The 112547-nt window shown below is 67.3% G+C and carries 103 protein-coding genes and 2 pseudogenes (1 of these 105 running past the window's edge); 50 read left to right on the top strand and 55 right to left on the bottom strand.

The annotated features are described in order from the left end of the window. On the bottom strand, window positions 1–9826 hold the 5' portion of the coding sequence (locus OEJ36_RS21380) for a retention module-containing protein (RefSeq protein WP_317891597.1). It extends 6170 nt beyond the left edge of the window; only the first 9826 of its 15996 coding nucleotides appear in the window; its start codon is at window positions 9824–9826; its stop codon lies off the left edge, out of view. A 464-nt stretch (window positions 9827–10290) separates the two neighbouring features. On the opposite strand from OEJ36_RS21380, the gene OEJ36_RS21375 reads away from it, so the two are divergent. From OEJ36_RS21375 to OEJ36_RS21365, 3 genes are read left to right on the top strand one after another with little or no spacing between them, the layout of a single operon-like run. Next, a complete protein-coding gene (locus OEJ36_RS21375; RefSeq protein WP_263403270.1) occupies window positions 10291–11646 on the top strand; it encodes a TolC family outer membrane protein in 1356 nt (451 codons plus the stop codon). A 23-nt stretch (window positions 11647–11669) separates the two neighbouring features. Beyond that, window positions 11670–13829, top strand: a complete 2160-nt coding sequence (locus OEJ36_RS21370) for a type I secretion system permease/ATPase (RefSeq protein ID WP_263403269.1) — start codon at window positions 11670–11672, stop codon at window positions 13827–13829. A 9-nt stretch (window positions 13830–13838) separates the two neighbouring features. After that, on the top strand, window positions 13839–15194 hold the full coding sequence (locus OEJ36_RS21365) for an HlyD family type I secretion periplasmic adaptor subunit (RefSeq protein WP_263403268.1): 1356 nt from the start codon (window positions 13839–13841) through the stop codon (window positions 15192–15194). A 6-nt stretch (window positions 15195–15200) separates the two neighbouring features. Here OEJ36_RS21365 and OEJ36_RS21360 read toward each other — a convergent pair whose 3' ends face one another. Next, entirely contained in the window at window positions 15201–15788 is a 588-nt protein-coding gene (locus OEJ36_RS21360) for a DUF4157 domain-containing protein (protein WP_263403267.1), read from the bottom strand. 655 nt (window positions 15789–16443) lie between these two features. Here OEJ36_RS21360 and OEJ36_RS21355 point away from each other — a divergent pair. The 6 genes from OEJ36_RS21355 (at window position 16444) to OEJ36_RS21330 (ending at window position 21061) form a co-directional block, all read left to right on the top strand. Further along, a complete protein-coding gene (locus OEJ36_RS21355) occupies window positions 16444–16725 on the top strand; it encodes a peptidylprolyl isomerase (protein WP_021221652.1) in 282 nt (93 codons plus the stop codon). A gap of 228 nt (window positions 16726–16953) precedes the next feature. Next, the gene (locus OEJ36_RS21350) at window positions 16954–17700 is read left to right on the top strand and encodes an SDR family NAD(P)-dependent oxidoreductase (RefSeq protein ID WP_263403266.1); all 747 of its coding nucleotides are present in this window, start codon (window positions 16954–16956) and stop codon (window positions 17698–17700) included. A 125-nt stretch (window positions 17701–17825) separates the two neighbouring features. Then, complete coding sequence (locus tag OEJ36_RS21345) at window positions 17826–18953, top strand: PilT/PilU family type 4a pilus ATPase (protein ID WP_263403265.1); 1128 nt, start codon at window positions 17826–17828, stop codon at window positions 18951–18953. A gap of 72 nt (window positions 18954–19025) precedes the next feature. Next, on the top strand, window positions 19026–19793 hold the full coding sequence (locus OEJ36_RS21340; protein WP_263403264.1) for a hypothetical protein: 768 nt from the start codon (window positions 19026–19028) through the stop codon (window positions 19791–19793). Between the two features lie 61 nt (window positions 19794–19854). Further along, on the top strand, window positions 19855–20193 hold the full coding sequence (locus OEJ36_RS21335) for an FKBP-type peptidyl-prolyl cis-trans isomerase (protein ID WP_021221649.1): 339 nt from the start codon (window positions 19855–19857) through the stop codon (window positions 20191–20193). A gap of 22 nt (window positions 20194–20215) precedes the next feature. Beyond that, the gene (locus OEJ36_RS21330) at window positions 20216–21061 is read left to right on the top strand and encodes an aminoglycoside phosphotransferase family protein (protein ID WP_263403263.1); all 846 of its coding nucleotides are present in this window, start codon (window positions 20216–20218) and stop codon (window positions 21059–21061) included. A gap of 287 nt (window positions 21062–21348) precedes the next feature. Here OEJ36_RS21330 and OEJ36_RS21325 read toward each other — a convergent pair whose 3' ends face one another. The 3 genes from OEJ36_RS21325 to OEJ36_RS21315 form a co-directional block, all read right to left on the bottom strand. After that, complete coding sequence (locus OEJ36_RS21325) at window positions 21349–22701, bottom strand: CSLREA domain-containing protein (protein WP_263403262.1); 1353 nt, start codon at window positions 22699–22701, stop codon at window positions 21349–21351. A 123-nt stretch (window positions 22702–22824) separates the two neighbouring features. Continuing rightward, window positions 22825–22998, bottom strand: coding sequence for a hypothetical protein (locus OEJ36_RS21320; protein ID WP_236234929.1), 174 nt, complete (start codon window positions 22996–22998; stop codon window positions 22825–22827). A 63-nt stretch (window positions 22999–23061) separates the two neighbouring features. Next, window positions 23062–23625, bottom strand: a complete 564-nt coding sequence (locus OEJ36_RS21315; protein ID WP_263403261.1) for a MarR family winged helix-turn-helix transcriptional regulator — start codon at window positions 23623–23625, stop codon at window positions 23062–23064. A 110-nt stretch (window positions 23626–23735) separates the two neighbouring features. Here OEJ36_RS21315 and OEJ36_RS21310 point away from each other — a divergent pair, with 110 nt between their 5' ends. From OEJ36_RS21310 to OEJ36_RS21295, 4 genes are all read left to right on the top strand, one after another. After that, on the top strand, window positions 23736–23966 hold the full coding sequence (locus OEJ36_RS21310) for a glutaredoxin domain-containing protein (RefSeq protein WP_021216898.1): 231 nt from the start codon (window positions 23736–23738) through the stop codon (window positions 23964–23966). Window positions 23967–24022: 56 nt separating this feature from the next. Next, the gene (locus OEJ36_RS21305) at window positions 24023–24289 is read left to right on the top strand and encodes a DUF2024 family protein (RefSeq protein WP_043245903.1); all 267 of its coding nucleotides are present in this window, start codon (window positions 24023–24025) and stop codon (window positions 24287–24289) included. Next, window positions 24286–24561, top strand: coding sequence for a Rho-binding antiterminator (locus OEJ36_RS21300; RefSeq protein ID WP_263403260.1), 276 nt, complete (start codon window positions 24286–24288; stop codon window positions 24559–24561). Before OEJ36_RS21305 ends, OEJ36_RS21300 begins: the two co-directional genes overlap by 4 nt. A gap of 127 nt (window positions 24562–24688) precedes the next feature. Then, window positions 24689–25534: a hypothetical protein gene (locus OEJ36_RS21295; protein ID WP_263403259.1), complete on the top strand. Its 846-nt coding sequence runs from the start codon at window positions 24689–24691 to the stop codon at window positions 25532–25534. A 45-nt stretch (window positions 25535–25579) separates the two neighbouring features. On the opposite strand, the gene OEJ36_RS21290 is transcribed toward OEJ36_RS21295, so the two are convergent. Further along, entirely contained in the window at window positions 25580–26803 is a 1224-nt protein-coding gene (locus OEJ36_RS21290; protein WP_411861041.1) for a diaminopropionate ammonia-lyase, read from the bottom strand. Window positions 26804–26869: 66 nt separating this feature from the next. Next, window positions 26870–28120: pseudogene (locus tag OEJ36_RS21285) on the bottom strand (Zn-dependent hydrolase); the annotation flags it as partial. Window positions 28121–28261: 141 nt separating this feature from the next. On the opposite strand from OEJ36_RS21285, the gene OEJ36_RS21280 reads away from it, so the two are divergent. Continuing rightward, window positions 28262–28753 carry an Lrp/AsnC family transcriptional regulator gene (locus OEJ36_RS21280; RefSeq protein ID WP_263403258.1) on the top strand — a complete coding sequence of 164 codons (492 nt, stop codon included), beginning with the start codon at window positions 28262–28264 and terminating at the stop codon, window positions 28751–28753. Here the strand turns inward: OEJ36_RS21280 and OEJ36_RS21275 are convergent. Beyond that, window positions 28732–30066, bottom strand: coding sequence for a CSLREA domain-containing protein (locus OEJ36_RS21275; RefSeq protein WP_263403257.1), 1335 nt, complete (start codon window positions 30064–30066; stop codon window positions 28732–28734). The genes OEJ36_RS21280 and OEJ36_RS21275 overlap by 22 nt on opposite strands. 215 nt (window positions 30067–30281) lie before the next feature. On the opposite strand from OEJ36_RS21275, the gene OEJ36_RS21270 reads away from it, so the two are divergent. After that, entirely contained in the window at window positions 30282–31547 is a 1266-nt protein-coding gene (locus tag OEJ36_RS21270; RefSeq protein WP_263403256.1) for an OprD family porin, read from the top strand. A 481-nt stretch (window positions 31548–32028) separates the two neighbouring features. Next, the gene (locus OEJ36_RS21265; RefSeq protein ID WP_263403255.1) at window positions 32029–32421 is read left to right on the top strand and encodes a hypothetical protein; all 393 of its coding nucleotides are present in this window, start codon (window positions 32029–32031) and stop codon (window positions 32419–32421) included. 54 nt (window positions 32422–32475) lie between these two features. Here the strand turns inward: OEJ36_RS21265 and OEJ36_RS21260 are convergent, their stop codons facing one another. Beyond that, window positions 32476–33375, bottom strand: coding sequence for a LysR substrate-binding domain-containing protein (locus tag OEJ36_RS21260; RefSeq protein WP_263403254.1), 900 nt, complete (start codon window positions 33373–33375; stop codon window positions 32476–32478). Window positions 33376–33502: 127 nt separating this feature from the next. On the opposite strand from OEJ36_RS21260, the gene OEJ36_RS21255 reads away from it, so the two are divergent. The 4 genes from OEJ36_RS21255 (at window position 33503) to OEJ36_RS21240 (ending at window position 35207) form a co-directional block, all read left to right on the top strand. Then, window positions 33503–34108 (top strand): glutathione S-transferase, encoded by a 606-nt coding sequence (locus OEJ36_RS21255; protein ID WP_263403253.1) that lies wholly within the window; start codon window positions 33503–33505, stop codon window positions 34106–34108. A gap of 121 nt (window positions 34109–34229) precedes the next feature. Further along, window positions 34230–34475 (top strand): hypothetical protein, encoded by a 246-nt coding sequence (locus tag OEJ36_RS21250; RefSeq protein WP_263403252.1) that lies wholly within the window; start codon window positions 34230–34232, stop codon window positions 34473–34475. Window positions 34476–34494: 19 nt separating this feature from the next. Then, window positions 34495–34791, top strand: a complete 297-nt coding sequence (locus OEJ36_RS21245) for a hypothetical protein (protein WP_043244370.1) — start codon at window positions 34495–34497, stop codon at window positions 34789–34791. Beyond that, window positions 34788–35207, top strand: coding sequence for a DUF4019 domain-containing protein (locus OEJ36_RS21240; protein ID WP_021216906.1), 420 nt, complete (start codon window positions 34788–34790; stop codon window positions 35205–35207). Before OEJ36_RS21245 ends, OEJ36_RS21240 begins: the two co-directional genes overlap by 4 nt. Before the next feature lie 26 nt (window positions 35208–35233). Here the strand turns inward: OEJ36_RS21240 and OEJ36_RS21235 are convergent, their stop codons facing one another. The 3 genes from OEJ36_RS21235 to OEJ36_RS21225 form a co-directional block, all read right to left on the bottom strand. Then, complete coding sequence (locus OEJ36_RS21235) at window positions 35234–36088, bottom strand: FHA domain-containing protein (protein ID WP_263403251.1); 855 nt, start codon at window positions 36086–36088, stop codon at window positions 35234–35236. A gap of 61 nt (window positions 36089–36149) precedes the next feature. Next, window positions 36150–37706: a serine/threonine-protein kinase gene (locus OEJ36_RS21230; RefSeq protein WP_263403250.1), complete on the bottom strand. Its 1557-nt coding sequence runs from the start codon at window positions 37704–37706 to the stop codon at window positions 36150–36152. A 22-nt stretch (window positions 37707–37728) separates the two neighbouring features. Beyond that, window positions 37729–38532 carry a PP2C family protein-serine/threonine phosphatase gene (locus OEJ36_RS21225; protein ID WP_263403249.1) on the bottom strand — a complete coding sequence of 268 codons (804 nt, stop codon included), beginning with the start codon at window positions 38530–38532 and terminating at the stop codon, window positions 37729–37731. A 296-nt stretch (window positions 38533–38828) separates the two neighbouring features. On the opposite strand from OEJ36_RS21225, the gene OEJ36_RS21220 reads away from it, so the two are divergent. The 3 genes from OEJ36_RS21220 to OEJ36_RS21210 all read left to right on the top strand — a co-directional run bounded on the left by OEJ36_RS21220 (window position 38829) and on the right by OEJ36_RS21210 (window position 40168). Continuing rightward, a complete protein-coding gene (locus OEJ36_RS21220; protein ID WP_021216910.1) occupies window positions 38829–38960 on the top strand; it encodes a hypothetical protein in 132 nt (43 codons plus the stop codon). A 171-nt stretch (window positions 38961–39131) separates the two neighbouring features. Then, a complete protein-coding gene (locus OEJ36_RS21215; RefSeq protein ID WP_263403248.1) occupies window positions 39132–39671 on the top strand; it encodes a hypothetical protein in 540 nt (179 codons plus the stop codon). Window positions 39672–39829: 158 nt separating this feature from the next. Continuing rightward, complete coding sequence (locus OEJ36_RS21210) at window positions 39830–40168, top strand: DUF2025 family protein (RefSeq protein ID WP_021216912.1); 339 nt, start codon at window positions 39830–39832, stop codon at window positions 40166–40168. A gap of 15 nt (window positions 40169–40183) precedes the next feature. Here the strand turns inward: OEJ36_RS21210 and wecB are convergent, their stop codons facing one another. The 3 genes from wecB to def form a co-directional block, all read right to left on the bottom strand. Further along, window positions 40184–41338 (bottom strand): non-hydrolyzing UDP-N-acetylglucosamine 2-epimerase, encoded by a 1155-nt coding sequence (gene wecB / locus OEJ36_RS21205; protein WP_263403247.1) that lies wholly within the window; start codon window positions 41336–41338, stop codon window positions 40184–40186. Between the two features lie 113 nt (window positions 41339–41451). Then, a complete protein-coding gene (locus OEJ36_RS21200; RefSeq protein WP_263403246.1) occupies window positions 41452–43005 on the bottom strand; it encodes a ComEC/Rec2 family competence protein in 1554 nt (517 codons plus the stop codon). Between the two features lie 104 nt (window positions 43006–43109). Continuing rightward, a complete protein-coding gene (gene def / locus OEJ36_RS21195; protein WP_263403245.1) occupies window positions 43110–43649 on the bottom strand; it encodes a peptide deformylase in 540 nt (179 codons plus the stop codon). Between the two features lie 298 nt (window positions 43650–43947). Between def and OEJ36_RS21190 the strand changes: the two genes are divergently transcribed. Beyond that, window positions 43948–44157, top strand: a complete 210-nt coding sequence (locus OEJ36_RS21190; protein ID WP_021216916.1) for a cold-shock protein — start codon at window positions 43948–43950, stop codon at window positions 44155–44157. Between the two features lie 101 nt (window positions 44158–44258). Beyond that, window positions 44259–44435, top strand: coding sequence for a hypothetical protein (locus tag OEJ36_RS21185; protein ID WP_021216917.1), 177 nt, complete (start codon window positions 44259–44261; stop codon window positions 44433–44435). A 122-nt stretch (window positions 44436–44557) separates the two neighbouring features. Here OEJ36_RS21185 and OEJ36_RS21180 read toward each other — a convergent pair whose 3' ends face one another. Continuing rightward, the gene (locus OEJ36_RS21180; protein ID WP_263403244.1) at window positions 44558–45472 is read right to left on the bottom strand and encodes a LysR substrate-binding domain-containing protein; all 915 of its coding nucleotides are present in this window, start codon (window positions 45470–45472) and stop codon (window positions 44558–44560) included. Between the two features lie 123 nt (window positions 45473–45595). Here OEJ36_RS21180 and OEJ36_RS21175 point away from each other — a divergent pair, with 123 nt between their 5' ends. From OEJ36_RS21175 to OEJ36_RS21165, 3 genes are all read left to right on the top strand, one after another. After that, window positions 45596–46531, top strand: a complete 936-nt coding sequence (locus OEJ36_RS21175) for a DMT family transporter (RefSeq protein WP_263403243.1) — start codon at window positions 45596–45598, stop codon at window positions 46529–46531. An 86-nt stretch (window positions 46532–46617) separates the two neighbouring features. Continuing rightward, window positions 46618–47142 carry a DUF4124 domain-containing protein gene (locus OEJ36_RS21170; protein ID WP_263403242.1) on the top strand — a complete coding sequence of 175 codons (525 nt, stop codon included), beginning with the start codon at window positions 46618–46620 and terminating at the stop codon, window positions 47140–47142. A 266-nt stretch (window positions 47143–47408) separates the two neighbouring features. After that, window positions 47409–47735: a hypothetical protein gene (locus OEJ36_RS21165; protein ID WP_263403241.1), complete on the top strand. Its 327-nt coding sequence runs from the start codon at window positions 47409–47411 to the stop codon at window positions 47733–47735. Between the two features lie 173 nt (window positions 47736–47908). Here the strand turns inward: OEJ36_RS21165 and OEJ36_RS21160 are convergent, their stop codons facing one another. Both OEJ36_RS21160 and OEJ36_RS21155 read right to left on the bottom strand, forming a co-directional pair. Next, window positions 47909–48178, bottom strand: a complete 270-nt coding sequence (locus tag OEJ36_RS21160; RefSeq protein ID WP_021216922.1) for a DUF3509 domain-containing protein — start codon at window positions 48176–48178, stop codon at window positions 47909–47911. Window positions 48179–48367: 189 nt separating this feature from the next. Next, a complete protein-coding gene (locus OEJ36_RS21155) occupies window positions 48368–49207 on the bottom strand; it encodes a S1 RNA-binding domain-containing protein (protein ID WP_021216923.1) in 840 nt (279 codons plus the stop codon). Window positions 49208–49463: 256 nt separating this feature from the next. Here OEJ36_RS21155 and OEJ36_RS21150 point away from each other — a divergent pair, with 256 nt between their 5' ends. Both OEJ36_RS21150 and OEJ36_RS21145 read left to right on the top strand, forming a co-directional pair. Then, a complete protein-coding gene (locus tag OEJ36_RS21150) occupies window positions 49464–51788 on the top strand; it encodes an LTA synthase family protein (protein WP_263403240.1) in 2325 nt (774 codons plus the stop codon). A 597-nt stretch (window positions 51789–52385) separates the two neighbouring features. Then, entirely contained in the window at window positions 52386–53102 is a 717-nt protein-coding gene (locus OEJ36_RS21145; protein ID WP_021216925.1) for an rRNA pseudouridine synthase, read from the top strand. Window positions 53103–53105: 3 nt separating this feature from the next. Here OEJ36_RS21145 and OEJ36_RS21140 read toward each other — a convergent pair whose 3' ends face one another. Continuing rightward, window positions 53106–53729, bottom strand: coding sequence for a hypothetical protein (locus OEJ36_RS21140; RefSeq protein WP_263403239.1), 624 nt, complete (start codon window positions 53727–53729; stop codon window positions 53106–53108). Between the two features lie 126 nt (window positions 53730–53855). Further along, the gene (locus OEJ36_RS21135) at window positions 53856–55145 is read right to left on the bottom strand and encodes a phospholipase (protein WP_411861040.1); all 1290 of its coding nucleotides are present in this window, start codon (window positions 55143–55145) and stop codon (window positions 53856–53858) included. A 204-nt stretch (window positions 55146–55349) separates the two neighbouring features. On the opposite strand from OEJ36_RS21135, the gene OEJ36_RS21130 reads away from it, so the two are divergent. Continuing rightward, entirely contained in the window at window positions 55350–55658 is a 309-nt protein-coding gene (locus OEJ36_RS21130) for a hypothetical protein (RefSeq protein WP_263403237.1), read from the top strand. Window positions 55659–55851: 193 nt separating this feature from the next. On the opposite strand, the gene OEJ36_RS21125 is transcribed toward OEJ36_RS21130, so the two are convergent. Then, window positions 55852–56250, bottom strand: a complete 399-nt coding sequence (locus tag OEJ36_RS21125; RefSeq protein ID WP_263403236.1) for a transcriptional regulator — start codon at window positions 56248–56250, stop codon at window positions 55852–55854. 152 nt (window positions 56251–56402) lie between these two features. Here OEJ36_RS21125 and OEJ36_RS21120 point away from each other — a divergent pair, with 152 nt between their 5' ends. Both OEJ36_RS21120 and OEJ36_RS21115 read left to right on the top strand, forming a co-directional pair. Next, on the top strand, window positions 56403–58175 hold the full coding sequence (locus OEJ36_RS21120) for a S8/S53 family peptidase (protein ID WP_263403235.1): 1773 nt from the start codon (window positions 56403–56405) through the stop codon (window positions 58173–58175). Between the two features lie 68 nt (window positions 58176–58243). Then, window positions 58244–58537, top strand: coding sequence for a hypothetical protein (locus OEJ36_RS21115; RefSeq protein ID WP_263403234.1), 294 nt, complete (start codon window positions 58244–58246; stop codon window positions 58535–58537). A 9-nt stretch (window positions 58538–58546) separates the two neighbouring features. On the opposite strand, the gene OEJ36_RS21110 is transcribed toward OEJ36_RS21115, so the two are convergent. From OEJ36_RS21110 to OEJ36_RS21095, 4 genes and pseudogenes are all read right to left on the bottom strand, one after another. After that, window positions 58547–59275 carry a substrate-binding periplasmic protein gene (locus tag OEJ36_RS21110; protein ID WP_263403233.1) on the bottom strand — a complete coding sequence of 243 codons (729 nt, stop codon included), beginning with the start codon at window positions 59273–59275 and terminating at the stop codon, window positions 58547–58549. Between the two features lie 82 nt (window positions 59276–59357). Beyond that, a complete protein-coding gene (locus OEJ36_RS21105) occupies window positions 59358–60413 on the bottom strand; it encodes a haloacid dehalogenase-like hydrolase (protein ID WP_411861039.1) in 1056 nt (351 codons plus the stop codon). 298 nt (window positions 60414–60711) lie between these two features. Continuing rightward, window positions 60712–61017 (bottom strand): annotated as a pseudogene (locus OEJ36_RS21100) (DUF1294 domain-containing protein); the annotation flags it as partial. A gap of 179 nt (window positions 61018–61196) precedes the next feature. Next, on the bottom strand, window positions 61197–62531 hold the full coding sequence (locus OEJ36_RS21095) for a DEAD/DEAH box helicase (protein ID WP_263403232.1): 1335 nt from the start codon (window positions 62529–62531) through the stop codon (window positions 61197–61199). A gap of 201 nt (window positions 62532–62732) precedes the next feature. Between OEJ36_RS21095 and OEJ36_RS21090 the strand changes: the two genes are divergently transcribed. Together OEJ36_RS21090 and OEJ36_RS21085 are read left to right on the top strand one after the other, a co-directional pair. Beyond that, entirely contained in the window at window positions 62733–63278 is a 546-nt protein-coding gene (locus OEJ36_RS21090; protein WP_263403231.1) for a dihydrofolate reductase family protein, read from the top strand. Continuing rightward, a complete protein-coding gene (locus OEJ36_RS21085; protein ID WP_184490761.1) occupies window positions 63275–63691 on the top strand; it encodes an NUDIX hydrolase in 417 nt (138 codons plus the stop codon). The genes OEJ36_RS21090 and OEJ36_RS21085 overlap by 4 nt, the downstream gene beginning before the upstream one ends. On the opposite strand, the gene rarD is transcribed toward OEJ36_RS21085, so the two are convergent. The 3 genes from rarD to OEJ36_RS21070 all read right to left on the bottom strand — a co-directional run bounded on the left by rarD (window position 63684) and on the right by OEJ36_RS21070 (window position 66144). Continuing rightward, a complete protein-coding gene (gene rarD, locus OEJ36_RS21080) occupies window positions 63684–64598 on the bottom strand; it encodes an EamA family transporter RarD (protein ID WP_263403230.1) in 915 nt (304 codons plus the stop codon). The genes OEJ36_RS21085 and rarD overlap by 8 nt on opposite strands. Window positions 64599–65059: 461 nt before the next feature. Continuing rightward, the gene (locus OEJ36_RS21075; protein WP_043244404.1) at window positions 65060–65659 is read right to left on the bottom strand and encodes an FMN-dependent NADH-azoreductase; all 600 of its coding nucleotides are present in this window, start codon (window positions 65657–65659) and stop codon (window positions 65060–65062) included. A 170-nt stretch (window positions 65660–65829) separates the two neighbouring features. Beyond that, a complete protein-coding gene (locus tag OEJ36_RS21070; protein ID WP_031286869.1) occupies window positions 65830–66144 on the bottom strand; it encodes a hypothetical protein in 315 nt (104 codons plus the stop codon). Between the two features lie 104 nt (window positions 66145–66248). On the opposite strand from OEJ36_RS21070, the gene OEJ36_RS21065 reads away from it, so the two are divergent. The 5 genes from OEJ36_RS21065 to OEJ36_RS21045 all read left to right on the top strand — a co-directional run bounded on the left by OEJ36_RS21065 (window position 66249) and on the right by OEJ36_RS21045 (window position 71011). Next, window positions 66249–67175, top strand: a complete 927-nt coding sequence (locus tag OEJ36_RS21065) for a LysR family transcriptional regulator (protein ID WP_043244406.1) — start codon at window positions 66249–66251, stop codon at window positions 67173–67175. Between the two features lie 13 nt (window positions 67176–67188). Beyond that, window positions 67189–67989: an alpha/beta fold hydrolase gene (locus OEJ36_RS21060; protein WP_263403229.1), complete on the top strand. Its 801-nt coding sequence runs from the start codon at window positions 67189–67191 to the stop codon at window positions 67987–67989. A gap of 2 nt (window positions 67990–67991) precedes the next feature. Further along, a complete protein-coding gene (locus OEJ36_RS21055) occupies window positions 67992–68546 on the top strand; it encodes a peptidylprolyl isomerase (RefSeq protein WP_263403228.1) in 555 nt (184 codons plus the stop codon). Window positions 68547–68600: 54 nt separating this feature from the next. Beyond that, window positions 68601–70430 carry an ABC transporter ATP-binding protein gene (locus OEJ36_RS21050; RefSeq protein ID WP_263403227.1) on the top strand — a complete coding sequence of 610 codons (1830 nt, stop codon included), beginning with the start codon at window positions 68601–68603 and terminating at the stop codon, window positions 70428–70430. Window positions 70431–70747: 317 nt separating this feature from the next. Continuing rightward, window positions 70748–71011: a DUF2790 domain-containing protein gene (locus OEJ36_RS21045; RefSeq protein ID WP_021219278.1), complete on the top strand. Its 264-nt coding sequence runs from the start codon at window positions 70748–70750 to the stop codon at window positions 71009–71011. Window positions 71012–71032: 21 nt separating this feature from the next. On the opposite strand, the gene OEJ36_RS21040 is transcribed toward OEJ36_RS21045, so the two are convergent. The 6 genes from OEJ36_RS21040 to OEJ36_RS21015 form a co-directional block, all read right to left on the bottom strand. Further along, a complete protein-coding gene (locus OEJ36_RS21040; RefSeq protein WP_263403226.1) occupies window positions 71033–72166 on the bottom strand; it encodes a GNAT family N-acetyltransferase in 1134 nt (377 codons plus the stop codon). Between the two features lie 214 nt (window positions 72167–72380). Further along, on the bottom strand, window positions 72381–73706 hold the full coding sequence (locus OEJ36_RS21035) for an OprO/OprP family phosphate-selective porin (protein ID WP_263403225.1): 1326 nt from the start codon (window positions 73704–73706) through the stop codon (window positions 72381–72383). A gap of 270 nt (window positions 73707–73976) precedes the next feature. Next, window positions 73977–74210, bottom strand: a complete 234-nt coding sequence (locus tag OEJ36_RS21030; RefSeq protein WP_263403224.1) for an anti-sigma factor family protein — start codon at window positions 74208–74210, stop codon at window positions 73977–73979. Beyond that, entirely contained in the window at window positions 74204–74815 is a 612-nt protein-coding gene (locus tag OEJ36_RS21025; protein WP_043244411.1) for an RNA polymerase sigma factor, read from the bottom strand. The genes OEJ36_RS21030 and OEJ36_RS21025 overlap by 7 nt, the downstream gene beginning before the upstream one ends. After that, a complete protein-coding gene (locus OEJ36_RS21020) occupies window positions 74815–75936 on the bottom strand; it encodes a beta-ketoacyl-ACP synthase III (protein ID WP_184490770.1) in 1122 nt (373 codons plus the stop codon). The genes OEJ36_RS21025 and OEJ36_RS21020 overlap by 1 nt, the downstream gene beginning before the upstream one ends. 516 nt (window positions 75937–76452) lie before the next feature. Further along, window positions 76453–76884 carry an HIT family protein gene (locus tag OEJ36_RS21015; RefSeq protein WP_184490771.1) on the bottom strand — a complete coding sequence of 144 codons (432 nt, stop codon included), beginning with the start codon at window positions 76882–76884 and terminating at the stop codon, window positions 76453–76455. Between the two features lie 145 nt (window positions 76885–77029). On the opposite strand from OEJ36_RS21015, the gene OEJ36_RS21010 reads away from it, so the two are divergent. Beyond that, window positions 77030–77830, top strand: a complete 801-nt coding sequence (locus OEJ36_RS21010; protein ID WP_263403223.1) for a class I SAM-dependent methyltransferase — start codon at window positions 77030–77032, stop codon at window positions 77828–77830. Here the strand turns inward: OEJ36_RS21010 and OEJ36_RS21005 are convergent. Next, window positions 77827–78726, bottom strand: coding sequence for a LysR family transcriptional regulator (locus OEJ36_RS21005; protein WP_263403222.1), 900 nt, complete (start codon window positions 78724–78726; stop codon window positions 77827–77829). The two genes, OEJ36_RS21010 and OEJ36_RS21005, sit on opposite strands and share 4 nt — an antisense overlap. 100 nt (window positions 78727–78826) lie before the next feature. Here OEJ36_RS21005 and OEJ36_RS21000 point away from each other — a divergent pair, with 100 nt between their 5' ends. Further along, entirely contained in the window at window positions 78827–79999 is a 1173-nt protein-coding gene (locus tag OEJ36_RS21000) for an MFS transporter (RefSeq protein WP_263403221.1), read from the top strand. 169 nt (window positions 80000–80168) lie between these two features. Here the strand turns inward: OEJ36_RS21000 and OEJ36_RS20995 are convergent, their stop codons facing one another. From OEJ36_RS20995 to fadD2, 13 genes are all read right to left on the bottom strand, one after another. Beyond that, a complete protein-coding gene (locus OEJ36_RS20995) occupies window positions 80169–80468 on the bottom strand; it encodes a HigA family addiction module antitoxin (protein ID WP_043244413.1) in 300 nt (99 codons plus the stop codon). A gap of 9 nt (window positions 80469–80477) precedes the next feature. After that, window positions 80478–80756: a type II toxin-antitoxin system RelE/ParE family toxin gene (locus OEJ36_RS20990; protein ID WP_043244414.1), complete on the bottom strand. Its 279-nt coding sequence runs from the start codon at window positions 80754–80756 to the stop codon at window positions 80478–80480. 277 nt (window positions 80757–81033) lie between these two features. Next, complete coding sequence (locus OEJ36_RS20985; RefSeq protein WP_263403220.1) at window positions 81034–82074, bottom strand: AAA family ATPase; 1041 nt, start codon at window positions 82072–82074, stop codon at window positions 81034–81036. Window position 82075: 1 nt separating this feature from the next. Further along, window positions 82076–82666, bottom strand: a complete 591-nt coding sequence (gene pnuC / locus OEJ36_RS20980; protein WP_263403219.1) for a nicotinamide riboside transporter PnuC — start codon at window positions 82664–82666, stop codon at window positions 82076–82078. 30 nt (window positions 82667–82696) lie between these two features. Next, window positions 82697–83233: a DUF3087 domain-containing protein gene (locus OEJ36_RS20975; RefSeq protein ID WP_263403218.1), complete on the bottom strand. Its 537-nt coding sequence runs from the start codon at window positions 83231–83233 to the stop codon at window positions 82697–82699. A gap of 3 nt (window positions 83234–83236) precedes the next feature. After that, on the bottom strand, window positions 83237–87136 hold the full coding sequence (hrpA, locus tag OEJ36_RS20970) for an ATP-dependent RNA helicase HrpA (protein ID WP_263403217.1): 3900 nt from the start codon (window positions 87134–87136) through the stop codon (window positions 83237–83239). A gap of 119 nt (window positions 87137–87255) precedes the next feature. Beyond that, entirely contained in the window at window positions 87256–88086 is an 831-nt protein-coding gene (locus OEJ36_RS20965; protein ID WP_263403216.1) for an SGNH/GDSL hydrolase family protein, read from the bottom strand. Between the two features lie 392 nt (window positions 88087–88478). After that, a complete protein-coding gene (locus OEJ36_RS20960) occupies window positions 88479–89927 on the bottom strand; it encodes an efflux transporter outer membrane subunit (protein WP_263403215.1) in 1449 nt (482 codons plus the stop codon). Window position 89928: 1 nt separating this feature from the next. Beyond that, entirely contained in the window at window positions 89929–90990 is a 1062-nt protein-coding gene (locus OEJ36_RS20955) for an HlyD family secretion protein (protein WP_263403214.1), read from the bottom strand. Between the two features lie 13 nt (window positions 90991–91003). Further along, the gene (locus tag OEJ36_RS20950) at window positions 91004–92536 is read right to left on the bottom strand and encodes an MFS transporter (protein ID WP_263403213.1); all 1533 of its coding nucleotides are present in this window, start codon (window positions 92534–92536) and stop codon (window positions 91004–91006) included. 187 nt (window positions 92537–92723) lie between these two features. After that, window positions 92724–93629 (bottom strand): LysR family transcriptional regulator, encoded by a 906-nt coding sequence (locus OEJ36_RS20945; RefSeq protein ID WP_263403212.1) that lies wholly within the window; start codon window positions 93627–93629, stop codon window positions 92724–92726. Window positions 93630–93794: 165 nt separating this feature from the next. After that, on the bottom strand, window positions 93795–95480 hold the full coding sequence (gene fadD1 / locus OEJ36_RS20940; RefSeq protein ID WP_263403211.1) for a long-chain-fatty-acid--CoA ligase FadD1: 1686 nt from the start codon (window positions 95478–95480) through the stop codon (window positions 93795–93797). A 285-nt stretch (window positions 95481–95765) separates the two neighbouring features. Then, window positions 95766–97454, bottom strand: a complete 1689-nt coding sequence (gene fadD2 / locus OEJ36_RS20935) for a long-chain-fatty-acid--CoA ligase FadD2 (protein ID WP_021219260.1) — start codon at window positions 97452–97454, stop codon at window positions 95766–95768. Between the two features lie 273 nt (window positions 97455–97727). On the opposite strand from fadD2, the gene OEJ36_RS20930 reads away from it, so the two are divergent. The 3 genes from OEJ36_RS20930 (at window position 97728) to OEJ36_RS20920 (ending at window position 100892) form a co-directional block, all read left to right on the top strand. Then, window positions 97728–98684 carry an alpha/beta hydrolase gene (locus tag OEJ36_RS20930; protein WP_021219259.1) on the top strand — a complete coding sequence of 319 codons (957 nt, stop codon included), beginning with the start codon at window positions 97728–97730 and terminating at the stop codon, window positions 98682–98684. Next, window positions 98681–99151: a MaoC family dehydratase gene (locus OEJ36_RS20925; RefSeq protein WP_021219258.1), complete on the top strand. Its 471-nt coding sequence runs from the start codon at window positions 98681–98683 to the stop codon at window positions 99149–99151. The genes OEJ36_RS20930 and OEJ36_RS20925 overlap by 4 nt, the downstream gene beginning before the upstream one ends. Before the next feature lie 592 nt (window positions 99152–99743). Continuing rightward, entirely contained in the window at window positions 99744–100892 is a 1149-nt protein-coding gene (locus tag OEJ36_RS20920) for an MFS transporter (RefSeq protein WP_263403210.1), read from the top strand. On the opposite strand, the gene OEJ36_RS20915 is transcribed toward OEJ36_RS20920, so the two are convergent. Genes OEJ36_RS20915 through OEJ36_RS20905 form a run of 3 tightly spaced genes read right to left on the bottom strand, consistent with a single transcriptional unit; the run spans window position 100879 to window position 103944 of the window. Continuing rightward, window positions 100879–101751, bottom strand: a complete 873-nt coding sequence (locus OEJ36_RS20915) for an HlyD family secretion protein (RefSeq protein WP_263403209.1) — start codon at window positions 101749–101751, stop codon at window positions 100879–100881. The two genes, OEJ36_RS20920 and OEJ36_RS20915, sit on opposite strands and share 14 nt — an antisense overlap. Window positions 101752–101762: 11 nt before the next feature. Beyond that, a complete protein-coding gene (locus OEJ36_RS20910) occupies window positions 101763–101969 on the bottom strand; it encodes a DUF1656 domain-containing protein (RefSeq protein WP_043242766.1) in 207 nt (68 codons plus the stop codon). Then, window positions 101956–103944: an FUSC family protein gene (locus OEJ36_RS20905; protein WP_263403208.1), complete on the bottom strand. Its 1989-nt coding sequence runs from the start codon at window positions 103942–103944 to the stop codon at window positions 101956–101958. The genes OEJ36_RS20910 and OEJ36_RS20905 overlap by 14 nt, the downstream gene beginning before the upstream one ends. Before the next feature lie 175 nt (window positions 103945–104119). Here OEJ36_RS20905 and OEJ36_RS20900 point away from each other — a divergent pair, with 175 nt between their 5' ends. From OEJ36_RS20900 to OEJ36_RS20885, 4 genes are read left to right on the top strand one after another with little or no spacing between them, the layout of a single operon-like run. Next, window positions 104120–104755, top strand: coding sequence for a TetR/AcrR family transcriptional regulator (locus OEJ36_RS20900; RefSeq protein WP_263403207.1), 636 nt, complete (start codon window positions 104120–104122; stop codon window positions 104753–104755). After that, the gene (locus OEJ36_RS20895; protein WP_263403206.1) at window positions 104752–105714 is read left to right on the top strand and encodes an HlyD family secretion protein; all 963 of its coding nucleotides are present in this window, start codon (window positions 104752–104754) and stop codon (window positions 105712–105714) included. Before OEJ36_RS20900 ends, OEJ36_RS20895 begins: the two co-directional genes overlap by 4 nt. Next, window positions 105707–106654, top strand: a complete 948-nt coding sequence (locus tag OEJ36_RS20890; RefSeq protein ID WP_263403205.1) for an ABC transporter ATP-binding protein — start codon at window positions 105707–105709, stop codon at window positions 106652–106654. The genes OEJ36_RS20895 and OEJ36_RS20890 overlap by 8 nt, the downstream gene beginning before the upstream one ends. Then, window positions 106651–107736 carry an ABC transporter permease gene (locus OEJ36_RS20885; protein WP_263403204.1) on the top strand — a complete coding sequence of 362 codons (1086 nt, stop codon included), beginning with the start codon at window positions 106651–106653 and terminating at the stop codon, window positions 107734–107736. Before OEJ36_RS20890 ends, OEJ36_RS20885 begins: the two co-directional genes overlap by 4 nt. 218 nt (window positions 107737–107954) lie before the next feature. Here the strand turns inward: OEJ36_RS20885 and ccoM are convergent, their stop codons facing one another. From ccoM to OEJ36_RS20870, 4 genes are all read right to left on the bottom strand, one after another. Continuing rightward, window positions 107955–108074, bottom strand: a complete 120-nt coding sequence (gene ccoM, locus OEJ36_RS30485) for a cytochrome c oxidase subunit CcoM (protein ID WP_021219250.1) — start codon at window positions 108072–108074, stop codon at window positions 107955–107957. A gap of 164 nt (window positions 108075–108238) precedes the next feature. Beyond that, window positions 108239–108394, bottom strand: coding sequence for a hypothetical protein (locus OEJ36_RS20880; protein ID WP_021219249.1), 156 nt, complete (start codon window positions 108392–108394; stop codon window positions 108239–108241). Next, window positions 108391–108987 carry an alpha-ketoglutarate-dependent dioxygenase AlkB family protein gene (locus OEJ36_RS20875; protein WP_263403203.1) on the bottom strand — a complete coding sequence of 199 codons (597 nt, stop codon included), beginning with the start codon at window positions 108985–108987 and terminating at the stop codon, window positions 108391–108393. Before OEJ36_RS20875 ends, OEJ36_RS20880 begins: the two co-directional genes overlap by 4 nt. Window positions 108988–109028: 41 nt before the next feature. Then, window positions 109029–109325: an aspartate-semialdehyde dehydrogenase gene (locus OEJ36_RS20870; RefSeq protein WP_263403202.1), complete on the bottom strand. Its 297-nt coding sequence runs from the start codon at window positions 109323–109325 to the stop codon at window positions 109029–109031. A 156-nt stretch (window positions 109326–109481) separates the two neighbouring features. Here OEJ36_RS20870 and rapA point away from each other — a divergent pair, with 156 nt between their 5' ends. Beyond that, window positions 109482–112331 carry an RNA polymerase-associated protein RapA gene (gene rapA, locus OEJ36_RS20865; RefSeq protein ID WP_263403201.1) on the top strand — a complete coding sequence of 950 codons (2850 nt, stop codon included), beginning with the start codon at window positions 109482–109484 and terminating at the stop codon, window positions 112329–112331. Window positions 112332–112547: the final 216 nt, after the last annotated feature.

The following is a 112547-nucleotide window of genomic DNA, read 5'->3' as shown; positions in this document are numbered from 1 at the left end:
CGGTGGCCGTATCGCCGTCCTTGTCGGTGGCGGTGGCACTCAGGCTGATATGGCCCGAGCCGAGGAACTTGGCCTCATCCGGATCGGAGGTCGGGTGGACGATGGAGCGGAGCTGGTCAAGGGTGACCTTGCCGTCCGCACCCACGGTGAGGGTGAACACCAGGTCGTTGCCGGTGGCGGTACGCCCCTCGACCACGCCTGCGCCGTTGACGCTGAGCACCACGTTCTGCCCGCTGGCGGTATCCACCAGGCCGGAGTTGGCGTCCTGCACGGTCAGTTTGTAGGCCAGGCTCTGCAGGCCGTCGGCGCCCGGTTGCACGTTGAACAGGCCGCTGAAGTCAGCGGTGGCGTTCAGCGCCAGGTTCGACTCGTCCACCTGCAGTTGCTGGGTGGCGCCCCAGGTCACGCTGGTGCTGACGTCGTTGTAGTCGTAGTCGGACGAGTTGGTCTGGTCCTCCCAGTTCTGGTTGCCGGCGCTGCCGGTGTCCTGCAGGTGCGAGCCGCCGGGGTTCAGCGTGGCATCGCTGAACAGCACGTTGGCACCGTCGGCGCCGGTCAGCGGGGTGCTGCCGACGAAGGCCTGCCACTTGCCGCCCACCAGCTGGAAGGTGATTTCCGCACCGTTGGCCAGCCCGGCGTTGGCGCCGCCGTTGGGGATGATGAAGAAGCCGGTGTGCGCCGGGTCCAGGCCACTGATGTCGGAGGTGTCGCCAGCGGTCTGGCTGTGCACGTTGGCCCAGATCACCTTGCCGCTGACCGGGGTGCCGTCGTCGCCCTTGATGTAGTAGCCATAGCTGTTGCTGTAGCCGGCCGAGGTGCCGACGAAGGTCACCGAGGAGTTGAGGTCCAGGGCGCCGACCTGGATGGTCGGGGTGTCGTCGTTGATGGTCACGGCCAGGCTGCCGGTGGCCGAGTCATCGTCCTTGTCGGTGACCTTGTAGCCCACGTTGAGGGTGATGTTGTCCTCGGTGCCGTTGACCGTGTGCATCAGCGGTTTCAGCAGGTTGACGGTGTAGGCGCCACTGGCCAGGTCGGTCAGCACCACGGTCATCAGGGCGCCGCGTGCACTGCTGATGGTCAGGGTGTTGGTCGAGGCGTTCCAGGTGGAGGTCACGCTCTCGCTGCCCAGGCTGGTGGGCCCGGTCAGTTCGATGGACTTCAGCCCGTCGGCGCCAGCGCTGTAGTTCAGCGAGCCGCTGGTGCTGGTGCTGGCGCCGGCCACATCGCCGGGCCCGCCGTTGATGCCGCCGGACAGGCCTTCGTCGTCCAGCACGTTCGGAGCGGTGCTGTTGCCGGCGGTGGGCGCGTCGTCACGGAAGCTGATGGCATTGCCCAGGTTGAGGCTGGCGCTGCTGGAGTCACCGTCCTTGTCGGTGATGGTCGCGGTCAGTTTCACCAGGTCGGCGGCGGAGAGGCCGGTAGGCTGATCCGGGCCGCTGTTGGGGGTGTGCAGCACGGCCAGTTTCTGGTCGAGGGTGACCTTGCCGTCGGCATCCACCGTAACCCTGAAGGAGATCGCGCCGTTCTGGTCGCCGACACGGCCGACCACGGCATTGCCTTCCAGGTACAGCTTGATGTCGCTGCCGGTGGCGGAGTCCTTCAGGCCGCTGTCGGCGCCTGCAGCCTTGACGTCCAAGGCGTAGGTGGTGGTACCGGCACCGTCGGCGCCGTAGTTGCGGGTGAAGGAGCCGCTGAAGTCACGGGTGGCATCGGTGCCAAGAACGGTTTCGTCCACCTGCAGGCTGCCGGCTTCGACCTGGCCGGCGCTGATGGTCGGGGCGTCGTCCTTGAAGCTGATGGCATTGCCGAGGTTGAGGCTGGCGCTGTTGGCGTCACCGTCCTTGTCGGTGATGGTCGCCACCAGTTTCACCAGATCCGCGGCGGAGAGGCCGGTGGCCTGGTCCGGCCCGGTGTTGGGCGAGTGGACGATGGCACGCACCTGATCGAGGGTGACGTTACCGGAAGCATCCACCGTGACCTTGAAGGCGACTGCACCGGTGGAGGTGCCGACACGCCCCACCACTTCGCCCCCTTCCAGGTACAGCTTGATGTCGCTGCCGGTGGCGGTGTCCTTCAGGCCGCTGTCAGCGCCCTGGGCTTTCACCTCCAGCGCGTAGCCGATGCTGCCGGCACCGTCGGCGCCGTAGTTGCTGGTGAAGGAGCCGCTGAAGTTGGTGGTGGCGTTGAGTGCCAGGTTGGTCTCGTCCACCTGCAGGCTGCCCACCTGGGCCTGGCCGGCATTGATGCTCGGGGCATCGTCCTTGAAGCTGATGGCATTGCCGAGGTTGAGGGTGGCGCTGTTGGCGTCACCGTCCTTGTCGGTAATGGTCGCCACCAGTTTCACCAGGTCGGCGGCGGAGAGGCTGCTTTCCTGGTCAGGGCCGGTGTTCGGCGAATGCACGATGGCGCGCACCTGATCGAGGGTGACCTTGCCGCTGGCATCCACCGTGACCTTGAAGGCGACGGCACCGGTGTCGCTGCCGACACGGCCCACCACTTCACCGCCCTCCAGGTACAGCTTGATGTCGCTGCCGGTGGCGGTGTCCTTCAGGCCGCTGTCGACACCCTGGGATTTCACGTCCAGGGCATAGGTGGTGGTGCCGGCGCCATCGGCGCCGTAGTTCTTGATGAAGGCGGAGCTGAAGTCCGTGGTGCTGTTGCTGTTGAGGAAGGTTTCATCCACCTGCAAGCTGTCTGCCGGAATCTCGGCCGCACGGATGCTGGGCGCGTCATCCTTGAAGCTGATGGCGCTGCCGAGGTTGAGGCTGGCGCTGCTGGCGTCACCGTCCTTGTCGGTGATGGTCGCCACCAGTTTCACCAGGTCGGCCGCAGACAGGCCGGTGGCCTGGTCCGGCCCGGTGTTGGGCGAGTGCACGATGGCACGCACCTGGTCGAGGGTGACATTGCCCGAAGCATCCACCGTGACCTTGAAGGCAACGGCACCGGTGTCGCTGCCGACACGGCCCACCACTTCGCCGCCCTCCAGGTACAGCTTGATGTCGCTGCCGGTGGCGGTGTCTTTCAGGCCACTGTCAGCGCCCTGGGACTTGACCTCCAGCGTGTAGCCGATGCTGCCGGCACCGTCGGCGCCGTAGCTGCTGGTGAAGGCACCGCTGAAGTTGGTGGTGGCGTTGAGTGCCAGGTTGGTCTCGTCCACCTGCAGGCTGCCCGCCTGGACCTGGCCGGCGTTGATGGTCGGGGCGTCGTCCTTGAAGCTGATGGCGTTGCCCAGGTTGAGGCTGGCGCTGTTGGCGTCGCCGTCCTTGTCGGTGATGGTGGCCACCAGTTTCACCAGGTCGGCTGCGGAGAGGCCGGTGGCCTGGTCCGGCCCGGTATTGGGCGAGTGCACGATGGCACGCACCTGATCGAGGGTGACATTGCCCGAGGCATCCACCGTGACCTTGAAGGCGACAGCACCGGTGGAGGTACCGACACGGCCCACCACTTCGCCGCCTTCCAGGTACAGCTTGATGTCGCTGCCGGTGGCGGTGTCTTTCAGGCCGCTGTCAGCGCCCTGGGCTTTCACCTCCAGCGCGTAGCCGATGCTGCCGGCACCGTCGGCGCCGTAGTTGCTGGTGAAGGAGCCGCTGAAGTTGGTGGTGGCGTTGAGTGCCAGGTTGGTCTCGTCCACCTGCAGGCTGCCCACCTGGGCCTGGCCGGCATTGATGCTCGGGGCATCGTCCTTGAAGCTGATGGCATTGCCGAGGTTGAGGGTGGCGCTGTTGGCGTCACCGTCCTTGTCGGTAATGGTCGCCACCAGTTTCACCAGGTCGGCGGCGGAGAGGCTGCTTTCCTGGTCAGGGCCGGTGTTCGGCGAATGCACGATGGCGCGCACCTGATCGAGGGTGACCTTGCCGCTGGCATCCACCGTGACCTTGAAGGCGACGGCACCGGTGTCGCTGCCGACACGGCCCACCACTTCACCGCCCTCCAGGTACAGCTTGATGTCGCTGCCGGTGGCGGTGTCCTTCAGGCCGCTGTCGACACCCTGGGATTTCACGTCCAGGGCATAGGTGGTGGTGCCGGCGCCATCGGCGCCGTAGTTCTTGATGAAGGCGGAGCTGAAGTCCGTGGTGCTGTTGCTGTTGAGGAAGGTTTCATCCACCTGCAGGCTGTCCGCCGGAATCTCGGCCGCACGGATGCTCGGCGCGTCATCCTTGAAGCTGATGGCATTGCCCAGGTTCACCGTGGCGCTGTCGGTGTCACCGTCCTTGTCGGTGATGGTCGCCACCAGTTTCACCAGATCGGCCGCAGACAGGCCGGTGGCCTGGTCCGGCCCGGTGTTGGGCGAATGGACGATGGCCAGTTTCTGATCGAGGGTGACCTTGCCGTCGGCGTCCACCGTGACCTTGAAGGAAATGGCGCCACTCTGGTCGCCGACACGGCCGACCACCTCGCCACCTTCCAGGTACAGCTTGATGTCGCTGCCGGTGGTGGTGTCCTTCAGACCGCTGTCGGCGCCTGCTGCGCTGATGGTCAGCGCGTAGGTGATGGTGCCGGCGCCATCGTTGCCGAAGGCGTGGGTGAACGAGCCGCTGAAGTCACGGGTGGCATCGGTGCCGAGGAAGCTTTCATCCACCTGCAGGCTGCCGGATTCGACCTGGCCCGGGTCGATGTTCGGGCCGTCGTCCTTGAAGCTGATGGCGTTGCCCAGGTTGAGGGTGGCGCTGCTGGAGTCACCGTCCTTGTCGGTGATGGTCGCCACCAGTTTCACCAGGTCTGCGGCGGAGAGACCGGTGGCCTCGTCCGGGTCGCCGGTCGGGTGGACGATGGCCAGTTTCTGGTCGAGGGTGACCTTGCCGTCGGCGTCCACCGTGACGGTGAAGGAAATCGCGCCGGACGGACCGCCCACGCGGCCGACCACTTGCCCGCCTTCCAGGTACAGCTTGATGTCACTGCCGCTGGCGGTGTCCTTCAGGCCGCTGTCGGCCCCCGTGGCACTGATGGCCAGCTTGTAGCTGATGCTGCCGGCACCGTCGGCGCCGTAGCTGGAGGTGAAGGCGGTGCTGTAGTCGACGGTCTTGTCCACCAGCAGGTTGGTTTCATCCACCTGCAGCTCGCCGCTGGCGATCTCGCCGGCGCTGATGCTCGGGGCATCGTCGCGGAAGCTGATGACCTTGCCGATGTCCAGGCCGCCGCTGGCGGTGTCGCCGTCGCCGTCGGTCACCGTCAGGTTGAGCTTGACGTGGCCGGAGCCGAGGAAGGCCGCTTCGTCCGGGTCGGAGGTCGGGTGCTCGATGGCACGCAGCTGCTCGAGGGTGACCTTGCCGTCCGCGCCCACGGTCAGGGTGAAGACCACCTCGCCGCTGGCGTCGCCGACACGGCCCACGACCTGGCCGTTCTCCAGGAACAGCACCACGTCATCGCCGGTCTCGGTGTCCACCAGCCCGGAAACCGGGTTGGTGACTTCCAGCCCATAGTCCAGGCTGCCCAGGCCATCGGCACCGGGCTGCACGTTGAACAGGCCGCTGAAATCAGCGCTGGCGGTGGCCGTGGCACCCAGCCCGAGGTTGGTCTCGTCCACCTGCAGCTGCAGGGTCGAGCCCCAGGTGACGCTGGTGCTGACGTCGTTGTAGTCGTAGTCGGAGGTGTTGGTCTTGTCCTCCCAGTTCTGGTTGCCGGCGCTGCCGGTGTCCTGCAGGTGCGAGCCGCCAGGGTTCAGCGTGGCGTCGCTGAACAGCACGTTGGCACCATCGGCACCGACCAGCGGAGTGCTGCCGATAAAGGCCTGCCACTTGCCGGCCACCAGCTGGAAGGTGATCTCGGCACCGTTGGCCAGGCCGCCATTGGCCCCGCCGTTGGGGATGATGAAGAAGCCGGTGCTGGCCGGGTCCAGGTCGCCCAGGTCGAAGGTGTCACCGCTGCTCTGGCCGTGGACGTTGGCCCAGATCACCTTGCCGCTGAGCGGGGTGCCGTCGTCGCCCTTGATGTAATAGCCGTAGCTGTTGCTGTAGCCCGCATCGGTGCCATGGAAGGTGACCGAGGAGTTCAGGTCCAGGGCGCCCACCTGCAAGGTCGGGGTGTCGTCGTTGATGGTCACCGCCAGGGAGCCGTCGGCGGTGTCGCCATCGCCGTCGGTGACCTTGTAGCCGACGTTGAGGGTGATGTTGTCCTCGGTGCCGCTCACCGTGTGCATCAGCGGTTTCAGCAGGTTGACGGTGTAGGCGCCGGTGGCCAGGTCGGTCAGCACCACGGTCATCAGGTCGCCACGGGCGCTGCTGATGGTCAGGGTGTTGGTCGAGGCGTTCCAGGTGGAGGTGACGTTCTCGCTGCCCAGGCTGGTGGGCCCGGTGAGCTCGATGGATTTCAGCCCATCGGCGCCGGCGTTATAGCCCAGGTTGCCGCTGGTACTGGTGTTGGCGTCCGCAACATCGCCGGGGCCGCCGTTGATGCCGCCGTTCAGGCCTTCGTCGTCCAGCACGCTGGTGGCAGTCACCTTGGTGGCGGTGGGGCCGTCGTCCTCGAAGCGCACGGCACCGCCGATGCCGACGGAGTCCGTCGACACGTCGCCATCGCCGTCGGTGACGGTGACCACGGCGCGGATCTTGCCGGAGAGGTTGAGCGCCTCGTCATGGCTGGCGGTATCCGGGTGCTGCAGCGGAATGTACTGGGCGATGCTGATGCTGCCGTCCTGGCCGATGGCCACGGCGAACGCGGCCTGGCCGTTGTAGGTGCCGCCGTCCACGCGGCCGACGATCAGGCCGTTCTCCACGGTGAGCACGATGGACGAACCGTCCAGGGTGGTGAGGCCCGAGTCGGCGTCCTGCACCTCCAGGCTGAGCACGGTGGTCGCGCCCTCCTGGTCTTCACCGGTGCTGCTGCCGGAGGCGTCGACCACAGGGCCGTTGCTGGTGGCATAGCCGGCCGCCAGCGCGGTGCCGGCATCGGTCACGCTGCTGAACAGCGCGATCACGCTGGGGTTGTTGGTGTCGTTGTCATTGGCGTCGCTGCCCGGGGTCGGGGTGGCGGTGCCGTTCTGCAGGCCGAGGGTCTCGTCGTGGGTGACGCGTGCACCTTCGACCGCCTGGATGTTGGCGGTGGGCGCATCGTCCTCGAAGCGGATGGCCCCGCCGATGTTGACCTTGGCCACGTCCACATCGCCATCACCGTCGGTGACGGTGACCACGGCCCTGACCAGGCCGCCGAGGTCGACGCCCTCATCGCGGCTGCCGGTGTCCGGGTGGTTCAGCGACATGTACTGGGCGACGCTGAGGGTGCCGTCCTGGCCCATGGCCACGGCGAACACCGCGGCGCCGGGGCCCTGGTCGCCCCCGTCGACGCGGCCGACGATCAGGCCGTTCTCCATATAAAGGCGGATGACCTGGCCATCGGTGGTGGTGAGGCCCGAATCGGTGCCGTTGCCGCCGGTGATCTCTAGGCTCAATACGGTGGTGGCGCCTTCGTTGTCCTCGCCGGTGCTGATGCCAGCGGTGCTGACCACTGGGCCGGCGCTGGTGGCATAGCCCGACAGGTCGGTGCCGACATTGCTCACACCGGCGAACAGGGCGATCACATCCGGGTTGCTGGTGTCGTCATCCAGGGCATCGCCCTGGGGCGTCGGAGTCGCGGTGCCGTTCTGCAGACCGGCGCTCTCGTCATGGGTGACGCGCACGCCTTCCAGCCGCTCGATCACGGCGGTGGGGCCGTCGTCCTCGAAGCGGATGGCGCCGCCGATGCCCACCTGGGCGGTGTCCACGTCGCCGTCGCCGTCGGTCACGGTGACCACCGCGCGGACCTTGCCGGACAGGGTCACGGCGTCATCGGCGCTGCCGGTGTCGGGGTGATGGAGGGAAATGTACTGGGCCACGCTGACGCTGCCGTCCTGGCCGATGGCGATGGCGAAGGCCGCCGCGCCGGGGCCGGTGTCGCCACCGTCCACGCGGCCGACGATCAGGCCGTTCTCCAGGTACAGGCGGATGGTCTGGCCATCGGTGGTGGTGAGGCCGGAGTCGCTGCCGTTGCCGTCGACGATGGACAGGCTGAGCACGGTGGTGGCGCCTTCGTTGTCCTCGCCGGTGCTGCTGCCGGAGATATCCACCACCGCGCCATTACTGGTGGCGTAGCCGGTGCTGGAGAGGTCGGTGCCGGTATTGCTCACGCCGCTGAACAGGCTGACCACCGACGGGGCATTGGTGTCATTGTCGTTGGCGTCACCGCCGGGGGTGGGCGTGGCGGTGCCGTTCTGCAGGCCGGCGCTTTCGTCATGGCTGACGCGCACGCCTTCGTTGGTCTGGATGCTGGCGGTGGGGCCGTCGTCGACGAAGCGGATCAGTTGGCCGATATCGGCACTGGCCACGGCCTTGTCGCCGTCGCCGTCGGTGACGGTCAGCACGGCGCGGATCAGGCCGCTGAGGTCGATGCTGTCATTGGCGTCGCTGCCATCGGGGTGATGCAGGGACTGGTACTGGGCGACGCTGACGACACCGGTATCCGGGTCGATGGAAATGGCGAACGCGGCGTTGCCGTCGGCGTCGCGGCCGACCACCAGGCCACCTTCCACACTCAGGGTGATGGGGCTGCCACTGGTGGTGGTGAGCCCGCTGACGGCCTCGATCCCGAAGCCGCCCTCCCCTTGGCCTTCACCGCCCTCGCCCTGGCTTTCGATCAGCTCCAGGGAATAGACGGCGGTGGCGCCGCCTTCGTCGGCGCCGAAGTCATAGTTGGCAATCACCGCCGGGGCGGTGCCCTGGGCGTAGGCGCGCATATCCGACGAAGGGTTGGCAACGCCATCGAATACCGCCAGCGGGCCGGCGACGTCATGGCTGCCGGGTTGCAGGCCGGCGCTCTCGTCGATGATCACATCGCCGCCTTCGCGGGAGAACTCCAGGCCGGCGCTGGGGCCGTCGTCATTGATGGCGATGGTCAGCGGCACGGTGGGCGATACATCGCCATCGAGGTCGAACACGCGCACGCTGAAGTTATCGAACAGCTGATCCTCGGCCCCGGTGGCATTGGGGTTGCTGTGATCCAGGCTGTTGTCGGTGAGGGTGTAGGTCCAGTTGCCCGCGGCATCGAACACCAGCACGCCATAGGTGCCCTGCACGGTGCCGCCACCGGCGACGTTGATCCAGTTGCCGGCGGCGTCCAGCACTTCGATGCGGGCGATGCCGTCGGGGGAATTGATGATCAGGGTGCCCGAGGTGGTCTCGGCATTGCTGCCGGGGTTGCTGCCCGGGTGGCCTCCGCCGCTTTCGCCACCGTCCAGCGCTTCTTCGTCCACCACGCCGGGGCCGGTGACCACGCTGCCTTCTTCATCCAGGAAGACCACGGTCAGATCGGGGCCGAAGTCGGTAGGCGCGAGGATCTCCGCCTCGGGGAACAGCGGGCCGGCCGTGATGGGGCCGGTGGGGAAGCCGATGGTCGGGTCGAGCGCACCGGCGGTTTCGGCAAGCAGCACGAAGGAGTGGCCACCGCCAACGCCCCCTGCGCCGCCTGCACCACCGGCGCCGGGGCCTGCTGCGGTCGCTTCACCGGTTTGGGTCGGGTCGGCGCCAGCCTCGATCGCGGCCTGCAGTTGCTGCACGTCGGTCAGGTCCTGCTGGCTCGGCGGCTGTGGCTGCTGCGCGTCAGCGGTGGGGTCGACCGGTGCATCGCCGTTGCCAGGGTTGGCCAGCAACTGGGTACCGAGGTTCATGCTGCTGTCGCGTCCCAGGGTCAGTTCGCCGCCATTGGCCAGCGCAACCGAGACCGCACTTTCAGCACCGGTGAGCAATTGCTCGCCGGCGAACAGCCTGTCGCCTTCTACCAGGGGCCGGCGCGTTCCGTCGCCTGCTACCGCGAAAACCTCGCCTACTACCCGACTGACGACACCGATTACCGTAGCCATGAATCCTTCCTCCACCACGCTGCCGACCACTGCCGACACCTATCGCAATAGGGCCAAGACCGTTCTGCACCGGAGGATTGGAAGAAGGAAAACCTGAAGCGGAATGGAACGACAGTATTCAGGTCAAAAAATTCGCGACAAAAAATCGTCACTCATTCTCCGTGTCGTACTACTCCATCAGAACATCCCCGCCCCTTTGGCTCTGAAACTGGTTTGACCACCCAAGCCGTTCGCCGAAAAGGCCCTGCAGGCCTCAATAAACGCGGCTGACAGGGAAAGAAGATGTGCTCGATTCAGAGGAGTGCATAAGATTTTTTCGGCATAAACCATGTGAAAAAAATTTCTTAGGTTCTCCAAAAGATGTTCTTAGCTCTGATGTTACAAGCCTGAAACGGTTGAACAGGCGATTTCGCCAAAAAAATGGCGATCCGTAAAAAGAGCATCGAACAAGGAGACACCCTCTCATGCGAGCAATGACCCCACTCTGGAGCAGCATGCTGTTGGCACTCGCCAGCGCCCAGGTCCAGGCGATGAACCTCACCGAGGCCATCCAGAGCACTCTCGACAACCACCCGGAGATCCGGGCAGCAGCCAACGCACGGCTCGTCGCCGACGAAGAGAAGAAAGTCGCCAAGGGCGGCTATCTACCGACCGTCGATCTGATAGCCGGCGTGGGCCGTGAAAACACCGATAGTCCGAGCACGCGCGCGCTGGGCGATCACAACACGGAGACGATGAACTACCGCAATGCCGAGTTGCGCCTGCGGCAAATGCTCTTCGACGGCTTCAACACCCCTAACGAGGTGGGCCGTACCGAAGCGGTGATCAACTCCCGCGCCTACTACACCCTGGGCACGTCCGAGAGCCTGGCGCTGCGCACCATCGAGGTGTACCTCGAAGTGCTCAAGCGTCGCGAAATGGTGGCCCTGGCCCGCAACAACCTGCAGTCGCACCAGCGCGTGGGTGACCAGATCAACCTGCGCAGCCAGCGCGGTGTGGGCAGCATGGCCGACTCCGACCAGTCCGCCGCCCGCCTGGCCCTGGCCGAGAACAACCTCTACACCGAGGAAGTGAACCTGGCCGACGCCGAAGCCAACTTCCTCAGCGCCGTCGGTCGTCCCGCCGACGAACTGGAAACCCCGGCGACCATCCGCGGCGAAATGCCGGCGGACCTCCTCGCCGCCCGTCAGACCATGATGGACAACAACCCCTTCCTGAAATCGGCCCAGGCCGACGTGCAGGCGGCGGAGAAGCAATACGAGTCGGCCAAGTCGCCGTTCTACCCACGCTTCGACGCCGAGCTGGCCACCACCGCCGACGACAACGTGCAAGGCGATGAGGGCCACTACAACACCTGGCGAGCCGCCGTGGTGATGAACTACAACCTGTTCAACGGCATGCGCGACAAGGCCCGTCTGCAAGCGGCGGCGCACTCGATCAACCAGTCCATGGACATCCGCAACAACGCCCTGCGGGTGCTCAACGAGAACCTCTCGCTGGCCTGGAACGCCATGGAAAACGCCCGCCAGCAAACCCCCAAGGCGCGTGACTATGCCGACTACACCCAGCGCGTGCGCGAGGCGTACCAGCAGCAGTTCGGCCTCGGCCAACGCACCCTGCTCGACCTGCTCGACAGTGACAACGAACTCTTCACCGCCAACCGGCGTTACGTCGAGGTGCGCTACACCGAAGAGTTCGCCATGTTCCGCGTGATCTCCGCCATGGGCGATCTGCTGCGCCGGCAGAACGTCGTAGTCCCGGCTGAGGCCATCGCCGCTTCTGAAGTGAAGAGCGAAGCCCGTCTGCCGGAAATGAAGTAACCGCGGTTCGGGAGTAGCAGTAGATGACCACCATGGAAATGGCGGGTGCCGCCGTCGACCCTCGGCAGAGCCACGACGACCCGTTGCTGGACGGCTTGCTGATCCTTTGCAGGCTGCATGAGTGCCCCGCCAGCCGGGGCAGCCTCACCGCCGGCCTGCCGCTGGCGAACCAGCGACTGACACCCGACCTGCTGGCCCGTGCCGCTGCACGGGTCGGCCTGCAAGGGCGCCTGTTGCGCCGGGAACTGGGGGCCATCTCACCGCTCAACCTGCCGGTGCTGCTGCTGTTGAAAGACGGCCGCAGCGCGGTGCTCAACCAGTGGGGCAAGGACGGCCGCGCGCTGATCCTGCCCTGCGAGTCCGACGGTGGCCAGCAGTGGATCGACCCCGAGCTGCTGGCCGCCGCGTACAGCGGCGAAGCCCTCTTCGCCCGTCCCCGCCATGAACTGGAAGAGACCCGCGCGCCCCTGGTGCCCCGGGTCAAATCCTGGTTCCGCGACACCTTGCGGCTGTCGCGCTGGCTCTACACCGATGCGGTACTGGCCAGCCTGCTGATCAACCTGCTGGGCATGCTGGTACCGCTGTTCGTCATGCAGACCTACGACCGCGTGGTGCCCAACCAGGCCACCTCCACCCTCTGGGTGCTGACCATCGGCCTGCTCATCGGCACCGGCTTCGACCTGCTGCTGCGGGTGCTGCGCGCGCACCTGCTGGACACCGCCGGCAAAAAGACCGACGTGGTGCTCTCGGCCACGCTGTTCGAGCGCATCACGGGCATGTCGATGAAGGCGCGGCCCACCACCATCGGCGGCTTCGCCCAGAGCATCCACGACTTCCAGGGTCTGCGGGAATTCCTCACCGCCGTGACCCTGACCAGCCTCATCGACCTGCCCTTCTCCATCCTCATGCTGCTGGTGATCGGCCTGCTCGGCGGCTGGCTGGTGGTGATCCCGGTGCTCGCCTTCCCCCTCACCGCGATCTTCGCCTGGATCATCCAGACCCGCCTGCGCGACACCGTGCAGCGCAGCCTGGCCCTGGGCGCGGAACGCCAGGCGCTGCTGATCGAAACCCTCTCGGGCCTGGAAACCCTCAAGGCCTGCAGCGCCGAGAGCGAGCGCCAACACCGCTGGGAACGCACCCACGGCGCCCTCACCCGCCTCGACAGCCACGCGCGCTTCCTCTCCGCGCTGGTCACCAACGGCACCATGTTCCTGCAGCAGTTCGCCGGCCTGGCGATGATCATCGCCGGGGTCTACAGCATCATCGCCGGCAACCTCAGCGTCGGCGCCCTGGTGGCCAGCTACATGCTCAACAGCCGCGTGCTGGCGCCGCTGGGGCAGATCGCCGGGCTGATCACCCGTTACCAGCAGGCGCAGCTGACCATGAAGAGCACCGACTCGCTCATGGGCCTGCCCCAGGAACGGGAGAACAAGCAGCAACCGCTGGAGCGCACCCACATCAAGGGCGCCATCGACGTGCGCGGGGTGAGCTTCAGCTACCCCGACCAGGCCGCGCCCGCGCTGGCCAACGTCAGCCTGCGGCTGAACGCCGGCGAGCGGGTCGGCATCATCGGCCGCAGCGGCTCGGGCAAAAGCACCCTGGCGCGCCTGGTGATGAACTTCTACAGCCCCGAGCAGGGCCAGCTGCTGCTGGACGGCATCGACCTGCGCCAGCTGGACGTCGCCGACCTGCGCCACCAGATCGGCTTCGTCACCCACGACATGCCGCTGATCGCCGGCAGCCTGCGCGACAACCTGACCCTCGGCGCGCGCTACGTGAACGACGCGCGGATGCTGGAAGTGGCCGAGCTGACCGGCGTCACCGAACTGGCCCGCCAGCACCCCCAGGGCTTCGACCGCCCGGTGGGTGAACGCGGCCAGCTGCTCTCCGGCGGTCAGCGCCAGGCGGTGCTGCTGGCCCGCGCGCTGTTGCTGGACCCACCCATCCTGCTGCTGGACGAACCCACCAGCGCCATGGACAACACCAGCGAAGACATCCTGCGCAACCGCCTGCACGGCTGGGCCCAGGGCAAGACCGTGCTGCTCATCACCCACCGCGCCTCCATGCTCAGCCTGGTGGACCGCCTGGTGGTGCTCGATGGCGGCCACATAGTCGCCGACGGTCCGAAGGACGCGGTGATCGAAGCCTTGCGCAAGGGCCGCGTCGGCCCGGCGGCCGTCTAGGAGCAGATCATGGAAAACACCCGTTCGGTCCGCGACTACTTCGGCGGCATGGGCAGCAAGCCCGACACGGAATTCATGCCCGAGGTGGACGGCGCAGCGCTGGAGGACTCCCCCACCGGCACCCGCATCACCGTCTGGGTCGCCTGCACGCTGCTGATCGTCGCCCTGGTCTGGGCCAAGTTCGCCGTGCTGGAGGAAGTCACCACCGGTGAAGGCAAGGCCATCCCGTCCAGTAAGATCCAGGTGATCCAGAACCTCGAGGGCGGCATCGTCTCGGAGATCTTCGTGCGCGAAGGCCAGGTGGTCAGCAAGGGCGATGTGCTGCTGCGCCTCGACGACACCCGCTTCCTCTCCAACAAGGGCGAGACCGAGGCCGACCGCCTGGCACTGATGGCCCGCGTGCAACGGCTCTCGGCCGAAGCCGAGGACCGCCCCTTCACGCTGCCGGAGGACATCGCCAAGGCCTCGCCGCAACTGGCCGAGGACGAGCTGGCGCTGTACCGCAAGCGCCTGCAGCGCCTAGACAGCGAACAGCACATCCTCCAGGAACAGCTGCGCCAGAAGCAGCAGGAACTGGCCGAATTCCGCTCCAAGTCCCAGCAGTACGCCTCCAGCCTGGGGCTGCTGCAGCAGGAACTGAACATGTCCCAGCCCCTGGTGGGCACCGGCGCCATCTCCGAGGTGGAGATCCTGCGCCTGCGCCGCAGCGCGGTGGAGATGCGCGGCGAGCTCAACGGCACCAACCTGGCCATCCCCCGGGCCGAGGCGGCGGTGAAGGAAATCGAGCGGAAGATGGAAGAGAGCAAGCTGTCGTTCCAGTCCGACGCCTTCAAGGAACTCAACGAAGCCCGCACCGAGCTGCAGAAGATCACCTCCACCGGCAAGGCCATCGACGACCGCGTCACCCGCACCACCGTGGTCTCCCCGGTCAACGGCGTGATCAAGCAGCTGAAGGTCAACACCATCGGCGGCGTGGTGCAGCCCGGCAACGACATGGTGGAAGTGGTGCCCCTGGAGGACAACCTGCTGATCGAGGCGCGCATCCGCCCGCAGGACGTGGCCTTCCTCCACCCGGGGCAGAAGGCGATGGTCAAGTTCAGCGCCTATGACTACACCATCTACGGCGGCCTCAAGGCCAAGCTGGAACTGATCGGCGCCGACACCATCACCGACGACAAGGGCAACAGCTTCTACCTGATCCAGGTGCGCACCGACAAAAGCCACCTGGGCAAGGACGACCACCCGCTGCTGATCATCCCCGGGATGATCGCCACGGTGGACATCATCACCGGCGAGAAGAGCGTGCTCGACTACCTGCTCAAGCCGGTGCTCAAGGCCCGCTCGGAAGCCATGCGCGAGCGTTGATCCGCCTCACTCGCCGCGTCGCAGGGCGCGGCTCACCTCGATCTGCCGAGCATAGGCCGGCGCTTCCACCGCATTGAAATCGCGGCTGTAGCGCTGGGCGAAACCGGCGCTGCCCCAGTCCCGGTACTGCTGCACGTGGAACAGCTCGTGGGCCCACAGCGCCACGTCCTGCAGGGCCGCGTCCTCGCTGCGGAAGACGATGATGTCCACCAGGGTCACCGCCTTGATGTCGGGGTTCTGCAGCATGGTCCGCGCGGCGTTCATCTCGTCGCTGTCGCCCACCTTGTAGCGCACCGCATCCAGCAACTCGGCCGGGTACCAGGGCAGCAGGCGCTGGCGTATCTCCGCCGGGATCGGCAGGGTGCCCTGCCGCGCCGCCGACTCCCGCGAACGCAGCAGCCAGCCCTCCAGCGCCGACGCCGCCACCGCGCCGGCACGCTCCTGATAAGGCGCCAGCACGCCATTGGGATCGGGCACGCAGATGCAACCGCCGAGGCACACCTCGGTCTCCCCCTCCGCACAGGCGAACGCCAGGTGCGGGGCAGCGGTTACGAACAGGGCCAGCAACAGGGAAACGGGCAAGGCGCGGGGCATGGAGGGTTCTCGAAAGGCCAGGCGGCGATGGTGGTGGATAGGCGCCATTGAGACAACGGCAAACGGCGTTATTCGTCACCGCAGGCGCAACCCTACACCGCCCAGACGGTAGACCTGATTCGCCTATAGCTCCGCGCGATGGGTTTCGCTTCGCTCTACCCATCCTACGAGGCGCCACATAGGGCGTGCCGCCCGCACGGAAAGGTGATGCGCACCCCGGCCTACCCGTTGAGGAATGGAGGCTGGGCAGCGACAAACGCCCCTTCCCAGGAGGCCGAGCGAATCGTCGTGGAAGGGGTTGAGCGACATGGATGTCGTGAGAGCCGCGATGGGCCAGGGATGGCCCTTCGCGGCGTGCCCCTGGAAGGACGATGGAGCGAGGGAAGTCTGGCTTCAGCCAGACCCGTATGGAGGGGCAAGCTCTTTTGGTTACTTTTGGAGCGACTGCGAAAAGTGACTCGCCCGGGGGGGGCGAAACCAGAAGCACCAGCCAAGCTCGGAAATCAGCTGAGCTCAAAATACTCCACCAATACGCCAATTCATCTGCCGGGTTTCACCCAACCTCCATCCCTGCGCCTTACCACCCACGCCACCGGCCGTTGACGGCTCATTCGATTCCGGTAGGCTCTGCGCTTTCTTCAAGAGGAGTCCTGCCATGCCCCGTGCAACCGCCCGCCACATCCTGGTTTCCAGCGAAGCCAAGTGCAACGAACTGAAAGCCGCCATCGAAGGGGGCGCCGACTTCGCCCAGGTCGCCAAGGACAACTCCAGCTGCCCGTCCAGCCGTGACGGCGGCAACCTCGGCTCCTTCGGCCCCGGCCAGATGGTTCGCGAGTTCGACACCGTGGTCTTCAGCGCCCCGGTCAACGTCGTGCAAGGCCCGGTGAAGACCCAGTTCGGCTACCACCTGGTGGAAGTCACCAGCCGCCAGGATTGATTCCCGGCCAGGGCGTCGCCATCGCGGCGCCCTTCCCTTTTCTGCCCTTCCCCTCCCCGCGCTTCACCCGCGTCAATTCGACTGCAATCGCAGTCATATGGACACGAACAAATCCAGGTCATATCGACAGCGATAATTTTTATCTCGCTGATTTTGCTGACTATTTTCCATGGCACGCTTCCTGATACCCGTCATTGCCCCATCACAATGACCATTAGGAATCGCCTTATGCCTGCAAACGAATTCAACGACCGCCTCGCCGTGATCACCGGCGCCAGCTCCGGCATCGGCCTGGCCCTGTGCGAACGCCTGCTCGACGCCGGCGCCCGCGTGCTCGCCTTCTCGCGCCAGCCCGGCGGCCTGCCGGACCTGCTGGAGCGCTACCCGCAACGGCTGCACTGGCTGGCCGGCGACGTCACCCGCGCCGATGACCTGGCGCGCCTCGCCCGCCGTGCCGCCGAACTCGGCCCGGTGGATCACCTGGTGCCCAACGCCGGTATCGCCCAGCTCGCCGACGGCCTCGACGCCGAAGCCTTCCAGCGCCAGTGGGCGGTGAACGGCGCCGGCGCGCTGGACACCCTCGCCGCGCTGCTGCCGCACCTGGCGCGCCCGGCGTCGGTGGTGTTCATCGGCACCTTCCTCTCCAGCGTCACCTTCCCCGGCCTGGCGGCGTACATCGCCAGCAAGTCCGCCCTCAAGGCCCAGGCGCGCACCCTGGCGGTGGAGCTGGCGGGCGATGGCGTGCGCATCAACCTGGTCTCCCCCGGGCCCACCGCCACGCCCATCTGGGGCACCCTCGGCCTCGACGACCAGCAGCTCGCCAGCGTCGCCGGCACGGTGAACCAGCGCCTGCTCGACGGGCGCTTCCTCGAAGCGGGTGCCGTGGCCGACGCCATCCTCTTCCTGCTCTCCAACGCCGCCCGTGGCATCCACGGCCAGGACCTGGTGGTCGACAACGGCTACACCCTGCGCTGAGCCCCACCGGCCCCCGCGCCCGGCGGGGGCCCTTCGCGGGCAGGGCCGGCGCCTGCGGCAATCGCACCCAATGGTCGGCTGGCCGAATCCGCTGCTAGGCTTGCCCCTCGATGAAAGGAGGCAGGATGAGCGACCCGAACGAGACGACGCCCAGCGTCTTCCCCTACCTGGAGCTGCTGCACCAGCACGCCGGCTCGGACATGTTCTTCAGCGTCGGCGCACCGCCGCACATCAAGATCGAGGGCCACGCGCGCCCCGTGGGCGAGCGTGTGCTGCAGGCGAGCGAAGTGCGCCAGCTGGCCGCGCAGCTGATCAGCCCGCGCCAGCAGGAAGAGTTCGACCGCGAGCTGGAGCTCAACCTGGCCATCAGCCTGCCGGGCAGCGGCCGCTTCCGCCTCAACCTCTACCTGCAGCGCGGTGAAGTCTCGATGGTGGTGCGCCTGATCAAGACCACCATCCCCAGCCTGGAAAGCCTCGGCCTGCCGCCGCTGCTGGAGAAGCTCGCCCTGCAGGATCGCGGCCTGATCCTGGTGGTGGGCGCCGCCGGCTCCGGCAAGTCCACCACGCTGGCGGCGATGCTCGACCACCGCAATGCCCAGCGCAGCGGCCATATCGTCTGCATCGAAGACCCCATCGAATTCCTCCACAGCCACCGCCGCTCGATCGTCGACCAGCGCGAAGTAGGCCTGGACACCCACAGCTTCTCCGCCGCCCTGCGCAACGTGCTGCGCGAGGCGCCGGACGTGATCATGCTCGGCGAGGTGCGCGACGCCGAAACCATGCAGCACGCCCTGCACTACGCCGAGACCGGTCACCTGTGCGTGGCCACCCTGCACGGCACCAGCGCCCGCCACGCGGTGGAACGCATCACCCGCTTCTTCCCCGACGAGGCGCGGCGCCAGGTGCTCGGCGACCTCTCGCAGAACCTCCTGGCCATGGTCGGCCAGCGCCTGGTGCCGGCTATCGACCACAAGCGCGTGGCGGCCGTGGAGCTGATGCTGGGCACACCCCATGTGCGTGACCTGATCCTGCGTGACGAGCTGCACGAGCTGAAGGGCGCCATCGAGAACGCCCTGGAAAGCGGCTCCTGCAGCTTCGACCAGAGCCTGTTCAAGCTGGTGGAAGCCGGGCGCATCAGCCTCTCCGAGGCGCTGAAGTTCGCCGACTCGCGCACCGACCTGTCGCTGAAGATCAAGCTCGAACGCGGCTTCGATCCCCAGGACAGCGAGCGCAAGGTGCTGCGCGACCACTGAGCAGCGGGCTCCATCAGCTGGGTCGAACGGTGGCCGGCGCGCCCGGTCAGAGAAAGAAGCCGCTCACCCGACATGGAGGCCGCCGCCATCATCCGCCAGGCCCTGCTCCACTCACCGTGGCTGCGCACCGCGCCGCTGGCCCTGCTGCTGGTCGCGGGAATAGCCCAGGCCGACCCGCCGCTGCGGCTCAGCTTCATCGCCAACTCCACCCTGTTCCACGAGGACGATGGCGGCCGCGACGAGATCGCGCAGCTGTTCGCCAGCGCCGGCGTGGCGACCGAGGTGGTGACCCTGCCGGCCAAGCGCATTGTCTGGCAGATGCAGTACGAGCCGGGCCCCCACTGCTCGGTGGGCTGGATACGCACCCGCGAGCGCGAGGGCTTCGCCCGCTTCAGCCTGCCCATCCGCCCGCCGCTGTACCTGGAAGTGGTCACCAACCGCCGCGCCCTGCCCCAGGTCTCCCGCTACGCCAGCCTGCGCGCGCTGATGGCGGCGCCGGGGCTGCGCCTCGGCGTTTCCGACGGCTTCTCCTACGGCGAGGAGCTGGACCGGCGCATCGCCGACATGGGCGAGGCCGCCCTTCCCAACAGCCAGGCGCCGATCAACCAGCTGCGCCTGCTCGCCTCCAACCGCTTCGACTACACCCTGGCCGACCCCTACGACTTCCGCTGGGCCATGAGCCACCCCAGCTACGCCCATCGCGAACTGGTGAGCCTGGTCTTCCCCGATATGCCGCCCGGCCGCCCGCGCCACCTCATGTGCAGCCGCAGCGTGCCCGAGGCCACGGTGCAGCGCATCGACCAGGCCATCCGCGCCATGGGCCTGGACCGTGGCTCCTGACCCCTTGCCAAACACCCCGCTTCCTGCGAAAACGCGGCACCCCAACGGCGAGCGAGCAGCCATGAGCGACGAATTGAAGATCGAGGACATCCACCCGGGCGACGGCAAGGCCGTGGTCAAGGGCGCGCTGATCACCACCCACTACAACGGCTGGCTGGAGGACGGCACCCTGTTCGACTCCTCCATCGAGAAAGGCCGGCCCTTCCAATGCGTGATCGGCACCGGCCGGGTGATCAAGGGCTGGGACCAGGGCCTGATGGGCATGCAGGTCGGCGGCAAGCGCAAGCTGCAGGTGCCCGCACACCTGGCCTACGGCGAACGCCAGGTCGGCAAGATCCCGCCGAACTCGAACCTGCTGTTCGAGATCGAGCTGCTGGAAGTGCTGACCCGGGACGATTGACCCACCTTCAGGAGACCGCGCCATGCCCCCTGTCCCCTCCCTCGCCGAGGCCGAAGCCCTTTTCGCCCCCTACCTGCAACGCTGGCGGCTGACGCCGGACGGCGAGGCGCTGCTCACCCCCAGCGGCGCGCTGCTGCCGGTGCGCCAGGATGGGCAGGCCGCGATGCTTAAGGTCAGCCAGAACGAGGACGAGCGCCTCGGCGCCCAGGTGATGCAGGCCTGGAAGGGGGCAGGCTCGGCGCGGGTGCTGGAGATCGACGGCGATGGCCTGCTGCTGGAGCGCGGCGGCGACCCGCTGATCGCCATGGCCCAGGACGGTGACGACGACCTGGCCACCACCCTGCTCTGCCGCGCCCTGGCCCGCCTCCACGCCTACGACGGCCCCCGGCCCGAAGGGCTGAAGGACCTGCACAGCTGGTTCGCCGACCTGGCCCCGGCCGCACGCCGCCACGGCGGCCTCCTCGTCGAAGCCGATGCCCTGGCCCACCAGCTGCTGGCTGCACCTGGCGAACAGCGCCTGCTGCACGGCGACCTGCATCACGGCAACCTCCTCGACTTCGGCCCGCGCGGCTGGCTGGCCATCGACCCCAAGGGCCTGGTGGGCGACCGCGCGCTGGACTATGCGGTGATCTTCGCCAACCCCGACCTCTGCGACCCCAGCCGCCCGGTGGGCACCGACCCGGCCCGCTTCCAGCGGCGCCTGGCCATCGTCTGCCACGAATCCGGCCTGGAACGCCAGCGCCTGCTGCAATGGCTGGTGGCCTGGTGCGGCCTCTCCGCCGCCTGGTTCCTCGACGACGATGACCCGAATGCCGATATCGACCTGGCGGTGGGGGCGTTGGCGTTGGAGGCGCTGGCGACGCAGTAGCGTTTCTGCGTCGAAGATGGGCAGCCCTGCGGGCTGCTTGGCGACTGAAGTCGCCCCTACAGGGACGGTGCATCCGGTGTGCTCGGTGCATCGAGGGTTGTAGGAGCGAATTCATTCGCGAAAAGTGCACCGCGACCCGGCTTCGGTCCAGCGCCATCACCCGCTCCGCCTGGTGGATGAAAAGAGCGTCATCCACCCTACGCCCCGGCACGCACCGTGCCCTGTAGGAGCCAATTCATTCGCGAAAGGCCGAGCCCCGCGCTGGGGCCCGGCACCGCTTTGCCAACTTACAGCTTCGGTCGCTCGTACGAACCCAGGTCACAGCGGGCGACGCCGTCGCCATCGCCATCACGGGGGCGCTTGGAGCCGCGCTGGTCGTGGGCGGTGCAGCTGCCGATGCCGGCGTCCACCGCCGGGCTGCGCGGGCGCAGGGCGTGGGTCTGGGTCAGGCCGTTGTTGTCCGCCAGGGGGTAGAGCACCTTGGTGAAGACGTCGGTCTGTTCCACGTAGAGCTCGCCGGTGCAGTTGCCCGGGCCGGTGCCCAGCAGCAGGCCGATGGCCTTGTACTTCGCCTGGGCGCCGCGGTTGTCGCAGTTCAGCGGCGTCTCCAGGCCCTCGTCGAGGTTGCCGGCGATGATGCTGTTGCGCAGGGTCACCGAACCCAGGTTGATCAACCCGTAGCCGCCGGTGTTGTTGGCGATGGTGACGTTGACCAGCAGCGCCTCGGGGCCGCTGCCGCTGACCGAGAACTGGCCATTGTTGAGGGCCGCCTGGTTGCGGAAGTACTGGTTGTTGCCGCTGAGGGTGGAGTTGACCAGCGTCAGCTTGCGGTCGTTGCCGATGGCCGAGCCGAAGCTGGCATCGTTGCCGCTGAAGGTGGTGCGCGCCACATCGGCGGTGCCGCCGTTGTAGAGGCCGCCGCCGTAGCCGGCGTCATCGTCGTCGCTGGCGTAGTTGCCCTGCACACTGCTGTCGCGCAGCAGCAGCTCGCCGGTGTTGTAGATGCCGCCGCCCAGGCCGAAGTGGCCCTCGCCGGCGCCGGCGCGGTTGTTGGCGATGATCGAGCGATGGATCTCCAGGCGCCCGCGGTTGGCGATCCCGCCGCCGTTACCCGGGCTGAAGGCCCCGGTGGAGCTGTTGCGGCTCACCTCCACCTGGCGCAGTACCAACTCGCCGTGGTTCTCGATGGCGCCGCCGTAGGTGGAGCTGTGGCCGCCGGTGAGGCGCAGGCGCTCCAGCACCACGCGGGCGCCATCGAACACTTCCAGCAGGCGGTCGTTGGCCTGGGGGGTGCCGCTGATCACGGTGGCGGCCGGGCCCTGGCCGATGATTTCGAGGGAGTCGTGGATGTCGAGGTCGCCATTGAGGTTGTCGTCCTCGTCCTGGACGTCGCCCTCCTCGTCGCGGCCGGCCGGCAGGCTCAGGCGGTAGGTCTGCGCCTGGAGGACGATGCGGTCCGGGCCCGGTGCGGCGTTGGCGGCGGAGATGGCGTCGCGCAGCGAGCAGTGGGCATCGCAGACGCCGTCATAGCTGTCTTCGGTCTGGTTGACGATGAAGTCGGCGGCGTGAGCGGCCTGGCTGCCCAGTACCAGGGCGACGAGGGTGGCGGTGGCGAGGGGGGAGATGAGCGGCTTGTGCATGAGCTGTCCTGCGTGTCGAGGACAGGGCGTCCACGGGACGCACGGCGGCCCTGCCCTGTCGATTCCTTGGGGCGCGGACACGACGCGGCTTCCGCTCCAGCCGCGCAACGCCTCGTTACGCGGCTAGTGATGGACCGGGCGTTTTCGACCTTGGTTCCGATGGATTTCGCCCACTGGTCGCTCCGGGTCCTTGAGGAAGGGATCGGGCTCCGGGTCGCGGGCGCTGCCACCGTCGGGCAGGGGTTCGGGTGGGCGGCGGGCCGGACGACGGCCGGCCTCGATGGGCGTGGGGTTCATGGCGCTCTCCTCGGGCTCACAAAGGGTGGAGTCCACCGCTGCGCCCGGGGTTCAACCCCGCCGCTAGGCGGGCTCCTGGTGCTCGCGGCAGATCAGCGCCTCGTCGCCGGCGGCCAGGGGCTCCTCGGTCAGCCCGCAGAAGGGCAGGCCGTCCACCGTGCGGTGGAAGCGGCAGGTGCGGCACAGACCGAACGAGGGCACGTCGACGCTGCGCTGCACATTACGCAGCAGGTCGCCCAGCAGCGCTTCCAGGTCCCCGGCGGCGGGGCCCATGCGCGCCGTAGCGGCGGCGAGGAAGTCCGGCGGCAGCACCGCCCCCAGCAGCTCGCGGGCCGGTGCGGTCAGCTCCAGGTGCACGCTGCGGCGGTCCTGCTGGTCCGGCCGCTTGACCAGCAGCCCCTTGGCTTCGAGGGCCTTGAGGGACTGGGACACGGTGCCCTTGGTCAGCCCCAGGTAGTCGGTCACCGCCAGGGGCGTGTCGGAATAGCGGTTGCAGCGGGCCAGGTAGAGCAAGGCGCTGAACTGGATGGGCTGCAGCTCGGACAGCAGCGGGTGCTGGCGGAACCAGACGCGGGTGAGGCTGGAGAGGCGTTCCAGCAGGTCGAACAGCACGGCATTTCCCTCCATTGATTTCGTCGATAGATAGTATCGAATAAAAACTATATCGACAAAACCTCATTGGTCGTAGCCTTGCTCTCGAACGGTATCGATCCGATACCAACTACCGGAGAAACGCCATGACCCAAGCTCGCTACTACCACGCTGGTTGCCCCGTCTGCGTCGAAGCCGAACGCACCCTCATCGGCCTGCTCGACCCGAAGGTGAAGGTCGAGATCGTCCACCTCGGCGATGTGCCGGCGCGTGTCGCCGAGGCGGAAAGCGCCGGCGTGAAGTCGGTCCCCGCCCTGGTGGTGGACGGCCAGGTGCTGCACCTGAACTTCGGCGCCGCCATCGCCGACCTCAAGTAACCCGCCGGCGGGTCGCGGCCGCCATCGCGACCCGCTTCACCCAGGAGCAAGCCACCATGCAAATCAAGGTATTCGACACCCACGTGCGCACCCGTGACGGGCGCTACCTGCACTTCGACGTGCTCATCGACTCGGCCGAGCAACCCCGCGCCGAACGCTTCGCCCGCGACTGGCTGGGCAGCCTCGGCCTGGCCGACGCCGACATCGCCCAGAGCCAGTGCCTGTACTGCCACAGCGAGTCGGCCCCGGAGCCGGTGGCCGCGGCCATCGCGCGCGACGGCTACTTCATCATCCCGCTGCAAGGCTTCGAGGCAGCATCGTGAACGCCTACCAACCGCTGCACTGCGATCTCCACGACTACCTGGAGATCGCCTGCCTGCACGGCTATCGCCTGCGGGTGGAGCTGAGCGATGGCGAGCCCTTCGAAGCCCGCGCCCTGACCACCCGCACCGCCGCCAGCAAGGAGGAATTCCTCCGCTTCGACGACCAGCGCGAAGTGCGTCTCGACCGATTGCTGGCGATCACCCCGCTGGACCCCGGCGCCCGTTTCAGCCGGGTATTGCTGGCTGGTGCGGCCTGTACCCTGCCCGGCTGAAGGCGCTGCCGGAACAGAAGCGGGAAGCCGATCGAACCAGGGATCGAGAGGAAGTGAAGGCGCGCATGGTTCGCCGCCACGGCAACGGGCATGATGCGCCACGGATCATCAGCACAAGGACGTCGCGATGGAAAAGACCTGCCTGAAATGCGGGCACCTGCAACAGCTAGCCGAAGGCGAACCCTCCGCCGCCTGCCCGCAACGCGGTGCCATCTACGCCAAGGTCGAACAGCGCCTGGCGCTCGGTGCGAATCCCCAGCCTGCCGAACCACCCCGCGCGCCGGACAACGTCCTGCTGCTGGTGGCACTGGGCGGGAACTTGCTGCTGTTGATGGCCGTGGTGACGCTGGCGATGCTGTATGTGGACGCGCGCAACCTCAACCGCGTGCTGCTGCAACAACAACCGGGTACGCCGTCACAAACGCAGGCGACGCCCTGGCCGCCCGGACGCACCAGCAACGTACCCACCTACAGGGCGCCCGACCGGGCCATGTCCGAGGAGGCCCTGCAGGCCGAGCCTCGTGAGCCTGACAGCCCGCTCTCCAGCAGCAGTGAGTGGGCGGTGCACTTACCCAGCAGCGGCGCCGAAAGCATGACCAGCAACCTGGGCAAGCACGTGCGCAGCCCGGAGGACGGCCGCCTGTACCGGATCGTCAGCCATGACTTCAAGGTGCTGGACCTGAAGAACCACACGGAAACCACACTGACGCTGCCGCCTGGCTTCCCCGAACTCTCCTGGCCAACCGCGGTGGCCTACGACAGCAGGCGGCACCTGGTCAGCCTCGCCAGCCTGGGCGGCGAGGGCTTTCTCTACCGCTACGACGCACGCGCCCACCGCTGGCTGGACTACCGCAGCCTGGACAACCTCGACATCGCCGCCCTGACCTATGACGAGCGCAGCGATCGCTACAGGGCCCAGACCACTCAGGGCAGCCTGGTGTACCTGGATGGCGATGGCATACCGCTGCCCTGAACGCTCCAGCCAGGACCGTAGGTCGGGTGCAACCCGACAGCCTCCTCAGCGCCCCAGGTTGGCCGCCGCCCAGTCGCGCTGGCGGGCCAGCACCGAGGCGACGGGTTCGCCCACCAGCTCCTCGTAGACCGAGGGGGCGGTGGCGCCTTCGGTGTTGATCAGCAGCACCCGGGCATTGGCGTCCAGGCCCAGTTCGGCGGCGCGCTCGGGTTCGGCCAGCAGGCGCAGCAGCCCGGCCAGGCCGGCGGCGCCGGATTCGCCGGCGATCACCGGGATGTCCCGCGCGCTGCCGGTGGCGAGCACGCCCATGGCGGTGACCGCGTCGGCGTCCTCGACCTTGAGGAAGGCGTCGATGCTGCCCTCCAGGAAGCGCCAGGCCAGCGGCGAGGTGGCGCCACAGGCGAGCCCGGCCATCACCGAATCCACCGAGCCCGTGGCCCGTGCCGGCGCCCCCGCGAGGGCGCTCTGGTAGAGGCAGTCGGCCTGGCTCGGCTCCACCACCAGCAGAGTCGGCCGGGTGGCGCCGCAGCGTTCCCAGTAATAGCTGGCGATGCCCGCCGCCAGGCCGCCGACGCCACCCTGCAGGATGATGTGGGTGTAGGCGTCGACACCGGCGGTTTCGATCACTTCCTCGGCGATGATGCCGTAGCCCTGCATCACGTCGCGGGGGATTTCCTCGTAGCCGTCCCAGGAGGTGTCGGCCACCACCTGCCAGCCATAGGCGACCGCCAGGGAGGCGGCCTCTTCCACCGAATCGTCGTAGTTGCCGGTGATGCGCCGCACCTGTGCGCCGTAGGCGGCGATGGCGCGCTCGCGCTCCTCGCTGACGTTGGCGTGGAGCACGATCACGCAATCGCAGCCGATGCTGCGGGCGGCGGCGGCCAGGGCGCGGCCGTGGTTGCCGTCGGTGGCGCTGACCACGGTGAAGCCGGCCAGGCGCGAACGGTGCTCGCCGGCCAGGAGGCTGGCGGCGTCGAAGTCCTGGGCGGGGAAACGCCGCAGGATCAGGCGCACCAGGGCGATGGGCGCGCCCAGGGCCTTGAAGCTGGCCAGCGGCGAGCGCAGGGATTCGTCCTTGATGCACAACCGCGCGATGCCCAGGCGCGCGGCCAGGTCGGGCAGGCTCCACAGCGGCGTGGCGCGGGGGCTCAGTTCGGACCAGTTGGCGAGCCAGGCGCGGTCCTGGCTGGCCTGGTTGATGTTCATCAGCGCGCGCAGGTCGGTGGGGTAGCCGCCATGCACCGCGCGGCGGTTGAGCAGGAGTTCCAGGGGTGCGACCTGCTGTGGGTCCGGCAGCTCGGGGCCGGCGCTCCGGGCCGGGTGACGCTGGGCCTGGCGGGCGGCGCCGAGGCGGTCGATCACCACGTCCAGCAGCACCTGCGCGCCGGCCAGCAATTGCCCGTCCTCGGTGAACTCGCGGGGGTTGTGGCTGACGCCGCCATGGCTGGGCACGAAGATCATCGCCGCCGGGGCGATGCGCGCGATCATCTGCGCGTCGTGCCCGGCACCGGAGGTCATGCGCCGGTGGCTGAGCCCCTGGCGCTGCACGGCGGCCTCGATCGCCGAGACCAGCTGCGGGTCGAACTCCACCGGTTGGGTACGGGCCAGGAGCTGGCTGTCGATCTGCACGCCACGGTGCTCGGCGAGGGTGGTGAGGTAGCCCTGCAGACGCCGCTCCACGCTCTGCAGGCGCTGCTCGTCGGGGTCGCGCAGGTCGACGCTGAAGCTGGCCAGGCGCGGGATGACGTTGATCAGGTTGGGCTCGAAGCGCATGCAGCCGACCGTGGCCAGGGTGGTGCCGGCCTCGTCGGCGATCAGCCGCAGCTGCTGGACGATGGTGGCGGCCACCAGCCCGGCGTCGTAACGCAGGCGGGTCGGCGTGGTGCCGGCGTGGTTGGCGTGGCCGCGCACCGTGACCTGCTGCCAGGAGATGCCCTGGAGGTTCTCCACCACGCCGATCTCCAGGCCTTCCGACTCCAGCACCGGGCCCTGCTCGATGTGCAGTTCCAGGTACTCGTGCACGGGGATGGCGCCGGGCTCCATGTCGCCGGCATAGCCGATGCGGCGCAGCTCGTCGCCCAGGCGGCTGCCGTCGCTGCCGGTGATGTCCAGCGCCTGCTCCACGGGCAGGCCGCCGGCGTAGACCAGGGAGCCGAGCATGTCCGGCTGGTAGCGCACGCCCTCCTCGTTGGTGAAGGCGGCCACGGTGATCGGCCGCACCGGCTCGATTCCCGCTTCGCGGAAGGCCCGCGCCACCGCCAGCCCGGCGAGCACGCCGTAGCAGCCGTCGAGGGCCCCGGCGTTGGCCACGCTGTCGATGTGCGAGCCGATCATCAGTGCCGGCGTCCCCGCCGCACCGCCCGGCAAGGTGCCGAAAATATTGCCGATGCGGTCGATGCGCACCTCCAGCTCCAGCTCGCGCATCCAGCCCACCACCCGGTCACGGCCGGCCTTTTCCGTGTCGCTGAGGGCGATGCGGGTACGGCCGCCGCTGTCGTCCGCGCCCACCTCCCCCAGTTCGGCCAGTTGCGCCAGGAGCCGCTCGCCATCGAGGCGGGGCAAGGGGGCTTCGCGGTGTGCTGCCATGTGTGGGTGCTCCGGGTTGGGTGGGAAATACCGAGGTGGTGAAATAATATTTCCCACTCACCGCCATTCTTTTGCGTTATCAGCCGCTCAAGTGGAATTTCATTTCACCTGCCGGCACTTCCTGACTACGGGATTGCAACCATGACCCTCGATGACTATGACCACCGCCTGCTCGCGGAAATCCAGCGCGATGCGACGCTGCCGCAAAGCGAGCTGGGCGAGCGGGTGAACCTCTCCGCCGCGGCGGTGAACCGACGCCTGAAGCGCTACCGCGACGAGGGCATCGTGCGTGGCCAGGTGGCGCTGGTGGAGCCGGAGCAACTGGGCCACCCGCTGACCCTGGTGGTGCAGGTGGAGGTGGAAAGCGAGCGCATCGACCTGCTCGATGCGATGAAGCGCAGCTTCGCCCGCTGCCCCCAGGTGCAGCAGTGCTACTACACCGCCGGCGAGTGGGATTTCGTGCTGATCCTGGCGGTGCGCAACATGGAGCAGTACACCGAGCTGACCCGCAGCCTGTTCTTCGAGAGCAACAACGTGCGGCGCTTCAAGACCCTGGTCTCCATGAGCAACGTCAAGGTGGGGCTGGAGATCCCCACCGGGTTCGACGCGCCTCAGGGCGCCGCGCGCTCGTAGGCGCCCAGGTCGCAGCCGGCGACGCCGTCGCCATTGCCGTCCTGGGGGCGCGGGAGCTTGCGCTGGTCGCTGGCGGTGCAGGTACCGACCCCGGCGTCGATGGCCGGGCTGCCCGGGCGCAGTGGGTGCAGGGCCGGCGCCCCGGGGGCGGCGCTCAGCGCCTCGAGCACCTCGGTGAAGGTGCGCGCGTCGTCCAGCGGCAGGTCGGCGCTGCAGCCGTGGCCGTCAATGCCCAGCATCAGCCCGCGCACGTTGAAGTAGCTGCCCTGGTTGAGGCAGTTGCGCACGAACACCTCGCTGTCGTCGTTGATGTGGCGGTTGCCGGCCACCAGGCTGTTGCGCACCGCCATCGAGGCGAAGTTCATCAGCCCGTAGTTGCCGTTGTTGGCGACGGTGACGTTGCCCAGCAGCGCCTGGGCGCCCTCCCCGCCCTGGCCCTGGGGCCGGCCGTTGACCAGCACGCCGCGGCCGAAATAGGTCTGGTTGGCGCTGAGGGTGCTGTTGACCAGGCGCAGCACCCCGGTATTGAGGATGGCCGCACCAAGCCCGCCCTCGCCCTGGCTGTTGCGCACCAGGGCGCTGCGGGCGATATCGGCGTAGCCCTGGTTGTAGAGGCCACCGCCAAAGCCGTTGTCGACGCCGTTGGAGCTGCTGTTGTGCTCCAGGGTGGAGTTGCGCATGCGCAGCTGGCCGGCGTTGTAGAGGCCACCGCCACGGACCTCATCGGTGGTTTCGGAGAAGGCCTGGTTGTCGATGAGCCGCGAGGAGCGGATATCCAGCCAGCCGTAGTTGGCGATGGCGCCGCCCCAGCCATGATCGGGGCCGGAGTCGATGGCGTAGACGTGGTTGTCGCGCAACTCGACGTGCTCCAGGGTCGTTTCGCCCTGGTTGAGCAGCGCGCCGCCCCGGCTGGCGCTGCGACCGTTGCGCAGGCTCAGTTGCTCCAGGTGCAGGCGCGCGCCCTCGGTGACGCTGAACAGGCGGCCGTTGCTGCTGCCGTCGATCACGGTGCTGCCGGTGCCGGCGCCGATAAGGGTCAGCTCGCCGCTGACCACCAGCCCCTCGTCACCCGCGGCCCGGGCCGCCGTGCCGACATCGAGGACGTAGCGCCCCTCCGCCAGCTGGATGCGGTGGCTGCCGGGTTGCGCGGCGGCGTAGGCAAGGGCTTCGCGCAGCGAGCAATCGGCGTTGCAGACGCCGTCGTCGCTGTCGCCGGTCTTGCTGACGCGGATGTCTTCGGCCAGGGCCGCCGGGGAAGCGAGACCAAGGAGCAGGGAGAGGAACGCGGTGCGGGTGGACGGATCGGTCGCCATGGAGGAGTCCTTCTTCGGGGGCTGGAATCGTGCGGAGCCGCCCTTCCCTGGGCCGACCTGGAATGGACCGCGCGACGCTGCGGTTATCCCCCTTGCTGGTGCGACGCGCCGACGACAGGTCATCACGTGCACGCCACCCTGACCCTCGACGGTCTTGAACCCGCCGTGCGACTTGTTCAGAATCGCCGGCTTTCGAAAACCGAGCAGTACCTACAATGAAAAAAAATCTGAGCCTGATCGCCCTCTGCATCGCTGCCTCTGCCCCCGCCTTCGCCAATGAGCAAGCGGAATCCAAGGGCTTCGTCGAAGACAGCAGCCTGAACGTGCTGCTGCGCAATGCCTACATGAACCGTGACTACAAGCACACCAAGTCCGACCGCATGGAGTGGGGCCAAGGCTTCATCGGCAACTTCAGCTCCGGCTTCACCCAGGGCACCGTAGGCTTCGGCGTCGACGCCTTAGGCCTGTACGCCCTGCGCCTGGACGGTGGCAAAGGCCGCGTCGGCGCTGCCGGCATCGACTTCTTCAAGCCCGGTGACAGCGGCCACGCCCAGGACGACATCGCCCGTGCCGGCGCTGCCATCAAGGCCCGCATCTCCAACACCGTGATCAAGGTCGGCGACCAGATGCCCGCCCTGCCGGTACTGAGCTACGACGACTCCCGCCTGCTGCCGGAAAGCTACACCGGCACCCTGATCACCTCGAAGGAGATCGAAGGCCTGGAACTGAACGTCGGCCGCTTCAACGCCGAAGCCCAGAAGAGCGCCGAGGCCCGCGACAGCGGTGGCCTGAAGCGTATCGACGTGTACGGCGGCAGCTACAAGTTCAACGACCAGTTCAGCACCTCGCTCTACGCCTCCGACGTGAAGGACGTGCTGAAGAAGCAGTACCTGAACCTGAACTACATCATCCCGGTGGCCGACGACCAGTCCGTGACCCTGGACTTCAACGGCTACAAGACCCGCCTGGACAAGGAATTCGCCGCCAGCGACGCGCGCGACAACCGCATCTGGAGCCTGGCAGCCACCTACGCCCTGGGCGGCCACTCCTTCACCCTGGCGCACCAGCGCAGCAGCGGTGACATCGGCTACATGTACGGCGGCTACCAGAGCGGCGACTACATCGGCGACGGCGGCACCACCATCTGGCTGGCCAACTCCTACTGGTCCGACTTCAACGGCAAGGACGAGAACTCCTGGCAGGTTGCCTACGGCCTGGACTTCGCCGAATACGGCGTACCCGGCCTGAGCTACCGCGTGGCCTACGTGCGCGGCGACAACATCGACGCCGGCCAGGGCGGTCGCGGCCAGGAGCGCGAAATCTTCAACCAGGTGCAGTACGTGGTCCAGGAAGGCCCGGCCAAGGACCTGAAGATGAAGCTGCGCGGCTCCATGCTGCGTGCCTCCAACAACATCAGCAGCTACGTCGACGACGGCAACGAAGTCCGCGTATTCGTCGAGTACCCGGTCAACATCTTCTGATCGAGCCCTCGTGAAAAAAGAGCCCCGGCGTGAAAGCGCCGGGGCTTTTTTGTGGGGGGGGTGGGAAAGTGGAGGCGGGCAGCTTTCGTAGGTCGGGTGCAACCCGGCATGGGTGCAGGGGGATTTGCTCGGCAATCAGGTGCAGGGGAGGTGCTCGGCGATAGACCCACGTCTCCGATAAGCGGTGGGCTGAAGCCCACCCTACGCACCACCCTACGCCCCCCCTACGCGCCACCCGACGCCCACCCGATGCATGTCCCTTGAAAGCATCGCGGATGAATTCGCTCCCACAAAAGAGCGGAGGTCGGCGCAGCGGGCTATCGGCTCCCGGCTTCAACCTCGACCGGCGCACAAAAAAACGGCCGATCGGCGGCGCAACCGACTAATGGCCTGGCGCCATCAGCGAAAGATGGGCAACATGCGCGCCCGGCGGCCTGGCCGCCCTGGATGAAGTCGTACCCATAAAGGAATGGATGTGAAGATGTTCAAGCGCACGGCCGCCATCGTCGCGGTGGCCCTGGTCGCGGGGGGTTGCTCCACCCGTACCTATTTCAAGCTCCCGGAAGACACCAAGGTTTCCGTCTACGAGCGTCCCCAGCAGTTCACCCAGGGCATGGTCACCACCCGCCCGTTCTTCTGGAGCTCCGCCGGCGGCATCCCCTACAAGCTGACCGACAGCCACGGCACGCTGGTTCAGCAGGGCAAGCTGCGCGCACGCTTCCGCGTGGCGTCGATCTTCTGGCCGCCCTTCGCCATCATCTACTGGCCCATGGGCTTCGGTCAGCGTTGCTACGACCTGACCTCCGCCCAGCCGCAGCAGTGCACCAAGGGTGACCTGCTGCAGCTGCGCCGCGACCAGCGCCTGGCGGACTGACGCCCCGCGCTACGCAAAAGGGAGCCCGAGGGCTCCCTTTTTATTGCACGCCGATCATTGCCCCTGGCCGATGGACGCGCGATAGAGGGCGGCCTCTTCGTCCAGCCAGGTGCCGAAATCCTCGTGCTTCTGGCCCACGCCTTCGCCCGGTTGCCACACCAGCCAGTAGGGAAAGGCGTACGGCACGCTGATGCCGGTGAGCTGCACCAGTTCGCCACGGGCCAATGCGCCCTGCACCAGGCTGCGCCGTTCGAGGGCGATGCCCTGGCACAGGCGCAGGGCTTCCAGCATCAGGTTGGAATCGTTTATCCACAGGCCCAGGTCGGCTGGCGGCTCCTCCACACCGGCAGCCTGGCACCAGCGCAGCCAGGGTTCGGCGGTGCGGATCAGCGGCAGGCGCAAAGCCTGCTGGGGCGTCTGCGGCAGGTCGCCGCCGTTGAAGCGCGGCGAGGCCACCAGCAGCAGCTCGTCATCGAAGAGCCGGCGCCGCTCCAGCCCCTCCCAGTTGCCCTGGCCCATGCGGATGGCCAGGTCGATGCCCGACTGGCGCAGGTCCTGCAGCCCGAGGCTGGCCTGCAGGTGGATGCGGTAGAGCGGGTGGCGCGCCTGGAAGCGTGGCAGGCGCGGCAGCAGCCACTGGGCGCCGAATGACGGCATCACCGCGATGGTCAGCGCCTCGCGCTCGGGGCGGTCGCGCACCAGGCGGGTGGCTTCGCCGATGTCCTCCAGCGCCCGGCGGATCTGCAGGGCATAGAGGCGGCTGTCCTCGTTGAGGCGCAGCCCGCGCCCTTCACGAACGAACAGCACCAGGCCCAGCAACTGCTCCAGCTGCTTGATCTGCTGGCTGATGGCCGAGTGGGTGACGTGCAGTTCGGCGGCGGCCCGGGTGATGCTGCCCAGGCGCGCCACCGCCTCGAAGCTGCGCAACGAGGCCAGGGGAGGCAGGTTTTTCATGTAAATAAAACTAACAGGAATCGGCAGAAACTATCGATATTCGCCGCGCCTGCGAGCGGCTATTTTTCAGCTTCTGGCCCGTCCCCACGGCCATTGAACTCCCCGCCACCCGCCAAGGAACCTGTTAATGAAACTGATCGGCATGCTGGATTCACCCTATGTCCGCCGGGTCGCCATCAGCCTGCACCTGCTGGACATCCCCTTCGAGCACGAGGCGGTTTCGGTGTTTCGCCACTTCGATGCCTTCAAGGCGATCAACCCTGTGGTGAAGGCGCCCACCCTGGTGCTCGACGACGGCACCGCGCTGATGGATTCGAGCCTGATCCTCGACTACCTGGAAACCCTCGCCGGCCGCAGTCTGCTGCCCGCCGCAGCGGCGCCGCGCGCCCAGGCCCTGCGTGTGGTGGGCCTGGCCCTGGCGCTGTGCGAGAAGGCGGTGCAGATCGTCTACGAGAAGGAGCTGCGCCCTCAGGAGAAGCGGCACGCACCCTGGCTGGAGCGGGTGCGCTACCAGCTGCACGCAGCCTGCAGCGAACTGGAGGCGGAGCTGGCCCGGCGCCCCCTGGCGGAAGGCCGCGAGATGGGCCAGGACGGCATCAGCCTGGCGGTGGCCTGGGGCTTCGCGCGCCTGGTGATCGCCGAGGAACTGGAGCCCGCCGGCTACCCATTGCTGGCGAACTTCGCCGAACGCGCCGAGCGCCTGCCGGCCTTCATCGCCACGCCCATGACTTAACAAAGCTTCACAGTTCCCCGACAAAGCAGGCAATATTCCCCCGCCGTGGCGGCCTAGGATTGGCAGCTCCGGCGGCCTGCCGTTCGCGCAGGCGACCACCATTCCGACAGGGACAGTCGCCATGACCCTCACCCGCGCATTCAACCTGCTGCTGGCCATCGCCGGCCTGGCAGCGCTTACCGGCACCCTGGCCGCCGCCGATTGGCAGGCCCTGGCCCGCCTCGACAAGGGCCACGCCCAGGACCTGTATCTGCCCACCACCACGACGCAAAGCCCCGCCCCCGTGCTGCCGTTGAGCCTGGAGCTGCCCCAACCCGGCCCGCTGGCACGGACACTGCTTGGCAGTCCCACGCGCTATGTCTTCTGAGCCCAGGCCCGGAGGCCCCATGGCGCGAAAACCGGAACATGGCCTGGCGGACCTCGGTCAACTGCTGGGAGAGATCAGGAACTGGCCACGCATCAGCGAGCCGCGCCCCGGCAGCTTTTACCTGGGGCAACAACCGTTCTGCCATTTCCGCATTCGTAACGGCCGGCGCTGGGCGGACATCCGCTCGCGGCGTGCCTGGCTACCCCGCTTCGACCTGCCGCGGGACGACGCACAAAGCCGCCTGGCGCTGCGCATCGTGCTGCACCAGGTGTATCGCATCGGCGGGCAAGCCGCCGGCTCAAGGAGAGAAGGATGAAGATGTTACGCAGTGCCCTGTTGGCCTTCGGCCTGCTGGCCTGCACCCTGGCCCAGGCCTCGGAAGCGCAGAAGATCGAGCAGGCCAAGGCCGCCGCGCGCGCCTGGCTGGTGATCGCCGACCGGGAGGATTACCTGGGCAGCTGGCAGCAGGCGGCGAGCCTGTTCCGTCACTCGGTGACGCGTTACGACTGGACCAACCTGGCGGTGGACCTGCGCTCGCCGCTGGGCCCGGTGCGCGCCCGCATCCTGCAGTCGGCCAAGTACGCGACCCAGTTGCCGGGCCTACCGGACGGCGAGTACGTGATCCTGGAATACCGCAGCAATTTCGAGCACCACAGCGACGCGGTGGAGACGGTGACGCCGATGCGTGACACCGATGGCACCTGGCGAGTGGCCGGCTACTACGTCGACTGAGGGTCGCGCAGGCCGGCCAGCGGGCCTTACAGCAGGAACTTGGCGGCCACGGCAGCAGCGCCGAGCACGGCCAGGACGATGCCGCCGATCAGCACCAGGCGCCCGGTGCGCTCGTCATCGCTGGCCGTCGCGGCCGGGGCCTCGGCGGCGGGAGCGGCAGCGTGCAACGGGTTGGCCACCGCCGGCTGGCTGGCCGGGCGCGGTGTGGCGACGGGCTTGGGCAGGTCGATCACGCGCACGAACTGGGTGGCGTCTTCGTCGGCAGCCTGGCGCACTTCCACCTTGGGCCCGATCACCAGCAGGGTGACCGAAGCCATGCGCACCTGGTCGCCCGGGGCCAGCACGGCGGTGCCGACCTTCTGCTGGTTGACGAACACGCCGTTGGCCGAGGCCAGGTCCTTGATCTCCAGCACGTCGTCCTTGAGGAAGAACTCGGCATGGCGACGGGACAGCTCCAGGTCGCTGAAGCACAGCTCGCACTTCACCGAACGGCCGAAGGTCATGGAGCCGGTGACGTGGAACTTCTGCCCTTCGTGCTCGCCCTTGATCACCTGCAGGAACCAGCGCGCGGTGGGCGCGGCCTTGGGCTTGACCTTGGCCGGGTCCACCAGCAGCAGTTCCAGGGTGCCGATGCGCACACGGTCGTCGGAGCGCAGCTGATAGCGCGCGCCGATGCGCTCGCCGTTGACGAAGGTGCCGCTGCGGGTGCCGCAGTCGGTGAGGTAGTAGAGGCCATGGTCCTGGCGGATTTCCGCGTGGAAGGGGCTGACCTCGACCTCGTTCAGTACCAGGTTGTTGCGCGCGTCCTGGCCGATGGTGAAGCGTTCGTCCACCAGCCAGACCGGCTCCTGGCGATTGTCTGCGAAGTGAATCCTGAGCATGTCCGAAATCCTTGATCCTGGTTGCGCCAAGCCGATCGCCCAGCTGACCTGTTAATGCGCATCAGTCGAAGATGCGATTCCATAAACGCTTGACCGGGTTGGCGGTCTGTTGCTGTTGCCGCGCCTGGCTGGCGTTGCGTACCACCTGGGCCTTGCGCACGCGCTTGTCGTGGTCGGCCTGCAGCTGCAACAGCTGCGGGTCTTCCGGCGCCACCGCGAGGCCGCCCTTGATGTATTCCTGGGCCAGGGTGAATTCACGGTGGCCATAGGCTTCCTCGGCCAGCAGGGCGAAGCGCCGCGCCACCTGCTCGAGACCGCTGAAGGCATGCGAGTTCTCGGGCTGCAGGGCCAGCGCCTGCTGGTAGTAGGCCACCGCGCTGTCGCCCTCGGGCTGTAGCAGACGGTCTTCGGCCAGGCGCTGGTCACCCAGGGTTACCAGGCCGTCGACCCGCGCCTGCAGCACACGGGCCAGGCCGGCGGTGGCGGCGGCGTTGCCCGCATCCAGGGCCAGCACCTGGTTGAAGTAGTGCTCGGCGCTGTCGCCGGCCGGCTCCACCAGGCTGCCGGCGCCCAGGCGCAGTTCGCCCTGGGCCAGCAGGTCGTCGATCTTCTTCTGTTGCAGCAGGTGGTAGCCGAAGCCGCTGCCGACCGCGAGCAGGATCACCCCCAGCAGCGCCCAGCCCCAGATCGGCAGGCCACGGCGCGGCGCGGGTTGCGCGGCAGCCTGCGGCGTGGTCGGTGCGGCCTTGCGCGGGCGCGCGGCACGCTCACGGGCATCGGGCTTGTGCGTCGGGGTCAGGCGCGTGTGGTCCATCTCGCCCTCGTTGAGCTCGGCCAGGCTGGCCAGCAGCACGCGGCAGTCGACGAAGCGCTCTTCGGGGTCCTTGGCCAGCATGCGGTCGAGGAGGAACTGATAAGGCTCCAGGGCACCGACCAGGCGCGGCAGTTCGAGCTGCAGGTGGTTCATCACCGTCTGGGTGTAGCTGGAGCCGCGATAGGGGTTGGCGCCGGTGAGCATCTCCAGAAGGATCACGCCCAGGCTGTAGATGTCGCTGCGCGCATCCAGCGGCTGGCACTGGGCCTGCTCGGGGCTGCTGTAGGCGGGGCTGCCGACGGCGACGTTGTATTGGGTCAGTTCGCTGTCGAGTTCCAGCTCCTTGGCGATGCCGAAGTCGCTGAGCACCGCGGTGCCGTCCTCGCGGAAGAGGATGTTGGCCGGCTTGATGTCGCGGTGGACCATGCCCTTGTCGTGCACCACCACCAGCGCGGCGGCGATCTGCCGGACGATGTCCAGCGCCCGCTGCGGCTCGAAGCGCTCGCCCCGGTGCTGGGCCAGGTCGCCACCGGCGACGAACTCCATGGCGATGTAGTAGCGCCCGTCGGCGAGCTGGCCGATGTCGTGGATGGTGATGATGGAGGGGTGATGCAGGGAGGCGACCAGGTGCGCTTCCTTGACGAAGCGCTTGCTGAAGGATTCGTCGTCGAGGCGCTGCAGCACCTTGACCGCCACCTGGCGATGCAGCGACTCCTGGGTCGCGAGGTAGACCTCGGCCATGCCGCCCTTGCCCAACCGGCCGTGCACGCTGTAGCCGGGTATTTCTAGCAAGCTGTCATTCATAGGGAGTCGATGCGCGTCGGATTCATCGTTGTTTTCGGGGTTTGAACAAGCGGCTGAGGAAGGAGCGCGGCGGGGGTTCCGGCGGCGCTTCCTGCTCCTGCGCGGGCAGGCCCAGCACGATGCAGGTGATATTGTCCCTGCCGCCATGGCTATTGGCTAGCACGATCAGCTGATCGACCATGCCGTCCAGCGTCCGGGCCTTGTTGCACTGGGCGTGGATCTCCCCGTCCTCCAGCTCGCCGCTGAGGCCGTCGCTGCACAACAGCAGCAATTCGCCGGGCTGCAGGCTGCCATTGAGCAGGCCCACTTCCAGTTCCTGGTCGTCACGCCCCAGGCATTGGGTGATGACGTTGCGGCGGGCATCGACACGGGCCTCCGCCGGGGTCATCTGGCCCGCGTCCACCAGGGCCTGGACCCAGCTGTGGTCGCGGCTGATCTGGTGGATGCCGGCGGCGTCGATGCGGTAGGCGCGGCTGTCGCCGACCCAGGCCAGCTCGAAGTCGCTGCCCTGGAAACGTACGGCCACCAGGGTAGTGCCCATGCCCCGGCGTTCGTCGTCGAGGCCGGCAGCGGCCTCCAGCACGGCACGGTTGGCGCCGTGCACGGCCACTTCCAGGGGCAGGCCGGCGGCCAGTTCGCGCTCCAGGGTTTCCAGGGCGATGGCACTGGCCACCTCGCCGCAGCTGTGGCCGCCCATGCCGTCGGCGACCGCCCAGAGGCCGAGCGCCGGCCTGCACAGCAGTGCATCTTCGTTGTGATCGCGAACCCGTCCTGCGACCGATTGCGCCGCATAGCCCAGGGGTTCCTGGCCAGGCGTCATTCCCATGCTGTTCCGTCCGTACTGCCGCCGCGTGAAGTCATCCGGCGCGGTTCCGAGAGGCTTGCCCCCGGCCCGCCACCGCAACCCGGCATGATGCGACCCAGGGCGGGCGCTGTCGCGGCTTTCCATGCCCAAGTGTTAAACAGTCGAGGCTTTGTCGCGGCCTGCAGAGCGCCACTTCCCGACTATGCTTTCTGGGTGTAGCAGCAAATGGCCGGCTCGGGCAGCCGAAGGAGGTGCGGGTGATCAAGAGCGTTCCATTGCATGGATGCGTCACCCCGACCACCTGACGGAGAAGCGACATGAGCAAAGGCATGAATGCGAAGAAGGAAAGCAAGAAGAAGCCGCTGAAGAGCGCCCATGAGAAGCGCATGGCCAAACGCGACAAGAAGCATGGTGACGGCCTCCTGGGCAGCCATGCGGCGTTGCCTTAGGCAGCCAGCGGACAGGGGACGGCGGGCTGAACGAACAGGGCCGCCATCCAGTGGATCAACTTCATCAGCGCTCGGTACCGGAACTCCGGTGCCGGGCGCTTTCGCATGGCGGCGAACCCAGCGCGGCGGCGGGGGTCGAAGCACCTATTCTCCGGGGTCCGAGGACGATCGATGGTCTACCAACGTGTCAACGCATGGATGCTCGCGCTGGGCCTGCCGCTGCTGGCCGGCTGCGCTTCCCAGTCCTGTGATGAGCCGATGTCCGGCGAGCAGTGCCGCGAAGAGCGCCTGCTGTACCAGAACGACATGCTGCAGGCGAAGATCCTGGTCGCCTCCGGCGAGCCGGACAGCTTCGAGCTGGCCTCGGCCCTGCTCAGCCGTGCCGAGGCCGAAGACCGGCGCGGCGAGGTGCCCTTCTACCAGGCGGTGCTGAAGATCCACGAAGGCCCGCAGGTGGACGAGGTGCTGGGCCTGCTGGAACAGGCGGCGGCGAAGCACCACCCCCATGCCACGGCGCTGCTGTACAAGATCTACGCCGAGCCCTTCCTCATCACCGAGGCCGACCCGCTGCAAGCGGAGAAGTACCGCGCCGACTACGCCAACCTGGATGTCGCCAAGAGCGGCTACCCCTCCTTCGAGAAAGCCCTGGCGGTGGTCAATGCCCTGGTTGCCCCGCCACCGCCGCCGCCCGCAGCGCCCCCGGAAGAGTAAGCCCCGGCCGGGCGGCGGCCTGCGGCAATACGCCGTCCTCCCGCCTGGCCCTTCCTGCTGCACAATCCCTCGCCGAGCCCGGCGCCAGACCGGGCCATCGCTTCGCCTGCGCGTGTAGACCAGACCCGGGTCCAAGGACCCTCCAGCGAGGTTTACCCATGAGCATCACCTCCAGCGGCATCTGCGCCGCCGCCGATCAGCTGGCCGGCTTCGTCGGCTTCAACACCAAGACCGGGCACCACATCGTGCGTTTCAGCGAAGACTCCTTCGGCATGGACGTGGACAACGACAGCATCATGCCGGCCTGCGAATTCGTCTGGCAGCCCCACGGCGACCGCACCATGACCCTCAAGCGCGAGCTGATCCAGCTGCTGCTGGAGCAGAACATCGACGACCGCCTCAACGTCACCGAGCCGCTGCGCGTGTACATGCGCCGCAAGGACCTGCCGGAAATCACCGCCGAGCGCTGCCTCAAGCCAACCACCCTGGAAGCCTGAAGCCCGCGTCCTGGCTCAGGCGCAACGCTTTTCCGCCCGCCGCTGTTCCAGCCAGGCGCAGAGCCGCGCGGCGATGCGTTCGCTGGCATGGCCATCGCCATAGGGGGTGAAGGGCCGGCTCATGCGCTCGTGCAGCTCGGCATCCTCCAGCAGCAAGGCCGTCTGGTCGACGATGCGGTGCACATCGGTGCCCACCAGCAGTGCGGTGCCACCTTCCAGTACGGCGGGCCGTTCGGCGAGCTTGCGCAGCACCAGCAAGGGCTTGCCCAGCGCCGGCGCCTGCTCCTGGATATCCACCGAGTCGGTGAGGATCAGGTAGGCGTGGTCCATCAGCCAGACGAAGTGGCGATAGTCCTGGGGCGCCAGCAACAGCAGGTTGGCATGCCCGGCCAGCAGCGCCTGCACCGGCTCGCGCAGCGCCGGGACGAGGTCCTTGGCGCAGACGAAATCCACCTCCGGATAACGCCCGGCGAGCGTCGCCAGGGCCTGGCAGGTGCGCTCCAGGCCGGGGCTCAGGCTGTCCCGGCGCTGGCCACTGACGAGCACCAGCCGGCGTGATTCACCCAGCCGCGCCAGGGGCGATGTCGGCTCCGGGCGCCAGCTGCGACCCCGCAGGTGGCCGCGCATCCACAGCAGCGCATCGATCAGCGTATTGCCGGCGACCTCGATCCGCTCCAGGGGCACGCCTTCACGCAAGAGGTTGTCCCGCGCCTTGCTGGTGGGCGGGAAGTGCAGGTCGGCGAGCACCGCGGCCAGGCGCCGGTTGGCGTCTTCGGGCCAGGGCACCTGGGGCTCGCTGGTGCGCAGCCCGGCTTCGACATGGGCCACCGGGATGCGCCGATGGAAGGCCGCCAAGGCGGCGATGACGCTGGTGGTGGTGTCGCCATGCACCAGTACGGCATCGGGCTGCAGGCGCGCATAGATGGGGTCGAGCTGGCCGAGCAGGCGCTCCGAGCGCGCGTTGAGGCTGGTTTCCTCGGCCTGGGCGACGAGATCGTCGTCGACCTCCAGCTCGAACGCCTGCAGCAGCTGCGGCAAGGCATCGCCAGCCGGCCCGGCGGTGCAGATATGCAGGTGGATTTGCGGCAGCCGGCTCAGCGCCCGGGCCAGCGGTGCCATCCTGATGGCCTCGGCGCGGGTACCGAGGATCATCATTGCGCGGTAGGCCATGACTCACTCCTTGGCGGTGTGGGGGGTTACTTCCCTGGAACACATCGCCCGGCCGCGGCCGGGACGCCCCAGGGAGAGGAAAGCCCCGGTTGTGCGGGATGTCCAGTCCCGGCCTAGACCTTGATCACCACCGCCGGCTGCGGCACGCCCTCGGCGTCCAGCTCGTAGCAATAGGCTTCCTTGAGCTCGGCCTTGCCGCTGTCGGTGTAGACCAGCAGGCGCTTGCCGTCGGTGCGGGTCTTGACCAGGCCATAGGCGCTGCGGCTGAAGGCATAGAAGTCGCCGCGCTGCTCCGCTTTTTCCTTGTCGCTGAGGTGCGCCCAGCCCTCCATGCGGAAGAAGGCCACCAGCTCGGTGACGAACACCAACGGCTCGTCGACCCGCGAGTAGCGCCCCAGGGCGCCCATCAGGGTGGCGCGGGGGTGGATGTATTCGTTCATCGGGTCGTCGCCGCTGGAAACGATGTTGACGATGGGCTCGACGCGCTTGAAGAAGCCGCCGGAGAAATCCGCCGAGCCGTGGTGGGGCACCTTGAACAGTTCGGCGCGCAGGCTGATCTCGCCCTTGTCGTGCTGCCGCGCCAGGGTGCGCCCGGCCTCGTCGTTGAGGTCGCCGCAGAACAGGTAGCTGAAGCCGCCGTAGCGCAGGCGGAAGACAATGGAGTGGCCGTTGATGGTGTGGGAGGCGGAATAGCCGGCGAAGCCCTCGGCGCCGATGTCCAGCGACTCGTGGCCGACACGCGGCCCGGAAGGCGGGCTGCCGAGGAAGGGCAGGCCGCTGGCACCGCCGGCCTCGCTGAGCAGGGGGCCGAGCACTTGCACGTCCAGCCCCTCGTCACGGAGGAAGTCGAAGGCATCATGCTGCCCCTGGGACAACCGGCGGAACTCGATGGGCGCACGCCCCAGCCGCTCGGCGCGCGCCTGCCAGGCTTCCAGGGCCTTGCGCCAGGCGCGGAAGTCGGTGTTCATCTCCTCCGCCGGCACCTGCAACGGGCTGTCCAGCAACGGGGTGAGCAGCTTGAGGCCGTCGGCGTCCAGGGTCGGGCCGAGCAGTTCGGTTTCCTTGCGCCCGCTCTTCGAACGTTTCACCAGGCCGTTGTGGTAGATGCGCCGCGGCTCGATGAACAGCCGCTTGCGCGACTCGGCGTTGGTTTCGGAACGCTGGATCTGGGTCAGGCCGGAGAAATGATCGGCATCGCCGTGGGTCACCAGGATGCAGTCGATCGGCCGTGGCGCAGCGTCGGAGGTGCCGCGATAACGCGCCGCCAGGTAGCGGGCGAACATCTGGTTGTCGCCGCCATCCACCAGCATCACCTTGCCGCCGGGGCTCTCGACCACCGCGCCATCGCCCTGCTGCACGTCGACGAAGTTGACCTTGAGCACGCGGTTTTCTGCGCGCGGGAGCACCAGGTCGGCCGGCTTGAGGCGACCACCGCCCGCCCGCCGGGCGGATTTCGGCGGCACCAGCCAGGCCTCGGTGGCCACCGGCAGGATGCTGCCGTCGGAACGCTCCTGGTAGGTGTGGGTGGCGATGCGCAGGTGGGTGTCGGTGACCTCCAGCACATCGACATAGTCACCCCAGGCCAGGGTGTAGAGCAGCTTGCCGCCCTTGGGGGCGTCGTAGACGTTGGCCAGGTCGACGGCAAGCACGGCGGCGGTGGTGGTCATGCTCAGGCTCCTTTTGCGCATGGTCGGGCGCGCAGGAGCATAGAAGAGGTCACGCCGGGTTGCCGGGCGCAGTGGCACTTCCCGACCAAGGTCGGGCGGCGCGGTCAGTCGTCGGCGGCAGGATCGAGCCCGGGGAACAGCACCTCGGTGAAACCGAACTTGGCGAAGTCGGTGATGCGCGACGGATAGAGGCGGCCGATCAGGTGGTCGCACTCATGCTGCACCACCCGCGCATGGAAGCCTTCGACGCTGCGGTCGATGACATTGCCCTGCGGGTCGACGCCCTGGTAGCGGATGGCCCGGTAGCGGTTCACCGCGCCGCGCAGGCCGGGCACCGACAGGCAGCCCTCCCAGCCCTCCTCCAGTTCCTCGCCCAGGGGCGTGATCACCGGGTTGATGAGGATGGTCGGCGGCACCGGCGGCGCATCGGGATAGCGCTCGCTGCGCTCGAATCCGAAGATCACCAATTGCAGGTCGACGCCGATCTGCGGTGCGGCCAGGCCCACCCCACCGACGTGGTGCATGGTCTCGAACATGTCGTCGATCAGGCGTTGCAGTTCCTCGCTGCCCAGGTGCTCGGCAGGAACCGGAGGCGCGACGCGCAACAGGCGCGGGTCCCCCATCTTGAGGATTTCTCGGATCATCGGTGAGCGCTCGGCGAGGTCATGGCGAAAAGCGGATGAAGCCTGTAACCACGAGGCTTTGCAAGGCGCCAGCGAAGCGCGACAGGGAAGCGGAACGACAGACGGAACGAGCCTTTTGCACAGATGCGAATAAAACTATAGGAAATCCCCGCGCGGACGGGTATGGTGTTGCGCACTGTGCTGCATGTGTCACCGTAAATCGATCCACGGTTTCAAGCCTTCGATTTATCCACTCTTTGCGCTCAGTCCGGCCTGGAAAATTCCTACGCCGTGTCAACTTTGTTCAAGGAGTTTCAAAATGGCTGATCGTCAAACTGGCACCGTCAAGTGGTTCAACGATGAAAAAGGCTTCGGCTTCATCACCACCGATAACGGCCCGGACCTGTTCGTTCACTACCGCTCCATCCAGAGCGCCGGCTTCAAAAGCCTGAAGGAAGGCCAAAAGGTTTCCTTCATCGCTGTGCAGGGCCAGAAAGGCATGCAAGCCGACGAAGTACAAGTGATCTAATCACTGCCGTACAAAGAAACCGGCCTTCGGGCCGGTTTTTTTTTCAGGGTATTTATTCCACCGCCGAGCCCTGCGGCACTTTCCTTGATAAGGAGCCCCCAATGCGTATCAAGAACTCCCACAGCAGCAAGCCCAAGCCTCCGCCCGCCGTCGAAACCAGCGAATCGATCGCCGAGCAGGTTTCCGCCTTCCTGAAGTCCGGTGGCGAAATCCAGAAGATCGCCAAGGGTGTCAGTGGCCAGGCCGCTCCCAGCCGCCACATCCGCATCGGCAAGTAACGCCCTCCGCGCCCCCTGGCGAGTGGGATGACTCATTCGCCGGGCGCAGCTCCAACCCCGCAGCACCTCTCGCTCCTCCCCTCGCCTCTCCAGCCTTGCCTGCCTTCCACGACCCTCCCGGGTCAGATATCGGCGGCGCTGCTGCGTGCCTCTGCCACCAGCCAATCGATCAGCCGTCGCAGCCGCTCACCGGGCGTGGCCTTGCGGCTCCAGGCCAGGCGGTATTCCCAAGGCGTGGTGATGCGGCACGCCTGGCCGAAGGGCAGCACCAGGCGCCCCTGGGCGATGTCGTCCCCCGCCAGGGCCGTGGAGCCCAGGGCGAACCCCTGGCCGGCGACCGCGCCCTGGATCGCATGGCCGATCAGGCCGAAGCGCATGCCCGCCGACGCGTCCACGCCGGGGCCGACATGCTGGTCGAACCAATCCCCCCAGCTGGGGATGCTCAGCTTCGACGCGCTCTTCCAGGTGGCATGGATGAGCCGCGCGCCCACCAGGTCGGCAGGTTCGCGCAGCGGGTGCTGTTGCAGATAGGCCGGGCTGCATACCGGGAAGAACGCCTCGCGAAACAGCAGCTCGCTGGAGGGCAAACGGGTGCCGGCGGTCACGAAGCGGATGGCCAGGCTGGCCTCGCCCCGCTCCAGGTCGATGAGCTCTTCGGTGGATTCCAGGCTGAGGGTCACGTCCGGATTAACGGTGGAAAACTGGTTCAGCCGCTTCATCAGCCAATGGGTGGCGATGGAGGGTGCGCAGGTGATGTGCACCGGCCCCTCGCGCTGCCCGCGCAACGCATCGGCGCCACGCGCCAGCAGCTCGAAGGCCTGGGACACGGTAGCCGCCAGGCGCCGGCCGTTGTCGTTGAGGGTCACGGTGTTGCGGGTGCGATCGAACAGGCTGACGCCAAGCTCTTCCTCGAGCAGGCGGATCTGCCGACTGACGGCGCCGGGGGTGACCGAAAGCTCGCTGGCCGCCTCGGTGAAGTTGCGGCAACGGGCAGCGACCTCGAAGGCGCGCAAAGCGATGAGCGATGGCGTACGCATGGGTTCTGCTTTGAGTTGAAGTCAAAGCATGATGACAAAACATCGTTTGAATGCAAGGCGGCGTGAAGCGATTCTGCCCGCCTTGGCCGCCTGCTTCGCGGCCCCTGCCCTGCGAGACCGTCGATGAAAGCCCGCCGCCTGCCCCTGGATCTGTTCGCCTGCAGCCTGATGCTGGTGCTGTGCCTGATCTGGGGCTTCCAGCAGGTGTCGATCAAGCTGGTGGACAACGACGTCTCCTCGATCATGCAACTGGCCATCCGCTCCGGCGTCGCCGCCCTGGTGCTCGGCCTCATCACCCTGTGGCGCGAAGGCCGTGGTGCCTTCAGCGATGGCACCCTGCTGCCGGGCCTGGGCGTGGGCCTGCTGTTCGCCCTGGAATTCCTGTTCATCTCCGAAGGTCTGGTGCGCAGCACCGCCTCGCACATCGGCGTGTTCCTCTACACCGCCCCGATCTTCGCCGCCCTCGGCCTGCACCTGATCCTGCCGGAAGAACGCCTCTCGCCGGTGCAGTGGCTCGGCGTGCTGGTGGCCTTCGGCGGCATCGCCCTGGCCTTTCTCGGCAACCCCGGAAACGACAACGGCGCCACCCTGCTGGGCGACGCCATGGGCGTGATCGCCGCCATTGCCTGGGGGGCCACCACCGTGCTGATCCGTGGCTCCTCGCTGTCCGAGGCGGCACCGGTGAAGACCCTCTTCTACCAGCTCGCCGGCGCCGTGGTGCTGCTGCTCAGCGTGGCCTTCGCCACCGGCAAGACGCAGCTGCACCTGAGCGACAGGGCCCTGCTCAGCCTCGGTTTCCAGGTGGTGGTGGTGGCGCTGTTCAGCTACGTCGCCTGGTTCTGGCTGCTGCGCCGCTACCTGGCCTCGCGCCTGTCGATGCTGTCGTTCATGACGCCGCTGTTCGGCGTCGGCTTCGGCGTGCTGGTGCTCAACGAGCCACTGACCTCCAGCTTCGTCTTCGGCGCCGCGCTGGTGCTGGCCGGGCTGCTGCTGGTCAGCGGCGCCGAGCTGCTGCGCGAGCGCCTGGCACGGCGGCGGGCGGCGAACGCCGGCGCCTGAGCCCCTGCGGCGAGTTGCCACCTCTTTCGTGCGCATCGGCCGGCTGCTAGCCTGGCGGCCGTTTCGAACGAAGTGAGGGAAGCACTTTGAGATCCGCCCTGTTCGGCCTCTGCCTGCTGCCGGTCCTGGCACAGGCCCAGGTCTTCAAATGCGTCGGCAACGACGGCACCACCAGCTACTCCGCCGTCCCCTGCCCGGCCAGCGAAGGCCAGTCCACCCGCATCATCGAACCCGCTGCGCCCTCCGGCGTGGCGCCGCCCCCGGTCAACCTGCCTCAGGTCGATATTCAGGGCAACGCCGAACAACCGCGCCCGCGCAACGACGATAGCGGCGAAGGCAGCAGCTCTTCGGGCCGGGGCTCACGCGTCACCGTGATAGAAGACAGCGCCAGCGCCAGCCGCGATGCGCGGGTCAGCGAGATGCGCGAAAGAGCCGAGCGGGAAAAGCACGAAAGCTACGAGCGCGACTTCGATCGGAAACGTATCCAGGAGCTGCAGCGCAAGGTGCAGGAACAGCAGCGCCAATTGGACCAGCGAAACCCATCCAGCCATCAGAGCTGGCCGCCCCCTTCCCAGCAAAATCAGCCAGGCACGGACGACACCAGTCCCTGACCGCCCGTCCCCTCTATGCCAATTTGGGAACCTTCCCCATCGCCCGCCGGTCAGTGAGTACGAGGCCGGCTGACCGACGGCCTCAAAGCCTCGGGCCCAATACAGTCGCCGCTGGGGGCCCGAGGCTTGTTCCACCCTCCCGGCCTGTCATCTCCGCACACAGTTTCCCCGCAGCGGGGCGTTCCAACGCGAGCCGTCCTGTTCGATCATGCCGCGCGTCCATGGGCCACGTTCACCGGGCCCGGCCACCACGGAGTAGTACCCAGATGAAATCCGCTTCCCGCCTCACCTCCTTCGCCCTGGGCGGCGCCCTGCTGCTGGCCCTGGGCGGCTGCGACCTGGCCGAAGAGTCGGCTAACAAGCTCGCCGACAAGGCCCAGCAAGCCGCCGAAAACGTTGCCCGCGAAGCCATCAGCGAAGCGGTGGATCAGGTCAACAAGCAGGTGGACGATGCCCAGAAATCCACCCAGGACTGGCTCGGCAAGCCAAAGCAGGAACAGGATCAGCAGGACCAGCCGCCGCAGCAGGCCGACAAGCGCGAACCCGGCGAAGACGAACAGATGATGCCGCCGGTACAGGGTGTCGAGACCTGATCGAACGGGAAGGCCATTGGCGCGCGAGCCCCTCTGTGGGATAGCGGCGCTGCGCGCCGTGGGCGACTGAAGTCGCCCCTACATCCCGACGCCGCCCTTCCCTCCTGGAGAAAACGCAGGCACAAAAAAACGGCCATAACCGAAGTTGATGGCCGTTTTCGCGCCGCTGGTAATCAGGCGTTGAAGTAACGCGGCAGGGGCGTCTTGCGCAGGCTCTTGAGCGACTCCACCGGCGGCACCTCGCCCAGTTCCAGGGCCATGTCGCGCTTGATGGTGCTGATGGTCCACTCCAGTTGCTCGGGCACCTTCAATGCCGGGACGACCCGCTGAAAACGGGTGCCGTCCTTTTCCAGCGCAACCACGTAGCCGCCATCGGGGCGCAGCTGCGCACTGAACTCGTAGTCCGGAAAGGCCTTGGCCAACTTCTTGATGTCGAGACCCATATCGTTCACTCCCAGTGAGCTTTTTTATCCTGAGGGGGTTCATTGCAGTCATCGTGCCAGCTCTCTGACAACGGCAATCCCAGATAAATCAATGGGTTGAGCGAATTGAAGCGCAACGGTTTCGTGCATATCGCCCGATCGAGCAGAAATCGACCGGGCGAAATGCAATATCGGGAAGGGCAGGCGGAGTCAGCCGACCAGTTCGATGCGGTCGTCGTGGATGCGGATCAGGCCCTGCTTGTACAGGCCGCCGATGGCCTTCTTGAAGTTGCCCTTGCTCACGCCGAACAGTCGCGAGATCACCTCAGGCGGGCTCTTGTCGCTCACCGCCAGGGAGCCGCCCTCTTCGCGCAGCTTGGCGATGATCTGCTCGTTGAGGCCGGTGGCCAGTTGCTCGCCCACCGGCTGCAGGCTGAGGGCGATCTTGCCGTCGGCGCGCACTTCGCGGATGAAGCCCTTCTCGCGCATGCCGCTGCGCAGGAACTTGAAGATCTCGTTGCGGTGGATCAGGCCCCAATGGCGGTCATTGATGATGGCCTTGAAGCCCATGTCGGTCTCGTCGGCCACCAGCAGGTCGACTTCCTGGCCAACGCTGTAGCGCGCCGGGGTGGTGTCGAGGTAGCGGTCCAGCCGCGCGGTGGCGGTGATGCGACGGGTACGGCGGTCGAGGTAGACGTGCACCACGCAATAGTCGCCGACCTGCAGCGGGCGCTTCTCTTCCGAGTGCGGCAGCAGCAGGTCCTTGGGCAGGCCCCAGTCGAGGAACAGGCCGATGCGGTTGATCTCCACCACCTTGAGGCTGGCGAAGCCGCCCACCTGCACCTTGGGCTTCTGCGTGGTCGCGATCAGGCGGTCCTCGCTGTCCAGGTAGACGAAGACGTTGAGCCAGTCACCGATCTCGGTGGGCTGATCCTTCGGGATATAGCGCTTGGGCAGGAGGATTTCGCCGTCCTGGTCGCCGTCCAGATACAGGCCGAATTCGGTGTGTTTCACCACCGGCAGGGAATTGAATCGCCCGATCAGAGCCATCTTGCTTACCTCAATGAACAAGGCCGGCATTCTACAGGCGGGCGCGCCACCGGGCCATGCACGCCGCCCACCGGCCTTTCCCCACCACTCGTCGCCAGGTTGCGGAAACGACTCGGCACACAGAATTCGATGCGCGGCCGATTGTCTACTGGCCGTAAGCACAACGATGTTTCAGAATCATGTCGGCGAACGAACATCGCCCTTTTTTCTGTCCATCACCCCCATGGATTCTCGCTGTCTGATCTCAGGAGTTCCTGTGCGCCCTTCCAGCCGCTGGCTGTCTTCACCGCTGCACCTTTTGCCCCTTTGCATTCTGTTCCTGATCATTCCGCTCGCCGCCCGCTGGTGGCTGGGCTGGAGCGACGGCTTCGGCTACCTGTCGGACCTCGCCATCGGCTCGCTGCTGATCGCCCTGCTCTACCGGCGCCCGCTGTGGCTGGCGCTGCCGGTGATGGTCGCCACCAGCCTGATCACCCTCGGCACCGCCGAACTGGTCGGCGCCGTGGGCCGCATGCCCGAGCCCAGCGACCTCAAGTACCTGATGGACCCGCAATTCGTCGGCCACTCGACCCAGGGCGGCGGCCTCACCTACCCCTGGCTGGCGATCGCCCTCGCCGTCGCGCTGCTGGCCTGCGCCCTGCTCTGGCGCCGCCCGCAACAGCGCCCCTCGCGCGCCTGGCTGGCCGTGCCCGTGGCCCTGCTGGCCAGCCACGCCGCCATCCAGTACCTGCGCCCGAGCGAAGCCGAGCAGTGGCAGCAGTTCAACCTGCCCCACAAGCTGCTGGCCGGTGCCCTCAACAGTGGCCAACTGGCGGTGGAAGACTGGCTCGACGGCGACCAGCCCGACGCGCCGCCGGATATCGCCGGTCTCGCCCGCCTCGACCTCGACGGCGCCCCGCTGCTGGCCGAGCCCGGCCGCGCGCGCAACGTGCTGGTGATAACCCTGGAAGGCATCCCTGGTGCCTACATCGCCGCCAACCGCGCGGCGATCAACAGCAGCTACCAGGAATCGCTGATGCCGCGCCTCAGCCAATGGGCCGAGCGCGCCATGACCACGCCGGACTACGTGCTGCACAGCCACCAGACCATCCGCGGCCTCTACTCGATGCTCTGCGGCGACTACAGCAAGCTGGACTCTGGCACGCCCAAGGGCCTGGAGCTGCTGAACAACCCCTCGCGGGCCAAGGACTGCATCCCCGCCCAGCTGCACCGCCACGGCTTCGCCACCCACTTCCTGCAGGGTGCCGGGCTGCGCTTCATGGCCAAGGACAAGATCATGCCGGCCATGGGCTTCGACAAGACCCTCGGCCGTGACTGGTTCCGCAACAAGGCCTACCTGGAATTCCCCTGGGGCATGGACGACAAGGCCTTCTTCGAAGGCGCGCTGGGCTACGTGAAGCAGATCCGCCAGCAGAAGAAACCCTGGATGCTGACCCTGCTCACCGTCGGCACCCACCAGCCCTATTCGGCACCCGATGAGTACCTGGCGCGCTACCCCGACGCCAAGAAGGCCGCCATCGCCTACCTCGACGACGCCGTCGACGCCTTCCTCACCGGCCTGGAAAAACAGGGCGTGCTCAAGGACACCCTGGTGATCATCACCTCGGACGAATCCCACGGCATCGACAAGGTACGCCTCGCCTCCGCCTGGGGCTTCAACCTGGTGCTGGCACCGGAACAGGCCTCGCTGCCGCCGATCAAGAGCGGCGTGTACGGCCACGTCGACCTGACCACCTCGATCCTCGACTACTTCGGCTACAAGGTGCCGCAGAACCTGGCCGGCCGCTCGCTGTTCCGCGACTACGAAAGCGGCCGCGAAATGATCTCCTACACCAACGGCATGCTGCGCCAGCATGACGGCCGCGGCACCTTCACCGAGTGCGACTTCCAGCAGGTCTGCCGTCGCTACCAGAGCGAGGGCTTCATCGCCGACGAGGCGCGCTTCCTCGGGCGCTTCAGCGGCAAGCAGGCGCGCCTGGTCAGCCAGCGTGCGGCCCTGCTCGACCAATCGCTGCTGGGCGGCGCCCTCGGCCAGGAATACCAGTTCGCCACCCGCGAGCGCATCCGCCTGAAGGACCAGACCCGCGATGACTGGGCCGACAACCTGATCGGCGCCCAGTACATGGAACTGCCGAAGAACAGCCGGACCACGGTGCGCCTGGGCATCAACGTGCTGCAGATGGACCGCCAGGGCGCGCAGCTGCAGCTCAAGACCAAGGAGTTCGAGCGTGACGTGGCCCTGCCCATCCCCGAGCTGCCCGTGCTGAAGAAGGGCAAGCCGGTGTCCATCACCTTCGCCTTCGACAACCCGCAGGCCCGCAAGGCGTTCTCCTTCCACCTGCTGGCGGCCGGGCGCGGCACCATCCAGATCACCGACTTCAAGGTGGTCACCGAAATGCTGCCCGAGCCGGTGGAAGCCGTGGAAGGCGGCGCCCAGCTCGCCGAAGGCGCCAAGCCCCATCACCCGATGTCGCGCCTGCTGGGGCTGTTCGCCAACCAGCCGGAAAGCACCGAGAGCGCCATCGAGGGCGACCTGGAGACGCTCGACGTGCCCCAGGAAGTGGAAATACGCGTGCACTGATCGCCCTCCCCGCAGCACCCCATCGGGCCGGACTCTTCCGGCCCGATGCCGTTGGGGCTTTAAGCAAATGCTTAGATACGGTGCTTTCTGGGGTTTTATGGATTTCCGCCACCCCCACCGCGTGGGTTTCGCTCCGCTCCCAGAACGCCGCCCGACCCACCCGACGAAAAGCCGTGCGCACCAGGCCGTGATGCGCTGGGCATCAATGTTGGAGCAGCCGCCAAACGCCCCTTCCCAGGAGGCCGAGCGAATCGTCGTGTAAGGGGTTGAGCGACATGGATGTCGCGAGAGCCGCGATGGGCCAGGGATGGCCCTTCGCGGCGTGCCCCTGGAACGATGATGGAGCGAGGGAAGTCTGGCTTCAGCCAGACCCGTATGGAGGGGCAAGCCCTTTTGGTTACTTTTCTGGCGACTGAGAAAAGTGACTCGCCCGGGTGGGCGAAACCAGAAGGCCCAGCAAAGCTCGGCAATCAGCTGGGCTCGAATTTTCCAGCGACACTTGATGCAGACATAGCCGTGCCATTCGGCCGCCCGCATCGGCGCGCCGCCGCAGCGCTTCCGCGGTTACAATGGCCCCCCCTCTTCCGGTACCCCGTCATGTCCGAACCCGTGCGCCTGTCCAAACGCCTTGCCGAACTCGTGCCCTGCTCCCGTCGCGATGCCGAGCTGTATATCGAGAACGGCTGGGTGACGGTGAACGGCAAGGTAGTCGAGGAACCGCAATTCAAGGTGCTCGACGAACAGGTGGTGCTGCTGCCCAATGCCGTGGCGGCCACGGTGGAGCCGGTCACCCTGTTGCTCAACAAGCCTGCCGGCTATGGCATCGGCATGGGCGCCAACTCGGTGCTGCAACTGCTGGTGGCGGACAACCTCACCCCTGACCAGCCCGGCATGCGCCCGCTGAAAAAGCACTTCATCCGGCAGAACCTGCTCACCCCGCTGGAGACCGACGCCAGCGGCCTGATGGTCTTCACCCAGAACTGGGGCGTGACCCGTCGCCTGGATCACGCCAACAAGGTGGAGGAAGAGTTCATCGTCGAAGTTTCCGGGCAGATCATCGAGCACGGCCTCAAGCGCCTGTGCCACGGCCTCAGCTACAAGGGCCAGGCACTGCCGCCGATGAAGGTCAGCTGGCAGAACGAAACCCGCCTGCGCTTCGCCCTCAAGGGCTCCCAGCCGGGGCAGATCCGCCACATGTGCGAAGCGGTAGGGCTCACAGTGGTGGCGATGAAGCGCATCCGCATCGGCGGCGTGGCCATGGCCAAGCTGCAGCCGGGCCAGTGGCGCTACCTCAACGCCAACGAGAAGTTCTAGGGCTCAGAGCAGGGCGAGCATTTCCTTCAGGGTCACCGCCCAGGTGCCCTTGGCATTGATGTAGCGATAGCCGAAGCGCGAGCCATGGGCCTCGCTGGTGAGGATGGCGTTCCAGGCCAGGCCGGGCTGCAACTCATGGGCCGGGTCGAGCAGGAAGAACGCATCGTCGCTCATGCCGATGGCCAGGCCCCAGTGACGGATGTCGCTGCCCTTGTGGCCGTGGAAGCCCAGCAACACCGGGAAGTCGTCCTCCAGGTGGGCGCGGGCCTGGCGCACCATCTCCACCCCGCTGCCGGTCACCACCCGGTGCTCCTTGTCGTTCACCTCGCGCAGCAGGGCCAGCAGGTCATGCCCGGTGGTGCCGACGCGCACCAGGGTCTCGTGGCGATTCAGCGCCTCCATCAGGCGCCCGTAACGGGTGCGCGAGTCCACCCGTTCCAACCCCTTGGCCTGGCGCCGGCTGAGCTGGTTGCGCGCGAGCATCGCCATCACCAGGCAATAGGGGCCGCAGGCGCCGTCCATATCGCCCTGGCGCAGGTGCACCTTCTCCCCGCGTTTGTTGCACAGGCCACCGGAGCCACCGGGTTCGGTGCTCCACTGCAACCCTTCGATCAGCTTGATGTGCATGCCGGCCTCCATCGGTCACCTGGAGTTGTGACCGCTGGGCTTGGCACGGGGTTCGCCCACTCGCCAATGGCAGCATAGGTCGGGGGCAACCCGACGAGCCGGCAGGCCCTTTGCGCCGCGCCCGTCTCAGGGGTTCTGCAGGGTGGTGCGCACCAGGTTGCGGCTGTGGCCGGCGAAGTGGCGGATCAGCTGCACCAGCACCGCATCCAGCTCGGGATCGGTGGCTGGCGGCTTCAGCTGGTTGCCCTGGCTGAAGTCCGCACCGGGCTGCCCCTTGGCCAGCCAGGCGCCGATGCGATCGTCGAAGCCGTCGGCGGCGTCATAGGCCTCCAGGGACACCACATCCCGCAGGTAGCCCAGGTCGAAGGGCGGGTAGTCGGCGTCCACCGAGCGGTCGCGGTAGGCGGCCAGCAGCGGGCTGTCGTTGCTGCCTTCGCGCAGCAGGCGGCGCAGCCAGTCGGCCTGGTACTTCTCCACCTCGGTGTGGCGGGTGGCGACGCGCTCGATGGCCGCTTCCTTGTCGGCGGTGTCGCCGGCGGCGGCCTTGATCGCCGTCCACATCAGGGTGGCGGTGCTTTCGCCCGGCAGCGCCTTGGAGTGGTAGGGCTGGGTCAGGTCCTGGACGTAGTGCAGCGCCCAGCCGAGGAAGCGGTAGCCCCAGTAGTCGTGGCCGCTCTCGAAGGCGAAGCGCGCCAGGCCCAGGTACTGCTGCACGCGCATCTCCGGGTAGGTGCGGGTGAGGAAGGGCGCCGCGCGGAAGATCAGCTCCGACTCGTGGTAGTAGCCGATATGGAACGGCGCCTGGGAGGAGTACTCGAAGCGCGAATCACCGAACGGCTGCGTGCCGAAGCCATAGCGCGCGCCCATCTCGCCCGGGTTGTCGCTGAACAGGTTGATGTCGTGGCCGTAGTCCGGCTCATCCGCCGCGCTGGCCAGCACCGCCAGCGGGCTGATGCGCTCACCGGGTGAGAGGGCGATGAAGCGCCACTCGTTCCACAGGTTGAGCTTGCGGAACACCAGCACCTGCTCGGCGGGCAGGAAGCGATGGTCCGGCAACTGCAGCCCCGGCAGCGCCTGGACGAAACTGGCCAGGCGGATTTCCGGGTTGACCCGCAGCGCCATGAAGAAGGCGCGACGGCGATCACCGCCCGAGTCGGGCAGCCAGCGCAGGTCATCGGGGCGTGCCGGGTAGCCGGGGAAGTTCTCCCGCGCATAGGCCTCCTGCTCGTCCAGCAGTTGTTCCAGCGCCACGCCCTCGGCGGCGAGGAAGGCCTCCAGCGACTCCACCTGCACCGGCTCGGCCTGGCGCAGCTCCTGGAGATCGGACAGGGCCAGCCAGGTGCCCAGGGAGTGATTGGACCAGGCCAGCAAGGTAGCGGGCGCGCAGGCGAACAGGCAGGACAGGGCGAGCAGCAGGCGTTTCATCGAAGCTCCGAAACCAGGAGCGCCGTCTTGCGCGGCGCTTGTCATCGAAGGGTAACAATCCCGGGGCGCGCTGGGCACTGTCCAGGCAGGACAGGCGACTCACCAAATCGGCCGCCTGCAGTTCGTCACCCCGGTGGAACCGCCTCCCCCCGTTCTGCTGTCCACCTAACTCATGCACTGCAGCCGGAGACTGCCATGACCACGCCAATCAGCCTGGACAATGCCATGCGCCTGGCCACCGAAGCCTTCCTGCCTTACGGCTGCAAGGCCCTGGCCCATGAGGAAGACGACAGCTTCAGCCTCACCGTGACCGACCTGCACGGGCACAAGGTCCTGGATATCGGCCATATCCGCAGCACCCAGTACGCCAACCCGGTGCGCCTGGCCGGGGTGCTGGAGCAGGCGCGGATGGACCTCGCCCACCAGGGCCGCAACCTCGACCCCTGGGCCATGCCCTTCATCCCCGACCCGGAAGTGCTGCCGGAAACCCCGCCGATCTATTGATGCGATCGGCGCGTAGGTGGGCGCCGAGCGCAGCGAGGCCCAACGGTTCGACCCGTTGGGCCCGAGCCACACCCATCGCGAATGAATTCGCGCCCACCCGGACGACTCCGAACGGCGGTTTCGCAGAGGCGACTGTAGGGGCGACTTCAGTCGCCCAGCGGCGCGCAGCGCCGCCTCAGCACCGCCTGGGCACTCAAGCCCGCGCCGCCCTCGCCGACAATTCGTCGAACACTTCCGGCGTCAGCGCCGCCTGGCCCTTCTCGGCCAATTGCTCGCGGAACTGCAGGTTGGCCGGCAAGCTGCTGTTGATCAGCTCCAGCAGGCGGCTGCCGCGCTCGGTGAGGACGAAGTTCTCGCCATTGCCGCCCTCGCTTTCCGGGCGGGATTCGATATAGCCGCCCTGCAACAGGATGCGTTCGTAGTCGGCGGCGAGCATCTTCAGGTGATCGAGGGTGCCGCCGATCTGACGCCCGGCGGCCTGGCGCTGCTCGGCCAGTTCAGCGGCGTATTCACGGGGGGCGAAGTTGACGTTGGCCGACTCCTGCACCTTGTGCAGCAGCAGTTCGATGAGCTCCCAGTCGTAGCTGTTCATGGCATGTCTCCAGGCGTGGGGGATGGGGCGTCCTGTGGTTTCCGACTGCCCGCGCGCCGCCATGGTTCGACCTTATGGGTGAACGGTCAGCCTGAACGAAAGCCGGGGCCGGGCGGTCGGAACAGCAGAACACCCTCCACCAAGGCCCGCCCATGCCGCTGCACCGCGCCCCCGTCACCGCCCTGCTCCTGGCCCTCGCCAGTCCCTTCGCCAGCGCTGAAGAACCCTTGCGCATGGAGGGCCTGCAGCGCTGCGGCGACCTGCTGGAGCACGAGCGGCAGGACTGGTGCCTGCGGGTCAGCGGCCTGGGCGAGGCCACGCCCCGGCTGCTGCTGGACGGCAAGCCACTGCCCGCCGCTAGCGTGACCCGCAACAAGGGCGGCCTGAAGCTGCGCCTGGACCACCGCGAGCATGAAAGCGGCCCGCTCTGGCTGGAGGACGGCGAGCGCACCAGCAACCCCGTGTGGCTGTCGCTGAACGGCAGCCATGTGCTGGCGGCCGGCCCCGCCGAAGTGGCGAAGAACATGGATGGGCTGACCACCTACGTCGACCTGGTCAGCCTGCTGATCGAGGAAAGCCACGACGGCCGCAAGGAGGCCGAGCGCCTGGCCGGCAAGTACGGCGCCAGGGTGGTGGGCGCCATCCCGCCCTTGAATACCTACCAGCTGCGCCTGCCGGTTAAGAACCTCACCGAGCGCGATGCGCTGATCCTGCGCATCGGCAGCGAGACCAGCGTCGACGCGGTGGTGGTGGAGGAATCCGCTCCCGAGAAGGGCGAGGAAGCCGAGGCCGCGCGGGAGGAGCCGAGCAAGCCCGGCAAGGACTCGGACGAGTGGGCCGCCAACCGCTTCATGGACGCGGTGAACTACTACCAGCGGCGCATCCCCGCACGCCAGGCGCCGGTGGACACACGCCCGCTGCGCATCGGCGTGATCGAGCGCAACGTCGACTTCGATGCCCCCGACTTCGCCGACTACCTCGGCGGCTGCAAGGGCGAGCAACCGCGCACCTGCCTCTACGCCCGCGACGCGGCCACGCCCGACAACCATGGTTCCACCGTCGCCGGCATCCTCGCCGCGCGCTGGGACCAGGGCGGTAACACCGGCTTCCTGCGCGGGCTGGACAAGGCCAGCAACGGCTTCGAGGTGATAGTGGAGCGCAACTCCGACGCCGGCATCACCGCCAACGTCGCCGCCTCGGTGAACCTGGTGGAGGACGGCGTGCGCGTCCTCAACTGGAGCTGGGGCATCCACCGCGTCGGCGCGAAGAACGTCAAGGGCGACGAAGTGGACTCCCTGGTGCGCTCGGGCATCGCCATGAGCGGCTACGAAGAACTGCTGGAAGAGTTCTTCCTCTGGCTGCGCAAGGAACACCCGGACGTGCTGGTGATCAACTCCGCCGGCAACGGCGCCTCCTTCTCCGGCACCGACGAATACCGCCTGCCCTCCTCCTTCATCACCGACCAGCTGCTGGTGGTGGGCGGGCACCAGCGCAGCGAACGCGACGACGTGGGCATCGACGACCCGGCCTATGTGGTCAAGCGCGACTCCTCGAACATCGACATGCGCGTGGACATCACCGCCGCCGCCTGCGCCCGCGCCTCCACCCGGGGCGAGAACGAAACCGGCGAGGTGCATTGCGGCACCTCCTACGCCACGCCCATGGTCACCGGCATCGTCGCCGCCATGCTCTCGATCAACCCGCGCCTGCAACCCGAGCAGGTGCGCATGCTGCTGCGTCGCAGCGCCATGACCATCGGTGGCGACTACGACTTCGAACCCATGGACGCCGAGGACCTCACCGCACCCATCCTGCCGTCGGAACGCAACTACCAGCTCAACGACAAGGACGTGGGCCGCTCGGCGCGGCTGGACATGCAAAAGGCCCTGGACCTGGCCGTACAGAGCCGCGACCGGGTGCGCTGACAGCCTGAACTTTTGCCCCGCGCGGGCGCTCCACCCTAAGGAGTGCGATTCACCCGAAGGAGAACACCATGAACCGCTTACTGGCATTGAGCGCCACCCTTGCCTTGCTCGCCCCGCTGCCGGCCCTGGCCGTGTGCAGCGCCGAGGAGGCCACGGCCAAGCGCGAGCAACTGGCGGCCGAAGTGCACCAGGCCACCGAGAGCGACCCGCAGAAGGCCAAGCAGGTCAACGAAGAGCTCAAGCAGGACAAGCTCAAGACCGATGCCCGCGAAGGTGACGACGAGTGCAACGTCACCGAGCAGCGCAAGCAGGAAGTCGACAAGGCCGGCGACAAAAGCGATGCCAAGCAGAAGCAGGAGTGAGCGGGCACCTCAGTAGTGCTCGTACTTCTTCTCGATGGCGTGGTATTCGCCGCTGTCGCGGATCATCTGCAACCCCTTGTTGAAACGGTCGCGCTGGTTGGCGTGGAGGAAGCCGACCTTGTAAGGGGTGGGCGGGAACAGGTCGTACCAGATGATCGGCTGGCTGATATCCACCTGGCTGATCACCTCGCGGTTGAGGTAGTCGATGATGCGCTTGTCGCCGATCACCACCTCGATGCGGCCTGAATAGAGCAGGCGGTTGCGGGTGATCTGCTGGGCTTCCTCGCGGTAGCGCGAGTTGTTCTCCGCCATGGCCTGGAACTCGTCGCCCAACAGGTAGCGCGCCCGCTGGAAGGCACTCACCGAGTGATCGCCCAGGTCGGCGATGCTGTCGATGCGGAACGCATTCCTGGCCAGCGCGATGGCGTAGTTGTGGTACTTGATGTAGGGCTCGGAATAGAAGGCCGGCACGCCGCTGCGCTCACTGGTGGTGGCGATGCCATCCAGCTCGCCACGCCCCAGCAGCAGGTGCAGGCGCTCCGCCGGCAGGTAGTGGTACTGCAGGGTGAAACCCGCCGCCTTGGCGGCCGCGGTGATGATCTCCAGCTCCAGCCCGCGCTCCTCGCCCTCATAGACGTAGGGCGGCTTCTGGGTACCGAAACCGAAACGCAACTCCTCCCCCAAGGCCAGCCAGGGAAGCCCGAGCGACAACACGCCGACCAACAGCCATCTGCCCATGCCACCCCCTTGCATCACAGCTCGCAGCATAGTCGCTGGCGAGGCGGTTGCGCAGGGGGGTAGCTCCATCGCGGATGGTCGGTTACTGGATCTCCTCGGGCGTCACCACCACCCAGTTGCGGTCGGCGGTCACCGGCAGGCCGAGCTTGGCCTGGGCCTCGGCGTTCTTCTTCTGCATGGCGGTGATCTGGTCCATGTACTTGGCCTTGCGGTTGATCCACACGCGCAGCCCGCCCTTCTCCACGTCGGTGCCGTGGAAGAGCATGTAGCCATCGCTGTCCGGCGTGTCGCCGCCCACCAGGATGGGTTTCTTCCATTCATCGATGTAGGTGAGGATGGCCGCCTGCTTGCCCGCCATCCAGGTGGCCGGGGTCCACAGGTAGGGGGTGATCTCCAGGTCGAGGTTGGCCTTCTCGTCGTACGTGCCCTCTTCGATCTGCTTGCGCGCGGTGGTCAGGGCGCCGGTCTTGCGGTCCTTGAGCAGCGTGGTGACGCCGATGACGTTCTCCGGCTTCACGTTGTAGCCGTATTTCGGATCGGCGGCGACCATGCGCACCAGTTCCTCCAGCGCGGCGGTCATGATGTAGACCTCGATGCCGTTCTCCCGCAGCTTGTTCATCAGCTCCTGCTGGCCGGTGAAGAGCTTGGGCGGGTTGATCTCGATGGTCTTCACCTCGTCGCCTTCGTAATAGGTGGCCGGCACCGGCTTGCCGGAGGCCAGCAGCTCGTCGACGTAGCCCTTCAGCTCGCGCAGGGTGAAGCCGGAGAACACCTGGGCCACCCAGGGGTAGCAGACCAGGTCATCGAGTTCGCAGAGGCGGTAGTAGTAGCTGTTGAGGCTTTCCTTGTGGCCCTTCACGTCCTTGAAGGGGATCAGCTTGAGCGAGGGGTCGAGCTTCTCGCGGGTCAGCACGCCCTTGGCTTCGAGGAAGGGCAGCAGGGACTCCTCCAGGTCGTAGCGGTAGCTGGTGTTGTCCATGTCGAACACCGCGTAGGCGCCCTTGTTGGCGTTGGCCGCGATCAGCGCGTCGAGCTGCTTGGCGGCGGGCGCCGGCCAGTGCTTGAGTTCGGTGGCGAGGGTGGTGCCGGCCAGGCCCATGCACAGGGCGGCGGCAAGAATCGTCTGGGTCAGCTTCATCGGGTGGGGGTCCCTACGGTTGATGAGCGGGTGGGGAGCAGCCTTGCTCCAGCTCATCGACCCTAGCAAAACCTGGCAAGCCTGCACGGGCCAATCCCGACCTTGACCGTCCTTGCAGCGGCGGTCAGCGGCGGTCAGCGGGCGCCTCAGCGCCCTAGGGTTTGCACGAAAAGTCGTCGAGCGACGGTCAGGCAAGGCAAAAAACGGGTGAGGAAGCGGAGTTTACGAGCTGTAAATGAGCATTCCGAACCCGTTTTTAACGAAGCATCACCGAGCGCAGGCACTTTTCGTACAGATCCTAGAGCAGCCACCAGCCGAGCAAGCCCAAGTGCAGGGCAACGATCAGCCAGAACTTCACCTGGTAGGAGACCTTGCGGTTCTTGTGGCGGATCAGCCGCTGCGCCAACAGGCCGCCCGGCCAGCCACCGAGCAGCTCGTACAGGTGCAGCCGCGACTCCGGCGTGCGCTGGGTGCCGGCCACGGCGAAGCGCTTGTCACGCCAGTAGGCGATGAAGCAGACCAGGCTCATCGCCAGGTAGACCAGCGCCAGCAGTTGCCAGAGGCTGAGGCCGTAGGGGATGAACGCCGGGGCGGCGTCCAGAAGGGAATGCAGGGAGGGCAGGCCGTCGACCAACCCGCCCGAGCGGGAGGGTTCGAGGGTTCCACAACCGCGGTCGGTGAACTCCACCGTGCCGTCGGCCCGGGTGCAGCGGTACACCTGGGCCTCGGCTGTGGCCAGCCACGGCAGCAACGCCACCGGCAGGCCACGCGCTAACGGGCGGATCACTCGGCAGCGGGCTTCTTGCGCTTCAGCGGCGCCAGGCCGTCGGCGCTGACCACCTTGGACTCATCGCGGCGCGGGCCGGACGGCTTGCGCTTGGCGGCCGGCTTGGCCGAGGCCTTCTTGTCGCCGGCTTTCTTGTCGGTCTTTTTCTTCTTCACGCCGGCAGCCTTGCCGGAAGCCTTGACCTTCTTCGGGCCGCTGTAGCTGCCCTTGAGCTCCTTGATCACGCGGCGCTCGAAGCTCTGCTTGAGGTAGCGCTCGACGCTGGACATCAGGTTCCAGTCGTTGTGGCAGATCAGCGAAATGGCGGTGCCTTCGCCACCGGCACGGCCGGTACGGCCGACACGGTGCACGTACTCGTCACCGGAGCGCGGCATGTCGAAGTTGATCACCAGGTCCATGCCCTGGATGTCCAGGCCACGGGCTGCCACGTCGGTGGCCACCAGTACCTTGGTGCCGCCCTCGCGCACGCGGTCGATGGCCATCTTGCGGTCCTTCTGGTCCTTGTCGCCATGGAGCACGAAGGCCTTGTATCCAGCCGCCACCAGGTGGCCGTAGAAACGGTCGGCCTGGGCACGGGTGTTGGTGAAGACGATGGCCTTCTGGTAGTCCTCGTTGGCCAGCAGCCAGCGCGCGATGGCCTCTTTGTGGGCGATGTCGTCGGCCGTGATGATCTGCTGGCGGGTCGACTCGTTGAGCTGCTCGACGCCGTTCAGGCGCAGGTGCAGCGGATCGTTCAGCACCTTGGCCGAGACGTCGCGCAGCGCGGCGCCGCCGGTGGTGGCGGAGAACAGCAGGGTCTGCTTGCGGTTGGCGCACTCGGCGGTGATGCGCTGCATGTCCTCGGCGAAGCCCATGTCGAGCATGCGGTCGGCCTCGTCCAGCACCAGCACTTCGACTTCCTTGAGGTCGACGGTGCCGGCATTGAGGTGCTCGATCAGGCGGCCCGGGGTGCTCACCAGCACATCGGGCAGCTTGCGCATCATGGCGGCCTGCACCTTGAAGTCCTCACCGCCGGTGACGATGCCGGACTTGATGAAGGTGAACTGGGAGAAACGCTCCACTTCCTTCAGGGTCTGCTGGGCCAGCTCGCGGGTGGGCAGCAGGATCAGCGAACGGATGCGCTCGCGCGGCTTGGCCTCGCCGATCAGGCGATTGAGCAGCGGCAGCACGAAGGCGGCGGTCTTGCCGCTGCCGGTCTGCGCGGTCACGCGCAGGTTGCGCCCTTCCAGCGCCGGGGGAATGGCCGCCTGCTGCACGGGCGTCGGTTCGGCAAATTTCAGCTCGGCCACGGCCTTGAGCAGACGTTCGTGCAGGGCGAATTGGGAGAACACGGGTGCTACCTCGATCGAAAGCTTGAAAAACAGCTGCATAGGTTACCGGTTGTCGCGCCCGAACACCCGAATTCTGTGCGTCCCACGCTGATTTCCCGACGTTGCGGCGATTGCTGAACCCACAGGGCCGTGCTCCACTCCAACAGCTTCAGTCCCCGACGGATTTCACCGCCGGCCACAGCCCACCCGTCGGAGCCCTGCATGAGCGCATCGCTGATCTACTACGTCGCCGCCACTCTGGACGGCTACATCGCCCGCCCCGACGGCAGCGTCGACTGGCTGCAGCCGCTGGAGCAATCCGGCGATGACCACGGCTACGGCGCCTTCTACGACAGCATCGATGGCCTGCTGATGGGGCGCGGCACCTACGAAACCGTGCTGGCCATGGGCGGCGCCTGGCCCTACCCGGGCAAGCCCTGTACCGTGCTCACCCGCGCGGAGCTCGAACCCGCAGCGCCCCAGGTCCGCATCGCCCACAACACCCCGGCCGAAGCCCTGGCGGAGCTGGCCGAGGCCGGCTGCAAGCGTGTCTGGCTGGTGGGCGGCGGTTCCCTGGCCGGCACCTGCTACGCGGCGGGGCTGATCGACGAGCTGATCGTCAGCGTCGTCCCGCACCTGCTCGGCGCCGGCATCCAGATGTTCGCCACCGGGCTGGAGCGCCGCCTGCAACTCCACGAACAACGCAGCTTCGCCACCGGCGTGGTGCAGCTGCACTACAAACTGCTGCCGGAAGCCCCCAATCCATGACCACCCTGATCCTCTCCGCCGCCTGCCTGCTCGACGCCGACCAGCGCCTGCTGCTGGTGCGCAAACGCGGCACCCGCGCCTTCATGCTGCCCGGCGGCAAGCGCGAACCCGGCGAAACCGCCCTCGCCGCCCTGCAGCGGGAACTGCTCGAAGAACTCGACCTGGAGATGGACGCCAGCGCGCTGCAGCCCCTCGGCCGCTTCCGCGCGCCCGCGGCCAACGAGCCCGATACCTGGGTGGATGCGGAAATCTTCATCGGCCGCCTGTCGCAGCCGGTGGCCGCGGCGGCCGAACTGGAAGAACTGGCCTGGCTGGCCCCGGGCGCAACCCCGCCCGCCGACCTCGCCCCGCTGCTGCGCGACCAGGTGCTGGCCGCGCTGGCCGATCACCCGGGCGCTGCGGCCCTCAGCTGAGGGCGCGCGCCGCCCGTTCCTGGCGCGCCTGCTTGCGCAGCAGTTGCGCGCTGTCCCAGCCGATCAGCAGCACCGCCAGCCAGATCGGCAGGTAGGTCCAGAACTGCGCCGGGTCGAAGGCCTCGCCCAGGAACGCCACGGCCACCGCGAACAGCAGCACCGGCTCCACATAGCTGAGGATGCCGAACAACCCCAGCGGCAGCAGCCGACTGGAGGCCATCATCGCGGCGAAGGCCAGGGTGCCGAGCAGGCCCAGGCCGGGAATCAGCCACCACAGCTGCGGCGCCTGGACGAAAGCCCCCACCGGGCCATGGGCGATGATCAGCCAGGCCGCCAGCGGTGCCAGCACCATCATCTCCAGGATGAAACCGGACAGCGCGTCCAGGCGCATCCAGCGGCGCAGCATGAAATACGGCGGGTAGCCCAGCGCGGTGACCAGGGTCAGCCAGGAGAAAGCGCGGGTCATCCACAGCTCGTGGAGCACGCCGGCAACGGCACAGAGCACCGCCAGCAGCTGCAGCGGGCGCAGGCGCTCGTTATAGAAAAGGCGCCCGCACAACACCATCACCAGGGGCAGCAGGAAGTAGCCGAGGGACACCTCCAGCATCCGCCCCTGCAACGGCGCCCAGAGGAACAGGCCCCACTGCAGCCCGATCAACAGCGCCGCCAATGGCAAGGCCGCCAGCAGCAACGGCTCCCGGCGCAGGCGCACGAGCACATCGCGCAACACCGCCCATTGCCTCATCAACGCCACCAGCAGCAGCACCGCCGGAATCGACCAAAGCACCCGCTGGGCGAAGATCTGCACGCCATCCAGCGGCGCCAGCTCACGCACGTAGCCAGGCATCAGGGCGAACAGCACCGACGCGGTAAGGGACAGCGCGACACCGCGCCCGGACAGCCTCATGGCCGCACCGCAACGCGTGGAGAAATGAACGAAGACATGACAGGCCTCTGATTGCAGCCGGCGAAAATACCCGCTCGCCGCCACCAGGGAAAGCTTACCCACCCGCCTGCGGGCCCGCTGGGACCAACCCGGCATCGGCAGGCCTGAAAGCGGCACCCTCCTACCAGGAGCCCTTTCGACGAAAGCCCATAGGGCACGCCAAGACCCATGCGCACTCCAATCCACAGCCAAACGAAAGTCCGTAGGATGGGTCGGGCGGCGTTCCGCGAGCGCAGCGAAACCCATGCTGCCAAACCCGAGCCCATGCTGAAGCTCAGCCTGCAAAAGCATCGCGAATGAATTCGCTCCTATAGCTTCGCGAGCAGAGCTCGCTCCTACGGGAAGCGCGCGGCCATAAAAAAGCCCGGCCATGGGGCCGGGCAAGGGATGAGCACAAAGGAGTGGAGCGAAGCGGTGTGGCGTCAGGCGACCTTGGCCACCAGGGCCTTGGCCTGGGCGATGCCCTTTTCCTGGAACTCGGCGCCCATGTTCATGCCCTCGGCATGGATGAACGACACATCGTGGATGCCGATGAAGCCCAGGGCCTGGCGCAGGTAGGGTTCCTGGTGGTCGAACGGGCCACCGGCGTAGACGCCGCCACGGGCGGTCAGCACATAGGCGCGCTTGCCGGTGAGCAGGCCCTGGGGACCGGTCTCGGTGTACTTGAAGGTGACGCCGGCACGCAGCACATGGTCCAGCCAGGCCTTCAGGGTGCTGGGGATGGCGAAGTTGTACATGGGCGCAGCCAGTACCAGCACGTCGGCGGCCAGCAGCTCCTCGGTCAGCAGGTTGGAGCGCTGCAGGGCGGCCTGTTCGGTTTCGCTGTGCTGGTCGGCGGGCTTCATCCAGCCACCCAGCAGGTCGGCGTCCAGGTGCGGCACCTGCTCCACGGCCAGGTCGCGGACCTTGACCTGGTCGGCCGGGTGGGCGGCCTGCCACTGGGCGATGAAGGCCTGGGTCAGGTCGCGGGACACGGAACCCTGCTGGCGGGCGCTGCTTTCGATCACGAGGACGTTGGACATGTTTGCTGCTCCATCGATAAGTGGGGTGGGATTCGATGGAGCGCAGGTTATCCAGACACAATTCGATAAAAAAGCGAATTAATCCGCTACTAACAATCGACAAAATTGATTTATAAAGAAGCCCTCACTAGGCTGGAGCCCAGTGCTGACTTCTCTATGGGAGCTTTCCCTTAGGCGGGCTTACAGGTGAGGCCGATGCGCAGGCGGATGATGCTGCGGTTGAATTTGGCGGTGAGGTAGACGCTCTTGCCGCCGTCGATCACGGCGCGGCGGATCTTCGGCGTCTCCGGTCCGTTGACGAAGCGCACCGTGCACTCGGCGCGGGCCTCGCCCAGGTTGTAGACGTTGATCGAGCCCATGTTGTGATCGATATCGTCGGTCGTATAGGAGATCTCGCTGCCGTTGTACTGCTTCTCCACCTCGATGGGGTAGGCGAAGGCGGCGACGGGCAGGCAGGCCAGGACGGCACAGAGCATTCTTTTCATTGGGGGTCTCCAGCGCGGGACCGCCAGCTTACACAGAGCGTCAGGCGAGGTCATCGGCACGGCCGCATGTTTCCTGACCGATACACAAGAAGAAGGAGCAAGGCATGAAAGCGCCCCGGGTAACCCTGGATCAGTGGCGGACCCTGCAAGCGGTGGTCGACCATGGCGGCTTCGCCCAGGCGGCGGAAGCCACTCACCGTTCGCAATCCTCGGTCAGCTACACCGTGGCCCGCATGCAGGAACAACTGGGCGTGCCGCTGCTGCGCATCGACGGGCGCAAGGCCGTGCTCACCGAAGCCGGCGAAGTGCTGCTGCGGCGCTCGCGGCAACTGGTGAAATCCGCCAGCCAGCTGGAAGAGCTCGCCCACCACATGGAGCAGGGCTGGGAGGCCGAGGTGCGCCTGGTGGTCGATGCCGCCTACCCCACCGCGCGCCTGCTGCGCGCCCTGGCCGCCTTCATGCCGCAGAGCCGCGGCTGCCGTGTGCGCCTGCGCGAGGAGGTGCTTTCCGGCGTAGAGGAAGTGCTGCTCGAGGGCACCGCCGACCTCGCCATCACCGGCCTCAACATCCCCGGCTACCTCGGCACCGAACTGTGCAACGTCGAGTTCGTCGCCGTCGCCCACCCCGACCATCCGCTGCACCGCCTGCAGCGCGACGTCACCTTCCATGACCTGGAAACCCAGCTGCAGGTGGTGATCCGCGACTCCGGCCGCACCCAGCCCCGCGATGTCGGCTGGCTCGGCGCCGAGCAGCGCTGGACGGTGGGCAGCCTGGCCACCGCCGCCAACTTCGTCAGCAACGGCCTGGGCTTCGCCTGGCTGCCGCGCCACATCATCGAGCGCGAACTCAAGGACGGCCTGCTCAAGCCGCTGCCCATGGACCAGGGCGCCACCCGCCACCCCGGGTTCTTCCTCTATGCCAACAAGGAAAAGGCCCTCGGCCCGGCCTCGCAGATACTCGTCGAGCTGATCAAGACCTTCGACTCGGCGCCGCTCAACGCGCCCTTCGCCGCCCCCCTGCCCAACGCCTGAGGGAGAGACGACCATGTCCTGGTTCGATAACGACGACTGTCAGCTGCACTACGAGGAATACGGCCACGGCGTGCCCCTGCTGCTGGTGCATGGCCTCGGCTCCAGCACCCGCGACTGGGAATACCAGATACCGGTGCTCGCCGCGCACTACCGGGTGATCGCCCTCGACGTGCGCGGCCATGGCCGCTCCGACAAGCCCGAGGGGCCCTACGCCATCGCCGACTTCGCCGATGACGTCGCCGCCCTCATCGAACACCTGCAACTGCCGCCGGTGCACCTGGTGGGCATCAGCATGGGCGGGATGATCGGCTTCCAGCTCGGCGTCGACCGCCCCGACCTGCTACGCAGCCTCACCATCGTCAACAGCGGGCCCGAGGTGAAGCCCCGCAGCCCGCGCGAATACTGGGAAGTGGCACGGCGCTGGACGCTCTCGCGGCTGATGAGCCTGGACACCATCGCCAAGGCCCTGGCCCGGCTGCTGTTCCCCCGCCCGGAACAGGCCGAGCTGCGGCGCAAGGTGGAGGAGCGCTGGCCACAGAACGACAAGCGCGCCTACCTCGCCTCCCTCGACGCCATCATCGGCTGGGGCGTGCGGGAACGCCTCGGCCGCATCACCTGTCCTACGCTGGTGATCACGGCCGACCGCGACTACACGCCGGTCGCGCAGAAGGAAGCCTACGTAAGGGAAATGCCCAACGCGCGCCTGGTGGTCATCGAAGACTCCCGCCACGCCACGCCCCTGGATCAACCACAACGCTTCAACGCCACCCTCCTCGGCTTCCTCGAAGAAGTCGCGGCCCACAAGGAACAATGACAATGCTGAAGAAAATCGCCCTCGCGGCCTGCGCCCTGATGTTCACTGCCAACCTCATGGCGGCCGACAAGCCCCATGTGCTGATCAACACCACGGCCGGCGAGATCGAGCTGGAGCTGGACGACACCAAGGCGCCGATCACCGTGAAGAACTTCCTCGACTACGTGGACGCCGGCTTCTACGACGGCACCGTGTTCCACCGGGTGATCCCCGGCTTCATGATCCAGGGCGGCGGCATGGACGCCTCCATGGATGAGAAGAGCACCCGCCCCGCGATCAAGAACGAAGCCGACAACGGCCTGCACAACGTGCGCGGCACCATCGCCATGGCGCGCATGCAGGCCACCGACTCGGCCACCAGCCAATTCTTCATCAACCACCGCGACAACCCCGCCCTGGACCACGGTGCCCGTGGCTTCGGCTACGCCGTGTTCGGCAAGGTGGTACGCGGCCTCGACGTGGTCGACCAGATCGCCAACGTGCCCACCGGCAACCGTGGCATGCACCAGAACGTACCGCTGAAACCGGTGGTGATCGTCTCCGCCAAGCGGCTCTGAACCACGGCGGCCCGCCACCCTGGCGGGCCGCTCCCCCCGACAAGGACCCGAAGGATGTTTCGCCGTTTCGAACACCTGATCGACACCTTCAAACCCGCTCCCGATACCACGCCACCACGCACCGTGGTGAAGTTCTACCTCCACTACCTGCGCCAGGTCTGGGGGGTGTTCGCGATCCTCCTGCTGGTGGGCCTGGTGGTCGCCCTGATCGACGTCGCGCTCTACAGCTTCCTCGGTCGCATCATCGACCTGGCCCAGCACAGCGCGGCCGATACCTTCTTCGCCGACCACGCCAACGAACTGATCTGGATGCTGGTGGTGGCGCTGGTCCTGCGGCCGATCTTCAACGGCCTGCACGACCTGCTGGTGCACCAGAGCATCAACCCCAGCCTGACCAACCTGATCCGCTGGCAGAACCACCGCTACGTGCTCAAACAGAGCCTGTCGTTCTACCAGAACGACTTCGCCGGGCGCATCGCCCAGCGCATCATGCAGACCAGCAACTCCCTGCGTGATTCGGCGGTGCAGGCGGTGGACGCCATCTGGCACGTGCTGATCTACGCCGTCAGCGCCCTGGTGCTGTTCGCCGAGGCCGACTGGCGCCTGATGATCCCGCTGCTGCTGTGGATCGCCGGCTACATCGCCGCACTCTGGTACTTCGTGCCCCGGGTCAAGCTGCGCTCGGTGGCCGCCTCGGATTCGCGCTCGCGGCTGATGGGGCGCATCGTCGACGGCTACACCAATATCACCACCCTCAAGCTGTTCGCCCACACCAGCCTGGAGGAGCAGTACGCCCGCGAAGCCCTTAGCGAGCAGGTGCACCGCGTGCAGCAGACCAACCGCATGGTCACCGGCATGGACGTGGTCATCACCACCCTCTCCAGCGTGCTGATCGTCGGCACCACCGGCTTCGCCCTGTGGCTCTGGACCCAGGACATCATCACCGTCGGCGCCATCGCCCTGGCCACCAGCCTGGTCATCCGCATCAACAACATGTCCGGCTGGATCATGTGGGTGGTCAGCGGCATCTTCGAGAACATCGGCCAGGTGCAGGACGGCATGCAGACCATCGCCCAGCCCCGCGACGTGCAGGACCACAACGACGCCAAGCCGCTGCAGGTGCCCCGTGGCGAGGTGCGTTTCGAGCATATCGGCTTCCACTACGGCAAGGGCCGTACGGTGTTCGAGGGGCTCGACCTGGAGGTGCGCCCCGGCGAGAAGATCGGCCTGGTGGGCCCATCGGGCGCCGGCAAATCCACCCTGGTCAACCTGCTGCTGCGCCTCTACGACCTGGACAGCGGGCGCATCCTGGTGGACGGCCAGGACATCGCCCGGATCACCCAGGAAAGCCTGCGCGAGCAGGTCGGCATGGTCACCCAGGACACCTCGCTGCTGCACCGCTCGATCCGCGACAACCTGCTCTACGGCAAGCCCGGGGCCAGTGACGAGGAACTCTGGGAGGCGGTGCGCAAGGCCCGCGCGGCGGAGTTCATCCCTTACCTATCCGACGCCCAGGGCCGCACCGGTTTCGACGCCCATGTCGGCGAGCGCGGCGTGAAGCTCTCCGGTGGCCAGCGCCAGCGCATCGCCATCGCCCGCGTGCTGCTCAAGGACGCACCGATCCTGATCCTCGACGAAGCCACCTCGGCCCTCGACTCGGAAGTGGAAGCGGCGATCCAGGAAAGCCTGGAAACCCTCATGCAGGGCAAGACGGTGATCGCCATCGCCCACCGCCTCTCCACCATCGCCCGCATGGACCGCCTGGTGGTGCTCGACCAGGGCCGCGTGGTGGAAAGCGGCAGCCACACCGAGCTCCTCGCCCAGCGCGGCCTCTACGCCCGCCTCTGGCACCACCAGACCGGCGGCTTCGTCGGGGTGGACTGAAAGACTCCAGGCACTGGAGTTGATGGGTTTCGCACGGCTCTACCCATCCTACGAAAGCCGACCTCGTCACTTCGTAGGATGGGTAGAGCGCAGCGAAACCCATGCGGTACGGCGCGGCCACGGAGCGCGCCGAAACCCGCCCCGCATCACTATCGATACCGATGATCTCGACTACAACAACCATCAATTTCCGCGATGAAAGCGGCGGTGGTCATATAGGCCCCGTACAAAGCAGCAACCCAAACCCGTAGCAGGAAGCCTTCGCGCACCGGGTTTCAGTTGAAGCTTTCCAACCGCCCAATCGAGGAAAGATCAGCATGAAAATCGCAGCCGCCGTTACCGCCGTCCTCTCCAGCCTGGCCCCCGCCGTCTTCGCCGCCGAAAGCCGCGAGCCGGGCGCTGAACTGACCGCCGTCGAATACCACTACGGCATGAACGTGGACGTGCAGAAAGTCATCTACCGCACCGACAACACCAGCAAATCCGGCGTCGTGCCCGTGGTGCTGGTCTACGAAGACAGCAAGGGTGAAGTGCACAAGATGAAGTTCCTCGAATGGGGCGGCAGCGTCAGCAACAGCTGATCCCCATCGGCCACCGGGGGCTCACTCCCCCGACTTGCGATACGGCAGCATGCCCCGCGCCTCTTCGGCATAACCGAGGATCGCGGGGCGCTCCTGCTCCAGGAAGCCCGCCACCGCCTCGCGCAGGCCAGGGTGCAGAAGGTAATGCCAGGAGCGGGTGATCACCGGCTCGAAGCCACGGATCAGCTTGTGCTCACCCTGGGCGCCGGCGTCAAAGCGCGGCAACCCGGCGGCGATGGCCATGTCGATGCCCTGGTAGAAGCAGGTCTCGAAATGCAGGCGGTCGAACTCCGCCAGGCAGCCCCAGTAACGCCCGTACAGCGACCCCGAATCCATCAACGAGAAGGCCATGGCCACCGGCCGCGCGCCCTGCTTCGCCAGCACCACGCGAATGGCCTGGGGCATGCGTTCGGCCAGCAGGCTGAAGAACACCCGCGTCAGGTACGGCGCCTGGCCGCGCACCTCATAGGTGTTGGCATAGCAGGCGTAGACGAAATCCCATTCCGCCTCGCTCAGCTCGTTGCCTTCGCGCCACTCGAATTCGATCCCCTGCCCCGCCACCTGCTCGCGCTCCTTGCGCACCTGCTTGCGCTTGCGCGAAGAGAAGGCGTCGAGGAAATCCTGGAAGTCGCGATAACTGCGGTTGTGCCAGTGGTACTGGCAGCCCAGGCGCTCCAGCCACTGCTCACGGCCTTGCAGGCGGGCATCGGCGAAGGCGTCGGTGAAGTTGACGTGCAGCCCGGACAGCCCCGCCGTCTCCAGCTCGGGCACCAGCGCGTCGATCAGCTGCGCCGCAGCCGCCTCGTCATGGCCCAGCAGGCGCGCGCCGCCCACCGGCGAGAAGGGCACGGCGGCGAGCAGCTTGGGGTAGTACTCGATGCCGGCGCGCTGGCAGGCATCGGCCCAGCCCCAGTCGAACACGTACTCGCCATAGGAATGCGCCTTCACATAGGCCGGCATGGCCGCGAGCAGTTCGCCGCCCGCCCCCCGCAACAGGCGATGGGCCGGCCACCAGCCGCTGCGCCCGCCGATGCTGCCGCTATCTTCCAGGGTGGTGAGGAAGGCATGGCGCAGGAAGGGTTGGTCGTCCTTCAGCAGGGCATCCCAGCTGGCGGCATCGACTTCGGAAAGGCGGGAAAGGGTCTGGATCGGCATGGCGACAAGTCTGGCCTGCGGCGCCGGCGAAAAAAAGCCTGTCGCAGAGAATTCATCGACGATGTTCTTTCGCGGTGAAACCGCTCCCACCGTGGGAGCGCATTCATTCGCGATGAATCCAACAGGCCTCTCCGTATCAGCCACCGAGAAAAACACGCCCATAAAAAAGCCCCGCCGAAGCGGGGCTCAAGAAGGAGCGGATGAACGGTATTGCTTAGAACACGTACTGAGCGCGGATTACGAAGCCGTCGCCATCGTCATCACCGGTACGCACGTTGCCCACGGCGTTGGTGACCTTGTCGGTGGAAGCACGGACGTATACGCCGCTGATCTTCACCGCTTCGTTGGCGTACCAGTTCACGCCCAGGTTGTGCACCTTGGCTTCAGCGTCGCCGACATCACGGGTAGCGGTAGCGGTTACCAGGTTGTCGTCTTCGACAGTGATGCTGTCGTAGCGATAGAAGACTTCCCAGGCGCCGATCTGCTTGTTGTTCGGCTTGATCTTGTCGAACTTGCCCAGTTTGTAGTCACGAGCTTCGCCGGTCAGGGTGTAGGCGGCCTGAACGTAGAAACCGTCCGACTCGATATCCTGGAATGCAGCGGAGTCAGCCTTGAGCTTGCGCTTCATGTATTCGCCCTGCAGGGAGAACGGGCCGGTTGCCCAGGCTGCTTCCAGACCCCACGCGGTGTCATCGTCGTAGGAACCAGCAACGGTGTTGTTAGCACCAGCGAAGACCACGCGGTTGCCGTTGGTGCCGGCATCGTTACCACCGGTGGTTTCTACACCGCGAATGCCGAGGCGGCTGCGGAAGCGGGTGTCGATAGCGGAATCGGATACGTCGCGACGAGCGAAGTTGGCACCGAAGTGCAGAACGTTGCCGGCTTCAGCCATCGGAGCGAACACACCACGCAGGTTCACTTGCTTGTTGGCTTTGCCATCGGTGTCGTTGTTGTCCTTGGAGAACACACCACCGGACAGGTACGCGTAGTTGCTGATGGTGGTGGAGACCTGAGCGCCCATGCCGTTCTGGTGGCCGTTGGTCCAGTCGATGATGTCGTAGAAGGCGTTACGCTCTTGAGCGGTTACCCACTTGGAGCTGGTGGCTTTTTCCAGACCGAATTCCGGGTCGAAACGACCAACCTTGATCACAACCGGGTTGAAACCGGTGTACGAGATGGAGGCTTCGTCGAAGTAGCCGTCATCGGCGCTACCGGAGTTGTGGGAGAAGTCGTAGTTGAGCTGGTAGGCCCAGTCGGTGTAGGCCACACCACCGATTTCCAGGAAGGCACGACGGAAGTAAGCCGCGTCAGCGGAATCGCCGTTCTTGGTGTAGATGCCGTCGAAGCTGCTGTAGTCAGCCTGCAGACGGCCGCCAATCTTGAAGCTGAACGCCTTGTCGGTGGTGCCGACTTCAAGGCCGCCCTTGGTCTTGATAACGATGTCGGTGCCGTCGGTGGTGACGGTACCAGCGAAAGCCTGGGCGGAAATGGCCAGAGCCATGGCGCTGGCGGCAAAACCGGCGAAGTGCTTACGGATCATCGAAGATTCCCCTGTTGGTCTTTAGTGCTGGAAAACACCCGAGCGTTGGGCTCGTTTGTGCTGGAGGGGAATGTTGGCGGGGGGTTATTTCAGCTCAGTTGCTTTTAGATAAATATTTTATGACAGAGGAACTTTTTCATCGCCATTGGGAATATAGGAAAAACCGCTCTAGGACGGGCTTTGCGGGCAAGCGAAGCGGCAAGTTGTCGCAGAGGGGTGCGCCGCCGATTATGACAACACGACTGAAATGTTACGGCGCGATGACCTGGCTCAGGGGGCTTCGTTACGTGCCCGGGCGAGCCGTTCGGCCAGTTTTTCATCGCCTTCCGGGGTCGCTTCGGGCAGTTGCCTGAGCACTTCACGGGTGAGGTTCAACTGGGCGAGGAAGCGCCGGCAATGGGGGCAGATCAGCAGGTGTTGGCGCACGCCCAGGCGCTGCACGAAACCCAGTTGGCCATCGATGTAGTCGCTGGAACGGGCGACCAGTTCCCGGCAGTTTAGCATTGGCCCGTCTCCTCGAAATGCTCCAGGGTGGCGAACAGCTTGAGGCGCCCACGGTGCAACAGCACCCGGACATTGGAGAGGGAAACCTCCAGCAGGTTACAGATCTCCTGCAATTCCAGGCCCTGGCGCTCGCGCAGCAGCAACACGCTGCGCTGCAGGTCGGACAGGCTCAGCAGGGTCTTCTCCAGGCACTCGCGCAGCTCCTCTTCGGCCAGCAGGGCCTCGGGGGAGTCCTCGTGCCAGGTGGCGGGGCCGGCCAACCAGTGGCCGTTGGCGGCGAAGCGCGTGTCATCCACGGTGCCGTGGGGCGCGGGCAGGTCGTCGAGCAGGACTTCGCGGCGGCTCTGCTTGAGGCGGGTGCGGGCGGTGTTGGCGACTATGGTCAGCAGCCAGGTCTTGAGGCTGGAGCGCTGCTGGAAACCGTCCAGGCTGCGCACCACGGCGAGCCAGGCGTCCTGCACCACTTCGTCGGCATGGGGGCTGCCGACGATGGCGAAGGCCACAGCGCGCATGGCGCCCTGGTAGGTGTCGATGAGTTCGCGGAAGGCCCGCTGCTCCCCCGCCCGCAGGCGGGGCAGCAGCTCGCTGTCCGCAGGGGCGGCCATCAGTGCTTGCGCAGGATCACGCTGCCGATGGAGTAGCCGGCGCCGAAGGAGCTGAGCACGCCCAGGGAGCCGCTGGGCAGGTCGTCCTGGTACTTGTGGAAGGCGATCACCGAACCGGCGGAGCTGGTGTTGGCGTAGGTGTCGAGGATCACCGGCGCCTCTTCGGCCTCGGCGTCACGGCCCAGCAGTTTGCGGGCGATCAGCAGGTTCATGTTGAGGTTGGCCTGGTGCAGCCAGAAGCGCTTCACGTCGGCGACGTCCAGCTCGTTCTCCTGCAGGTGCGCGGCGATCAGCTCGGCGACCATCGGGCAGACGTCGCGGAACACCTTGCGGCCTTCCTGCACGAACAGCTTGTCGCGGGCGCCGATGCCCTCTTCCGCGGCACGGTTGAGGAAGCCGAAGTTGTTGCGGATGTTGTTGGAGAACTGGGTCAGCAGCTTGGTGCCGACGATGTCGAACTGGTACTTCGAGGTGGCTTGGTCGGCACGCTCGATGATCACTGCGGTGGCCGCGTCGCCGAAGATGAAGTGGCTGTCGCGGTCACGGAAATTCAAATGGCCGGTGCAGATTTCCGGGTTGACCATGAGGATGGCGCGGGCCTGGCCGGTCTGCACGGCGGTGGTCGCCGCCTGGATGCCGAAGGTGGCCGAGGAGCAGGCGACGTTCATGTCGTAGCCGAAGCCCTGGATGCCCAGTGCGGCCTGGACTTCGATGGCAACGGCCGGGTAGGCGCGTTGCAGGTTGGAGCAGGCGACGATCACGCCATCGATGTCGGCGGCGGTGCGGCCGGCGCGTTCCAGGGCCTGCTTGGCGGCACCAACGGCCATTTCGCAGAGCACGCCCCACTCTTCGTTGGAGCGCTCGGGAAGGCGCGGAACCATGCGCTGCGGGTCGAGGATGCCGTCCTTGTCCATCACGAAGCGGCTCTTGATCCCCGAAGCCTTCTCGATGAAGGCAACGCTGGATTCGCTCAGCGCCTCGACTTCGCCACGCTCGATGGCAGCGGCGTTCTCGGCGTTGAACGCCTGGACATAGGCGTTGAAAGAGGCCACCAGTTCTTCGTTGGAGATGCTCTGGGACGGGGTGTAAAGGCCGGTGCCACTGATCACGACTTTGTGCACGGTCGATCCTCTCGTTACTGGGCTGTGAGCAGGCACAGCCGGTTGGGCAGTTGGGCGCTGGGCGAAGGCTCGACCAGCATTGGAAAAAGGCTCACCCCGCCTGGCGGGATGGAACAGCGAATCCTTGTTGTATCGGGCGTGCCGGAGGCTTCACGGCAACAGGGCACTGGGGCCCGCTCGCGGGTCGCCGAAGGATAGCAACGGCCTCTCACGCAAGCCGCGAATTCTGCCACAGAGCGGGTCTTTCCGGGGCATCGGCGCCGCTGCGTCAGACCATCGGCCGGCGCATGGAGCGCGTTGGGAAAAGCCCGCTGAAGGTAGCGAAAACGCCTCGATATGTAGGATTCAGCCTACAAACGAGTCCTTCAATGTTGTTATAGATGCTCGGCGCCGCAGCCAGGACACAGGCGGACGACCGGGAAAATCGGCTTATGTGCGGCTAAATAGGCCGAATCATCGGCTGATAACACGCAAACGACCGGCTTCGAGGCCGGTCGTCGTAGCACGCTCCGGGCGTCAGAGGCGTTTGAGCAAGCGCGCCTGCAGCGCCTCCAGCTCGGCCGGATCGGCCTTCTTGCTGGCATGGATGCCCAGGGACTCGCCCTCGAAACGGGGAACGATGTGCATGTGGATGTGGAACACCGTCTGCCCCGCCGGGGCGCCGTTGAACTGCGCCACCTGCACGCCGGCCGGCTCCAGCTCCTCCACCAGCACGCGGGCCAGGCGCTGCACCACCGCCATGACCTTGGCCAGGGCGTCGCCGTCGATATCGAGGATATTGCGCGCCGCCGAACGCTTGGGGATCACCAGGGTGTGGCCGTAGGACTGCGGGAAGATATCGAGGAAGGCGAGCACGTCGTCGTCTTCATAGAGCGTGTAGCAAGGGGCCTCGCCACGAATGATCTGGGCGAAGACGTTCTGCGGATCGTAGGTGCCGTGAAGGCTCATCGTGGCGCTCCATTTGCCGTTTGCTGACCGCGCACCTTAACGCCCGGGGCCGCCGGGTTGAACCCCCGCTGCACGTTTCCGGTTTTCAAACCGGCCACGACGCTTCACCCTTGTGCCCTCGGACCACTCCCGCAAGGAACGCCCCATGACCCGCCAGAAGCCCGCACTGGACATCCTCGAACACAATAGCGCCGCCTGGGACCGCCAGGCCCGGCAGCATTGCGAATGGTCGCGCCCCGTGGACGCCGCCACCATCGCCGCCGCCCGCGCGGGCGACTGGCACGTGCGCCTCACCCCCGGCCCGCTGCCCGCCGGCTGGCTCCCCGAGGTACGCGGGCTGCGCATCCTCTGCCTGGCCTCGGGCGGCGGCCAGCAGGCCCCGGTGCTGGCCGCCGCCGGTGCCGAGGTGCTGGTGCTGGACGCCTCCGCCGAGCAGCTCGCCCGCGACCGTGAGGTGGCCGAGCGCGACGGCCTGCAACTGGAGACCTTGCAGGGCGACATGCGCGACCTCTCGGCCCTGGCCGACGCGCGCTTCGACTGCGTGTTCCACCCCATCTCCAACCTCTACGTGCCGGATGTCCGTCCCGTCTGGCGCGAGTGCTTCCGTGTGTTGCGCCCCGGCGGCCGGCTGCTGTCGAGCTTCTACAACCCGGTGGTGTTCGTCGCCGACCGCGACCCGCGCCATGCCGAGCAGGGCCTGATCAAGCCGCGCTTCACCCTGCCCTACTCCGACCTCGACGACCTGAGCCCGGAGGAACTGGCGGCCAAGCGCGAACGCGGCGAAGCGCTGGTGTTCGGCCACAGCCTGGCGGAGCAGATCGGCGGCCAGCTGGACGCCGGTTTCGTGCTCCGCGGCTTCCATGAGGACGCCCAGCCGAACCCGCGCTTCGTGATCGATAGATACCTGCCGACCTTTCTCGCCACCTGGGCAGAGAAGCTCGGTTAGGGAAGGCGCATCCGCTCGGCGAGGAAATCCAGCAACACCCGCACCCGTGTCGGCAGGTGCCCACCCTGGCCGACGTAGAGGGCGTGGACCGGCTTGCTGTCGCCGGGGTTGAAGTCCTCCAGCACCGCCTGCAGGCGCCCCTCGCGGATGTCGTCGTGCACCTGGAAGCTGGCCAGCCGCGCCAGCCCCAACCCGGCCAGGGCCAGGTGGCGCAGGGCATCACCATCGCTGATCGACAGGTTGCCCCGGGGCATCTCGTCCTCCTCTTCACCGAGGAAGGGCCAGTCGCGCCCGGCGCGCTGGTAGTTGAAGTTGAGGCAGTTGTGCCCGGCCAGTTCGGCAGGCGTCGCCGGCACGCCGTGGCGGGCCAGGTAGGCGGGCGCGGCGACCACGTGATGGGCGTAGTCGCCGAGCTTGCGCGCCACCAGGCCGGAGTCCTTCAGCGGGCCGCTGCGGATCGCCACGTCGGCGCGGGTCTCCAGCAGGTCCACCACCGCATCGGTGAGGCTGATGTCCAGGCTCACCTCCGGATACAGCGCGAGGAACTCCGGCAGCACCGGGATCAGGTGCTGGCGGCCGATGGGCACGTTGCAGCTGATGCGGACCCGCCCGTGGGGCCGTGCACGGGCCCCCGCCTCGCGCTCGGCCTCGTTGAGGTCGGCGAGGATGCCCAGGCTGCGCTGGTAGAAACGCTCGCCCTCCGGGGTCAGCCCCAGGCGCCGGGTCGAGCGGTTGAACAGCCGCGCGCCGAGCCGTGCCTCCAGGCGCGACACCAGCTTGCTCACCGCCGAGGGGGTCATCCCGCAGGCACGGGCGGCGCTGGTGAAGCCGCCGGTTTCCACCACGCGGACGAACACATCCATCTCGCCGAAACGGTTGATATCGGGCCGGGACATATGACTTGAACTCACAAGTGATTTGCGCGGAGGCAGTCTATATCAACAAAAAGGGCGTCGATAAGCTGGCCGCCATCGACTAACCCACGGAGCCCGCATCATGCCCGTCGCCCTCTACGCCCTCACCGCCGGTGCCTTCGGCATCGGCGTCACCGAATTCATCATCATGGGATTGCTGCTGGAGGTCGGCGGCGATCTCGGCGTCTCCATCTCCGCCGCCGGCCTGCTGATTTCCGGCTACGCCCTCGGCGTGGTCGCCGGCGCGCCGCTGCTCACCGCCCTCAGCGCACGCTGGCCGCGCAAGACCACCCTGCTGGCGCTGATGGTGATCTTCACCCTCGGCAACCTCGCCTGCGCCCTGGCCCCCGACTACACCACGCTGATGATCGCGCGGGTGCTCACCTCCTTCGCCCACGGCACCTTCTTCGGCGTCGGCTCGGTGGTCGCCACCAGCCTGGTCGCCGCCGACCGCCGCGCCTCGGCCATCGCCATCATGTTCACCGGCCTCACCGTCGCCACCATCCTCGGCGTGCCCTTCGGCACCTGGCTCGGCCAGGCCATGGGCTGGCGCGCGGCCTTCTGGGCAGTGACCGCCGTGGGCCTGGTGGCGCTGGTGATCATCGCCCTGTTCGTCCCCCGCGATCACGAGAAGCCCGCCCCCAGCAGCCTGCGCGAAGACTTCCGCGTGCTCGGCCGCCCCGCCGTGCTGCTGGGCCTGCTGACCACGGTGCTGGGTTTCGGCGGCGTGTTCACCGTGTTCAGCTACATCGCCCCGCTGCTGACCCGCGTCAGCGGCTTCGGCGAAGCGGCCGTCTCGCCGGTGCTGCTGGTGTTCGGCGCCGGCCTGGTGCTGGGCAACCTGCTGGGCGGCCGCCTCGCCGACCGCCGCCTGCTACCGGCGCTGCTGGGCAGCCTGGTGGCCCTGGCCCTGGTGCTCGGCCTCATGGGCTTCGTGCTGGAGAACCAGGCCGCGGTGATCGCCTTCACCTTCCTCCTCGGCGCCGCCGGTTTCGCCACCGTGCCGCCGCTGCAGATCTGGGTGCTGGAAAAGGCCGAAGGCGCCGGCCAGAGCGTGGCCGCCAGCTTCAACATCGCCGCCTTCAACCTGGGCAACGCCCTGGGTGCCTGGCTCGGCGGCAGCGTCATCGACCAGGGCCCCGGCCTCACCGCCCTGCCCTGGGCCGCCGCCAGCCTGCCGCTGCTGGCCCTCGCCGTCGCCCTCTTCGCCCTGCGCCTGGAAAAACGCCGCGACGCCCGCGTGGCCATGGCCTGAACCAAGCCGGTAACGAAAAGGCCGCCGCTGGATCACTCCAGCGGCGGCCTTTTGCTTTCCCAGGTCCCCACCGACGGCAGACCCGTAGGTTGGGTTGAGGAACGAAACCCAACATTGCAAGGTTGAGCCCCGCTTCGTTGGGCCTCGCTGCGCTCGGCGCCAACCTACATCAGGCGACCCTGGGCGTGATGCCGGCCTCGATCTCCGCGCCGTGGTCCAGTTCAGCCACACGCAGATCGAAGGCAGCCTGCAGGTTGAGCCACGACTGCGCCTCGCCACCAAAATAGCGGGCCAAGCGCAATGCGGTGTCAGCGGAAACGGCGCGGCGCTCCTTGACGATTTCATGTAGCCGGGTGGCCGGAACGCGCAAGGCATTGGCCAGCGCGTTGACGCTCATACCCAGCGGCTCGAGGAATTCCTCGCGGAGGATTTCACCGGGGTGGATGGGACGCATGCCGTTCTTGGCCATTTCAGAACCTCAGTGGTAATCGACTATCTCGACGTCATGGCAATGACCCTGCTCGAAGCGGAAGCACAGCCGCCATTGGTCGTTGATGCGGATGCTGTACTGCCCGGCACGCCCGCCCCTCAGGGCCTCCAGGCGGTTTCCCGGCGGCGAGCGCAGGAACTCAATGGACAGCGCCGATTCGAGCATCTGCAACTTGCGCTCGGCCTGCTGGCGGATCGCCGCAAAGCGTGGCGGGCAGTAGCCTTGGTAGAGCAGATGCGTGTGCTTGCATGCGAAGGACTTGATCATGCCGGCCAATATATTACGCAACACGTAATACGCAAGACGGAATAGTCTTCGATCTCTACGAGAAAGGGAAGCACTGCATGTCGGCAGCAACTCGGCAGGGCATGGCTCACCGTAGGTTGGGTTGAGGAACGAAGCCCAACATTGCGATGCCCGGCTCCGCTGCGTTGGGCCTCGCTGCGCTCGGCGCCAACCTACGGGACGGTGCATCCCAGTGGCATCGATCGCGGATGAATCCGCTCCCACAGTGGCAGCCCGAGTGCCGCCCGTAGCCCGGGCTTCAGCCCGGGGAGGCGTCGCGCAGGTGGGCCAGCACCTGCTGCACCCGCGCATCCAACGAGCCGGTGAGCACCTGGTAGGGCCAGCCGCGGCGTTGCAGTTCGGCGTGGTACCAGGCCTGTTGGCGGCGGCGGAAGGTTTCGTCCTGGCGGGTGCCGTCCTGCACGAAGGGGAAGTCGTCGGCGCAGAGGAAGCTGTGGGTGTAGGGGCGTTCGGCCAAGGTGGCGAGTTCGGCTTCGGCGCGGCCGAACATCGCGTGGCTGTAGAACAGGGTGGTCAGCGCCGACGTGTCGCAGACCAGGTAACGTCCGGCCTCAAGCGCGGCCTGGTCCTCCCGGGCCATCTGCGTACGGCCGATGTGCAGCAGGTCGTCGTACTCCAGGGCGCCATCCTTCGCCACCCAGTGCTCGCGGCCGAATTCGGCCACGCAGGGGGCGTCGAGCGCTTCGGCCAGGGCGATGGCGAGGCTGCTCTTGCCGGTGGACTCACCACCGAGAAAGACGATGCGCTCGACGAAATCGGCATGCACCTCGGGGGCGAGGAAGCCGCGCAAGCCATGGGGATCGGCACGCAGCCGGGTGCCGGAGACGGGCACGGCAAGGCGCTGCTGGTCGACGCAGACGTGCCGCACCGGGTGGCCGAAGACGCCTGCCAGATGCTCGGCGAAGCCGTCGCCGTAGCTTTCGCTGGTGAACACCGCATCCACCGTGGTGCCGAACACCGCCTGGCAGAACTCGGCGACGAACTGGCGCGGCTCGAACTCGGGGGCGTCGTTGTGAGGCAGGTCGGGCAGGCACTTGCCCTGTTCGCGCCAGGCCTGGATGTGTGCCGGGGTGACCACTTCCGCCTGCACCCCGGGAAAGCGCAGGCGCAACCAGCGTTCGCGGCGCTCGGCATCGCAACCCGGCAGTTCCGGCAGGGACCAGCACAGCAGCAGCAAGCGCTGGCATTGCCCCAGGGCGGTGCGGATCACCTGCTCGTGGCCCAGGTGCAGCGGCGAGAACTTGCCCACCACCAGGCCGGTGCGGAAGGTCGCGCTCACCTCAGGCGGGTTCCTGCCCGGCCAGGGGCGTGGCGGCCTCGCGCAACTCACGGCGCCAGCAGTACAGGCCGTACCAGGCGTTGCACCAGAACAGGGTGTAGAGCCCGGCGGTGAGATACAGCTCGCGGGAGGCGTAGAGCGGCACCGCCAGGGTGTTCACCAGCAGCCAGGCGTACCAGTTCTCCAGGCGCCGACGCATCAGCAGCAGCTGCGCCAGCACGCTGAAGGTCAGCACCAGGGAGTCCACCAGCGGCGCATAGGCGTCGGTGAAATGGTGCAGCAGCGCGCCATAGGCCAGCGCCACCACCACGGCCAGGGCCGCCATTCGCAACAGGGAGGCCGGCGCGGTGCGGCTCACCGGCAGCTGGGTGCCGGCGTTGCCGTGCAGCCAGGCCCACCAGCCCATGGCGCTGGTGATGATGAAGAAGCCTTGCAGGGTGACGTCGGCATAGAGCTGCGCGCCGAAGAACAGCCAGCCGAACAGCAGGCAGCCGAGGATGCCGGTGGACCAGGTGTGCACGCTGTTGCGCGCGGCCAGCAGCACGGCGATCAGGTTGACCAGGTCGGCGACGAGTTCGAGGGTGGAGGGCATGGGGGCGTCCTTGTCCGGTACTGCCTGGGCTCAGCCGAAGCGCTTGACCGCTTCCAGCCAGGCCGGGTCGAGGTGGGTCTGTTCGGTATCCAGCCCCTGGGCCGTCATCGCTTCGCGGTGCGCATCGATCTCGTGGACCATCTGGCTGAGGTCGGAGGTGTTGCCGTCCAGCTGGTGCATCTGGGTCACGCCCAGGTGGTAGAAGCGCAGCAGCTTCATCGCCGCCGGGTCGTTCACGGCGACCCCCGCCTTGACCCGGTGCATCAGGTTGGTGACGCGCATCAGGCTGCGCTTGAGCCGCCAGCCATACACCGCCGGCGCCATGAAGGGGCGCGGCCACAGTTGCAGGCGCACCAGCGCCAGGGTGAGCGCCACCCCGGCCAGCACGCCGATCAGGTTCCAGCGGAAGTTATCGCCACCCGGCGTGCCGAACAGCTGCACGCTGAGGGTGGCCATGAGCATGGCCAGGGCGATGAACAGCACGGCGATGCCGATGGCGATGCGCCGGGTCTTCTCGCGGTATTGCTCGGGGTTCATGGGGCGGATGTCGAACAGCGCATCACTCATCGATCAGGCCTCTACCTGGGTCCACTGCTTATTCAGTCGTTTATCGGAAACCGCCATCTTGGTGCCCAACTGCTGGGCGAAGAGGGACACGCGGTACTCCTCCAGCATCCAGCGGAAGGTCTGCAGCTCGGGGTCGCGCTTGCCCTCCTGGGCGTGCTTGGCCAGGCGTGCCTGGTACTGCTCCCAGTAGCCGGCCAGCTCGCCGGACCAGACGCGGTCGCGCTGCAGCTGGGCGCCGATCTTGTCGAAGCGCTGCTCGATGGCCTTGAGGTAGCGCGGCAGCTCCTTCAGCCATTCGCCCGGGGTTTCGCGGACGAAACCGGGATACACCAGGTTGCCCAGCTGCGCCTTGATGTCGTTCAGCGCAACCGCCTGGGCCAGGTCGATGCGCCCCTTGAAGCGCTTCTGCAGGCCGTGCCACAGCTTGAGGATGTCCAGCACCAGGCGCGCCAGGCGCTCGGCGTGTTCGGCCCAGGCGCCGCGCTTCTTCTCTGCCAGCGAGGCCAGTGCCGCGCCGTCGCGGGGCAGGTTGGTTTCGCCTTCGAGGATGCAGCTGTCGAGGCTGGCCAGGAGGATGTCCTCCACCAGCGCGTCGACCCGGCCCATGTCGCGGTACAGCAGGCCCAACTCGGTGAGGCCCGGCAGCTTGCCACGGAGGAACTTGGCCGGCTCGGCCAGCTGTTGCAGCAACAGGCGCTGCAGGGCGCGGCGGTGCTGGTACTCGGCTTCGGCCTGGGTCGGGAAGCGGTGTTCCTTGACTACGCCGCCCTCCTCCACCAGCGCCGGGTAGACGGTCATGGAAAGCCCGGCGATCTTCTGCTGGGTCTTCTCGGCGACCTCGGCGAACACCTTGGCTTCCACCGCCTTCTGCGCCTTGTCGCCCTGGGGGATGGCCAGGGCGGCCTGGCTGGCTTCGGCGAAGCGCGCGGTCAGCTCGGCCAGGTCGCGGCCCTCGCCGAGGAACTTGCCGCGGGCGTCGACCACCTCGATGTTCATCTTCAGGTGCCCTTCCAGCAGCGCGGCGGCTTCCGTCCAGGCCTCCTCGGGCACCCGTGAGCCGGTCATGCGTTGCAGCTCGCGGCCCAGCGCCTCGGGCAGCGAACCCTCGGCGAAGCTGAGCTTGGCCAGCGCCGCCTTGACGAAGTCCGGCACCGGCACGAAGTTCTTGCGGATGGCCTTGGGCAGGTTGCGCACCAGGGCCACGCACTTGGCTTCCAGCAACCCGGGCACCAGCCAGTCCAGACGCTCGGCCTGGAGTTGCGGCAGCAGCGGCGCCGGCACCCGCAGGGTCACGCCGTCACGGGCGTGGCCGGGTTCGAAGTGGTAGTCCAGCGACAGCTGCAGGTCACCGATGCGCAGGGTGTCGGGGTACTGCGCGGCGGTGACTTCGTTGGCCTCGCGGGCCAGCACGTCTTCCTCGCGCATGATCAGCAGCTCGGGGCTCTTCGCCCGCTCGCGCTCGTACCATTTCTCGAAGCTGGCGGTCTGGTAGATGTCTTCCGGCAGGCGCGCGGCGTAGTAGTCGAAGAGGGTTTCCTCGTCAGCCAGGATGTCGCGACGCCGGGCCTTGGCCTCCAGCTCGTCGAGGCGTTCCAGCAACTGGCGGTTGGCGGCCAGGCACTTGGCGCGGCTGTGGATTTCGCCACGCACCAGGCCCTCGCGGATGAACAGCTCGCGGGCCACCGGTGGGTCGATGGGCCCGTAGTGCACCGGGCGCCGACCGACCACGATCAGCCCGTAGAGGGTGACCTGCTCGTAGGCCACGACCTGGCCACGCTTCTTCTCCCAGTGCGGCTCCAGGTGGTTCTTCTTCACCAGGTGGCCGGCCAGGGGCTCCAGCCAGTCGGGGTCGATCTTGGCGACCATGCGCGCGAACAGCTTGGTGGTTTCCACCAGCTCGGCGGCCATGATCCATTGCGGCCGCTTCTTGGCGATCACGGTCGAGGGGTGGATCCAGAAACGCCGCTGGCGGGCGCCGAGGTAGTCGCCGTCCTCGCTCTTCTGGCCGATCTGGCTGAGCAGGCCGGAGAGCAGCGCCTTGTGCACGCGCGGGTAGTCCGCCGGCTCCTTGTTGAGGGTCAGCTTGAGCTCGCGGCAGATCAGCGTCAGCTGGCGGTGAGCATCACGCCACTCGCGCAGGCGCATGTAGTTGAGGAAGTTCTTGCGGCACCAGTTGCGCAGCGCGTTGGAGCCCAGCGCCTGGCGCTGTTCCTCGAAGCCGCGCCAGAGATTGACCAGCGCGGCGAAGTCGGAATCCACGTCCTTCCACTGCGCGTGGGCCTGGTCGGCGGCCTGCTGGCGCTCCATCGGCCGTTCGCGCGGGTCCTGCACCGAGAGTGCGCTGGTGATCAGCAGCACCTCGTCGAGGCTGCCCTGGTGGGCGCCTTCCAGCACCATGCGGCCCAGGCGCGGGTCCACCGGCAGGCGCGCCAGCTGGCGGCCCAGGGGCGTGAGCTGGCCCTCGCGGTTCACCGCCGAGAGCTCCTGCAGCAGGGTGAAGCCGTCGCTCACCGCCTTGCCATCCGGCGGCTCGATAAAGGGGAAGTCGCTGATCTCGCCGAGGCGCAGATGGAGCATCTGCAGGATCACCGCCGCCAGGTTGGTGCGCAGGATCTCCGGATCGGTGAACTCGGGGCGGCCGAGGAAATCCTCCTCGCTGTAGAGGCGCACGCAGATGCCCGGCTCGACCCGGCCGCAACGGCCCTTGCGCTGGTTGGCGCTGGCCTGGGACACGGCCTCGATGGGCAGGCGCTGGACCTTGGCGCGGTAGCTGTAGCGGCTGATGCGCGCGGTGCCGCTGTCGATCACGTAGCGGATGCCGGGCACCGTCAGCGAGGTTTCGGCAACGTTGGTGGCGAGCACGATCTTGCGGCCGGCCATGGGTGCGAAGATCTTCTGCTGCTCGGCCGGGGTCAGCCGCGCATAGAGCGGCAGCACCTCGGTCAGGCGCAGGTTGGCCTTGCGCAGAACCTCGGCGGCATCGCGGATCTCGCGCTCGCCGGGGAGGAACACCAGCACGTCGCCCGGGCGCTTGCCCTCGGCGCGCTCGAAGTCGCCGATCTCTTCCAGGGCGCGGAGGATGCCCTGGTCCACCGACAGGTCGTCGAACAGCGCTTCGCCGTTCTCGTCCACTTCGGCGGCCAGGGGCCGGTACCAGGTGTCCACCGGGTAGGTGCGGCCGGAGACTTCGACGATGGGTGCGTCACCGAAATGTTTGGAGAAGCGCTCCAGGTCGATGGTCGCCGAGGTGATGATCAGCTTCAGGTCCGGGCGCCGTGGCAGCAGCGTCTTCAGGTAGCCCAGGAGGAAGTCGATGTTCAGGCTCCGCTCGTGGGCCTCGTCGACGATGATGGTGTCGTAGCGCTCGAGCAGGCGGTCGTGCTGGGTTTCGGCCAGGAGGATGCCGTCGGTCATCAGCTTGACCAGGCTGCGCTCGTTGGACTGGTCCTCGAAGCGCACCTGGTAGCCCACCAGCTCGCCCAGGGGCGTGCCGATCTCCTCGGCCACGCGGGTCGCCACGCTGCGCGCGGCCAGCCGGCGCGGCTGGGTGTGGCCGATCAGGCCGTGGGTGCCACGGCCCATTTCCAGGCAGATCTTCGGCAACTGGGTGGTCTTGCCCGAACCGGTTTCGCCGGCGATCACCAGCACCTGGTGCTTCTCCAGCGCCGCCTTGATCTCGTCGCGCTTGGCGGCGATGGGCAGGGCGTCGTCGTAGCGCATGCGCGGCACGCTGCTGCGACGCGCCTCGACCTTGGCGCAGGACGCCTGGAAGCGCTCCAGCCACTGGGCGAACTTGGCCTCGTCCGGCTTCTTGTGCAGCTCGTGGAGCTGACGGCGCAGGCGATGGCGGTCGGCGATCAGGGCGCGATCGAGGTTCTTGTGCAGGGAGGTGATGTCGGTCATCAGGCGCTGGGCAATCGTGGCAAAGGCGCGATTGTCGCAGATTCCGCCCCCACACCGCATCGGCAAGCGCCCCGCGCGCCGACGGCTCGGCGACGCGGGGTGGGGCGGGGTGGGACGGCTCAGCGGGTGGCGGTGATCGGCAGGCTGCGCAGCTCGGCCGGTACGGTGCGCAAGGCCAGGTCCTGGGACTGCAGGGAGTTCCAGGCGAAGCCCTGCAGGGCGCTGCCGCTGCTGTCGCGATCCAGGCGCGCGGCCTGCTCGGACGACGGCGCCGGCGGCTGCACGCCGTAGATCAGCGAATAGAACACCGAGGCGGTGAGGTAGCTGCCGCTGTAGCTCGGGTGGCTGCCGTCCTCGATGAACAGGTGCGGTTGCGGCGTGGCCGCCAGGGCCTGCTTCCAGGCCTGGCCGACCGGGGCCAGCAGGGAATGGGTCTCGTTGGCCAGCCCGGTGTAGACGCTGTCGAGCTGCGCCTGCATGGCCGGGATCGCCTGGCGCGCCCAGGTCAGGTAGAGGATCGGCTGGGCACCGGCCTTGCGCGCCTCGGCGGCCATCAGGCGCACGTATTTGCGGGTCTTCTCGGGGTTGTCCACCGGCATGGTGCTGAAGTCCTGGATCACCACATAGTCCCAGTGCTGGCTGGCCAGCACCTTCTGCACCACGCCACGGTTCCAGTGGGCTTCGAGGCTGGCGCCGCCGAAGGTGACGTCGCGCACGTCCAGCGGGCGCGGCTGGGCGGCGTCGAGGGACATCTGCCGGACCATGCGCGGCAGGTCGTTGTAGAAGGTGTAGCTGTTGCCCACGAACAGCACGCTGAGCGGGCGGCCCGTCACGGCCTGTTGCGAGGCGGAACCGATCACCGGTTTCGCGGACGGGTTTTCAGCGGCCACAGTCGGGCCGACGACGACAACTCCCAGCATCCAGGCCAGGAGGATTCGACGCACATTCATACGCATGGAGGTCCCCCAGGAAAGCGTAACGGCGCGGGTCAGGCCCCGCGGACCGGCGCAGATTATGCGAATCGGCAGCTGTCGCAATGCTGGCACCGGCCAGGGGCGACGGGAGGTCATACCGTTCGGTAGAGCTAGCGAAGCGGCTGGCCCGGGAGTTTCAGACCCGTAGCCCGGGCTTCAGCCCGGGGGCGTGACAGGTCGCGCCCAGGTTGACCCCGCCCGGTGGAGGTAAAGAGCGACCTCCACCCTACGCATCGATCAGCTCCGCACGGTGCCCGGGATGTAGGGGCGACTTCAGTCGCCAAGCGGCGCGCAGCGCCGCCCCCGTGGGAGCGAATTCATTCGCGATCGGCCTTCACCCGGAAACCGGATACCAACGCCCGCCGGCATCAGGCCCCCGGCGCACCCTCCCCTTCCAACGCCTGCCAGCCGCCACCGAGGGCGCGGTAGAGGTCCACCAGCGCCAGGGCGGCGGCGGTGGCGCTGTCCACCTGTTCGGCCTGGTTGGCCAGCAGCGCGTTCTGCACGCTGAGCACGTTGAGGAAATCCACCGTGCCCTGGCCGTATTGGCGCTCGGCGTTGTCGAGGGCCACGCGGGCGTGTTCCACCGCCTGGTCCAGGCTGGCCTGGCGGCGTTGCTGCGCCTGGTAGGCGCCGAGGGTGTCGTCCACTTCGTGCCAGGCGGCGAGCACGGTGCTGCGGTAGGCGATGGCGGCTTCCTGCTGGCGGGCCTTGCTCAGTTCCAGGGTGCCGCGCCGGCGGCCGCCGTCGAACAGCGGCAGGCTCAGGGCCGGGCCAAAGGCGAAGCGGCGAGCGTCCCAGCCCAGGTCGTCCAGTTGCAGGGCTTGCAAGCCGAGGTCGCCGGAGAGGGTGATGCGCGGGTAGAAGTCGCCCTCGGCCACGCCTATTTCGGCCGTGGCGGCGTGTAGAGCGGCTTCGGCGCGGCGGATGTCCGGGCGGCGCTCGGCCAGTTCACTGGGCAGGCCCAGGGGCACCCGTGCCGGGCCGGTGGGAATGGCCGGAGCCTCCCGGGCCGCCAACTCCTCGCGCAGCGCACCGGGCGGCAGGGCCAGCAGCAGGGCCAGGGCATTGGCCAGCTGCGCCTCGCGCTGACGCAGGGGCGGCAGGCGCGATTCGAGGCTGGCCACCTGGGCTCCCGATTCGGCCACCTCCAGCTGGGTGGCGACGCCATCGGCCAGGCGCGTGCGGTTGAGGGCCAGGCTGCGCCGGGCGATCTCCAGGTTCTGCACCGTGATGGCCAGGGCGTTCTGCGCACCACGCAGCTCGATGTAGCGGCGCGCGGTCTCCGCCGTTACCGCCAGCAGCACGCCCCGGCGGGTTTCCTCAGAGACTTGCACGCCCGCGTCCGCCGCTTCCACCTCGCGCCTCACCCGGCCCCAGAGGTCCAGCTCCCAGGCCATGTCCAGGCCGCCCTGCCAGAGGCTGTAGGCAGCGCGGCCCGACTCGCCGGACGGGTCGGAGAGGCCGCGCTGGCTGTTGCGTGCGCGGCTGTAGCCCGCGCCGACACCGAGGTCCGGCGCCTGCCCGGCGGCCACGCTGCGACGTGCGGCGCGGCTCTGCTCCACGCGGCTGGCGGCGGCGAGCAGGTCGAGGTTCTCGTGGGTGGCGCGATGGATAAGCGAGGCCAGCAGCGGGTCGCCGAAGCCCTCCCACCAGCGTTCTTCCAGCTCGGCCTGGAGCGCGCGGCTCGGCAGGTCGGCGTCGTCGGCCAGGGCCCAGTGGCTGTCCAGTTCGGCGTCGGGTCGGGTGAAGTCCGGGCCGACGCTGCAGGCGCCGAGGCCCATCACCAGGACCAGCAGGGTCGCGTGTCGACGCATCTCAGTTCACCCCTGCCAGGGCTTCGGGCTCGCCACGGGTGTCCACGTCGGCTTCCACCGACATGCCCACCCGCAACCGCGCGGCCAGGGGCTGGCCCTCATCGAGGCGGACCTTCACCGGGATGCGCTGCACCACCTTGGTGAAGTTGCCGGTGGCGTTGTCCGGGGCGATGGCGGCGAAGGTCACGCCGGTGGCCGGGGCGATGCTCTCGATGCGACCGCGCAGCACCTCGCCGGGGAAGCTGTCCACGGTCACCTGTACTACTTGGCCGGGGCGCATGTGGGTGAGCTGGGTTTCCTGGAAGTTGGCGACCACGTAGGCACGCGCCAGGGGCACCACCGCCAGCAGCGCCTGACCGGGGCTGACAAAGGCACCGACTCGCACCGCGCGGCGGCCGACCATGCCGTCCATGGGCGCGCGCAGCTCGGTGTGGGAAAGGTCCAGCTCGGCCCGCTCGAGGCCGGCACTGGCTTGCTCCAGGGCGGCCTGGGCGGCGTCGCGCTGAGCGGCGAGCACGTCGGTCTGCTTCCGCGTGGCCAGCAATGCGGCGGCGTGTTCGGCCTGGCGTGCGCGGCTGGTGTCGAAGCGGCTGCGCGCCTGCTGGGCGCTCTGCAGGGTGCCGGCGCCCTGCCCGGCCAGGTGCTGGTAGCGCTCCAGCTCGTGGCGGGCGAACTCCATCTCGGCGCGGTCCGCCTCCACCGTGGCCTCGGCCTGGCGGATCAGCGCGTCCTGCCGTTCCAGGGTGGCCCGGGCATTGGCCAGGCTGGCCTCGGCGCTGGCCACTTCGGCGCGGGCGCCGGACAGCGCGGCGCGGTAGTCACGGTCGTCGATGCGCGCCAGCAACTGGCCGGCCGTCACCGGCTGGTTGTCCTCCACCAGCACCTCGCCGATGAAGCCGGAGACCTTGGGCGCCACCAGGGTGAAGTCGGCCTGGACGAAGGCGTCGTTGGTGCCTTCGCCATGGCCGCCGGCAGTGAAGTGCCAGGCGCTCCAGGCGATGAGGCCGGCGCCGGCCAGCAAGGCGCCGGCGATCAGGGGGGTACGGGGTCGTGTGTCGGTCATGATGATTCTTCCGTTAGCTCGGGGCACGCGGCGGGTAGATGCGCGTGGGCACGAAGGGGATGGCGATGATCAGTGCGGCCGCCAGAACGGCCAGGCACAGGTAGAGGTCGGCGGAGGCCAGCACCGAGGCCTGCTGGTGGACGCGGCGGGCCAGTTGCGCGCCCTCCTCCAGCAGCGGGCTGCTGCCCAGGCGATCCACCAGCTGGGTGGAATGCAGGTGCAGACGCAGGGTGCCGAGGGCTTCCAGCACGCCCCCGGCGAGCACGGCGGCGAAGCCCTTGATGGTGTTGAACCAGGCCGAGGCGAAGGGGCCGTCCGGTGGCGTGATGCTGCCGGTGGAGAGCATCAGCAGCGGCAGCACCGCCATGGGCTGGCCGAAGATCTGCAGCGCCTGCACCAGGTAGAAGTCCTCGCGGGCCCAGGCCGAGGTCAGCCCGGCACCCAGCCAGCAGGCGACGGCGAGCATGGCCAGGCCGCAGGCCAGCACCCAGCGGCAGTCCACCCAGCGCAGGTTGCACAGGGCCGCCACCAGGGGCAGTGCCAGCAGTTGCGGCAGGGCCACCACCAGGAACACCGGGGCGCTCTGCAGCGGCCGGTAGCCCTGCACCTGGGCCAGGTAGGCGGAGGGCACGCTGATAACCCCGAGCAGCACGAAGAGCACGCCACCCAGCACGAACAGGGCGAAGCTGAGGTTGCGCAGCTTGAGCAGCTGGAGCTTGAAGAAGGGCAGCGGGTGCTTCCATTCATTGAGCAGGAACAGCACCAGCAGCACCGAGCCCCCGCCCAGCAGCAGGCAGATCAGCGGCGACTCGAACCAGTCCAGGCGGTCGCCCTGCACCAGGCCGACCACCAGCATCGACAGCGCCGGGAAGCCCAACAGCAGGCCCAGCCAATCGAACTGGCGGAAGCGTTCCAGGCGCAGCGGGTCCTGGGGCAGCCCCCAGGACACGGCAGCCAGGGCCAGCAGGCTCAGGGGCATGATCTGCCAGAAGGCCCAGCGCCAGCCGACGACCTCCACCCAGAAGGCCGCCAGCGGCGTGCCCAGGCCGGGGCCGAAGGTGGCGGTCAGGGCGTAGCCGGCCAGGCCGTAGAGCTTGATGTTGGCGGGCAGGAAGCGCAGTGCCACGGTCATCAGCATCGGCGGCAGCGCCCCGCCGGCCAGGCCCTGCAAGGCGCGCAGGGCCATCAGGCACTGCAGGTTGGGCGCCAGGGGGCTGAGCAGGCCCAGCACCATGAAGGCGCCGATGGCCGCGAGGGTGAAACGGCGCAGGGAGAAGGTCACCGAGAACCAGGGGGCGAAGGCCATGGCGCAGACCGAGGGCGCGGCGTAGAGCGCCAGCAGCCAGGTGCCTTCGTCACGGCCGATGCCCATGGCCCCGCGGATATCGGCCAGGGCGACCTTGGTGACGTTTTCGTTGAAGCCGGCCACCAGCACCGCCAGCAACACGCCCACCAGGCCGACGACGATGCGCAGCCCGAAGGGCGTCGGCACCGGTGCAGCGGCGGGCTTGGCGGCAGCCTGGGGCAGGGACAGGGGCGCGTTCATCGGAGCGGTGCTCCGCTGGCGCGCGAGTGCATGCAAGACATGGGGACTTCCGGGTTTCAGGGATACGCGGGAAGTCTATGGGCGGCCATGGCATGCCGAAAATTGCAATATTTCTAATTTACGAGTGCGCTTAACGCACGAATAAGCGAGCACCCCTCCCAGCAGGACAGGCGCCTCACAGGAGCGATCAGCCGGGCAGGCCTTCCTCGCAGCAGCGCTTGATCAGGCCGCGCAACCAGCGGTGGGCCGGGTCGCTGTCGAAGCGCGGGTGCCAGGACTGGCGCACCCGCACCGTCTCCAGCGGCAGGGGGATGTCGAAGGCGCGCAGGGGCAGGCCGAGGCGCCGGCAGGTGGCGACCACGGGGTCCGGCATCGGCAGGATCAGGTCGGACTCCAGCATGGCCAGCACGGCGGAGAAGAAGCTGGGGGCGATCATCACCACCTTGCGCGACAGGCCCAGCTCGGCCAGCGCCTGGTCGATGGGGCCCCGGGCCAGGCCACGGCGGGAGACGCTGATCTGCTCGAAGGTGGCGAAGCGCTGGGCGTCGAGGGGGCCTTCCAGCACCGGGTGGCCCTCGCGCACCAGGCCGGTGAAGCGGCATTCGAACAGGCCCTGGGACTTGATCTCCGGCGGCAGGGTGAGCGAGGCGCCGATCATCAGGTCGATGCGCCCGGCGCGCATGGCGTCGTCGTCGCCGTCGATCTCCGGGACGAAGCGCAGCACGGCCCCGGGTGCTTCGCGGTGGGCCAGTTCGAACAGGCGGCCGCCGTAGCAGACCATGAAGATGTCGTTGGTGCGGATGTTGAAGGTGCGCTCCAGGCCGGAGAGGTCCACCTGGTCGGCATGGAACAGGCCGCTGGCGCGCTCCACCAGGTCGCGCACCTGCTCGCGCAGCTCCAGCGCCCGGGGCGTGGGCACCAGGCCGCGACCGGCACGCACCAGGATCGGGTCGCCCACCGCCTCGCGGATGCGCGCCAGGGTCCGGCTCATGGCCGGTGCGCTCAGGTGCATGCGCCGCGCGGCCCCGGCGACGCTGCCTTCGTCGAGCAGCACGTCCAGGGCTACCAGCAGGTTGAGATCGGGCAAGGGCATGGCCGGCTCCAGGGCGGTCGCAAGAGTCGGCACTCTAGCGGGCGGGAAATGGGGCGTCGAGGCGTGGCACCGCATCGTTGGGCCTCGCTGCGCTCGGCGCCAACCTACGGGTCCGCAGAAAAGAAAAAGCCCCGCCGAGGCGGGGCTTGTTCAGGGCGGAACGGATCAGCCCTTGAGCTTCTTCAGTTCCTGGTCACGCAGTTCACGGCGCAGGATCTTGCCGACGTTGGTGGTCGGCAGGCTGTCACGGAACTCGACGGCCTTGGGCATCTTGTAACCGGTGACGTTGGCGCGCATGTGCTGCATCACCTCGTCCTTGGTCAGGTTGGCGCCCGGCTTGACTACCACGAAGACCTTGATCGCCTCGCCGGACTTCTCGTCCGGGATGCCGATGGCGGCGCATTGCAGCACGCCCGGCAGGGTGGCGAGCACGTCTTCGAGCTCGTTCGGGTACACGTTGAAACCGGAGACCAGGATCATGTCCTTCTTGCGGTCGACGATGCGCATGTAGCCGTCTTCCTGGATCAGGCCGATGTCACCGGTCTTCAGCCAGCCGTCCGCCGAGAGGATCTCGTCGGTGGCGTCCTGGCGCTGCCAGTAGCCCTTCATCACCTGCGGGCCCTTGACGCAGAGCTCGCCGATGGCGCCGATGGCGAGGTCATTGCCCTCGTCGTCGACCACCTTGCACTCGGTCGAGGGGACCGGGATGCCGATGGTGCCGATCTGGATGCTCTGGAACGGGTTCACCGACACCACCGGGCTGGTCTCGGTCATGCCGAAGCCTTCGCAGATGGCGCAACCGGTGACTTCTTTCCAGCGCTCGGCCGCGGCCAGTTGCAGGGCCATGCCGCCGGACAGGGTCAGCTTCAGGGCGGAGAAGTCGAGCTTGCGGAAGTCCTCGTTGTTGCACAGGGCGACGAACAGGGTGTTGAGCCCCACGAAGCCGGTGAACTTCCAGTTGGACAGCTCCTTCACCATGGTCGGCAGGTCACGCGGGTTGCTGATCAGCACGTTGTGGTTGCCGGTCAGCATCATGGACATGCAATGGAAGGTGAAGGCGTAGATGTGGTACAGCGGCAGCGGCGTGATCAGCACCTCGCAACCTTCATTGAGGTTGGCGCCCATCAGTGCCTTGCACTGCAGCATGTTGGCGATCAGGTTGCGGTGGGTGAGCATCGCTCCCTTGGCCACGCCTGTGGTGCCGCCGGTGTACTGCAGCACGGCGATGTCGCCCGCTGCCGGGGAGGCATCCTTGACCGGCTTGCCACGGCCCTTGGCCAGGGCATCGTTGAGCTTCACCGCCTGGGGCAGGTGGAAGGCCGGGACCATCTTCTTCACGTACTTGACGACGCTGTTGACCAGCAGGCGCTTGAGCGCCGGCAGCATGTCGCCGACTTCGGTGACCACGACGTGCTTGATGCCGGTGCGCGGCAGTACGTCCTGGGCCAGGTGGGCCATGTTGGCCAGGCAGACCAGGGCCTTGGCGCCGGAGTCGTTGAACTGGTGCTCCATCTCCCGCGCGGTGTAGAGCGGGTTGGTGTTGACCACGGTGAGGCCGGCGCGCAGGGCACCGAAGACCACCACGGGGTACTGCAGCACGTTCGGCAGCTGCACGGCGATGCGATCGCCGGGTTGCAGGTCGGTGTTCTGTTGCAGGTAGGCCGCGAAGGCGCCGGACAGCTCGTAGAGCTCACCGTAGGTGATGGTCTTGCCCAGGTTGCTGAAAGCGGGCTTGTCGGCAAAGCGTTGGCAGGACTCTTTCAATACCGCCTGGATATTGGGATACGCGTCGGCATTGATTTCCGCAGGAATGCCTGCTGGATACTTGTCCTTCCAGAAATTTTCGGTCATGGAAGCCCACTCCTAAGCAACAGCTGATCTTCACTGCCGGAGGCAGTTGTTTGTTGTGTTCTGTGCAGTCGTTCAAGCCCTTTCCAGGGCAAAAAAACGCGCCGAGAGTAGCAGCTTTGCAAATGGGCGACCAGAGCCAAAGAAGGCCTTATCAGTCATTAAAATGACCGAATGCAATGACTCTGGTCATCTTTAGAGTAGTTTCTCTAAACAGCGTGCAGAAGGCGTCGCAGAGGGATCGCAGCGCATCCGCCGGCCCTCGCGGGCCGGGGATGGGGGGAAGGGTCAGGCGATGTCGCGCAGTTCGCGACGGAGGATCTTGCCGACCGGCGTCATCGGCAGGGCATCCTTGAGGACGATGTGCTTGGGCACCTTGTAGCCGGTGAAGTTGGCCTTGCAGTAGGCCTTCAGCTCGTCGACGCTGAGGCCGCCCTCGCGGGCCACGACGAACAGCTTCACCGCCTCGCCGGACTTGTCGTCCGGCACGCCGATGGCGGCGCAGCTGGCCACCTTCGGGTGGGCCATGACCACGTCCTCGATCTCGTTAGGGTAGACGTTGAAGCCGGAGACGATGATCAGGTCCTTCTTGCGGTCGACGATGCGCACGTAGCCGTCCGGGTCGATCACCGCGATGTCGCCGGTCTTCAGCCAGCCTTCGGCGTCGAGCACCTCGGCGGTGGCCTCCTCGCGCTGCCAGTAGCCCTTCATCACCTGCGGGCCCTTGATACACAGCTCGCCGCGCTCGCCCAGGGGCAGCTCGGCGCCGTCGTCATCGATCACCTTGAAGGCGGTGCCCGGTACCGGGATGCCCACGGTGCCCAGGCGCGCCAGGGTGCCGTAGGGGTTGGTGCTGGCCACCGGGGAGGTTTCGGTGAGGCCGTAGCCCTCCACCACCGAGCAGCCGGTCATGGCCTGCCAGCGTTCGGCGGTGGCCTTCACCAGGGCGGTGCCGCCGGAGTTGGTGACCTTGAGGTTGGAGAAGTCCAGGTCCTTGAACTCGGGGTGGTCCATCAGCGCGACGAACAGGGTGTTGAGGCCCAGCAGCGCGGAGAAGCGCCACTTCTTCAGTTCCTTGACGAAGCCGGGGATGTCGCGCGGGTTGGTGATCAGCACGTTGTGGTTGCCGTTGACCATCATGCACATGCAGTTCGCGGTGAAGGCATAGATGTGATAGAGCGGCAGCGGCGCGATCATGATCTCCTGGCCCTGCTTCATCAGCGGCTGGCCGTCCGGGCCGAGCTGCGACAGGCAGGCGTCCACCTGCTGCATGTTGGCCACCAGGTTGCCGTGGGTGAGCATCGCGCCCTTGGCCACGCCCGTGGTGCCGCCGGTGTACTGCAGCACGGCGATGTCGTCCAGGCTCACCTTCACCGGTTTCAGCGCATGGCCCTGGCCCTGCTTCAGCGCGGCCTTGAAGGACACCGCCTGGGGCAGGTGGAAGTCGGGGACCATCTTCTTGACCTTCTTCACCACGGTGTTGACCAGCCAGCCCTTGAGGCTCGGCAGCATGTCACCCATGCGCGCTTCGATCAGGTAGTCGATTTCGGTGTCCGGCAGCACTTCCTGCACCAGCTTGCCGAACAGGTTGACGTAGACCAGTGCCCGCACGCCGGCGTCCTTGAACTGGTGGCGCATCTCGCGGGCGGTGTACAGCGGGTTGGTGTTGACCACGATGAGCCCGGCGCGCAGGGCGCCGAACACGGCGATCGGGTACTGCAGCACGTTGGGCATCTGCACCGCGATGCGGTCGCCCGGCTTGAGGTCGGTGTGCTTCTGCAGGTACGCGGCGAAGGCGCCGGAGAGGCGGTCCAGCTCGGCGTAGGTCAGGGTGACGCCGAGATTGCTGAAGGCCGGTCGGTCGGCGAATTTCTTGCAGGAACGTTCGAAGACCTCGATCACCGAGCGATAGGCGGTCAGGTCGATCTGGTCGGGTACGCCAGCAGGGCGTTTGTCGCTCCAGAAATCAGGTTGCATTGTTCTTATCCTCTTTGCCCTGAATGTGTCTGGCCCGCGTGCGGGACTGCCCGGAAATTAGCAGGTCCGCACCCGTACGCAAATACTCGGGAGCGCGTCATAGACAGTGTGAATCTTGCCGCAATGGCCCACGCCTGAGCGGCCCGATGCCCCTTCCCTGCGCCCTGCCCGTACGGTCCCAGCGGGAACCGTGCGGTCAGCCACCCGGTGAGCTTTGCGCCGCCGGGCCGCCCGTGCACAATGCGTCGATACCCAACGCCACAAGGATTGGCCATGCACCACGATGCTTTCTGGCTCACCGCCAGCGACGGCGCCTCACTGCACGTCAACCGCTGGAGCGGCGACGCCCAGCCCCGGGCCGTGGTGATGGTCGCCCACGGCATGGCCGAGCACGGCGGCCGCTACGCACGCCTGGGCCAGGCCCTGGTGGCAGCGGGCCTGGAGCTCTACGTGCATGACCAGCGCGGCCACGGCCGCACCGCCCAGCACGGCATCCTCGGGCTGTATGCCGAGCACGACGGCTGGAACAAGGTGATCGGCGACCTGGCCAGCCTCAACCACCACATCCGCCAGCAACACCCGCAAGCGCCGATCTTCCTCCTCGGCCACAGCATGGGCAGCTACATCGGCCAGGCCTACCTGATGCAGCACAGCTGCAGCCTGCAGGGGGCGATCCTCTCGGGTTCCAACTACCAGCCGGTGTCGCTGTACCGCAGCGGCGCCCTGGTGGCCCGCCTGGAGCGCTGGCGCCAGGGTGCCAACGGCCGCAGCGCGCTGATCGAGTTCCTCTCCTTCGGCTCGTTCAACAAGGCCTTCAAGCCCAACCGCACCGCCTTCGACTGGCTCAGCCGCGACCCGGACGAAGTGGACAAGTACGTCAACGACCCGCTGTGCGGCTTCCGCTGCACCAACCAGTTGTGGCTCGACCTGCTCGGCGGGCTTCAGAACATCACCCCGGTCAAGCACCTGGCGCAGATCGACCCCGACCTGCCGCTGCTGGTGGTGGGCGGCGCACGCGACCCGGTCAGCGACGGCCGCCGCCTGGACGACCTCGCCCGCGCCCTGCGCGAGGCCGGGATCAAGGACGTGCAACTGAAAATCTACCCGGACGCCCGCCACGAGCTGCTCAACGAGACCAACCGTGACGAGGTGACGGCCCACCTGCTCGACTGGCTGGAGCATGCCCTTGCCCACAGTCGCTACTGCCAACCGAACAAGGACACCCCATGACCCAGGTAACCAACTTCACCTACGACGCCCTCGAAGTCGGCCAGAAGGCCAGCTACGCCAAGACCGTGGAAGAGCGTGACATCCAGCTGTTCGCCGCCCTCTCCGGCGACCGCAACCCGGTGCACCTGGACGCCGAGTACGCGGCCGGCACGATCTTCAAGGAGCGCATCGCCCACGGCATGTTCAGCGGCGCCCTGATCAGCGCGGCCATCGCCTGCGAGCTGCCCGGCCCGGGCACCATCTACCTCGGCCAGCAACTGAAGTTCACCCGCCCGGTGAAGCTCGGCGACGCCCTGACCGTGGAACTGGAAATCCTCGAGAAGCTGCCGAAGAACCGCGTGCGCATCGCCACCCGCGTGTTCAACCAGAACGCCGAACAGGTGGTGGACGGCGAGGCAGAAGTCCTCGCGCCCAAGCAGTCCCTCGCCATCGAACTGCCGGAGCTGCCGCCGATCACCATCGGCTGAGCCCCGCAGGCGTGATGAAAAGCCCGGCAATTGCCGGGCTTTTTCGTTGGGTCTTTCCGCGTGGCCGGAGAGTCTCGGGCCCAGTAGATTGCCGAGCATCGCTGGTACTTTTGGTTTCGCCCACCCGGGCGAGTCCCTTTTCCAATCGTTGAAAAGGAACCAAAAAACTCGCCCCCGACATACGGGTCTGGCTGTCGCCAGACTTCCCTCACTCCATCGCTGCTCCGGGGGCCGGCGCGAAGGGCCATCCATGGCCAGTCGCGCCTCTCGCGGCATCCATGCCACTCGTCCCCCTGCGCAACGACTGCGTTCGGCCTCCTGAAAGGGGGCATTTGGCGGATGCTTCAACTTCGGTGCCCCGCACCTCATATTGATGTGCGCATCAGCACTCGTAGGTACCACGAGCGATAGCTTTCGTAGGGCGGGTCAGGTGGTGACGAGGCCCAACGTCTCCCCGTATCGATCCGCACCCGACTTCCCAACGGTGCTTGAATTCCACTCGGAGCTGCCGAAGAATCGGGGCTCATCACCTCAACAGGGATAACCGAAGGCCACGCGCCCGAAACCTGCCCACCGGGAATTTCGGATCGCCATGGATCTTCGCCTCGCCCTGCTCGCCTTTACCGCCTTCGCCGTCGGCCTCGACGAGAACATCGTCGTCGGCATCCTGCCGCAGCTCGCCCGTGACCTCGGCGTGGAAGTGGCCGCCGCCGGCCAGCTCACCAGCCTGTTTTCCCTCACCCTGGCCATCGCCGCGCCGCTGCTGTGGTGGGCGACCCGTGCCCTGGAGCGGCGGCGCCTGCTGTGCCTGGCGCTGCTGGGTTTCGCCCTGGCCAACCTGCTGGCGGCCCTGAGCCCCGGCTACGCCACCCTGGCCTTGACACGGGTGGCCATGGCCGCCTGCTGCGGGCTGATCCTGGTGCTGGCCACCACCCAGGCGACACGCATCGCCGCGCCGGAATTCCGGGGGCGCGCCATCGGCCTGGTGTTCATGGGCGTCAGTGCCGCGCTGGTGCTGGGGGTGCCCCTGGGCATCCTGGTCAGCGACGCCTTCGGCTGGCGCTGGGTGTTCGCCGGCATCGGCCTGTACTCCCTGCCCCTGGCCTGGCTGCTGCACCGCCTGCTGCCCACCGGCCACGCCGACGCCCTCCCCGGCTGGAGCGCCTGGCGCCTGCAACTCGGCCACCCGGCCCTGGCGCTGGGGCACGGCGTTTCGGTGCTGATGATCGGCGGGCACTTCTGCCTGTTCGCCTTCCTCGGCCCCTGGCTGCTGGCCACCGGGCAGGCCAGCGGTGCCGGTGACAGCGGCTTGATGTTCCTGCTGTTCGGCGTGGCCGCGGTGAGCGGTGGCTGGCTCGGCGGGCTGCTGGTGGACCGGGTGGCCCCGCAACGGGCGTTGGTGGGCGTGCCCGGCCTGTTCCTGCTGGCCCTCGCCAGCCTGGCCCTGGCCGTGGGCGGCCCGCTGTCGGTGCCGCTGCTGATGGCCTGGAGTGCGCTGAGCTGGATGATCTCGCCGGTGGTGCAGAGCTACCTGCTGGCCCGCCACCCGCAGAGCGCCGAAGCGGCGGTAGCGGTGAACAGCTCGGCGATGCACCTGGGCGTGGCCCTCGGCGGCGCGGTGGGGGGCCTGGCCGCGCACCGCGACCTGCTGCTGACGCCCTGGGTCGGCTGCCTGCTGGTGGCCGCCGCCCTGGCCTGCGCGCTGCTGGCGCGACGGGCGCCGCAGGTCATTCCTGGATGATGGTTTCATCCCCAACGGTGACGCTGGCGGTCATCCCGGCGCTGAGCTGGATGTCGTCCGGCACCGGGTCGAGCTTGATCCGCACCGGAATGCGCTGGGCCAGGCGCACCCAGTTGAAGGTGGGTTCGACGTTGGCCAGCAACTGGCCGTCGGGGCTGGCGTTGCGGTCGGTAATGCCGCGGCTGATGCTCTCCACCGTGCCGGTCAGGGCACGGCCTGCGCTCATCAGCCAGATCTTCACCGGTGCGCCGACCTTGATCCCCGGCAGCTTGGTTTCCTCGAAATAGGCCTGCACATAGAAGGAGGCGTCATCCACCAGCGCCATTACCGGCTGGCCGGCGTTGGCGTAGTTGCCCTGGGCCAGGCGCAGGTTGGTGACCTGCCCGCTGCGCGGCGCGCGCACCTCGCTGCGGGCCAGGTTGAGTTCGGCGACCTTCACGTCGGCCTGGGCCTGGCGGTACTCGCCCCGGGCGATGTCGGCGGTGATCTGCGCATTCTCCTTCAACTCGGCGCTGATCGCCTGGGGCCCCAGGTGGGCACGGCGCGAAGCCTCGTGTTCACGCAGGCGCAGTTGCTGCTGGCGGGTGTCGGCCACGGCGTGGGCCTTTTCCAGCGCGGCCTGGTAGCGCTCGCGGTCGACGCTGAGCAGCAGGTCGCCGGCCTTCACCTGCTGGTTGTCGTGGACCTTGAGGTCGACGACCCAGCCGGAGACGTCCGGCGAGATCACCACCACCTCGGCGCGGATGCGCGCATCGCGCGTCCAGGGCGAGAGCATGTAGTGCTGCCAGAGGCTCCAGCCGCCGACGAGGGCAGCGGCGACCAAGGCCAGGGTGATAACGATACGCAGGGTGGAACGCATGGGTTTCTCCTTCACCAGTGCCCGAACCAGGCGACCAGCAACGACAGGACACAGACATACAGGGCACAGTCGAACAACGCTTCGTGCCAGATCCAGCGCGCCATGCCGACACGCTGCAGGGCCAGGCGCAACACGCCCGTCACCAGCAGCGCCGCCAGCGCATACATCAGAATGGGGCTCAGCAACACGCCGCCCAGGGACCACTCACGCAAGCCCATGGCTCGCCTCCTGTTGTTCACACCATTGGCGCCAGCTCTGCCGCAGCTGCAGCAGGGCCGCCTGGGCCAGGCGCCGGTCGATGCTGCTGCCGGCCTGGCGCAGCGCCTGGATCAGTTGTTCCGAAGGCTCGTCCATCGCCCCCGCCAGGGAGGCGGCGGGACCGCGCTCCAGCAGGGGCTCGATGCTGCGCAGGAAGCGCGCCTCGGAGGCTTCGATGGAGCGCTCGCCGGCGGCCAGGCAACGGCGCAGGTGCAGCAGTTCGTCGCCGATATCGAGGCTGGTGATGCCATCGTCCCAGCGGTTGCGCGATTGGCTGGGCAACGCCGGGTAGTGCCGCGCCAGTTGCAGCAGGCGGTCGGCCATGCGCCCGCCGAACCAGTTCTCGGCGCCCACCAGCGCTCGGTGGGTGAGGCGGCCCAGGTCATGGAAGGTGGCCTTGAGCAGGCGCCGCCCGTGCCAGCCCGGGTTGGTGAGCACGATGACGCGGAACACCAGCACTGCGAAGCCGACGCCCAGGAGGATGGCGATGGCCTCGTTGAGGAACAGTGCCACGTCGAAATGCATGGTGTTCTGCGGCGCGCAAAGCACGATGAAGTGCAGGCAGAAGGAGGTCGAGGTCGCCCCCAGCGCCGGCTTGGCCATACCCAGGGCGCCGAAGAACAGCGGCACGCCGAGGGCCATGCAGAGCAACGGGAAGCCGCTCATCTGCGGCAGCACCACCTGGCCGATGAAGAAGGCCACCGGCAGCGCGTAGAGGATGCCGCGCAGGAACATGAAGCCGATCTGCTCGGCGTTCTCGCGGCTGGCGAACAGGCTGCAGACCACACAAGTGAGGGTCAGCGCACCCACCGAGGAAGTCCAGGCGGTGGCCAGCCAGAACGACGCCAGGCCGATGAAGGCCACGCTGCTGCGCAGGCCGTAGAGCAGCGCGGTGGGCAGGTCGCGGTGCCAGGACAGCGGCGCCCCGGCATCGTCCGGCGCCTCGCCACGTTCCACCGCACCCAGGGCCGCAGCGGCGGCACGCATCTGCCGCAGCATCACCGCCAGGCGGCCCAGACAGTATTGCTGCACGGGCACCAGGCCGTCGGCTTCGGCGGCGTCCAGCAGGCGCTGGCCCAGGGCTTCGGAGGCCGCGTCATCGGGCTCGGCGAGCAGCCGCTGCACCTCCTCCATCCAGGGCGCCAGGCGTTCGGCCTCCCCCGCTGATAGCTGCCGCCACTGCCGCGCCACGCCCCGGGCCAGGCGCAGCAGGCTGAGCAGGTCGCGGCTGAGCACACGCAGGGCGGCGGCACGCTGGCGGCCACGGTTGCCTTCGAACCAGGCGTGCTCGCGCTGGGCGTCCACGGCGACGATGCGCCCCAGTACCCCGAGCAGGCCCTGGCGCTCATGGGGTTCGCCGCGCAGGGCCGAGCGCGCGGCGGCGATGCCGGCGTTCCAGGCATCCCCGGCCTGGCGCGCCAGTTGGCGTTCCACCCGCTGCGGCCACACCAGCGCACTGACGGCGGTGGCGCAGATGATGCCGAGGCAGATCTCGGTGCAGCGCGCCACCGCCTGGTCGAACACGGTGAGCGGGTGGGCGATGGCCGGCAGGCCGATGATCGCCACCGTGTAACCCGCCAGCACGAATGAATAGGACCAGGCGCTGCGCAGCATGGTCGAGGCGGCGGTGCACAGCCCCAGCCAGGTGGCCAGGGCGAGGATGAACAGCCAGGGCGTCTGCGCGAACAGGGCCATCGCCACCACCGCCATCACGGTACCGACCAGGGTGCCGAGCAACCGCGCCAGGCCCTTCTGCACCACCATGCCGGACAGCGGCTGGGCGACGATGAAGGCCGTCATCAGGGCCCACTGCGGTTGCTCCAGGCCGAAACGCAGCGCACACCAGAGCGCCAGCCCCCCACCCAGGAGGGTCTTGATGGCGAACTGGAGAGCCGGGATGTCGGGGGCGACGAACGCCCGCAGAGAATCGCGCACGCGCAGAACCTTGAAGGAAATTGCCAGAAGGATAGGCCGCTTCGGCCGGTGATGAATTCAACGACGACAATTATTAGCAAGCTATCTAATTGCCGTCCAGCAGATCGTAGAACTGCCCATTGAAAATTAATTAAATGAGTATTTAAATAATTTCATCGCCTCCCAGGACAGCCCCATGACCACTCCCCGCGCCCCCGGCCGCCCCAGCGGTGAAGCCCAGCAGCGTGAACGCCTGCTGGACACCGCCTGCGACGCCTTCGCCCACCAGGGCATCAATGCCAGCAGCCTGCGCGGCATCGCCCAGAGCACCGGGGTGACGCCGGCGATGGTCAACTACTACTTCGGCAACAAGCAGCGCCTGGTGGATGCGGTGGTGGAGGAGCGCTTCCTGCCCTTGATCCGCGCCCTGGCCGCGCGCCTGCAGGAGGCTGGCGACGATCCCCTGGAGCTGGTGCGCCTGTTCGTGCGCGGCATCAGCGCCACGGTGGAAGAGCACCCCTGGATTCCACCGCTGTGGGTGCGCGAGATCCTCTGCGAAGGCGGTGTGCTGCGCGGGCAGCTGCCCCAGCGCATCGCCCCGCTGATTCCGGTGCTGCTGGCCCAGCGCTTCGCCGCCGCCCAGGCCCGCGGCGCCCTCAACAAGGACCTCGACCCGCGCCTGCTGGTGGTCTCGCTGATCGGCCTGACCATGCTGCCCCACGCGGCAGCACCGCTCTGGCGCGGCATCTTCGCCAACCCGGAAATCGGCAACGACGCCCTGGTCAACCACACCCTGGCCCTACTCGAACGCGGCCTGGAGGTATCGCCATGACCGCCCGCACCTTCATTCCCGGCCTGCTTTGCCTGGCCCTGCTGGGCGGTTGCGACCGTCGCGACAGCGAACCGCTGCTCGGCACCCTGGAGTGGGACCGTATCGGCGTGCCCGCCGAGGCCTCGGAAACCATCCTCGACTGGAAGGTGGCCGAAGGCGATTCGGTACAGGCCGGGCAACTGCTGCTGGAGCTGGACCCGCGTCGCCTCGACGCCCGCCTGGACCAGGCACGGGGCCAGGTGGCCCAGGCCCAGGCGCGCCTGGATGAGCTGAGCAACGGCGCCCGCCAGGAAAGCATCGACGCCGCCCGCGCCACCCTGGTGCGCAACCGCGCCGATGCCACCGAAGCCGGGCGCAACTACCAGCGGGTCGCCGCCCTCTATGCACGGGGCCAGGTGGCCATCGCCGAACGTGACCGCGCCCGCGCCAGCCGCGACCAGGCCGATGCCGCAGTGAAGAACGCCGATGCGCAGCTGCGCGAACTCACCAACGGCACCCGCCCGGAACAACTGGCCCAGGCCGATGCCGAGCTGCAGACGGCCCGTGCCGAGCTGGCGCGCCTGCAGGTGGACCGCGAGCACCTGGACATACGCGCACCCCGCGCCGGCCGGGTCGATGCCCTGCCCTTCCGCCCCGGTGACCAGCCACCGGCGAATGCCGAGGTGGCCAGCCTGCTGGTGGGCGAGACGCCCTATGCGCGGCTGTTCATCCCCGCGCCGCTGCGCTCGCGCATCGCCATCGGCGACCGCCTGCAGGTGGGCATCGAGGGCGTCGACGGCCTGTTCAGCGGGCGGGTGCGCAGCATCGCCAGCGAGGCCAGTTTCACCCCCTACTACGCCCTGACCGGCAGCGACGCCAGCCGCCTGGTGTACCGCGCCGAACTGGTGCTGGAAGGCGAACTCGCCGCGCGCCTGCCCGCCGGCCTGCCGCTGCACGCGGAGCGCCCGGGCGATGAGTGACGGCGAGGCGGTGATCCGCGCGCGCGGCCTGACCAAGCGCTTCGGCCAGCTGGCGGCGGTGGACGGGCTCAACCTCCAGGTGAACCGCGCCGAGGTGTTCGGCTTCCTCGGTCCCAACGGCTGCGGCAAGTCCACCACCATCCGCATGCTCTGCGGCCTGCTGCTGCCCAGCGAAGGCGAGATCGAGGTGCTCGGCTGCCAGATTCCCCGCGACGCCGAGGCGCTGAAGCGGCGTATCGGCTACATGACGCAGAAGTTCTCCCTCTACGAAGACCTGACCATCGGCGAAAACCTGGAATTCCTCGCCGCCGTACAAGGCCTGCCCCGCAGCGAAGGGCGCCAGCGCATCGATGAACTGCTGGAGCGCTACTGGCTGGCGGACCGCCGCAAGCAGCTCGCCGGTACCCTCAGCGGCGGCCAGAAGCAACGCCTGGCGCTGGCCGGCGCGGTGCTGCACAAGCCCGACCTGCTGCTGCTCGACGAGCCCACCAGCGCGGTGGACCCGCAATCGCGACGGGAATTCTGGGATTCGCTGTTCGAGCTGGCCGAGGCCGGCACCACGCTGCTGGTGTCCACCCACTACATGGACGAAGCCGAGCGCTGCACGCGCCTGGGCATCCTCGACGCCGGGCGCCTGGTGGCCGACGGCAGCCCGGCCGAGCTGATGGGCGCCCTGCCCGGCCACCCGCTGCTGATCGAATGCGCGCAGCCACGCCAGGCGCAACGGGCGCTGCAGGGGGCGGAAGAGGTGATCGCCATGGCCCAGATCGGCGCCTCGCTGCGGGTGCTCAGCGCCGAGGCCGACGCCCATGAACGCATCGCCCGGCGCCTGGCCGAGCAGGGTGTGGAGGCCGAGGTGAAGGAGACCGAGCCGAACCTGGAGGACGTCTTCGTCACCGTCACCCACCAGCCGCTGCAGAAGGCGGAGGCTGCGCGATGAACCTGCACCGCCTGGGCGCCATCGTCCTCAAGGAGCTGCGCCAGTTGCGCCGCGACCGCCTGACCTTCGCCATGATCGTCGGCATCCCCATCATGCAGCTGGTGCTGTTCGGCTACGCCATCAACATGGATGTGCGCGGCCTCGACGCCGCGGTGCTGGACCAGGCCAACACCGCCCGCTCCCGCGAGGCGGTGGCGGAGATCGGCTCCAGCCAGGTGGTGAACTTCCGCTACCACCTGGGCAGCCCCCAGGAGATCGACCAGTTGCTGCGTGCCGGGCGCATCAGCGCCGCGCTGGTGGTCCCCCGGGATTTCGAAGCGCGCGTCCAGCGCCAGGACCCGGAGCGCCCACCACTGCAACTGGTGGTGGATGGCTCCGACCAGGTGGTGCAGGCCTCGGCCCGGCAACTGGCGGGCTTCCCGCTGGAGGGCTGGCGCAGCAACCAGGCGATGTCGGTGGTGAACTTCTACAACCCCGAGCGCCTGGCACCGCTGAACACGGTGCCGGGGCTGATCGGGGTGATCCTGACCATGACCATGGTGCTGTTCACCGCCATCGCCCTGGTGCGCGAACGCGAGCGCGGCAACATGGAGATGCTGATCACCACGCCGGTCTCGCCCTGGGAGCTGACCATCGGCAAGGTGCTGCCCTTCGTCGGCATCGGCCTGGTGCAGGTGACGGTGATCCTCATCGTCGGCCTGCTGCTGTTCGAAGTGCCGGTGCGCGGTTCGCTGCTGGCGCTCTACGCGGCGGCGCTGCTGTTCATCTTCGCCAGCCTGACCCTGGGCGTGTTCATCTCCACCCTGGCACAGAGCCAGTTCCAGGCGATGCAGATGGCCTTCTTCACCTTCCTGCCGCAGATACTGCTGTCGGGCTTCATGTTCCCCTTCGCCGGCATGCCGCGCATCGCCCAGTGGATCGCCGAGGTGCTGCCGCTCACCCACTTCCTGCGCCTGGCGCGGGGCATCATGCTGCGCAGCGCCACGCTGGCCGAGTTGTGGATGGAGATGGCGGCGCTGGTGGCCTTCACCGCGGTGATGCTCGGCGTCGCCGTATCACGGGTGCACAAGCGGCTGGATTGAGAGGCGGGCCTGGGCCCTGTGCGGGTGGGGATTCCCGGGCTGAAGCCCGGGCTACGGGGGACCTCGCGGTTTCACACGTAGCCGTAGGAGCAAGAGCGCGCGCGGGTTTCACCCGCCCTACGTGAAGGTTTGGGCCATCACGGGGTAAAAATCGTGGACGAAAAAAAGGGCGACCGAAGTCGCCCGAGGTGCCTTGCGTGCCTGTGAACCTGGTGAACTCAAGCCTTCTTGTTGCGCTTGTGGGAGTCCTTCCAGATGAAATATCCGAACCCTCCAAGGAAGGCGACCATCAGACCTACGGTCCCGATACCGGCGAGAACCACTACATCGATGAACATTTGAGTGCCTCCTTCTCTTGTGGCGTTCCGTGTTTCGATGGGTCAAAGGTAAGCCCGCACCGGGAAGGGGAAATTGATCTGGATCAATAGGCGCAGAGCCCCACCGGCAAGGCCGTTGGGGAACTGATCCAGGTCAATTTAAAGGGGGGGTACAGCGGAGGGTTTCAGCGTTTTTTCGGCTTGCGCGGCTTTTTCGACTTGCCCAGGGGCATGGCCTGCTCGAAGGCGTTGCGCACATCGTTCAGGCGTTTCTCGTGCAGGTCATGGATGCGTTTGTCACGCTCGGCGCCGAAGTCGACCAGTTTCTCGTCATTGCTCATGAACGGATCCAGCGGAAGGTGAGATTCAGGCGAGGGTCGCAAGGGCTGCGGGTCTTCGCCACCTGATGCTGCCAATGATGCTGTGTCGGGCCGCTCATGACCAGCAGCGCGCCATGGCCGAGCTGCAATGAATGCTCGATGCGCCCACTGCCCTTACGACGCAGGTCGAAACGCCGAGTTCCGCCGAGGTTGAGCGAAGCGATAAGCGGGTCGCGGCCCAGCTCGGGCTCGTCGTCGCTGTGCCAGCCCATGGAATCCTGGCCGTCGCGGTAGTAGTTGAGCAGCGCACCGTTCAGCGGCTGGCCGACGGTCTGCTGCAGGCGCTCGCGGATCTGCGCCAGCAGCGGCGTCCAGGGCAGCGGCCGGTGCACCAGGCCGGAGTAGCGGTAGCCGGCCTCGGGGTCGCCGTACCAGGCAAGCAGGCGGGGCACCGGGTAGTCGCGGCCATGCAGGTGGACGCTGGGTTGCTCCCAGGGGGTTTCTTCGCGCAGCCGGGCCAGCCATTCGTCGGCTTCTTCGGCGGCCAGCCAGTGGGGTTCGTAACGCAGGTGGCCGTCGGGCAGGTCCAGGGGGATGTCGTCGAACAGGTCCACGGGGTCAACCGAGCAGGTGCGGGCAGGGGATCATGCGCGCCTCAGACTTCCACATCCACCCACAGCCCCTGGCGCGGGAGCTGCTCGATCACTTCTTCGTCGGCCTGCTCGACATCGCCCTCGGCGATCTCTTCGGCGGTGTAGCCACGGCGCTGGCGGCGGCGCTGCTCCTCGCGAAGCAGTTCCTCGGCCTCCTGGGGGTGGCGCCGGTCCAGGCCGATGGCGCTTTCCTCGGAGCCTTCCTTAGCCGGGGTGACGGGCGGAATGTCGGGGCGTGGCTTGATCACGTCCTGCTGGGCGGTCACGGGCACCAGGCTATGGGGTATAGGCGGCAACATGGTTTTGGCCCTCCTCTCATCAGCCTGTCGGCAGGGCGAGTCACTACTTTAGCGCCGCTCGCTACACTGCAACAGACATATGGAGCGCAAGTCCCGTCGCTCTTGGCACGGCGTTCCGTTAAACTTGCCGGCTTTTTTGCATGGTGGGAGAGACGCATGGCGCAGCAGTACCAACCGGGGCAACGCTGGATCAGTGACAGCGAAGCGGAACTGGGGCTCGGGACCATCCTGGCATCGGATGGACGCCTGCTTACAGTGCTCTACCCGGCCACGGGCGAAACCCGCCAGTACGCCTTGCGCAATGCGCCCCTGACCCGCGTGCGCTTCGCGCCGGGCGACGAGATCACCCACTTCGACGGCTGGAAACTGACCGTCCAGGAAGTCGACGACATCGACGGCCTGCTGGTCTATCACGGCCTCACCGCGCAGCACGAAGAACGCACCCTGCCGGAAACCCAGCTCTCCAACTTCATCCAGTTCCGCCTGGCCAGCGACCGCCTGTTCGCCGGGCAGATCGACCCGATGAACTGGTTCGGCCTGCGCTACCACACCCTGCAACACCAGAGCCGCCTGCTGCAGTCCTCCCTCTGGGGCCTGGGTGGCGCCCGCGCACAACCCATCGCCCACCAGCTGCACATCGCCCGTGAAGTGGCCGACCGCGTGGCCCCGCGCGTACTGCTGGCGGACGAAGTGGGCCTGGGCAAGACCATCGAGGCCGGCCTGGTGATTCATCGCCAGTTGCTCTCGGGCCGCGCCAACCGCGTGCTGATCCTGGTGCCGGAGAACCTCCAGCACCAATGGCTGGTGGAGATGCGCCGCCGCTTCAACCTGCAGGTCGCCCTGTTCGACGCCGAGCGCTTCCTCGAGAGCGACGCCAGCAACCCCTTCGAGGACGCGCAACTGGCGCTGGTCTCCCTGGAGTGGCTGAAGGACAGCGAGAAGGCCCAGGACGCCGCCTTCGCCGCCGGCTGGGACCTGCTGGTGGTGGACGAAGCCCACCACCTGGTCTGGCACCCGGAACAGGCCAGCGATGAATACCGCCTGGTGGAGCAACTGGCCGAGGTCATCCCCGGCGTGCTGCTGCTCACCGCCACCCCGGAACAGCTGGGCCAGGACAGCCACTTCGCCCGCCTGCGCCTGCTCGACCCGGCGCGCTTCCATGACCTGGAAGCCTTCCGCGCCGAAAGCGCCAACTACAAGCCGATCGCCGAAGCGGTGCAGGAGCTGCTGGACCAGGGCCGCCTGTCCCCCGGCGCCCACGCCACCATCTCCGGCTTCCTCGGTGCCGAGGGCGAAGCCCTGCTGGCCGCCGTCACCGATGGCGACAGCGAAGCCGCTGCGCGCCTGGTGCGCGAGCTGCTGGACCGCCACGGCACCGGCCGTCTTCTGTTCCGCAACACCCGCGCCGCAGTGCAAGGCTTCCCCGAGCGCAACCTGCACCCCTACCCGCTGCCGAGCCCCGTGGAATACATGGAGCTGCCGGTGGGCGAGCACCCCGACCTGTACCCGGAAGTCAGCTTCCAGGCGCAGCAGGAAAGCGGTGATGAAGCCGAGCGCTGGTGGCGCTTCGACCCCCGCGTCGAGTGGCTGATCGACACCCTGAAGATGCTCAAGAAGTTCAAGGTGCTGGTGATCTGCGCCCACGCCGAGACCGCCCTGGACCTGGAAGACGCCCTGCGCGTGCGCTCCGGCATCCCTGCCACCGTGTTCCACGAAGGCATGAGCATCCTCGAGCGCGACCGTGCGGCGGCCTACTTCGCCGACGAGGAGTTCGGCGCCCAAGTGCTGATCTGCTCCGAGATCGGCAGCGAAGGCCGCAACTTCCAGTTCTCCCATCACCTGGTGCTGTTCGACCTGCCGGCCCACCCGGACCTGCTGGAACAGCGCATCGGCCGTCTCGACCGTATCGGCCAGAAGCACACCATCCAGATGCACGTGCCCTACCTGGAAACCAGCCCGCAAGAGCGCCTGTTCCAGTGGTACAACCAGGCCCTCAACGCCTTCCTCGCCACCTGCCCCACCGGCAACGCCCTGCAGCACCAGTTCGGCCCGCGCCTGCTGCCGCTGCTGGACGGCGGTGACGACGAGCAATGGCAGGCCCTGGTGGACGAGGCCGAAGCCGAGCGCAAGCGCCTGGAAGGCGAACTGCACGCCGGCCGCGACCGCCTGCTGGAACTCAACTCCGGCGGCACCGGCGAAGGCCAGGCCCTGGTGGAAGCCATCCACGAGCAGGACGACGAGTTCGCCCTGCCCATCTATATGGAAGCGCTGTTCGACGCCTTCGGCATCGACAGCGAGGACCACTCCGAGAACGCCCTGGTGCTCAAGCCGGGCGAGAAGATGCTCGACGCCGGCTTCCCCCTGGGCGACGACGAAGGCGTGACCATCACCTACGACCGCAACCAGGCGCTGTCCCGCGAGGACATGCAGTTCCTCACCTGGGAACACCCCATGGTGCAGGGCGGCATGGACCTGGTGCTGTCCGGCTCCATGGGCAACACCTCGGTGGCGCTGATCAAGAACAAGGCGCTGAAACCCGGCACCGTGTTGCTGGAACTGCTCTACGTCAGCGAAGTGGTGGCACCCCGCTCCCTGCAGCTGGGCCGCTACCTGCCGCCGGCGGCGCTGCGCTGCCTGCTCGACGCCAACGGCAACGACCTGGCCAGCAAGGTCGCCTTCGACACCCTCAACGACCAGTTGGAAAGCGTGCCGCGCGGCAGCGCCAACAAGTTCGTCCAGGCCCAGCGCGATGTGCTCTCGGCCCAGATCCACGCCGCCGAAGCGAAGATCCGCCCGCGTCACGAAGCCCGCGTGGCCGATGCGGTGAAACGCCTGACCGCCGAGCTGGACGAGGAACTGGCGCGCATGATCGCCCTCAAGGCCGTCAACCCCAGCGTCCGCGACAGCGAGATCGACGCCCTGCGCAAGCAGCGTGACGACGGCCTGGCGCTGATGGAAAAAGCCGCCCTGCGCCTGGAGGCGATCCGCGTGCTGGTGGCGGGTTGATCGAGGTTCGCGGGAAACGAAAAAGCGCGCTTCGGCGCGCTTTTTCATGTGCAGCGGAAAAAAATTGCTCCGGTAGCCCGGGCTTCAGCCCGGGGGAGCTTCCTGAAATCAGATGTGGGCAGAGAGATCCGAGCCCAGCTGATTGCCGAGCTTTGCTGGTACTTCTGGTTTCGCCCACCCGGGCGAGTCCCTTTTAACAATCGCCTTAAAAGGAAC

The sequence above is a fragment of the Pseudomonas sp. PDM13 genome (assembly GCF_025685765.1).
In the GTDB taxonomy this organism is placed as follows: domain Bacteria; phylum Pseudomonadota; class Gammaproteobacteria; order Pseudomonadales; family Pseudomonadaceae; genus Metapseudomonas; species Metapseudomonas solani.
Note: the sequence above shows the minus strand (reverse complement) of the source record. Positions and strands in the feature narration are given on the sequence as shown.

Bases quoted from the DNA above. Each gene is read 5' to 3' on its own strand.
- OEJ36_RS21140 (WP_263403239.1), bottom strand. From the start codon at position 53,729: ATGCACATCAAGCTGATCGAAGGGTTGCAGTGGAGCACCGAACCCGGT.
- OEJ36_RS21305 (WP_043245903.1), top strand. From the start codon at position 24,023: ATGCAAATCAAGGTATTCGACACCCACGTGCGCACCCGTGACGGGCGC.
- OEJ36_RS21200 (WP_263403246.1), bottom strand. From the start codon at position 43,005: ATGACCACCACCGCCGCCGTGCTTGCCGTCGACCTGGCCAACGTCTAC.
- OEJ36_RS21025 (WP_043244411.1), bottom strand. From the start codon at position 74,815: ATGGCCGCCCCTGCGGACAGCGAGCTGCTGCCCCGCCTGCGGGCGGGG.
- OEJ36_RS21225 (WP_263403249.1), bottom strand. From the start codon at position 38,532: ATGGGAATGACGCCTGGCCAGGAACCCCTGGGCTATGCGGCGCAATCG.
- OEJ36_RS21115 (WP_263403234.1), top strand. From the start codon at position 58,244: ATGAACCGCTTACTGGCATTGAGCGCCACCCTTGCCTTGCTCGCCCCG.
- OEJ36_RS21090 (WP_263403231.1), top strand. From the start codon at position 62,733: ATGAGCGCATCGCTGATCTACTACGTCGCCGCCACTCTGGACGGCTAC.
- OEJ36_RS21030 (WP_263403224.1), bottom strand. From the start codon at position 74,210: ATGCTAAACTGCCGGGAACTGGTCGCCCGTTCCAGCGACTACATCGAT.
- OEJ36_RS21260 (WP_263403254.1), bottom strand. From the start codon at position 33,375: ATGAAAAACCTGCCTCCCCTGGCCTCGTTGCGCAGCTTCGAGGCGGTG.
- OEJ36_RS21240 (WP_021216906.1), top strand. From the start codon at position 34,788: ATGAAGATGTTACGCAGTGCCCTGTTGGCCTTCGGCCTGCTGGCCTGC.
- OEJ36_RS20930 (WP_021219259.1), top strand. From the start codon at position 97,728: ATGCACCACGATGCTTTCTGGCTCACCGCCAGCGACGGCGCCTCACTG.
- OEJ36_RS21120 (WP_263403235.1), top strand. From the start codon at position 56,403: ATGCCGCTGCACCGCGCCCCCGTCACCGCCCTGCTCCTGGCCCTCGCC.
- OEJ36_RS21155 (WP_021216923.1), bottom strand. From the start codon at position 49,207: ATGGCTCTGATCGGGCGATTCAATTCCCTGCCGGTGGTGAAACACACC.
- def (WP_263403245.1), bottom strand. From the start codon at position 43,649: ATGATCCGAGAAATCCTCAAGATGGGGGACCCGCGCCTGTTGCGCGTC.
- OEJ36_RS21255 (WP_263403253.1), top strand. From the start codon at position 33,503: ATGAAACTGATCGGCATGCTGGATTCACCCTATGTCCGCCGGGTCGCC.
- OEJ36_RS21065 (WP_043244406.1), top strand. From the start codon at position 66,249: ATGAAAGCGCCCCGGGTAACCCTGGATCAGTGGCGGACCCTGCAAGCG.
- OEJ36_RS21360 (WP_263403267.1), bottom strand. From the start codon at position 15,788: ATGCCCCGCGCCTTGCCCGTTTCCCTGTTGCTGGCCCTGTTCGTAACC.
- OEJ36_RS21315 (WP_263403261.1), bottom strand. From the start codon at position 23,625: ATGGAGGGAAATGCCGTGCTGTTCGACCTGCTGGAACGCCTCTCCAGC.
- OEJ36_RS21325 (WP_263403262.1), bottom strand. From the start codon at position 22,701: ATGCACAAGCCGCTCATCTCCCCCCTCGCCACCGCCACCCTCGTCGCC.
- OEJ36_RS20900 (WP_263403207.1), top strand. From the start codon at position 104,120: ATGACCACTCCCCGCGCCCCCGGCCGCCCCAGCGGTGAAGCCCAGCAG.
- OEJ36_RS21105 (WP_411861039.1), bottom strand. From the start codon at position 60,413: ATGAAGCTGACCCAGACGATTCTTGCCGCCGCCCTGTGCATGGGCCTG.
- OEJ36_RS21110 (WP_263403233.1), bottom strand. From the start codon at position 59,275: ATGGGCAGATGGCTGTTGGTCGGCGTGTTGTCGCTCGGGCTTCCCTGG.
- OEJ36_RS21035 (WP_263403225.1), bottom strand. From the start codon at position 73,706: ATGATCCGTAAGCACTTCGCCGGTTTTGCCGCCAGCGCCATGGCTCTG.
- OEJ36_RS20945 (WP_263403212.1), bottom strand. From the start codon at position 93,629: ATGCCCTTGCCCGATCTCAACCTGCTGGTAGCCCTGGACGTGCTGCTC.
- OEJ36_RS21045 (WP_021219278.1), top strand. From the start codon at position 70,748: ATGAAAATCGCAGCCGCCGTTACCGCCGTCCTCTCCAGCCTGGCCCCC.
- OEJ36_RS21250 (WP_263403252.1), top strand. From the start codon at position 34,230: ATGACCCTCACCCGCGCATTCAACCTGCTGCTGGCCATCGCCGGCCTG.
- OEJ36_RS21210 (WP_021216912.1), top strand. From the start codon at position 39,830: ATGAGCATCACCTCCAGCGGCATCTGCGCCGCCGCCGATCAGCTGGCC.
- OEJ36_RS21355 (WP_021221652.1), top strand. From the start codon at position 16,444: ATGCCCCGTGCAACCGCCCGCCACATCCTGGTTTCCAGCGAAGCCAAG.
- OEJ36_RS20890 (WP_263403205.1), top strand. From the start codon at position 105,707: ATGAGTGACGGCGAGGCGGTGATCCGCGCGCGCGGCCTGACCAAGCGC.
- OEJ36_RS21060 (WP_263403229.1), top strand. From the start codon at position 67,189: ATGTCCTGGTTCGATAACGACGACTGTCAGCTGCACTACGAGGAATAC.
- OEJ36_RS20955 (WP_263403214.1), bottom strand. From the start codon at position 90,990: ATGACCGACACACGACCCCGTACCCCCCTGATCGCCGGCGCCTTGCTG.
- OEJ36_RS21375 (WP_263403270.1), top strand. From the start codon at position 10,291: ATGCGAGCAATGACCCCACTCTGGAGCAGCATGCTGTTGGCACTCGCC.
- pnuC (WP_263403219.1), bottom strand. From the start codon at position 82,666: ATGCCCTCCACCCTCGAACTCGTCGCCGACCTGGTCAACCTGATCGCC.
- OEJ36_RS20990 (WP_043244414.1), bottom strand. From the start codon at position 80,756: ATGATCAAGTCCTTCGCATGCAAGCACACGCATCTGCTCTACCAAGGC.
- OEJ36_RS21335 (WP_021221649.1), top strand. From the start codon at position 19,855: ATGAGCGACGAATTGAAGATCGAGGACATCCACCCGGGCGACGGCAAG.
- OEJ36_RS20915 (WP_263403209.1), bottom strand. From the start codon at position 101,751: ATGCGTTCCACCCTGCGTATCGTTATCACCCTGGCCTTGGTCGCCGCT.
- OEJ36_RS21350 (WP_263403266.1), top strand. From the start codon at position 16,954: ATGCCTGCAAACGAATTCAACGACCGCCTCGCCGTGATCACCGGCGCC.
- OEJ36_RS21235 (WP_263403251.1), bottom strand. From the start codon at position 36,088: ATGCTCAGGATTCACTTCGCAGACAATCGCCAGGAGCCGGTCTGGCTG.
- rarD (WP_263403230.1), bottom strand. From the start codon at position 64,598: ATGAGGCTGTCCGGGCGCGGTGTCGCGCTGTCCCTTACCGCGTCGGTG.
- OEJ36_RS21180 (WP_263403244.1), bottom strand. From the start codon at position 45,472: ATGCGTACGCCATCGCTCATCGCTTTGCGCGCCTTCGAGGTCGCTGCC.
- fadD2 (WP_021219260.1), bottom strand. From the start codon at position 97,454: ATGCAACCTGATTTCTGGAGCGACAAACGCCCTGCTGGCGTACCCGAC.
- OEJ36_RS21075 (WP_043244404.1), bottom strand. From the start codon at position 65,659: ATGTCCAACGTCCTCGTGATCGAAAGCAGCGCCCGCCAGCAGGGTTCC.
- OEJ36_RS21190 (WP_021216916.1), top strand. From the start codon at position 43,948: ATGGCTGATCGTCAAACTGGCACCGTCAAGTGGTTCAACGATGAAAAA.
- OEJ36_RS21230 (WP_263403250.1), bottom strand. From the start codon at position 37,706: ATGAATGACAGCTTGCTAGAAATACCCGGCTACAGCGTGCACGGCCGG.
- OEJ36_RS20995 (WP_043244413.1), bottom strand. From the start codon at position 80,468: ATGGCCAAGAACGGCATGCGTCCCATCCACCCCGGTGAAATCCTCCGC.
- OEJ36_RS21165 (WP_263403241.1), top strand. From the start codon at position 47,409: ATGAAATCCGCTTCCCGCCTCACCTCCTTCGCCCTGGGCGGCGCCCTG.
- OEJ36_RS21070 (WP_031286869.1), bottom strand. From the start codon at position 66,144: ATGAAAAGAATGCTCTGTGCCGTCCTGGCCTGCCTGCCCGTCGCCGCC.
- hrpA (WP_263403217.1), bottom strand. From the start codon at position 87,136: ATGACCGACATCACCTCCCTGCACAAGAACCTCGATCGCGCCCTGATC.
- OEJ36_RS21215 (WP_263403248.1), top strand. From the start codon at position 39,132: ATGGTCTACCAACGTGTCAACGCATGGATGCTCGCGCTGGGCCTGCCG.
- OEJ36_RS20895 (WP_263403206.1), top strand. From the start codon at position 104,752: ATGACCGCCCGCACCTTCATTCCCGGCCTGCTTTGCCTGGCCCTGCTG.
- rapA (WP_263403201.1), top strand. From the start codon at position 109,482: ATGGCGCAGCAGTACCAACCGGGGCAACGCTGGATCAGTGACAGCGAA.
- OEJ36_RS21160 (WP_021216922.1), bottom strand. From the start codon at position 48,178: ATGGGTCTCGACATCAAGAAGTTGGCCAAGGCCTTTCCGGACTACGAG.
- OEJ36_RS20880 (WP_021219249.1), bottom strand. From the start codon at position 108,394: ATGAGCAATGACGAGAAACTGGTCGACTTCGGCGCCGAGCGTGACAAA.
- OEJ36_RS21345 (WP_263403265.1), top strand. From the start codon at position 17,826: ATGAGCGACCCGAACGAGACGACGCCCAGCGTCTTCCCCTACCTGGAG.
- OEJ36_RS21320 (WP_236234929.1), bottom strand. From the start codon at position 22,998: ATGAACCCCACGCCCATCGAGGCCGGCCGTCGTCCGGCCCGCCGCCCA.
- fadD1 (WP_263403211.1), bottom strand. From the start codon at position 95,480: ATGACCGAAAATTTCTGGAAGGACAAGTATCCAGCAGGCATTCCTGCG.
- OEJ36_RS21295 (WP_263403259.1), top strand. From the start codon at position 24,689: ATGGAAAAGACCTGCCTGAAATGCGGGCACCTGCAACAGCTAGCCGAA.
- OEJ36_RS21340 (WP_263403264.1), top strand. From the start codon at position 19,026: ATGGAGGCCGCCGCCATCATCCGCCAGGCCCTGCTCCACTCACCGTGG.
- OEJ36_RS21365 (WP_263403268.1), top strand. From the start codon at position 13,839: ATGGAAAACACCCGTTCGGTCCGCGACTACTTCGGCGGCATGGGCAGC.
- OEJ36_RS21280 (WP_263403258.1), top strand. From the start codon at position 28,262: ATGACCCTCGATGACTATGACCACCGCCTGCTCGCGGAAATCCAGCGC.
- OEJ36_RS21265 (WP_263403255.1), top strand. From the start codon at position 32,029: ATGTTCAAGCGCACGGCCGCCATCGTCGCGGTGGCCCTGGTCGCGGGG.
- OEJ36_RS20885 (WP_263403204.1), top strand. From the start codon at position 106,651: ATGAACCTGCACCGCCTGGGCGCCATCGTCCTCAAGGAGCTGCGCCAG.
- OEJ36_RS21370 (WP_263403269.1), top strand. From the start codon at position 11,670: ATGACCACCATGGAAATGGCGGGTGCCGCCGTCGACCCTCGGCAGAGC.
- OEJ36_RS21050 (WP_263403227.1), top strand. From the start codon at position 68,601: ATGTTTCGCCGTTTCGAACACCTGATCGACACCTTCAAACCCGCTCCC.
- OEJ36_RS21145 (WP_021216925.1), top strand. From the start codon at position 52,386: ATGTCCGAACCCGTGCGCCTGTCCAAACGCCTTGCCGAACTCGTGCCC.
- OEJ36_RS20950 (WP_263403213.1), bottom strand. From the start codon at position 92,536: ATGAACGCGCCCCTGTCCCTGCCCCAGGCTGCCGCCAAGCCCGCCGCT.
- OEJ36_RS21175 (WP_263403243.1), top strand. From the start codon at position 45,596: ATGAAAGCCCGCCGCCTGCCCCTGGATCTGTTCGCCTGCAGCCTGATG.
- OEJ36_RS21040 (WP_263403226.1), bottom strand. From the start codon at position 72,166: ATGCCGATCCAGACCCTTTCCCGCCTTTCCGAAGTCGATGCCGCCAGC.
- OEJ36_RS21055 (WP_263403228.1), top strand. From the start codon at position 67,992: ATGCTGAAGAAAATCGCCCTCGCGGCCTGCGCCCTGATGTTCACTGCC.
- OEJ36_RS21270 (WP_263403256.1), top strand. From the start codon at position 30,282: ATGAAAAAAAATCTGAGCCTGATCGCCCTCTGCATCGCTGCCTCTGCC.
- OEJ36_RS21085 (WP_184490761.1), top strand. From the start codon at position 63,275: ATGACCACCCTGATCCTCTCCGCCGCCTGCCTGCTCGACGCCGACCAG.
- OEJ36_RS21125 (WP_263403236.1), bottom strand. From the start codon at position 56,250: ATGAACAGCTACGACTGGGAGCTCATCGAACTGCTGCTGCACAAGGTG.
- wecB (WP_263403247.1), bottom strand. From the start codon at position 41,338: ATGGCCTACCGCGCAATGATGATCCTCGGTACCCGCGCCGAGGCCATC.
- OEJ36_RS20960 (WP_263403215.1), bottom strand. From the start codon at position 89,927: ATGCGTCGACACGCGACCCTGCTGGTCCTGGTGATGGGCCTCGGCGCC.
- OEJ36_RS21310 (WP_021216898.1), top strand. From the start codon at position 23,736: ATGACCCAAGCTCGCTACTACCACGCTGGTTGCCCCGTCTGCGTCGAA.
- OEJ36_RS21000 (WP_263403221.1), top strand. From the start codon at position 78,827: ATGCCCGTCGCCCTCTACGCCCTCACCGCCGGTGCCTTCGGCATCGGC.
- OEJ36_RS21275 (WP_263403257.1), bottom strand. From the start codon at position 30,066: ATGGCGACCGATCCGTCCACCCGCACCGCGTTCCTCTCCCTGCTCCTT.
- OEJ36_RS20925 (WP_021219258.1), top strand. From the start codon at position 98,681: ATGACCCAGGTAACCAACTTCACCTACGACGCCCTCGAAGTCGGCCAG.
- OEJ36_RS20920 (WP_263403210.1), top strand. From the start codon at position 99,744: ATGGATCTTCGCCTCGCCCTGCTCGCCTTTACCGCCTTCGCCGTCGGC.
- OEJ36_RS20910 (WP_043242766.1), bottom strand. From the start codon at position 101,969: ATGGGCTTGCGTGAGTGGTCCCTGGGCGGCGTGTTGCTGAGCCCCATT.
- OEJ36_RS21005 (WP_263403222.1), bottom strand. From the start codon at position 78,726: ATGTCCCGGCCCGATATCAACCGTTTCGGCGAGATGGATGTGTTCGTC.
- OEJ36_RS20975 (WP_263403218.1), bottom strand. From the start codon at position 83,233: ATGAGTGATGCGCTGTTCGACATCCGCCCCATGAACCCCGAGCAATAC.
- OEJ36_RS21010 (WP_263403223.1), top strand. From the start codon at position 77,030: ATGACCCGCCAGAAGCCCGCACTGGACATCCTCGAACACAATAGCGCC.
- OEJ36_RS21330 (WP_263403263.1), top strand. From the start codon at position 20,216: ATGCCCCCTGTCCCCTCCCTCGCCGAGGCCGAAGCCCTTTTCGCCCCC.
- ccoM (WP_021219250.1), bottom strand. From the start codon at position 108,074: ATGTTCATCGATGTAGTGGTTCTCGCCGGTATCGGGACCGTAGGTCTG.
- OEJ36_RS20965 (WP_263403216.1), bottom strand. From the start codon at position 88,086: ATGAATGTGCGTCGAATCCTCCTGGCCTGGATGCTGGGAGTTGTCGTC.
- OEJ36_RS21015 (WP_184490771.1), bottom strand. From the start codon at position 76,884: ATGAGCCTTCACGGCACCTACGATCCGCAGAACGTCTTCGCCCAGATC.
- OEJ36_RS21245 (WP_043244370.1), top strand. From the start codon at position 34,495: ATGGCGCGAAAACCGGAACATGGCCTGGCGGACCTCGGTCAACTGCTG.
- OEJ36_RS21220 (WP_021216910.1), top strand. From the start codon at position 38,829: ATGAGCAAAGGCATGAATGCGAAGAAGGAAAGCAAGAAGAAGCCGCTG.
- OEJ36_RS20870 (WP_263403202.1), bottom strand. From the start codon at position 109,325: ATGTTGCCGCCTATACCCCATAGCCTGGTGCCCGTGACCGCCCAGCAG.
- OEJ36_RS21130 (WP_263403237.1), top strand. From the start codon at position 55,350: ATGACCACGCCAATCAGCCTGGACAATGCCATGCGCCTGGCCACCGAA.
- OEJ36_RS21185 (WP_021216917.1), top strand. From the start codon at position 44,259: ATGCGTATCAAGAACTCCCACAGCAGCAAGCCCAAGCCTCCGCCCGCC.